The organism is Desulfarculaceae bacterium, from assembly GCA_020444545.1.
GTDB lineage: Bacteria > Desulfobacterota > Desulfarculia > Desulfarculales > Desulfarculaceae > Desulfoferula.
The window spans coordinates 791,968-903,687 of record JAHLKT010000001.1 but is presented as its reverse complement, the minus strand read 5'-3'; the positions used below and the strand labels follow the sequence as shown (position 1 = coordinate 903,687).

Here is a 111,720-nt window from a genome sequence, read left to right as displayed (position 1 = left end):
TTGTCCGCGCGTTCCTGCTCCCGGGTGTATTCCTCGGCCGGGAGCCCCTGGTCATAACCCAGGGCCATTTGCAGCAGGCGGATGATGCTTTGGATGAACAGGAACCCTCCGCCCACCGGAATGGCCAGATAGGGCCAGAAGCGCTTGATCCCGCTGGCGGGCGAAATGGACATCAGGCCGAAGGAGGCGTATTTGATGCCGTAGAAGATGAGCAGGCCGAAGAGCACCGCGCCCAGCAAGGTGTGGAACATCTGGATGTAGCGCAGGCCCGGGCGCCGCGAGATGAAAAAGGTGATGGCGATGTGGCCGCCTTCGTAATAGACCACCGCGGCCCCCAAAAGGGCCATCCACACCATCATGAACTTGGCGATTTCCTCGGCCCAGACGATGCCGTCGCCCAGAACGTAGCGGAAGAAGATCTGGGCCCACACGATCAGGGTCATGGCGAAAAAAAAGGTGATGGAAATGTTGGCGGCCACCTTGTTGGCCACCGAGCCCACCAATTGAAGAACGCGGGGTAACTTCATTCCGCCCTCCGGCAAACACCTAGAATGCTTTAACCAGTTAAGCCGTGAAAAAAAAGCGAGGGCCCCGGGTTAAATCCGCCTTGGGTCGAGGTCTGGGAGCCGGGCCTGCCCGGCCGCCCGAGCGGGGCGGCCGGGCAGGCCGAAGGCAATTACTTCTTCTTGTAGCCCAACTTGACCAGAGCCTCGTCGGAGGCCTTGAGCACGCCGTCCACCCACTTGGGGTCCTTGACGCCCTTCTCGCGGATGAACTTGGTCACCGGCGGCTGAGCCAGGGCCTTGAACTCGGCCAGCTCGGCCGGGGTGGGATCATAGAACTGCACGCCGGCCTTGATGCAGATGTTGCGGCCGATGTCGCGGTAGACGCGGTTGGCCCGCTGGCCGGCGTAACCCGCCGCCTGGCCGCCCTGCAGGATGATCTCCTGATACTTCTTGGGCAGGCCGTTGAACCACTTGTCGTTGACGAACATGTGCAGCTGGCTGTAGACGTGACCGTCCATAACCATATACTTCTGCACCTCTTGCAGGGAACCCAAAAGGAAGGTGGGGATGGAGTTTTCCTCGCCGTCCACCACGCCGGTCTGCAAGGCGGTGTAGAGCTCGGCCCAGGAGATGGGGATGGGCTTGGCGCCCAGAGAGCGCACGATCTCCATGTGAGCCGGGTTGTCCATGGTGCGGATGGTCAGGCCCTTCATGTCCTTGGGCGAGCGCACCTCGCGCTTGTTGTTGGTGAAGTTGCGGAAGCCGCCGTTGTCCCAGATGCCGATCACCCGGATGCCGGTCTGCTTGCGCATGTCCTCGAACAGCGCCTGGCCGAAATCACCCCGGAAGACCTCCAGGGCCTGGTCCACGTTCTGGAACAGATACGGGACGGAGAGGCACTGGATGTTGGGATAGATGATGGCGATGGTGCCTTCGGTGTGGGAGGTGGAAGCCTCCACCTCGCCGGTCATGGTCATCTCTTGCAGCGAGGCGGTGTTGCCCAAGGCGCCGCCCGCGCTGATGGTCACCTGGATCTTGCCGTTGGAGGCCTTCTCCACGTACTCCTTGAAAGCCACCGCGCCCGCGTGCACGTACTGGGTGGGGTCGGCCACGTCGGCGTGAGCCATGGTCATCTTGATGACCTCGTCCTCGGCGGCGGCGCCCCCGGGAACCATCAGCAGAACGGCGGCCAGGGCCATCCCGCACACCCCAAGGGTCATGATCTTTTTCTTAAGAGACATACTTCTCCTCCCCTTCCCTGGTTTTAGGTATCCACAGTTGCTAAGTCGTCAATGGTTAACATTTATAGGCGTTGCCGTTAAGGAAAAATTCGCCGCGCTTGGCGTGAGGGCCCCGGGGCTCCCATGCCTCAGGCGCTGGGCGCGCATTTCCGGGCCAGGCTCTTCCAGCTTCGGTCGACCCCGCGCTGGAACTCCGCCTCGATTTCAGGTCCCATGGCCTTGAACCTGCCTTGCATCCTCAGATATTCCGAGACCGGCTCCTTGGCGGGCATTGGGCTCATCCGCCACTCTTCGCCGTCCATCACTTCGTAGAGCGGGAACACCCGGCTTTTCACCGCCCGGGCCGCCACCTCCACCGAAAGCTCCGACCCGTGCCGCCAGCCGGTGGGGCAAGAGGCGAACAGGTGGATGAACTTGGTGCCCCGGATGGAGTTGGCCTTGGCCATTTTGGCCATGAAGTCCTCGGGGTAGGCGATGGACGCGGTGGCGGCGTAGGGCACCCCATGGGCGGCCATGATGGCCACCATGTTCTTCTTGCGCTGGCTCTTCAGGGCGCTTTCCGGCGTGGTGGTGGTCCAGGCTCCCGGCGGGGTGGCCGAGGAGCGCTGGATGCCGGTGTTCATGTAGGCCTCGTTGTCGTAGCACACGAAGATGATGTCCTCGTTGCGCTCGGCCGCGCCGGACAGCGCCTGGATGCCGATGTCGAAGGTGCCGCCGTCGCCGGCCCAGGCCAGCACGGTCTCCTCGCCCCGTCCCATCCGTTCCAGCCCGGCCTTGAGGCCCGAGGCCGTGGCGGCGGTGGTGGCGAAGGCCACCGACATCACCGGCACCCTGAGGCAGCTGTTGGGGTAGACCCCGATGAAGGTGGACCAGCAGCCCGCCGGCACCACGATGTTGGTCTTGGGGCCCAGGGCCTCCATGGCGTGGCGCATGGCGATGGCCGCGCCGCAACCGGCGCAGGCCAGGTGGCCCGGCCCCATGATGTCTTGCGTGAGCGCCGTATTGGTCATGGCAGTAGCCCCGTCCATATGCAGTGATCCCCATGCTCGGGGCCGCTGGGCTTTCCGGCCGCGATGGCCAGCGCTTCGGCGGCTATCTCTTCGGGCACGATGTCCTTGCCGCCCAACCCCGCGAACAGGCTCCAGATATCCAGGCCGCCGGGGCGGCCGAACAGGGCGGCCTTGAGCTCCTGGCCCACGATGCCGCCCATGCCGCTGGAAACCCCCCGCTCCACCACCACCAGGCGCTTGGCGCCGCCCACCGCCCGGGCGATCATCTCCCCGGGGAAGGGGCGCAGCATGGCCAGGCGCAGCATCCCGGCGGCGTGGCCTTGCTCGCGCATCTGGTCCACGGCCAGCCTCAGGGCGCCGGAGGCCGAACCGGCCACCACCAGGATCGTCTCGGCGTCCTCGGTCTTGTAGGTCTGCACCGGGGGGCAGGAGCGCCCGAAGGCCTGGGCATAGGCCTGGGAGGCCCGCTGCCAGCTTTCCAGGGCCCCCACTGCGTCGTAGTGCCGGTTGTAGCGGATGGAGGTGTAGAGCTCGGGCCCGCACACGTTGCCGTAGGTGGCGGGGTGCTCGGTGTCCATGACGGCCTTGATCTGTTTGGGGATGAAGGCGTCCACCGCCTCCTGGTCCGGCAGCTCCACCGCCTCGGAGGTGTGGGTCAGGTAGAAGGCGTCCAGGTTGATCATCACCGGCAGGGAGACCTCTTCGGCCACCTTGTAGGCCACCAGGATGGAGTCCAGGACGTCCTGGCAATCGGCGCAGTAGTACTGGAGCCAGCCGGTGTCCCGCTGGGCCAGGGAGTCGGACTGGTCGCAGTAGAGGTTCCAGGGCGGGGCCAGGGCGCGGTTGGCGTTTACCATCACGATGGGCATCCGGCCGTTGGCCGCGTAGTGCAGCACCTCGTGCATCAGGGCCAGGCCCTGGGACGAGGTGGCGGTGAAGGCCCGGGCCCCGGCAGCGGCGGCTCCGATGCAGCTGGCCATGGCCGAGTGCTCGGATTCCACGTTGATGTAGGCGGCGTCCAGCTCGCCGCTCCCGATCATCTCCGCCAGGGTCTCCACGATCACGGTCTGGGGAGTGATGGGATAGGCGGGCACCACGTCCACCCTGGCCAGCAGCGCGGCCTGGGCGGCGGTTTCGGTCCCGGTCAGCAGCTTGTTGGTGCTCATCGCGTCATCACCAGCGCCCGCCGGGGGCATTCGTGGGCGCAGATTCCGCAGCCTTTGCAGTGCATCTCATCCACCTCCGGCGCGGTTCCTTGCGGGTTCACGCTCAGTGACACGTCCGGACAGAAAACCATGCAGCGGCCGCAGAGGTTGCAGTGGCCGCAGGAGAGGCAGCGCCCGGCCTCGGCCAGGGCCTGCTCCTCGCTGGCAAAGGCGTCCCCCTCCGGCCCGGGCCCGGCGGCCTCGAACAGGTCGTAACGGATCTCCTCGGCCTTTACGGGCTCCCCGGCCCGGGGGCCCTCGCCCAACTCCTGCAGCTCTTGGCTTTGCGCGGCCATGCCCAGGTCGCTCAGGGCCAGGGCCGCCAGCTCGCGTCCGGCGGCCAGGGCCAGGGCCACCTGGCTGGCCTTGTAGGCCCCGTTGGGGCACAGCGCGGCGCTGTCCAGCCGGATGGGGCCCGGGACAAGCCGCGTCGCCAAATCGGCCAGGCTTTGGCCGGGGGTGCTATCGGGGGCGTGGGCGCTCTGGTCGTGGATGACCAGGGCCCAGCCGTCGCCCGGGCCCTCGGCGGCCAGGGCGGCGAACTCCGCGCCCATGACCGGCTTGAGCCCGGCCAGGCGGATAAGGCGCGCGCTCTCGCGGCCCAGGGCCTCGGGGCTCAGCTTGCCCGGCTCCAGGCTGGTAAGGAAACCGCCCGGCTGCTCCAGGGGATCGATCAGGCTCACCGTTAGCCCGGCCAGGCCCAGGAAGTAAGCCGCGGCCAGGCCCAGAGGCCCCGCGCCCAAAACCGCCGCCGCGGGCCCCGTCTGGTTGCGGCCGGCCGTTGCCGGCTCCGACGCGGTGTCGGCCAGGTGCCGCTCCAGCATCTGAATCTTCAGGTTATGGTCCAGTTCCTTGCGCAGGCACTTGGCCTGGCAGGGGTGGTAGCACAGCCGCCCGGTCACCCCGGGCAGGGGGTTCACCGCCAGCACCCGGCCCAGGGCCTGGGCGCCGTCCTGGCGGAGCAGATCGTTGATGAAGTCCGGGGAGGGCATTCCCAGGGGGCAGGCTGCCTGGCAGGGAGCCGTCCGCTCCTGCACCGCGGGCATCAGGTAGCGCCAGAGCCCGGTGCGGTTGAAATCCATGTCCCCGCTGGTGATGGGCACCTTGGGCAGGGCGGCCATGGTGGTTATATCGTTTTTGTGGTTCACGGCGCGCCTACCCTTTGACCACGGCGTCGAAGGCCTGCCGGGCCGCCTCAACGTTGGCTTCGACCTTGGCCGGGGTGTATTGCTCGATGGCCCCCAGGACGTTTTGCAGCTCCAGGTCCGGGTCGAGCTTGGCAAAGGCGCCCAGCACCACGGTGTTCACGATGGGCGAGGAGCTGGAGCCCAGGCGGTGGGCCAGGGCCAGCTTGGTGGCGTCCAGGGTGGCCATGCGGAAGGAGCCCGCCAGGCCCACGTCCTGGGGCTTCTCGGTGTGGTTGAGCAAGAGCAGCCCGCCCTCGGCCAAGCCGTGGGTTACCTCGATCATCTCCAGCAGGGCGGGGTCCAGCGCGATGACCGTCTGGGCGGTCTCGATGCGGCCTCGTCTGAGGATCGGCTTTTCGTCCACCCGGACGTAGGCCGAAACCGGGGCGCCGCGCCGTTCCATGCCAAAGGCGGGAAAGGCCTGCACCCAGAAACCCTGACGGTAAAAGGCCTGGGCCAGCATCTTGGATGCCAAGACCGCCCCTTGGCCCCCCCGGCCGTCAATCCTTATTCCATGCATCGAAAGACCCCTTGTTGATGCGCGGCCGTTTCGCCTCAAGTCCGCAAAGCCTTGGCGGAAGCGGCCGGCCAGTGGCCCCCACCCCCGCTTGGCTATTGTTCGGTATTCTGAACGTTGCCCCGCATTTCAGACAAACTAACAAATCCCTTGATCGGGTGTAAACCACAATCTGCTTGATTAACCGCTTTTTTTGCTGTAAACCCGATTGGCAAATGAATTTCGGCATTTGGTACGCCGTTTGACATTTCGCACATGAGCGTGCTTTACTGGGCCACGGCGGCCTGATATGGTTGCTAGACCGTCCGCCGGGAATATCTACTTAAAATGGATGATTAATTGCCGCGCGTAATCCCCTCGGTAGCCCGCGCCCTCAGCGTTCTGGAGCTTTTCCTGGCCGAGCAGTGCCCCCTGTCGGTCCCGGAGATAGTCGAACGTCTGGGCTTTCCGCGCACCACCGCCCACGAGCTGGTGAACACCTTGTTGCACGTGGGCTATCTGCGGCGGGACGAGAAGCAATCCAACAAGGTGTTCCTGGGCCCCAAGGTCCTGGAGCTGGGCAACGTCTACGCGGCCAAGCTGGATCTGATCAGCGAAGGGCGCAAGGTGGCCGAGGAGATCGTGGCCAATTGCGACGAGACGGTGCAGATGGCCATCCTGGACGGCATCGAGGCGGTGTTCGTGGCCAAGGTGGACTGCTCCAAGATGGTGCGCCTGGTCTCGCGGGTGGGCTCCCGGCTGCCGGCCCATTGCACCGCCGTGGGCAAGATGATGCTATCGAGCCTCTCCGACCAGGAGATCGACGAGCTCTACCACGGCCGGGACCAGCTGGAGAGGATGACCGAGAACAGCATCGTCTCCCTGGCCCAGCTTAAGCACGAGCTGGCGGTCATCCGCAGGCGGGGCCTGTCCTACGACGACTGCGAGTCCAACACCGACATCCGCTGCGTCTCGGCCCCGGTGTACAGCCACACCGGCAAGATGGTCGCGGCCATGAGCATCTCGGTGCCCATCTCGCGCATCACCTCCAGCAAGCAGGACGAGCTGGCGGCGATCATCCGCAAGGGCGCCCGGGAAGTCTCCCAGAGCATGGGCCAAGCCGTCATGTGAGCCCGCCCAACCCCGGCGCGGCGCTCCGCGCGGGGTGGGCAAGATTCCAGCCAAAAATTAGGGAAAGATTCGGAGCGGCGCGGCCCTAGGCCCTGGCCTGCTTGCCGTAGACCACCTCGATCTCCTCGGCGAACTTCTGGTAGATGTTGGCCCGCCGCACCTTCATGGTGGCGGTGAGCTCGTCGTCGTCGTGGTCCAGCTCCTTGGTCAGCAACAGGAACTTGCGCACGTTTTCCACCCGGGCGAACTGGGCGTTGACCCGGTCCACCTCGGCCTGCACCAGGCGGTTCACCTCGGGGTTCTGCGAGAGGTTCTTGAAGTTGGTGTAGGCGATGTGGTTGTCCGTGGCCCACTTGCCCACGTTGTCGAAGTCGATCTGGATCAGGGCGGCGATGTAGTTGCGCCCCTCTCCGATCACGATGGCCTCCTTGATGTAGGGGCTCACCTTCAGGGCGTTCTCGATCTCGCTGGGCGCGATGTTCTTGCCGCCGCTGGTGATGATGATGTCCTTCTTGCGGTCCACGATGCACAGGTGCCCCGCCTGGTCCACCTCGGCCACGTCGCCGGTGTGCAGCCAGCCGTCGATGATGGCCTCGGCGGTGGCCTGCTCGTTCTTGTAGTAGCCCACGAAGATCAGGGGGCCCTTTTTCAAGAGCTCGCCGTCCGGGGCGATGGCGAACTCCACACAGGAGATGGGCTTGCCCACCGTGCCCATGCGGATGTCCTCATCCATGTGGATGAAGCTCAGGCCGGTGGACTCGGTCATGCCGTAGCCTTCCTTCACCCGGATGCCCAGGTCGTGGAAGAAGCGCAGCACGTCGGGACTCACCTTGGCCGCGGCCGAGAAGCAGAAGCGCACCTTCCTTAGACCCACGAAGTTTTGCAGGGCCCGCAGCATGAGCCAGTAGGCCGCCCAGAAGGCCAGCCGAAGGCCCGGGCCCGGCCGCCGGCCCTCCAGACGCTCGCCGGCCATCTTCCGGCCCACCGCGTAGCAGCGCTTAAACAGCCACCGCTTCAGGCGGCTGGAGTCCTTGATGTTGATGTAGATGGCCGATTGCAGCTTTTCCCAGATGCGCGGCACGCCCAGAAACACCGAGGGCGCGATCTCCCGAAGGTCGCTCTGGATGGTGGCGATGCTCTCGGCGAAGTTCACCGGATAGCCCACGTACATGGGCAAAAACAGGCTGAAGATCTTCTCGGCCACGTGGCACAGGGGCAGATAGGACACCACCGAGTCGTTCTCCGTGGCCCCGATGGCCTCGATGGTCCCCAGGGTCATGGCCTCGATGTTCACGTGGTTGATCATGGCCCCCTTGGGCTTGCCGGTGGTGCCCGAGGTATAGACCATGATGCTCACGTCCTCGGCCTTGCCCAGGGCCACCTGCTCCTCGAACCAGCCGGGCCGCTCCTTGGCCAGCTCCCGCCCCAGCTCCTCCACCTCCTCGAAGGAGATGATGATGTCTTTGGGGTAGTGCCTAAGGCCCTTCATGTCCTTGACGATGATCTTTTCCACCAGGGGCAGGTCGTCCCAGACCTCCAGGATCTTGTCGGTCTGCTCCTGGTCCTCGGCCACCACCAGCTTGCTGTCCGAGTGCTTGACCACGTAGTGGACCTCGGGATAGGGGCTGGTGGGATAGACCCCCACCGACACCCCGCCCAGGCAGATCGCCGCCAGGTCGGCGTAGAGCCACTCCCGGCAGTTCTCGCTGATGATGGCCAGGTGGTCGCCGCGCCCGAAGCCCAGGGCGCTTATCCCCAGGGCGAAGTGCTGCACGTGGTCACGGTAGCCGTTCCAGGTCACCTCCTGCCAGATGCCGAATTCCTTCTCGCGCAGGGCCACCTGCTCACCGAGCCGGGCCACCTGCCCCAGGAAAAATTGCCCCAGGGTCTTGCCGCTCAGCTCAACCACCGTTTCCTCCGCTTGTAATGCTTGACCTCGCGGTAGCTTTTGCGGCCTCCGCCCTGGCCCAGGCCCAGGTAGAACTCCTGCACGTCCTGGTCGGCCAAAAGGCGCTCCACCGGGCCGTCCAAAACCACCCGGCCGTTTTCCATGATGTAGCCGTAGGAACTCACGCTCAGGGCCACCTGGGCGTTCTGCTCCACCAGGAGGATGCTGGTGCCTTCCTTCTGGTTGATCTCCTGGATGATGGCGAAAATCTCCTCCACCAACAGGGGGGCCAGTCCCAGGGAGGGCTCGTCGAGCATCATCAGCTTGGGCCGGGCCAACAGGGCCCGGCTGATGGCCAGCATCTGCTGCTCGCCGCCGCTCAGGTAGCCGGCCAGGCGCCCCAGGCGGCTTTTGAGCACCGGGAAGTAGGTGAAGCACTTTTCCAGGTCGGCCTTGACCCCGCTCCGGTCCCGCCGGGTGTAGGCCCCGCAGGCGAGGTTCTCCTCCACGGTAAGGTCCTCGAAGATGCGCCGCCCCTCCATGACCTGGAAGATGCCCTTGCGCACCAGGACGTGGGGCAGGTCCTGGCCCAGCCTCTGGCCCTCGAAATCGATCCACCCGTCGGTCATCTCGCCGTCCTCGAGAGGCAACAGACCGCTGATGGCCTTGAGGGTGGTGCTCTTGCCCGCCCCGTTGGAGCCCAGCAGGCTCACGATGCGGCCCTGGGGCACCACCAGGCTCAGCCCCTTGAGCACCAGCACCACGTGGTTGTAGACCACCTCGATGTTGTTGACCTTGAGGATGGCCTGCTCGTCGTTGTGTTCCGCCATAGGTATCGGGCCGCCCCGCTTCCCTTTAGTAAATTCATGTGGGGCCGGGCGGGGCCGCGAGGGCCCCGCCTCGGCCGTGGGGGTTACTTGTCCAGGTAGATCCAGTCCGAGGCCGGCATGAACTTGCCGCCCTTGCCGATGTAGACTTTGCCCACCGCGGTGGCGTTGCTGTGCTTGAAGCTCACGATGCCCGCGAAGCCCTGGGTGTCCCAGTCCTTGACCTGGGGGATCATGTTCTTCAGGTTGGGCCCGGTGATGGGCAGGCCCTTGGCCTTGCACATCTTGGCCAGCTTCACGTAGACCATGCCGGTGAACCAGCCCTGCATGTAGCTGTTGGGGCGGTACTTCACGTCCGGATGGTGCCGCTTGTTGAAGTCCTGGATGATCTTAATCATGGGTACGTCGGTGTGGTACCAGTAGGCATAGGGCATCACGCCCATGTAGCCGTCGCCGTCGGCGCCCAGCTTGTCCAGGAGCATCTTGGACATGGTCCAGAAGGTGCCCATGAAGGTGGTCTTGAGCCCGAAGTCCTTGGCCCCGCGGATCACCGCCGGGATGGGCGGGACCACGTAGCCTTGGAAGATGCAGTAGTCGGGGTTGTGGCGCTTCAGGTCCAAGAGCTGGCTGGTGATGTCCACCGCGCCCACCGCGGTCACTTCCTCGGCCACCACCTTGACGCCCAACTTCTTGGCCATCTCGCGGGCGTAGGGGACGGGGTCGCGGCCGAACTCGGTGTCCGAGTGGAAGAAGGCCACCGTGGGAGCCTGTCCCTTGGTCTTGGGGTGGGCCGCGATGTACTTGAGCAGGATGCCGAACTGCTGGGCGTAGGTGGGCCCGGAAACGAAGAAGTAGGGGTTCTTGGCCCGGTCGGCCAGCTCCTGGGAGAAGCTGGTGGAGCCGTAGACCAGGTGGTAGCGGCTGTTGATCTCCGGGGCCAGGGCCTTGCCCTCGCCGGTGGACTCGCCGTAGTTCATCACCGGGCTGTACTTGGCCACCATCTTCTTGAAGCTGGCCACCGCGCGCTTGAGGTCGTAGCCGGTGTCCTCATAAATGTATTCGAATTTCTGACCGTCCACCCCGCCCTGCTCGTTGGCATAGGCGATGGAATCGGCCAGGCCCTGGTGGATGTGCTTGCCCGCGAAGGCGAAGCGGCCGGTCAGAGGCTGCTGGGCGGTGATCTTGATGGTGTCCGCCGCCAGCGCCATCCCGGCCCCCAGCACCAGGCACAGGGTCAACAATAGCCCCAAGGTAACCCGTAACGATTTCATCTATCCCTCCTCGGCATCAGTGAAACCCAAGTCCGCCCGGCGCGATGGCGCCCGGTCCGGACATCCCTCCATCGGTTCCTCCGGCCTTGGCCGGGCCCCGAGCCCCTAGTGCTCGAAAGGCCAAAGCCGGAAATAATCCTTCAAGCGCCGCCACATCTCGGCCAGGCCGTGGGGCTCGAAAACCAGAAACACCACGATCAGCAGGCCGAAGACCACGGTCTGCAACGGGTAGAGGTAGCTCATTACCTTGTCGTCCAGGCCCTGGAAAAGGGCCAGGCCGCTTTGCAGCGCCTCGGGGACCATGGTCATGAAGATGGCCCCGAAGATGGAGCCCAGCACCGAGCCCAGCCCGCCCACGATGATCATGGCCAGGTATCGGATGGACTCGTGCAGGGGGAAGTGTTCCGGGGTGACGATCTTGAGCAAATAGACTTGCAGGCAGCCGGCCACCCCGGCGAAGAAGCTGGAGGTGGCGAAGGCGTAGAGCTTGTACTGGAACAGGTTTATGCCCATCAGCTGAGCGGAGATGTCGCGGTCGCGGATGGCGATGAAGGCCCGGCCTACCCGGGTGCGGAACAGGTTGCGGGCCGCGGTCACCGCGATGATCATGATGGGCACGGTGACGAAGTACATCTTGAACTCGGTGTCCAGCTTGAGGCCGAACAAATCCGGCGCGGGCACGTTGATGCCCCGGATGCCGCCGGTCACCGAGTTCCAGTGCACGAAGATGAAGTCGAAGATCATCTGGGCGGCCAGGGTGGCGATGCACAGGTAGAGCCCCTTCATGCGCATGGAGGGCGCGCCCACGATGATCCCGAAGAAGGCAGCCGAGATGCCGCTCAGGGGCAGGCAGAGAAAGAAGGGCAGGCCCAGGCTGGTGGTGAGGATGGCGCTGGTGTAGGCCCCGATGCCCACGAAGGCGGCGTGGCCCAGCGATATCTGGCCCGCCGCCCCGGTGAGGATGTTCAGGCCCACCGCCGCGATGATGGCCACCCCGGTGAGGTTGGCCATGTAGAGCAGGTAGGGCCCCACCATGAAGGGGAAGGCGGCCATGGCCGCGAAGAGCACCACCAGCCAAACCCGTACCGTGTTGCTGCGGAACACCGCCTCGTCGGCGGCGTAGGACTGCTTGAAGTCGCCTATGCGCATGGCTGTGCCGATTCCCTCCCGCTACAACCGCTCGATGTCTTCTTTGCCGAAAAGCCCGTAGGGCTTTATCAGGAGGATCAGGACCAGAACCACGAAGGGGGCCAAATCCTTGACCCCGCCGCCCACGTAGGGGTCCAAATAGCCCCCGGCGATGTTCTCCACCAGGCCCACGATGAACCCGCCCACCACCGCCCCGGCGATGGAGTCCAGGCCTCCCAGGATCACCACCGGGAAGATCTTGAGGCCGATGCCCCCCAGGGTGGGCTGGATGCCGCCCATGTTGCCGATGATCACCCCGCCCAGGGCCGCGGCGATGGCCCCCAGGGACCAGGCCACGGTGAACATGCTGCGCACGTTGATGCCCATGGAAAAGGCGGCCATCTGGTCCCCGGCGGTGGCCCGCATGGCCACCCCCACCTTGGCGTACTTGAACAGCAGGGCGAACAGGATCACCGTGATCATGGCCACCACGAAGCCCCAGAACAAATTGGAGCGCACGATGATGTCGCCGATGATTATGGGCGCGCGGGGGAACAGGGGCGGGAAGCTCTTGAAGTCGGTGGACCAGATGATCTCGGCCAGGCCCATGAGGATGGAGCTCAGGCCGATGGTGACCATCACGATGCTGATGGTGGGCTGGCCCAGCATGTGCCTCAGGATGGCCCGCTCCACGAAAAGCCCCAGCAGGGCCGAGCAGACCATGACCAGCAGGAACGAGGGTATGGGCGGCAGGCCGATCATCACCATGGCGGTGTAGAAGAAGTAGGCCCCGATCATCATGAACTCGCCGGTGGCGAAGTTGATGATGCTGGTGGCCTTGTAGATCAGGACGAAGCCCAGGGCGATGAGGGCGTAGACCCCGCCCACCGCGATGCCGCTGACGATCAGTTGCAGCAGGATGTCCATCGCCCTAGCCCCTCTTCTCGCCCAGGTAGGCCTTGATCACCTCGGGATGGTGCTGCATCTCCTCGGGGGTGCCCTCGGCTATCTTCTGGCCGAAGTTCAAGACCATCACCCGGTCGCTGATGTCCATGATCACGTTCATGTCGTGCTCGATGAGCACGATGGTCATGTCGCGCTCCTCCTTGATGTCCAGGACGAAGCGGGCCATGTCCTCGGTCTCCTCGGCGTTCATGCCCGCCACCGGCTCGTCCATCAAGAGCACCTTGGGCTCCATGGCCAGGGCCCGGGCCAGCTCCACCCGCTTTTGCAGGCCGTAAGCCAGCGAGCCCACCGCCTGCTTGCGGATGGGCTCTATCTCCAAAAAGTCGATGACCTCGTTTTCCACCTGTTCCCGAAGGGCCATCTCCTCGTGGTGGGCCGAGCCCCAATACATCAGGGCCGACAAGAGGCCGGTCTTCAGGTGGGCGTGGGCCCCCAGCTTTATGTTGTCCAAAACGGTCATGCCCCGGAACAGGGCGATGTTCTGGAAGGTGCGGGCCAGGCCCATGGCCGCCCGCCGGTCGGGGCTGGTGCGGGTCACGTCCTTGCCCTGAAAAGTGATACGCCCCGAGCTGGGGCGGTAGAAGCCGCCGATGCAGTTGAGGATGGAGGTCTTGCCCGCCCCGTTGGGGCCGATGATGGCGAATATCTCGCCCGGGTTGACCTGGAAACTGACCTCGGAAAGAACCGTAAGTCCCCCGAAGGACAGGTAAACTCCCTCCATGCTGAGAATAGGCTGGTCCGCCATGCGCCTCCCGCGGGCTGTATAGGGTGAGGGGCTGCCCCGCCGCGTTCGCGGAGCCGATGGCGCCGGGGAGCTAGTTGCTTATGCCCCGAGCCACTATATCTATGGCCAACTCCAGGGTGTCCTGGAGATAGTCCTTGTCCGGCGCGAAACCGCGCTTGCTTTCTTCCCAAAGCACCAGGCCGCTGAACACCGACCAGACCAGGTCGGCCAGGGCCACGGGGTGGTGGGGCTTGAACTGCCCCGCCTCGATGCCTTGCTGGAAGATGCCGGCCATCATCCGGAGCGCGTGAGCGGCCATGGAGTTGATCTGCTCTTTCAACTCCGGGGACAGCTCGGTCAGCTCCTGGCTGGCCTGCATGTGCAGGACGTTGGTCACGATGAGAGGGTCGAAGATGTAGACGTCGTGCATGGCCCGGGCCAGGCGCCGCACTTTCTCCGGCGGCTCCAGCCCGCTTTGCCCGGCCACCTGCTCCACCTTCGCGCAGAGAAGGGCCAGCATTTTCACGTTGAGCGAGGCGTACAGCTCGCTCTTGTTGTTGAAATAGAGGTACAGGGTGGCCGGACTAAGCTCGGCCCGGGCGGCGATCTCCTCCATGGTGGCGCCTTGGTACCCCTTGCGGGAGAAGACCTCCTTGGCCGCGTCCAGGATCGCCTCCCGGCGCTGCTCCTTCTCCCTTGCCCTGCGCTCCACCACGCCCATGATCGTGTATTGCAGCCTCCCGGAAAGGGTTTTGCTGAATGCAATTCATGGTGTGAACGATATTTATAAGTGATCGCTTCGCCAAAAGTCAACTGGTCCCATGGGCGATATCAGGAAGCCCAAACACGGCGGGATGGCGCGGCGGCCGTCGGCGTTTCGCCGCTATTCACGGGCCTTGGGGCCTTTGGGCGCATAAGCCCCGGGCGGCTGGTCCTTGCATGAATTAGTGCATGAACCGGGCATTTTCGGTAAAGAAAGCAGGACAACCTGATTGATCAACTTAGCTAGGGACGAGACCATGAGCCAGAAAAGCCTGGGGGCGCGCATCGCCTCCTTCCGCCAAAGCAACGACATCTCCCTGCGACAAATGGCCGAGCGCACCGGGCTGGAAGAGTCCTTCCTGCGCGCGGTGGAAGAGCAGGACCTCTACCCCTCTCTGGGGCCCCTGCTCAAGATCGCCCGCGCCCTGGGCGTGCGTTTGGGCACCTTCTTGGACGATAAGGTGAGCCGCGACCCGCTCATCGTGCGCCTGAGCGAGCGGGAGCAGGAGCTGGTCACCCACCGGGGCGACCAGGGCCCGGTGGACACGGTGTTCTACTCCCTGGGCCGGGGCAAGACCGACCGGCACATGGAGCCCTTTTTCGTGGAGATCGGCCCCGCTTCCGGCGAGCCGGCCAAGCTCAGCTCCCACGAGGGCGAGGAGTTCATCGTGGTGACCCAGGGCCGGGTGGAGCTGACCTACGGCCGGGAGACCACGGTGCTGGAGCCGGGCGACAGCATGTATTACAACTCGGTGGTGCCCCACCACCTGACGGCCTTGGACGGCGAGAAGGCCTCCATCTACGCCGTGCTCTATTTCCCGGAGTAGGGTCATGGCCGATTCCATCGTCATCGACAAGACCCTGGGGCAAATACTCAACCAAACCGCCGAGAAGTATCCCGACAACCCGGCGGTGGTCTACGTGGACCGCGACTACCGCCTGAGCTGGCGCGAGTTCCGCGCGGTGGTGGACGACATGGCCAAGGGGCTCATGGCCCTGGGGGTGGAGCCGGGCCAGAAGGTGGCGGTCTGGGCCTCCAACCTTCCCTATTGGGTGGCCCTCCAGTTCGCCACGGCCAAGATCGGGGCCATCCTGCTCACCGTGAACACTCACTATCAGCGGGCCGAGCTGGAGTATCTGCTCCAGCAGTCCGAGGCCGAGAACCTGATGGTGGCCGACCGCTTCCGGGACAACGATTTCCTGGCCACGGTCTACGATCTCATCCCCGAGCTGCGCTCCCAGGAGCGCGGCCACCTAAACACCCCGCGCTTCCCGCATCTCAAGCGGGTGTTCTTCCTGGACCAGGAGAAGCACCGGGGCATGTTCTCCATGCCCGAGATCCTGGACATGAGCCGCATGGTGAGCGACGCCGAGCTGGCCCGGGTGGAGGCGGCCCAGGACCCGGACGCGGTGGTGAACATGCAGTACACCTCAGGCACCACCGGCTTCCCCAAGGGCGTGATGCTCACCCACAAGAGCATCGGCACCAACGGCTACTGGATCGGCAAGAACCAGAACCTGGGGCCCAACGACCGCGTCTGCCTGCCGGTGCCTCTGTTCCACTGCTTCGGCTGCGTGCTGGGGGTCTTGGCCGCGGTGAACCACGGCGCCTGCATGGTCATCCTGGAGGAGTTCGACCCGGTGCAGGTGATGGCCTCGGTGGAGCAGGAGCGCTGCACCGCGCTTTACGGCGTGCCCACCATGTTCATCGCCCAGCTCGCCCATCCCTTGTTCGACAAGTTCGACTTCTCCAGCCTGCGCACCGGCATCATGGCCGGGAGCCCCTGTCCCATCAAGACCATGCGCGAGGTGATGGACAAGATGAACATGTCCGAGGTGACGATCTGCTACGGGCTCACCGAGAACTCGCCGGTGATGACCCAGACCCTGGCCGACGACGACGTGCGCCGCCGCACCGAGACGGTGGGCAAGGCCATGCCCGGCATCGAGGTGAAGATCGTGGACCCCAAGACCCGCCGGGAGCTGCCCGTGGGCAGCATCGGCGAGGTCTGCTGCCGGGGCTACAGCCTGATGAAGGGCTACTACAACATGCCCGAGGCCACGGCCGAGGCTATCGACGACGAGGGCTGGCTGCACAGCGGCGATTTGGGGGTCATGGACGAGCACGGCTATTTGGCCATCACCGGCCGCCACAAGGACATGATCATCCGGGGCGGGGAGAACATCTACCCCCTGGAGATCGAGGAGTTCGTGCGGCGCATGGAAGGCATCATGGACGTGCAGGTGGTGGGGGTGCCCAGCAAGAAGTACGGCGAGCAGGTGGGGGCCTTCGTGCGCCTGGAAGAGGGCGCCGACCTGATGCCCGAGGACGTGCGCGACCTGTGCCGGGGCCAGATATCGCGCTACAAAATCCCCAAGTACGTGGCCATCGTGGAGGAGTATCCCATGACCGCCAGCGGCAAGATCCAGAAGTACAAGCTGGTGGACCAAGCGGCCGAGCTCTGGCCCGAGGCTTGAGGCCCCGCCGCCTGTCTGAAAACAGCAAGGGCCCGGCCATTCCCGGCCGGGCCCTTTTTTCTGCCTGCGCGCGGGGCTTCTAGCTCCGCACCACCTCGTACAGGGCCGGGTAGTGCGGGAAGCTCTCCATGTAGGGCGCGACCATCTCCTGGAAATCGGGGGCGTTGGTGGCCCGGGCGAAGTCCCCGGCCGACTCCCATTCGGCCACATTAACCAGCCCGAAGCGGGCCCCGGGCATGAGGGCGCGGTGCAGGCGGGTGGAGACAAAGCCCGGCTGGCGGCGCATGTAGGCGGCCACCTCGTCCCAGAAAGCCAGGGCCTCTTCCTCCCGGCCCGGCGGCACCTCGAAGGGGTTGATCAAAATCACCTTGGACACGACGCGGCTCCTTTGCCGGCGGGCGGCTTCTCAGCTCCAGGCCTTGTTGCTGCGGGCGATCTTCTTTTGCACCGTCTTCCAGGTCTTGGTGTGCAGGAAGGACTCCTCGTAGCGCGCCAGCATTTCCTGGAACATGGCCAGGGGCACGGTGAAGGAGAGCTCGTCGGTGTTGAAGAACTTGCGGGCCGAGGGGTCCCAGCCGCCGAGCACCGCGCGGCTCTGGCCCTTGGCGAGGTAGCGCAAGGGCCAGGCGGCCAGGCCGCCGCAGGCCGCCGCCCAGGGAGAGGCCACCACCTCGGGGTCGTTGGTCACGAAATAGGCCAGCTGGTGCAGGCCGCTCAGGGACTCGGGGCGGCCGAAGAAGATGACCAGCTCCGGGGTCTCCCCGGCGGTGAACAGGCTCAGGGGCTTGACCACGCAGTACTTGGCCGGGGCGGGCGGGGGGTCTATTTGTTCGAAGGCGCGCCGCAGCTCGTCCGGCGACTCGCAGTAGAACTCGCCCTCCATGGCCCCGGGGATGCCCGAGGAGACATAGGCGATGATGGTCTCGGTCTGGGGCTTGTGGAAGCCCAGCCAAAAGGAGCCGCCGGGACAGCCGAACTGCTCGGCGCTGAAGTAGGCGGGCCGGTGCTTCTTGCGGGCGCGCCAGATGTGGCCCAGCACACAGGAGAAGCCGCCGAAGACCTCCTGCCAGTTGATCCGCTGGTCGATCTCCTTCTGGCGGGTGGGCTGGTCCAGGGGCTTGGGGGTGAAGCCCTCGGCGGGCTCCTGGTCGGTGTAGAACAGGCCCAGGGGCTCCTCGCCCAGGCCCAGGGTCTCCAAAAAACCGTCCAACTTCGGGTATGTCTGCTCGGGCATGCTCGTCCTCCCGTTTATTGCATTCTTTCTTCCAGGGCGCGCAGGGTCTTGAGGGCCCGGACCAGGGAATCCCGGCTAAGGCCCTTGGTCAGGCGGTTGGCCCAGAGCGCGTTGCGCCGCGACATCTCGTCCAGGGCGCGGCGTCCAGCGGGGGTCAGGGCGATGAGCTTGGCCCGCTGGTGGTCCGGGTTGTCCCGGGGCTCCACCATGCCCTTGCCCTCCAACACGCCCACGCTGCGCCGCACGCCCTGGCGGGTCAGGCCCATGTTGCGGCCGATCTGGGCCATGGTCAGGGGATCGTCGTCCACGGCCCCCAGCACCTGCCACAGGGCGCTGGTCAGGCCCAGGTCCTTGGTCAAGCGGTCGCCGGCGGCCAAGAGGATTCCGTGGAAACGGAAGCTTTCCAGAACCAGGTCGGTGAAGGCCTCGGCGGCCGGGGTCATGGGGGCTGGTGGCTTCTTGCTCATGACAATATGCTAACAACATGACAGTATATTGTCAAATAAAAGGCCCGCGCCGCGCCTCCGGGTGGCCGAAAACTGGGTTACTTTTTTGTAAACCGGCGCACCGCCTTGGCACTCCTTTTCACGTTCGGCCAGCCAACAGCCTTTCGGCATAACATGCTATAAAAAAACGAAAAACCAGAAAACCGCCGCGCCGAAAAAGTGCGAGGCAATAATAGGTCTTGTTTGAATAGATCATAATATGATAAGAAAAAATCGTATGATGATATAAAACCGTTGACCTGTCGTTCGGGTCCTTGCTAACAATCCACCCACACCGAGGAGTTATTCATGGCGACCACCGGAAGCGGCGGCCCAGAAAGCGCGGACAAGAAAAGCGCCCGGTCCCCAGGCGGGGCCCAGAGCGTGCAGCGGGCCATGGCCCTGCTCAGGGCCGTGGCCGAGCACAACCAGAAAGGGGCGCGGCTGTCTCCCCTGGCCCGGCGGGTGGGGCTGCACGTGGCCACGGCCCGCCGCCTGTTGCAGGTGATGGCCGAGGAGGGCGTGGTGACCTACGATCCAGTGACTAAGCTCTACCACCTGGGGCTGGAGCTGTTCCGCCTGGGCAACCAGGCCCAGCAGTACGCCATCCGCAACCGCTTCCACCCAGCCCTCAAGCGCATCGCCCAGGAAACCCAGGACACCGTGTTTCTGCTCATCCGCCTGGGCAACGACGTGCTCTGCGCCGACGTGATCGAGGGGGAGTACCCCATCCGCACCATCCTGATCAACGTCGGCTCGCGGCGGCCCCTGGGCATCGGGGCCGGCAGCCTGGCCCTCATCGCCTTCTCCGGCCCCGAGGAGTTCGAGCAGGTGATGAAAACCAACGCCCCCCGCTTCAGCCAGTTCCAGGGGCGCACCGAAAAGGAGATCAGGGCCATGGCCAAAAAGGCCCTGAAGAACGGCTATGTGCTCTCCGACGGCCTGTTCCACAAGGACGCGGTCTCGGTGGGGGTGCCGGTGATGGATGAAGACGGCAAGGTGATCTGCGCGGTCACCGTTTCGGCCATCCGCTCCCGCATGAAACCCAAGCGCCGCGAAGAGATCGTGGAGCTGGTCAAAGAGCAAACCAAGCCGGAAATCATAGGGCTCTGACCCTGGAGCCCGCCCGAACGACGCAAGGAGGAACCTAAGATGGGTAAGAAAGTTTTAGCGGCCATAATGGCCATGGCCCTTATGTTGGCCGTCGCCGTGCCGGCCCTGGCGGGCGCCTATCCCAGCAAGCCGGTCAAGTTCATCATCAACTTCTCGGCCGGCGGCACCACCGACACCGCCGCCCGCCTCATGAGCTCCAAGGCCAACGAGGTGATCCAGCAGGCCCTGATCTGCATGAACAAGCCCGGCGCCGGCGGCACCCTGGGGGTGAGCCAGGTGGCCCGGGCCAAGGCCAACGGCTACACCATCGGCACCTGCAATATGCCCGCCGTGGCCATCATCCCCCTGATCCGCCCGGTGCCCTACAAGCCCTTCAAGGACCTGGTGCAGGTCTGCGCGGTGATGCCCTACGAGTACGCCCTCATGGTGCGCGGCGACGCTCCCTGGAAAACCTGGGACGAGTTCGTGGCCTACGTGAAGAAGAACCCGGGCAAGGTGACCTACGGCAGCGTGGGCACCGGCACCACCAACCACCTGGTCACCGCCCGCATCGGCAAGGAGCTGGGCCTGGACTGGAAGCACGTGCCCTTCCAGGGCGGTGTGAAGGAAACCGCGGCGCTCTTGGGCGGCCACGTGGACGTGATCAACAACACCACCGCTTCGGTGGCCTCCTCCATCAAGGCCGGCAAGATCCGGGTGCTGTTGGTGACCAGCGAGGATCGCCTGGCCATGGTGCCCGACGTGCCCACCATGAAGGACAAGGGCTTCAAGTTCAGCCAGATCTCCTACATGTCCATCGTGGCCCCGGCCGGCACCCCCCAGGCGGCCCTGGACAAGCTCTCGGCGGCCTTCCAGGCGGCCTGCGCCGACAAGGGCGTGGTCAAGGCCTGCAACAAGCTGGACCTGCATCCCAAGTTCATGGCCGGCAAGCAGTATCAGGCCCTGCTCGAGAAGCTTTCGGCCGAGTGGGGCGCCCTGCTGCCCGAGCTGGGCGTGAAGGTTAAGAAGTAAACCCCGGGCGGGGGCGGTCGCTGCCCCTGGCGGTGCCCCCCGCCCCCGCCCTCCTCAACCCAGGAGCCGCCCATGATCGCCAATCGAAAAGACTTCAAGCTGGGCCTGGGCCTCGTCGCCTTCTGTCTCCTGCTGCTGCTGGCCGTCATCCCTTATCAGGTGGGGCCGCTCACCGAGGCCGACGCCCTGATGCCGGTGTTGGTCACCTGCTTCATCATGCTACTCAGCATCCTCTTGACCATCCAGGCGGTGCGCCGCGCGCCCAAGCCCGGCGAGCACGCCGAGGAGGTGGCGCCCGAGCACCGCTCGCCCTGGTGGGCCATCCTCATCGTGATCATCATCATGTCCGCCTACGCCTGGCTCTTGGAGCTCACCGGCTTCGTGCTCACCTCGGCCGGGGCCATGATCGCCCTGTTCCTGGTCTTTGGGGTGCGCCGCTGGCTGCCCATCACGGCCATCACCCTGGGCACCCTGGGCGGTCTCTATCTGTGCTTCGACATAATCCTGGGGGCTCCCCTGCCGGTGGGCACCCTGGTGGAAAATTTCCTGGAGTAGGGAGCCATGCTGGAGACACTCGCAACCGCGGCCTCCCAGGCCCTCACCCTGAACAACTTCTTCGGCGCGGCCCTGGGCATCTTCCTGGGTTCGCTCTTGGGGGCCATCCCCGGCCTCAACGGCACCATGGCCATCGCGCTTTTGATCCCGGTGACCTATACCTGGTCTCCCCTTTTCGCCATCGCCATGCTGGTGGGTTGTTGGAAGGGCAGCGTGTACGGCGGCTCCATCTCGGCGGTGCTCCTGAACGCGCCGGGCACCCCGGAGTCGGCGGCCACCGCCCTGGACGGCTACCCGCTGACCAAACAAGGCAAGGCGGGCAAGGCGCTGAAGATGGCGCTCTACGCCTCGGTGATCGGGGCGCTGTTCAGCGACGCCCTGCTCATGGTGGCCTCGCCGCCCATCGCGGCCATGGCCCTGATGTTCGGGCCGGCCGAGCTGGCCATGCTCATCCTCTTCGCCCTGGTGGTGGTGGCGGGCACCGGGGCCAAGTCCCAGCTCAAGGGGCTCATCTCCACCGCCCTGGGAATGCTCCTGGCCACGGTGGGCCTGGACCCCATCACCACCCAGCAGCGCTTCACCTTCGGCTCCATCGACCTGGACGCGGGCATCGGCCTGTTGGCCATGCTCATCGGCCTGCTGGTCATGTCCGAGGTCTTGGTGCAGATGGAGGAGGGCTGGAAGGACGCCCACGCCGAGGCCACGGTGCGCTCCGACGACCCCAACGCCTCCCGGGTCACCTGGCCCGAGCTCAAGGGCAGCCTGGGGACCATTTTCCGCTCCAGCCTGCTGGGCTCCTTCTGCGGGGCTCTGCCCGGAGTGGGCAGCATCACCGCCGCCTTCATGGGCTATGACCAGGCGCGCCGCCTGAGCAAGCACCCCGAGCGCTTCGGCAAGGGCGATCTAAATGGCGTGGCCGCGCCCGAGGCGGCCAACAACGCGGTGTGCGGCGCGGGCCTGATACCCCTGGTGACCCTGGGCATCCCCGGCGCGCTGAGCGCGGCGGTGATCATGGGCGCCTTCATGATCCACGGCCTGGCCCCGGGCCCCATGCTGATGATGGAGCACCCCGAGACGATCTACGGCCTGTTCATGCTCTTGATCATCTCGGATTTCTTCATGCTCATCATCCCCCTGCCCCTGTTGAGGCTGGGCCAGTGGGTCATCTCGGTGCCCCGGGCCTACCTGTTCCCGGTGATCCTGGCCCTGTGCGTCATCGGGGCCTTCGGCACCCACCAGAACCTCTTCGACGTGAAGGTGATGGTCTTCTTCGGGGTGGTGGGCTATCTGCTCAAAAAGTGGGAGCTCAGCCCCGCCGCCCTGCTCATCGCCTTCATCCTGGGGCCCATGGCCGAGGTGTATCTCCGCCAGGCCCTCAAGATATCCGGCGGCGACCCCAGCATCTTCGTAACCAAGCCCCTGGCCGCCTTGTTCCTGGCCCTGGCCGTGGCGGCCGTCATCTGGACCACCCTGCGCAACCGGCGCGGCAAGAAGCCCGGCGTCGAAACCCCAACCTCTGAATCCACCGCGGATTAGCAAGCGGAGTTAAAGCATGTATCACGTCAAGCAAGCGGACATCGTAATCATCGGCTCCGGAGCCGCCGGCACCATGAGCGCCATCTACGCCCACCGCGCGGACCCGGGCCTGAAGGTCGTGGTGCTGGACAAGAGCAAGATGGAGACCTCGGGCGGAGCCGGCCGGGGCATGGACGCGCTCAACACCGTGGCCCTGCCGCCCTACAGCCAGCCCGAGGACGTGGTGGAGCTGATGACCAAGGTCACCGAGGGCATCCTGGACCAACAGGTGGCCTACCGCTTCGGGGAGATCTGCCCACGCATGGTGGCCGATCTGGAGCAGATCATGGAGCGGGAAAAGGGCGACCTGTTCCCGGTGGACGAAAACGGCAACTACCGCCTGATGTACCTGCACCCCATCGACAAGCCGCTTCTGCTGCCCATGGACGGCGAGGAGATGAAACGGGCCCTGGCCCACGCGGTGCGCCAGACCGGGGCCGAGGTCATGGACCGCACCCCGGCCATCAAGATCGTCACCAGCGGGGGCAAGGTCTGCGGCGTGCTGGCGGTGAACATCCGCACCGGGCACTACTACTATATAAAGACCAAGGCGGTGTGCCTGACCACCGGCGCGGCCGGCCGCATGGGCCTGGCCAGCTCGGGCTATCTGGCCGGCACCTACGAGTTCCCCGGCTGCTCCGGCGACGGCTACGCCATGGCCTACGAGGCCGGGGCCGAGCTGGTGAACATGGAGTGCTTCCAGGCCAACACCCTGCTCAAGGACCACCAGGGACCCTCCTGCGGCTACGTGGCCGCGCCGCGCGGGGCCTACACCGTCAACCCCTGGGACGAGCGCACCTGGAGCCACGGCTATTCCTCGGGCGACAGCAAGATGGGCGCCTGGAAGCGCTTCACCCAGGGCAGGGGCCCCATCTACCTGAAGATGGACCACCTGGACGAGCAGATGATCCAGATCATCGAGAAGATCCAGTGGGGCAACGAGCGCACCAGCCGGGGCCTGTTCCACCAGAGCCGCGAGCAGAACTACCGCAACGCCCACGCGGTGGAGCTGGCCTTTGCCGAGGAGGTCGGGGTGTGCGGCGGCCACAGCAGCTCCGGGGTGCTCAGCGACACCACCGGGGTGAGCAACGTGCCCGGCCTCTACGTGGCCGGCGACGTGGACGGCGGCCTGCCCCATAGCTACCTGGGTGGCGCGCTGGCCATGGGCGGGCTCATCGGCGAGGAGGCGGCCCACTACGCCTCCGGCATCCCCGAGCCCGAGCAGCGCACCGGCCTCAAGGCCTGGCTGCGCAAGGAGGCCGCGGAGTTCGAGGCCCCCCTGGGCCGCGAGGGCGGCCTGCCCACCAGCCTGGTGGAGTTCAAGGCCCGCGCCCGGGTGCAGTATTACCTCAAGCCCCCCAAGAACCCCGTGTTCCTGGAAAAGGCCGCCTGGTGGATGGAGCGCATCCGCCAGGAGGATCTGCCCCGCATCCAGGCGGTGAGCCTGCACGACCTGTTCAAGGTGCAGGAGATCAAGAGCATCCTCACCGTGGGCGAGATGATGGCCCGCTCCAGCCTGTTCCGCGAGGAGAGCCGCTGGGGCTACCAGCACTGGCGGGTGGACATGCCGGCCAAGAAGCCGGAGTGGGAAGGCGTCTGGGTGGTGATCAAAAAGGGCGAGGGCGGCGAGATGACCCTGGCCAAGCGCCAGAGCCCGGCCCACCAGTGGGAGTACCCCACCTCCATGGAGTACGCCTACCCTGACCTGGAGTTCGACACCGGGCCCATGTTCCAGAAGGGGCCGGAGTGGAAAAATCCCAAGGACGATCCCTGGATGAAAGCCCATCTGGACGCGCAGGGCATGGCCACCCCGCGCCGCTTCATGGCCAAGGAGGAGAACTGATCATGAGCCAGGTAAACGGAGTGGAGTACGGCGAGAAGGATTTCTCCTGGCTGAAGTTCGACCGCGAGCGCTGCGTGCGCTGCGGGGTCTGCGTGGACATGTGCCCCATGGACGTGATCCATTTCGGCTCGCAAGGCTATCCCTACATGCGCTATCGTGATGATTGTTGGTATTGCGACGTGTGCACCTTCATGTGCCCCCGCCAGGCCATCGTCATGGAAGAGTTGCCCTACCTGATCCGCTGAGGAGGCGGCCATGTCCGACAAGCCCAAGCTCCACCGGGTGAAGGTGAAGGTGGTGGAGGTGAAGAACCACTGCGACGCCGGCCACCGGGTGGGCGACGAGGTGGTCTTCGAAAACAACCGCGTGGAGGGCAAGCTCTGCTTCGACTCCATGTGCTCCATGCTGGCCACGGTGCACACCCTGTGCTACGGCGGGGTGTTCCCCTGGTTCAAGGACCCCGACGCCCCGGTCCCCCTTGCCTGCCCCGACGGAGGCAAGGTGGTCTTCGAGCTGAGCCGCATCGACTAGGCGATCCCCCGGCCGGAGGGCGGCGCATCCGCCCTCCGGCCTCCCCGTGCCCGGACGAACAACCCCTGTACAGCCCATGGGTATGGGTGCTATGTTCCCGCCTTGGTAGCCCTGCCCCCCACCGCCCCGCCGCGCACGGCGCGGATTCCCCGTCCGGTGGGGGCGCTCAGCCACGGAACAACCGCCTTCGGGGACCGCCGCCCATGGAGCCCAAAGCCCCGGCGCGCCCTTAGGCGAAGAAAGCCGGGTCCAATCGACATGCTCCGCCGGACTTCCGTTGTCCTCTGCGCCCTGCTCATCCTGACCCTCTGCGCGGCGGCGCCTTCCCCGGCCGCCGACGCGGTGAACCCTGCCGGCGGCATCATCAGCGGCAACTGGGACGGCACCACCGCCGACGACAACTACGACAACCAGGGCATGGTCCTCGGCGACGTGGACATGACCCAGGGCGGCCAGGACACCCTGAGCAACTCGGGCGAGGTGGCCGGGGACGTGCTCATGAGCGCCGAGGGCGGCAACCTGGTGGTCAACAGCGGCACAGTGGGCGTCTCGATCCACGGCAGCCACAACGCCGCCGACGACGGCAGCGGCCAGGCCAACCGGGTGGTCAACACCGGCGAGGTGGGCTGGAATCTCTTCGGCGGGGCCAACCTGGGCGAAAGGGCCACGAGCGGCTCCCACCAGGTGAGCAACAGCGGCCTGGTGATGGGCGACATCGTGGGCAGCAGCAACCAGGGGGACTACAGCAGCGGCGGCTCCAACACGGTGGGCAACACCGGACGCGACCTGGGCCTGCTCATAGGCAGCCACAACCTGGGCACGGGCAGTAACGGGGGCTCCAACAGCGTGAGCAACAGCGGCTGGGTGTTCTTCCCGCTCATCGGCTCCCACAACGAGGGGGACAACTCCAGCGGCGACTCCAACACGGTGACCAACTCGGGGCACCTGGTGACCGACCTCTACGGCAGCGTGAACGACGGCGATGGGGCCAGCGGCGGGGGCAACACCGTGAGCAACAGCGGCACGGTGCAAGGCTTCCTCATGGGCACCGACAACTACGGGGACAACACCAGCGGCGGCTCCAACACAGTCACCAACAGCGGCCGGGTCTGGTTCCCGGTGATCGGCAGCTACAACCAGGGAGCCAACTCCGCCGGCGGCTCCAACACCGTGAGCAACACCGGCCGCATCCTCATCGACCTCTACGGCAGCGCGAACGACGGCGACGGGGCCAGCGGCGGGGGCAACACCGTGAGCAACAGCGGCACGGTGGCCGGCTACGTCATGGGCACGGACAACCACGGCGACAACACCAGCGGCGGCGGCAACACCGTGGTCAACCGCGGCACGGTGGGCCTGGACCTCATCGGCTCCAACAACACCGGGGCGAACACCTCCAGCACCGGCAACACCATCGTCAACAGCGGCACGGTGAGCGGCGGCGTGTACGGCTCGGTGAACAGCGGGGCGGGCAGCAGCGGGGGCGACGACACCATAACCAACTCCGGCACGGTGGGCGGCGGCATCCACGGGGCCGACGGCGACGACAAGATAGTCCTGGTGGGCGGCTGTTCCCTGGGCGGGGTGGCCGACGGCGGCACGGGAGACGACACCCTGGGCCTGAACAACATGGGCGCCCAGGACGGCAGCCTTTGGGGAAGCACCTACCTGAATTTTGAAAACCTGGAAACGGGCGGCAGCGGAAGCACCATCCTCACCGGCACCTGGGCGGTCAGCGGAACCACCGGGGTGCGACCAGGCGCCACCCTCAAGGTAGATTCCGCCGCCACCTTCACCACCGCCGGCCTGAATATCGAATCCGGCGGCGCGGCCAGCATAGGCGGCACGGCCACGGTGAACGGGGCCACCACCAACGCGGGCAACCTGGGCCTGGGCGGCACCTTGAACACCAGCAGCCTGGCCAACAGCGGCGAGCTGGCCGTGGGCGGCACCCTGAATACGACCAGCTTGACCAACACCGGCAACCTGGGCGTGGGCGGCATCTTGAACACCACCAGCCTGGTCAACAGCGGCGACCTGGCCGTAGGCGGGTCGGTGAGCACCACCAGCCTGGACAACTCGGGTGTGCTGAACGTAGGCGGCGCCTTGAACGCGGCCAGCCTGGTCAACAGCGGCACCCTGGCCGGGGGCGGCACCATCACCGGCGACGTGGTCAACAGCGGCACCGTCTCGCCGGGCAACAGCATCGGCACCATCAGCATCGTTGGCAACTTCACCAACAGCCCCAGCGGGGTCTTGGCCGTGGAGCTGGCCCGGGGGCGGAGCGACCTCTTGGCGGTCAGCGGCACGGCCACCCTGAACGGCGGCACCCTGCGCGCCTCCCTGCGCCCGGGGGTGTACCTGGGCAGCGAGTCCTGGACCGTGCTCAGCGCGGGCAGCCTGGTGGGCGGCTTCAGCAGCCTGGAGTTCGTGCTCGACTCGGTGGTCTTGTCCCTGGCCATGAGCAGCGGGGCCGATTCGGTGTCCCTACGCCTGGACCGCGCCTCCTACACCCGCTTCGCCGACAGCGCCGACACCCGCGCCGTGGCCGCCTCCCTGGACGCCATCGTGCCCCTGGCCTTGGGGCAAAGCGGCGAGATGCCCGATCTCATCGCGGCCATGGACTTCTCCTACAGCGCGGGGCAGATCACCCGCGCCTTGGGACAGCTCAGCCCGGAGATGTACGGCGCCTTCACCTGGGCCGCCTTGCGCGGCAGCCAGACCGTGGCCGAGGCCATCGGCCTGGAGCTGGACCAGCAGCGGGACCGCGGCCTGGAGCCGGCCGGGGCCGCGCCGGACCGTGGCGCGCTGTGGGTGCGCCTCTTGGAGGCCAAGGCCGAGCGCGACGGCTCGGGAAACAACCTGGGCTACGGCCAGGAGCTTTACGGCCTGCTCCTGGGCGGCCAGGGCCGGGCGGCCTCCTGGCTGGAGCTGGGCGGGGCCTTCGGCATCAGCCGGGGCGATCTCTCCTGGGACGCGCCTTCCTATTGGGGCCGCGCGGAAAACCTGCACGCCGCGCTCTACGGCCGGGCCCGGCGGGGAGCCTGGCACGGCCGGGCCACCCTGGCCTTCACCCGCCAGGAGGCCCAGGCCCACCGCTCCCTGGCGCTGGCCCACCGGGGCCTCACCGCCACGGCCGACTTCGACGGCTACAGCGGCCTGGCCGGTCTGGAGGGCGGCTACGACTTCCATTTGGGCGGGGTGCGGCTGGGGCCCCTGGCCGCGCTGCGCTACGCCCAGGCCGAACTGGAGAGCTTCGACGAGTCCGGGGCGGGCTCCCTGGGCCTGGCCGTGGGGCGGCGGAGCGCCGAGTCGCTGCAAAGCGCCCTGGGCCTGGAAGCGGCGGCGGCCTGGTCGGCGGGCGGGCTGAGTCTGTTGCCCCGGGCCTCCCTGGCCTGGTGGCACGAGTTCAAGGACGATCCCTTGCAGGTCGACGCGGCCTTCCAGGGCTACGGTTCGGCCCCCTTCACCGTGACGGGCCTGGGCCTGCCCTCGGACTACCTGGCGATCAGCGCCGGGCTGAGCGCCCGCATGAGCCAACGTCTGGAGGCCGGCCTGGAGCTGTCCCTGGCCCTGGGCGACGACTTCCAAGCCCAGATGATCAACCTGGGCCTGCGCCTGAGCTTCTAGGCCCACCCCTTGGGATCGCTTTTTCCCTAACCCCCGCGCCCGGGCCTGTTATAAGATTCCCTGAGATGCATTCTCGGAAACACCTGGTGATTGCCAATGGGAGGGGAGTGATGAAACTGTCGCGCTGGATCGTGTTTGCCGCGCTGCTGGCGGCCCTGGCCGCCTATGGCTGCGAGGGCTCCTTCTCGGTGAGCACCGCCGAGCTCAGCGAGCCCAAGATGGCCACGGCGGTGGACCCCAAGACCCAGGCCCCCACCCAGGTGGTTAGCGAGGTGCCGCCCAGCACCGGGCCCTTGTTCGCTACGGCCAAGGTGACCGCCGCCCCACCGGGCACCAAGGTCAAGGCGCTGTTCTTTTATCTGGAAGGCGAGCGCCGCCAGATCGCCCAGGACGAGATCACCCTCAAGGAAGGGGCCTACGTGAGCTTCCAGCTCTCGCCCCCGGCCAGCGGATGGCCCCTGGGCAAGTACGAGGTGGTGTTCTATCTGAACGACAAGGAAGCCAAGAAGCTGGGCTTCAGCGTGGTGGCGGACAAGACGGCCGCCGCGCCTAAGCCCGCTCCGGCTCCGGCCCCCACGCCCGCCCCGGCCCCCGCGCCTCGGGCCCAGCAGCCCGCCGCCCCGGCTCCGGCCCCGGCACCGGCGGTGCCCCAGGGCTACAAGGTGATGAGCGAGAACAACTTCGGCTTCTCGCTACAGGTGCCCCAGAGCTGGAACGCGCGCCTGACCAAGAGCAAGGACTACCTGATCAGCGGACCGGCGGGCACCCCGGGGGGCGAGGTCTCGCTGATCATCCAGATCATCGCCAAGAGCCAGGGCAACACCAGCCTGATCGACCAGATGAAGCGGCTGCTGCGCCAGATCGCCAACGTGCCCCAGGGCAAGATCCTCAAAAAGGGCGAGGTGAACATGGCCGGTGGCCCGGCCCCCTACTTCCTGGCCTCCTACGAGACCAAGGACACCCGGGGCCTGGCCGCGGAGTACGGCCACGCCCAGGTGGGGCTGGAACACGGCGGCTACATTTTCCTGATCAGCTACAGCGCGCCCACGGCGGTGTACCAGGCCAACCTAAACGCCTTCCAGCGCGTGGTGGACTCCTGGCGGTTCACCAAATAAGGGCTACTGCCCGTATTGCTCCTTGACCGGAGGCGGCACGCCGTCGGGGCGGCCCCATTGCTCCTTGGGCAGGGGGGGCGGCTCGCTGGCGCTCTTGGCGGCGGGCACCGGCTGCTGGGGGTCGCTGCCCAAATAGCGGGTGGCCACCCAGCCGCGCAGGCCGCCCGAGGCGGTCTCCACCTTGGACCAGCCCTTGCGGTCGCCGGTGCTGAGCACGATGTCGCCGTGCTTGAGCACGCTGAGAATCTTGCAGTCGTTGCGCGGGCACTCGCGCAGGTTCAGGCCGCTGGGCAATACGTATAGCTTGCTGCCGTCGTTGAAGGTCGCGCTGACTTCCTGGGGCATGGGCTTGCTAACCTCGGCGCAGCCGGCCAGGCCCAGCATCAGGGCCGCCACGGCCAGCCCGGCCCAGAGACGCTTTGCTCGCATGATGGATTCTCTCATTTGGTTTTGTTCCCCCGCGCCTCCAGCCAGGCGGCGCGCTTGTTCACCGTGGCCGCATCGGTAGCGTCCGGGGCCAGCTTGGCGTAGCGGCGGTAGGCCTTGGCCGCCAGGGCGTTCTCGCCCGCCTTTTCTAAAAGCACCCCCAGGTTCTTGTAGGGCACCGCGTAGTTCTTGTCCGCCTCGATGGCCCGCTTATAGGCCCCCACGGCCTGGTTGAGCTTGCCCTGTTGGCGCAGGGTGAGGCCCAGGTTGTTCCAGGCCACCGCGTTGGTGGGCTCGGTCTGCACCGCTTGCCAGAAGGCGTCCTGAGCCTGTTTCAGCTTACCCTCCCGGGCCAGGGCCACGCCCCGGTCCATCAGCTCCTGGGCGCTGGGGCCGCCCTTCTTGGGCTGGGCCGAGGGCAGGGCGAAGGATCTCTTGTCGCTGCCCCCGGCGGGCTGGCCCTGGCCGCTCTTGCCGGGCAGGCTGAAGGGCGACTTTTCCCCCGAGGCCGCCGGAGCCTGGGCCTGGCCGCCCTGCTTGCCGGGCAGGGCGAAGGGGCTCTTCTGGTCCGAGGCGGCCGGGGCGCTTTGGCTCTTTTGCCCGCTGGGCAGGCTGAAGGGCGAGGCCTCCTTGGCCACGGGCTTGTCCGAGGCCGGGGCGCTCTGGGTCTGCGTTCCGGCGGGCGGGCTGGGGGGCCCGCCCATGGGCCCGAACTGAGCCAAGGCCGGGGCCGCGCCCAGGCAAAGGGCGGCCAAGATCGCGGCTGTCGTCACACCGATGCGTTTCATCACTCCTGCTTCTCCTCGGCCTCGGGCCGTTTGCGTATCTCCCACACGCCGATAGTGAGCTTGTTGCGGTACTCTTCGGGGTATTTGGGGTCGTCCCACCTGAAGCTGTTGCTGTAGGTTTTGGTGGTGCCCGCCACACTTTTATAGCAGGTGGGCCCCCAGGTGGTGCTGCCGTGGCTGGTGCCGCTATAGGTCGCCTCGACCCTGCCGTTCATGCCCAGCTTGGTCTCGATGTGGAAGGTGGTTTCCGAAGTCGTGCTGTAGTTGCAGCGCCGCTGGTGCCGGGTGTATTTACCGTCGCCGCCCTTGATGCTCTCGGTCCAGATATGCCAGCACTGCTGGGTGTGGTGCTTCATCTTCCAGTCCCCGCTGATCACGTTGTTCATCAGGGTGCCGCTGAACACCCCGGTGGTGCGCGGATTGGAGCAGCAGAACTTGTCGGTGCAGTGCTTCTGGTAGTTATAGGTGCTGTCAAGGGTGGCGCTCACCTGGCCGCCCCTTACGTAGAAGGTAGTCGGCCACTTGTCTTTGGCGTGCCCCTCGGTCCAGGTGATCATGTCGATGGTGCAGGTGGAGGGGATCACCTGGGTGGCGTCGCTCTCCTGCTTGCCGTAGACGCTCTCGTCGCGGGCGGCCAGGCGCTTGGCCTTGTCCATGAGCGCCTTCTTACGGGCCCGGCGCTCCTCGGCGGTCTCCTTGCGCGGCTTGGCTTTTTTCTTGGCAACGGGCTTGGGCTTGGCCTCGGCCTTCTTGTCTTCGTCCTTGGCGGAGGTGGCTGCCTTGGCACTGAAGCCATCGTTCTTGCCCTGATCAGCCTTGAGCAGGTTCTGGTTGTCGAAGCTGCGCTCCACCTTGCCCGGGAACGGCCCGCCGGGCTGGGGCCCGGGCCCGGCCCACCCCTTTTGGGCCGTCTGCCAGGCCGGGGGTGCGTGGTCCTCCACCGCCTGCAAGGTGGGCTGCATAACCTCGGCCTGGAAGCTGTCGTTGGCCCCGCTTTGCAGCACCTCCTTGAAGGCGAAGTTGCCCGCAAAGGCCTTGAGCGCCTCGGGGATGGTCTTCTGGGAGACCATTTCCTTGGTCAGGTTGCGCCAAGCCGTGCTCAGCATGGCCTTGGTCTCGGTGCCCAAGGTGGCCAGCACCGGCTTGGCGGACATGTCCTTCAGCCTGTTCACCCCCACCTTGAGGGCGGTGGCCATGTAGTTCGCCGCCTGGGCCTCCAGGGGCATGAGCGCGGCGGCCTCGCGGGCCACCTGCTTGCTCACCTGGGCGGCCACCGGCTTGACCATCTGGGCCGTGGCCTGGGCGGCGGCCTTGGCCCCGGCGGGCAACATGCGGCTCACCAGCTGGCTGCCTTTTTTGAGCAGGGCCTCCTTGGCCGCGGCCGCTGCGGGGGCCACCTTGCCGGCCACCCAACCGGCAACCCCCTTGCCGGCGCGGGCCGCCTTGCCCGCCACCGCGGCGGCGGTGCCGCCGTAGCACAAGACGGTGACCCCCACATTGCCCGCCAGGCCGTAGGTGGCGGTGGCCTTCTCGGCGTAGGAGGTCGAGGGGTTCAGGAGGATCATGGTGTTCTTGGGCAGATCGGCCACCACGTTGTAGGCGCTGCCCGCGAACCAGGAGGCCATGCCCTTGGTGGCCGGGCTCACCGCCCCGCCGATCTCATGGCCCAACACCTCCTTGGAGACCTTGCCGGCCACCCAGGCGGCGGCGGGCTTTACCTTCATGTTGCTCACGTCGTCGATGTATTGCACCCCGGTCTTCAGGGCGCGCACCCCGTATTGCCCGGTGGCGTACTCCTTCACCGCCGCGTCCACGGTCTGCTTCTTGAGCTTCAGGTAGTCCTGGGCGTTCTCGCTCTGGTGGCGGGTGGCGATCCGCCCCAGGCGCTGTTCCAGCACCGCGCGGTGCTTGGCCATCTCCGGGTTCTTCTTGATGATCTCGTCGGCCGTGGCCAGGATGGCCTTGGGGTCGCTGGTCACCTTGAAGGGCGAGTAGGTGCCGTAGGCCAGCACCTGGGCCGCCCGCTGGGAGGAGGTCTCCACCCCGCTGGCGATGAAGCGCCCCGCGTTCTGCACCGCCTTGCCCGCGATGGCCACCGAGTAGCCCGCGTTGTACACGAAGTCCTTGGTGAACTGCCAGGCCCCGGCCTGGGCCGGGGGCACCAGGGCATCGGCGATGCGCCGGCCCAGGGGCGGGCGCGGGGCGGGCCCGGCGGCCAGGCGCGCCTGCTCGGCGGTCTTCTCCAGGTTGGCGATGATGAACTCCAGCGAGGCCACCGCCGGGTCGCCCGGGCGGGCGGCGGCCAGGCGGCGGGCGTCCCGGCGCAGGCGGGGCAGGGCGGCGGCGATGGCCGCGCCGTAGGTGCGCGACACCTCGTCGTAGAAGCCCTCCAGGTTGCCGATCACCAGCACCGTGGCGGCCATGGCCCCGTTGGCCTCGATGGTGGCCCGGGTCAGGCCCAGGGCCAGCTCGCGCTGCTCTTGGTTGAGCTGGGCCAGTTGCAGGCGGAAGGAGGCGGGCAGGGCCGGGTCGGCGCTAACGGCCTCCCACAGCTTGAGCGAGGGCGCCCAGAGCCGGTCGTTCTCCTGGAGCAACAGGGCCAGCTGGTCGCTCACCGCCAGTTGCAGTTTGGCCAGCATCTGCACTCCGGCCAGGCTCAGGCTGGCCTCGGCGGGCTTGGCCTGGCCGATCAGCGCCCCTTCCACCGCCCCCCGCTGGGTGGTGCGCACCACGGTGTAGTCCATCTGTTGCTTGAGCAGGGCCTTGGCCTTGGCCCACCAGGCGGCCGTGGCCGGGGACTTGCCCTTGGCCTGCTCCAACAGGGCCATCTGCTTGAGCTGCAAATCGCCCAGCTTGGCCAGCCACTCCAGGGCAGGCTTCTGGGCCGTGGCCTGGGCGGCCAGGGTCTTGGCCAGCTCGGCCACGATCAGGTTGTGGGCCGAGGCCACCTCCCGGCCCTGGGGGGTGCCGTTGTTAAAGGCGTGGGAATACAGCGGCCCCTCCAGCTGCTTGAGCAGGGCCGGGCCGTAGGCGGCCACGCTGGCCTGCTCTTGGCGCAGCCGAGCGGCTGCCGGGGTGGGGGCCTTGGCAACGGCGGAACCGGGCGCGGGCAGGGGCAAGAAGCGGAAGGTCTTCACCGCGTGCAGGATGTGGGGCTTGCCCAGGGAGCGTATCTCCTCGGGCGAGGTGTAGCCCAACAAATAGTAGTAGGGCGGCCGCGAGATGATGATCTGCTCTTGGTGGAAGGTCCGGCCCTGGTAGGTGTAGCGCGCGGCCAGGAGCACGGACTGCCTCCCGCCCACGGTCCCGCTCTGCTGGGTGAGCAGCTGAAAGCGCCCTCCGCTCTTCCATTGTTTTATGTAATCGGCGGCCACCGCTTGCAGGCTGGGGTAGGCCCGCTGGTTCACAACCTGAAGGCTGATGGTGGTGCGGTACTCATCTGTGCCCTTGGCCCCGGAATAGACCAGGGCCTTGCCCTTTTTGTGACCCACCCAGGCGGCGGGCAGCTCCAGGGAGCAGCCCAGGGAGGGCAGGTTCAGCACCTTGTACGCGGCGGCGTTGGCAACGGCCGGACAAAGGAGCAGGGCAGTCAGCAACCAGGCGCAGGCAGGCAGGCGAAGCCGCATAAGTAAGATCCCCCCGGGCAGAGGTAGGGTCTCGGCGGCGAGCCGCCGGGTGGAAACCAATTATAAAAAATCATTCTTAAAAAGGCAAAAATTCCGGTGAGAAAGTAGGGTTATTTCCCGGGGAAGGGCCGTGCTTTTCGATTGACAAGGGCCCGCCATGGGGCTATAAAAATCACAATGTAATACAATATATCACACGGTGAGACACATATGGCGGTAAAAAAAGTCGAGGCGCTCAGAAAGGGGCTCGAGGTCCTGAGCATCCTGGCCCAGCACGGGCCCTCCCTGAAACTGCAAGAGATTACTCAACTCAGCGGCCTGCCCAAGGCCACGGTCTACCGTATCCTGCAGACCCTCATCGACCAGGAATACGTGCACTACTTCACCGAGACCGCCACCTTCCGGCCCGGTCCCCGGGTGCTCTCCCTGGGCTACGGCACTCTGATGGGCATGGCCCTGGCCGAATCCAGCGAGCCCTATCTCAGGGAGCTTTCGGCCCGCATCGACCAGAACGTGAACCTGGGGGTCTTGGACGGCGCCAAGGTGGTCTACATCATCCGGGTGAAGGCCAAGCGCATCCTGAACATAGACCTGGCGGTGGGCAGCCGGCTGCCGGCGCACAACTCGGCCATCGGACGGGCCCTGCTGGCCTATCTGGAGCCCGAGGCCCTGGACCGGGTGATCGCGGCCCTGTCCGCCGACCCCGCCGTGGCCGAGGAGATCGGACCCCGTGGCGCGGCCCTGCGCGACAAGCTGGCCGCGGTGCGCCGCCAGGGCTACGCCCTGATGGAGGACGAGTTCCAGACCGGCCTCAGCTCGGTGGCCGTGCCGGTTATGGGCAAGGGCGGCAAGCTGGAGGGGGCGCTCAACCTGCCGGTGTTCAGCCAAATGACCAGCCGCCAGGAGCTGCTGGAAGAACTGCTTCCCGAATTGATCAACACCGCTCAAACCATTTCCGCGCTGCGGGGCTACCATCCCGTGGCGCTCAAAGAGACGCGGGACTAAGCGCGGGGGGAACCCGCTGAATCTGCAAGGAGCCAAGCATGTACTTCATAGTCAATCCGTCGTCCCTGGAGGGAACCACCCGCATTCCGGGCAACAAGTCGGCCTCGGCCCGGGCCATCGTCTTGGGCGGCCTGGCCGAGGGAAACAGCCGGGTGGGCAACTGCCTGCCGGGCATCGACAGCTTTTCCATCGTGAACATGATGCGGGCCCTGGGCGCCAAGATCGACACCAGCGACCCGGAAAACTGGGTCTTCGAGGGCGTGGCCAACCAGCCCCAGGTGCCGGCCACGGTTCTGGATGCGGGCAACTCGGGCACCGGCTACTACCTCCTGGCGGCCATTGCCGCCCTGGTGGATGGCTGCTCGGTGATCAGCGGCGACTACCAGATCTGCCGCCGCCCGGCCCAGCCCCTGGTGGAGGCGCTTAACGACCTGGGCGCCAAGGTCGTCTCCACCCGCAACAACGGCCTGGCTCCCCTGGTGATCAATGGCCCCATGACCGGCGGCAAGACCAAGCTGCCCGGGGTCAACTCCCAGTGGCTCAGCCCCCTGCTCATCGCCGGCGGCCTGACCGAGAACGGCATCACCGTGGTGGAGGACAACCTCATGGAGCGTCCCTACGTGGACATGACCATGGGTTGGGTGAAGATCGCGGGCGGCGAGGTGAACCACGACAACTACGACGTGTTCACCGTGCCCGGCGGCCAGAAGTACAAGGCCTTCGACGCCGACATCCCGGCCGACTGGGGCACCTCTGGCTATCCCATGGTGGCCGCGGCCATCACCGAGAGCAAGGTGACCTTCACCGGCATGAACCCCGACGACTACGCCGGTGAACGGGCCTACCCCCACATCATCAAGGAAATGGGGGGCAACGTGACTTTCGAGGACGAGGGCCGCACCGTCACCGTGGAGGGCGGCGCCGAGCTGCACGGCATCGAGATCGACTGCTCCGGCACCCCGGACGCGGTGCCCGCCCTGTCGGTCTTGGCCTGCAAGGCCACCGGCACCACCCGGCTGTACAACATCGAGGCCAGCCGCCTCAAGGAGACCGACCGCACCCGCTCCATCATGGAGGAGCTGACCAAAATGGGCGGCAAGTTCGAGGAGACCCCGGACAGCCTGACCATCCACCACTCCGAGCTCAAGGGCACCAAGATCGACGGCCGCCACGACCACCGCATCGTCATGGCCACCGCCGTGGCCGGGCTCATGGCCTCGGGCGAGACCGAGATCTGCGACGCGGAGTATGTGGGGGTGTCCTTCCCCAACTTCCATGAGCTGATGACCGGCCTGGGCGCGGACATCAAAAAGAGCGATAGCGTTTAGAATTAAAATGAGCGCGGTCCGCTCTGGGCGGGCCGCCCCGCGAGGCTTAAGGAGGAAAAAGCGATGAAAAAATTGGTAAGCATTGCCGTGGCCGCTCTGGCCGTTGTGGCCCTGAGCCTGCCCGCCATGGCCGCGGACAAGCGCATCAGCATCGGCACCGCCGGCACCGCCGGGGCCCTGTACCCCATGGGCGTGGCCATGGCCGAGACCATCAACCGCCATGTGCCCGGCTTCAAGGCCTCGGCCGAGGCCTCCAGCGCCTCGCTGGAGAACATCCGCAACCTGGGCCAAGGCAACGTGGACTGGGCCATCAGCCAGAACGAGGTGGCCTGGCTGGCCTACAAGGGCCAGGGCAAGTACAAGGGCCGTGCGGTCGATAGCCTGCAGTCCCTGTTCGGCACCCTGTTGTCCTGGGCCCAGGTCTTCGCGGCCGGCGACAGCAAGATCACCAGCGTGAAGGACTTCAAGGGCAAGCGCATCGGCGTGGGCGCGCCCGGCAGCGGCGGCGAGCGCGCGGCCCAGAAGATCCTGAGCTACTACGGCCTGACCTACAAGGACATCAAGCCCGAGTTCATGTCCAACACCGAGATGGTGGCCGCGCTCAAGGACGGCACCCTGGACGCCTTCATCATCACCCACCCGCTGAAGTCCGCCGCCCTGTTGGACCTGACTACCAGCTACAAGGTGAAGATGATCCCCGTGGGCGACGCGGGCTTCTACAAGAAATATCCCTTCTTCACCAAGCGCGACGTGCCGGCCGGCACCTACCGCAACGTGGACAAGGCCGTGCCCACGCCCACCAGCCGCATCGTGATGTACACCAGCACCAAGGCCGGCCTGAGCGCCGACCAGGTGTACGCTCTGCTCAAGGGCGTGTGGGGGTTCGAGAAAGAGTGGACCGGCACCCACCCGGCGGTGAAGCGCTACACCAAGCTGGCCGACGCGCTCAAGGGCCTCAACGTGCCCCTGCATCCCGGCGCGGTGAAGTACTACAAGGAAAAGGGCCTGAAGATCCCGGCGGCCCTTATCAAGTGAGGTTATGATCCGAACCCTCCTCCGGCTAATCCTGGGCGCGGCATTGTTGCTCCTTGCCGCGTCGCCGGCTCCCCCGCCCGTTGTGGCGGGGGAGACCGGGAGGGTCTTGGTGGTCAGTAATCCGGCCACCGGCCTGAGCGAGCGCCTGCCCCTGGCCGGGGTGACCCGCCTCACCATCCGTTTCTTTCATTCCTATGACCGCCACTGGGTGAGCGAAAGCTTCGCGGTGGCGGGCGGCCGCCTGGTTCCGGTGGAGGTCGACTACGCCGACGACACCTACGACTACCGCGACACCCGCTACCAGAGCCAAGCCACCGTGGAACGCGAGCGGGTGCGTCTGAGCCATATCCAGCCCGCCCCCAGCGACCGCCTGCGCGAGATCATCACCCGGGTGGCCTTCACCAAACCCCAACAGCTGATCCTGGCCGGTCCCGGCGAGAGCCGGCGGGCCACCCCCTTCACCAAGTGGGGCGAGCCCGGCCAGAGAATCGTCTTCACCTTGGAGTAATAAGGCCGTGCCTTCCACCGAGGAAAAAGCCTCCGCCCCCGTCCAGCCGCCCGCCCTGGCCCGCTGGCTGGTCTTTGTCGTGGCGGTGAGCCTGTCCTGCTTCCATCTGTACACCGCCGCCTTCGGAGTGCTCTCGCCCCTGTATCAGAGGGGGGTGCACCTGCTGGGCCTGTTGTTCCTGTGCTTCCTCATCAACCGCCTGCGCGCCTCGTCCAAGGACCCCAGGCCGGGCATCGCGGACTGGGGACTGTCCGCCGCGGTGATCGCCCTGGCGGTGTTCATGCTCCAGGCCCTGGCCCCGGAGACGGTCTTGGACCGGGGGATCATGGGCCCCAGCGAGATCGAGATCTGGGTGGGGGCCGGGCTGGTGTTTTTGATCCTGGAGGGCACCCGGCGCTCGGTGGGCATGCCCATCGTGCTGGTGGCCTTGTCGTTTTTGGCCTATGGCGTGCTCGGCCCCTACATGCCCGAATTTTTGGCCCACAAGGGCTACGGCCCCGAGCGGCTGGTGAGTTACCTGGTGTGGACCACCGAGGGCGTGTTCGGCATACCCATCGCGGTTTCGGCCACCTTCGTCATCGTGTTCATCATCTTCGGGGCCTTTTTAGACAAGCTGGGCGCGGGCAACTTCTTCATCTCCCTGGCCCTGGCCCTTACCGGCCGGCGGCGGGGCGGCCCCGCGCTCACCTCGGTGGTGGCCAGCGGGCTCATGGGCTCCATCAGCGGCAGCTCGGTGTCCAACGTGGTGACCACCGGCACCTTCACCATCCCCCTGATGAAGCGCACCGGCTACAGCCCGGTCTTTGCCGGGGCGGTGGAGGCGGTGGCATCCACCGGCGGGCAGATCATGCCCCCGGTGATGGGCGCGGGCGCCTTTGTCATGGCTGAGCTTCTGGGCACCTCCTATGCCCACATCGCCCTGGCCGCGGCCATCCCGGCGGTGCTCTACTTCGCCTCGGTGGGGCTTATGGTGTACTTCGAGGCCCACCGCAAGCAGATCCGGGTCTTGGCTCCGGGCGAGGTGCCCAAGGCCCGCGAGAGCCTCAAGACCGGCTGGCACCTGATCATCCCGTTGGTGGTGCTGGTCTATCTGTTGGTGGTGCGCCAGCTCTCGCCCATGCTGGCCGGCTTCTACGCCATCTGCACCCTGGTGGTCACCGCCTCGGGCTTCATCCTCTGGCGCGAGAAGCGCTTCCCCTGGCGGGAGATCCTGGACGCGCTCAAGGCCGGGGCCATCACCGCGGTGCCCGTGGCCATGGCCTGCGCCGCGGCCGGGCTGGTCATCGGCGTGGTCTCACTCACCGGTTTGGGCGTCCGCTTCACCCAGATGGTGATACACTTATCCGGCGGCGTGCTCTGGCTGGGCGGCCTGTTGACCATGGTGGCTTGCATCATCCTGGGCATGGGCCTGCCCACCACGGCGGCCTACATCATTACTGCCGTGCTCGGCGTGCCTGCCCTGACCGACATGGGGGTTAGTCCCTTGCAGGCGCATATGTTCATCTTCTACTTCGCCATCATTTCCTTCATCACCCCGCCGGTGGCCATCAGCGCCTATGCGGCCAGCGGCATCGCGGGCACCAACGCCATGAAGACCGGCTTCGTGTCCTTCAAGCTGGGCCTGGCCGGGTTCATCGTGCCCTTCCTGTTCCTCTACAGCCCCTCCATCGTGCTGGAGGGCGATATCGGCCACATCATCCTGAACTCCATCACCGCGCTCCTGGGCGTGACCGCCCTGGCTGGCGGCCTGGTGGGCTGGTTCGCCATCCCCCTGAACTGGTGGCAGCGCCTGGTGCTCTTGGCCTCGGCGGTGGCGCTCATCGTGCCCAACCCCCTGGTCAGCGCGGTGGGGGCGGTGCCTTTGGTGGCGGCGGCGGTGCTGGGTTGGTCGCGGCGCAAGCACGCGGAGGCGGAGGCCTAGAACATGGCGGCAGGAGCTGGGGAACTGATGGCCAAGGCCAAACGCTACCGTTATTTCATCTGCCTGGTCATCTTCCTCAGCTACCTGCTGGTGTTTTTCCACCGCCTCTGCCCGGCGGTGATCGCCCTGGACATCCAGGCCGACTTCGGGCTCAGCGGCACGGTGCTGGGCCTGCTGGGCTCGGCCTACTTCTATCCCTACGCCCTGATGCAGATCCCCACCGGCATCCTGGCCGACTCCTGGGGGCCCCGCAAAACCATCTTCGCCTTTTTCCTGGTGGCCGCCGCCGGTTCGGCCCTCATGGGCCTGGCCCCCAACATGGAGTTGGCCGTGCTGGGCCGGGTGATGGTGGGGGCCGGGGTGGCCACGGTGTTCGTGTGCAACTTCAAGCTGCTCTCACAGTGGTTCAGCCCCGAGCGTTTCCTCACCATGGGCGGGGTGTTCATGGCCGTGGGCGGGGTGGGGGCCCTCACCGCGGGCGCGCCCCTGGCTTTTCTCAGCGATGCCCTGGGCTGGCGGCTCAGCCTGGCCGCGGTGGGCGGCTTCACGGCGGTGATGGCCGCGGCGGTGTGGCTGGTGGTGCGCGACAAGCCCCAGGACATGGGCTGGCCGGCCATCAACCCCACGGCCTCCGAGCCCCCGGCCAAACGGCCGCCCCTGTTGGCGGGCATCAAACAGGTGCTCACCGCCGCGCGCTTCTGGCCCTTGGCCGCGTGGGCCTTTTTCGCCACCGGCCTGTCCTTTGCCATGGGCGGGCTGTGGGGCGGGCCCTACCTGATGCAGGTGCACGGGATGAGCAAGGCCATGGCCGGGGGGATACTCTCCACCTTCTCCCTGTCCCTGCTCATCGGCGCGCCGCTCATCGGGGTGCTGGCCAACCGCTGGGGCCGCAAGCCGGTGCTCATCGGGTGCTCCAGCATCCTGTTTATCTCCTTCGCCATGCTCTATTTCTTCACCGCCGGTCTGCCCCTGTGGCTCTTGTACGTGCTGTACTTCGGCCTGGGCTGCGGGGGCGCGGCCACCGGGCCGGTGATGGCCACGGTGTCCAAGGAGCTCTTTCCCGTGGAGATCGCCGGGGCCTCGGTGGGCATGGTCAACCTGTTCCCCTTCCTGGGCGGGGCCCTGTTTCAGGTGGCCATGGGCGCGGTGCTCTCCTGGGCCGGCGAGGGCGCGGGCGGCGCGCCGGTGGCGGCCTACAAGCTGATGTTCCTGTTCACCACGGCCGGAGCGTTGGCCGCTCTGCTGCTGTCGTTGGTCCTTACCGAAACCAAACCCAGGCGTTAGACCGGCCGGCTGCGCCAGCCACCGGGAAACTTCGTTGCCGGCCTCTCTCGGGCCTCGGCGTATTGCCATATACGCCTGCGGCCCTCGTTCGCCGGACGCCTTGTTAACCGGCGGCTGGCTGTGCCGGGGTTGTCGGTTTTTTCTCAGACCCAAAGAGCGCTAAGACGGAAAAATAAAAAGGGCGGCATCATAGCGATGCCGCCCGAGCTATTTGGAGGGGGTGGGGCCTAGGCGCGGCTGGCCGCGTAGTCCTGGTCGCGCATGGGGATGAACAAGCCCACCGCCGCGCTGATCAGGGGCAACACGGTGACGATGTGCAGCACCGTGGCCACGCCCCAGTGGTCGGCCACCACGCCCATGAGCGCCGCGCCCACCCCGCCCAGGCCCATGGAGAAGCCCACCAGGGCCCCGGACACGGTGCCCGCCCGGTCGGGCAAGAGCTGCTGGCCCATGACGATGACCACCGACCAGGTGGACAAGAGCACCCCGCCCAAGAGGGCCAGCACCACCTGGAACCAAAGCCCGGCGGGCATGAGCTGGAGCAGGACCAGCAGGGGAGAGGTGAGGGCCACGGTGACCACGAAGAAGCGCTTGGGGCCCACCCGTTCGGCCAGGGGCGCCCCGGCCAGGGTGCCCACCACTCCGGCGGCCAGGAAGATGGTGAGCATGGAACCGGCGGCCACCGCGTCGCCGCCCAGCACCTTCACGTAATAGAAAGGCAAAAAGGTGGCCGCGCCCATGTGCACCCAGGCCCGCAGGGTCACCGCGCCCATGAGGATGCCCAGGGGCTTTAGACGGCCCCGGAGCGGCAGGCGCTCGGGCGAGGGGGCCGGGGCGGCGGTCCCGTTCTTGCGGTCCAGGCGGCGCCAATAGGCCCAGAGCAACAGGGCCACGGCGATGCCGGGCAGGGCGAACAGGAGCGAGCCCCCCAGACCCAGCCAGGAGTAGTAGGCCATGATGAGCACCGGGCCCAGGGCCAGGCCCGCGTTGCCCCCCACCATGAACCAGCTCACCCCCACCACCTTGCGCGAGCCGGCCGAGCCAAGCACCCCCTTGAAGGCCTCGGGATGGAAGCTGGCCACCCCCAGGCCCGAGAAGATCACCACCACGATGATGACCCAGTAGGCCGGGGCCAGGCCGATGAAGCCGAAGCTGATCCCGGACAGGGCCACCCCCACGGGCACCAGCCAGCGCAGGTTCCAGCGGTCGGTGAGGTGGCCGAACAGGGGCTGAATCACCGAGGAGGTGAGGTTCATCACCATGATCAGGGCCCCGGCCTGGGCGTAGCTGAGCTGGTGCACCTGCTTGAGCAGGGGCAACAGAGCGGGCAAGGCCCCCTGGGTGGTGTCGGTGGTCAAATGGCCCAGGATGAGCAGGATGAGCGCTTTGGGGTCCATGGCCTCGGTTCCGGGGTGCGGGGTCGACTCGGTCGGGGCGGGGCCGAGCTAGTGCATTTGTACGGCAGAAGTATATAACCGCGGTCAATAGCTTCAAGGCCGCGGGGAAAGGGCTTTTGGCCCGGCGCATGGCTTATAATTGAGAGCAGGGCGGCCGCTCGCCGATTTTTTCCTCTCAACCGGCCGCCCGGGATAGCTGTTGCCCATGAGCCAAAACAAAACCCGCCGTTGGCCCTGGATCACCGGGGCGGTGATACTGCTCCTGCTGGGGCTCTACACCGCCCTGGGCTTCTGGGGCCTGCCTTATCTGATCAAAAGCAAGCTGCCCGCCGCGCTGGAGGCCCAGACCGGGCAAAAGGCCAGCCTGGAGCGGGTGTCCTTCAACCCCTTCACCCTGCGCCTGGAGGCCGACGGCTTCGTGCTGGGGCCGGGCGAGCCCAAGCCCATGATCTCCTTTTCGCGCCTGGTGGTGCGCCTGGACGCGGCCAGCCTGTGGCGCTGGGCCCTGATCTGTTCGGAGGTCACCCTGGAGGAGCCTTTCGTCCAGGTGGTGCTCCGGCCCGACGGCTCCCTGAACCTGGCCGAGCTGGCCCCCAAGGAAGCGGCCCCGGCCCCGGCCCCGGCCAAGGAAAGCAAGGAGCCCTTCCCCTTCCTGCTGCGCAAGCTGAAGCTGGCCAAGGGCAGCCTGTGGTTTTTGCGCCAGCGCAAGGACCACCCCGGCCGCCTGCGGGTGATCCCCATCAACCTGGAGCTGACCGACCTCTCCACCATGCCCGAGCTCTGCGGCCTGCCCAAGGACTGCGGCCCCTTCAACCTGACCGCGGCCAGCGCCCAGAACGAGCGCCTGGTGTGGCGGGGCAGGCTGGGCCTTAGCCCCCTGGCCTCCAGCGGGCGGGTGAGCCTGGAAGGTTGGAAGCTGGCCACCCTCTACGAGCTGGCCCCCGAGGCGGCCGAGCTGATCGCCGCGCCCCGGGGCACGGTGGATCTCAGCGCCAAATACGAGATGTCCTGGGACGACGGCAGGCTCAAGCTGGCCCTGGACCCGCTCAAGCTGAGCGTTCGCCAGCTGGGCCTGACCCCCGTGGACGGCGGCCCGGGCCTTAGCCTGGAGGGCCTGAGCGCCGGGGGCAAGCTGAGCTTGAGCCAAGCCGACGGTAAGCCCAAGCTGAGCCTGAGCGGGCTCACGGCCTCGCTGGACAAGCTGGCCCTGGGGGCCGAGGGCGGGGAGCCGCTGGCCACCCTGAAGAGCCTGGAGGCAAGCGGGGGCAGCCTGGACCTGGCCTCGCGCGTGTTCAGCCTGGAGAGCCTCAAGCTTTCCGGCGGCCGCGCCCTGGCGGTGATGGGCAAGGACGGCAAGCTCAACTGGAGCGGCCTGGCCAAGCCCCGGCCCGCCGCCGAGGCGGCACCCGCCAAGGAAGCACCGGTCAAGGCCGCGCCCGGCTGGCGCTTCAATCTGAAGCGGGCCTCCCTGGACGGCTACGAGCTGGTCTTCGAGGACCAGCGCGGCGAAGAACCCGCCAAGCTGGAGGTGCAGCACCTCTCCCTGGGCCTGGAGGGCCCCGCCTGGCCCATGGACGGGGCCTGGCCCTTTAGCCTTCGGGCCGAGCTGGTCAGCGGAGGCAAGCTCTCGGCCAAGGGCAAGCTCATTTCCCTGGCCCCGGACCTGGAGGCCGACTACGAGCTGGATGCGATCGACCTGAAGGCCTTGCAGCCCTACCTGGCCCGCGCGGCCCGGGCCCGGCTGGTCGAGGGCCGGTTCTCCAGCCAGGGGAGGGTGCTGGTGGGCAAACCCGCCCGGGGCAAGGGCCTGGTGCTGGAGGCGCGGGCCTCGCTGAGCCGCCTGAGCCTGCGGGCCCAGACCAGCCAGGACGAGCTGTTGGGCCTAGCGCAGTTTTCCACCCCGGCCCTCAGGCTGGAGCTGACCCCGCCCAGCCTGAGCATGGAGCGGGCCGACTTGCAGGAGCCGCGCCTCAAGGTGGTGATCGGCCCCAAGGGCGAGATCAACCTCTTGCAGGTGATCAAGCGCGGCAAAGACGCCGAGGCCGGAGGCGAGAAGCAAAAGACCAAGGACAAACAGCCGCCCGCCTTTGCCTATCAGCTGGGGGTGGTGCACATCAGCCGGGGCCAGCTGGACTACACCGACTTGAGCCTGGAGCCCAAGTTCTCCTCCCTGGTGCGCGAGCTGCGGGGCAGCGCCCGCGACGTGGGCAACCAGGTGTCCTCGCCCATGCCGCTTCGCCTGCGCGGGCGGGTGGACCGCTACGGCCAGGCCGAGATCGCCGGGCGGCTGTTGCCCCTGGCCCCGGGCAGCCGCTCGCACCTCAAGATGAACTTCGAGAACCTGGACCTGCACCATCTGAGCCCCTATGCCGCCAAGTTCGCGGGCTGGCGCATCAAGGAGGGCAAGCTCTACCTGGAGATGGACTACCGTTTGGCAGGGGAGCGCCTGGTGGGCGAAAACCAGGTGCTGATCAAGAACCTGGTCCTGGGCGACAAGATCGACCAGCCCGGCGCGCCCAACCTGCCCCTGGACCTGGCCGTGGCCCTTTTGAAGGACTCGCAGGGGCGCATCCAGATGGCGGTGCCCATCAGCGGCGACCTGAGCGACCCCCAGGTCTCGGTGGGAGGGCTCATCGCCACCGCCCTGGCCAACGTGGTGAGCAAGGTGATCACCGCGCCCTTCTCCTGGCTGGCCGGGCTGGTGGGGGCCTCGGGCGAGGATCTGGGCCGGGTGGATTTCGACCCGGGCAGCTTCCGCGTCTCCCCGCCCCAGGAAGAGAAGCTGGCCAAGCTGGCCCAGGCCATGGACAAGCGGCCCCAGGTCAAGCTGGCCATCGCCGGAGGCTACAGCCCGGTGCTGGACGCCCCGGCCCTCAAGCGGCGGGCCCTGGTGGCCGAGCTGACCAAGATGAGTGGCCAAGGCGAGGCCGGGCGCACCCAGCTTCGGGTGTCCTGGAGCAGCCCGGCGGTGGGGCGGGTCATCGAAGCGCTCTACCTGAAGCGCTACTCCCGCCTGGATTTGGACCAGCTCAAGCGCCGGGTGGCGGCCAGCCCCACCCGGAGCGGCAAGCAGCGCAGCGGGCAGCAGCTGGCCGCGGCCCAACACCGGGCCATGTTCCGCGCCCTGCTGGCCAAACAGCCCCTGGACCCGGCCAAACTGAGCGCCCTGGGCCAGGAGCGGGCCTCGGCGGCGGCCAAGCTGCTCACCAAGCGCTACAAGCTCTCCCCCGCGCGCCTGAGCATCAAGCCGCCCCAGGAAGAGCCGCCCAACCAGGACAAGACCGTGCCCAGCAAGCTGAGCCTGGACGTGGAGCAGCAATAAAGCACCCCGCCTGAAAAAAAAGGCCGGGCCCCCCTGTCTGGGGGGCCCGGCTTTTTGGTTGTCGGCGCTGGGGCCTAATCCATGAGCACCCTTTCGGGCTGCTTTTCGGCCATGCGGTCGCACAAGGCGGCGTCGGCCTCCTTGCGCCCGGGCAAGACCAGGTTCAAGACCACGCCCAGCACCCCGGCCAGGCCGATGCCGGCCAGCTTGAAGCTGCCCAGGGGCAGGGCCATGCCGCCGGTGCCGAAGATGACGATCAGGGCCACGATGGTCAGGTTTCTGGGGTGCATGAGGTCGTGTCCGGCGCGCACCAGGGTGTTGATGCCCACCACCATGATGGCCCCGAACAACAGCACCATGATCCCGCCCATGACTGGCACGGGGATGGTGAGCAAGAAGGCGCCCAGCTTGCCCACGAAGGCCAGGGCCACGGCCACCACGGCCGCCCAGGTCATGATGGCCGGGTTGAAGGCCCTGGTCAGGGCCACCGCGCCGGTGACCTCGCTGTAAGTGGTGTTGGGCGGGCCGCCTAGGAAAGCCGCCAGGCTGGTGGCCAGGCCGTCGCCCAGCATGGTGTTCTTGATGCCCGGCTCCTTCAGGTAGTCGCGCCCGGTGATGCCCCCGATGGCCAGGATGTCGCCGAAGTGCTCGATGGCCGGCGCGATGGCGATGGGCACGATGTAGAGGATCGCCTCCAGGTTCCAGGTTGGCATTACGAAATCCGGCACCGCTAGCCAGGGCGCGGCCTTGAGGCCCGCGAAGTTGACCAGGCCCAAAATGAGCGAGAGGCCGTAGCCCGCCCCGATGCCGATGAGGATGGGCACCAGCTTGAGCCAGCCCTTGGCCAACAGCGACACCCCGATGGTCACCGCCAGGGAGAACAGGCTGATGATCAGGGCCAGGTTTTGGGGATAGAGCGCCTTGGCCCCGTCGCCGGTCTTGCCCAGGGCCATGTTCACCGCCACCGGGGCCAGGATCAGGCCGATGACCATGATCACCGGGCCGGTGACCACTGGCGGCAGGATGCGCTGGAGTATCTGCACTCCGCCCACGCGCACCACCAGGCTGATGATCACATAGAGCCCGCCGGCTGCGGCCAGGCCGCACATGGTTCCCGGCACCCCCCAGGTCTGGGTGCCGTAGATGATAGGGGCGATGAAGGCGAAGGAGCTGGCCAGGAACACCGGCACCTTGCCCTTGGTGATTATCTGGAAGAGAAGGGTGCCCACCCCGGCGGTGAACAGGGCCACGTTGGGGTTGAGGCCGGTGAGCAGGGGAACCAGCACCAGGGCCCCGAAGGCCACAAAGAGCATCTGGGCCCCCAGGATCGCCCCCTTGGCGGAAAACTTGTAGTCCGGGCTGGAAAAGTGGCTCATGGGCTCTCCTTATATAGATGGCCGTGGGGGGCCTATTTGGTGCCGAAGATCTTGTCGCCCGCGTCGCCCAGGCCGGGCAGGATGTAGCCGTTCTCGTCCAAACGCTCGTCCACCGCCGCGGTGTAGATCTCCACCTCCGGGTGGGCCGCCTCCACCGCCGCGATGCCCTCGGGCGCGGCCACCAGGAAGATGCCCCGGATCTTGTCCGCCCCCGCCTGTTTGAGCAGGTCGATGGTGGCGATGAGGGTGCCGCCGGTGGCCAGCATGGGGTCCAGGATCAGGGCCATGCGGTGCTTCATGTGCTTGGCCAGCTTCACGTAGTACTGCACCGGCTTGAGCGTCTCTTCGTTGCGGTAGAAGCCCACCACGCTCACCTTGGCCCCGGGGATCATGTCCAGCACCCCGTCCATGAGCCCCAGCCCGGCCCTGAGGATGGGCACCACGGTGATCTTCTTGCCCTTTATCTCCTCCACCTCCACCTTGCCCGCCCATCCCTTGATGGTCTTGGGCTCGGTGGTCAGGTCCTTGGTGGCCTCGTAGGTGAGCAGCATGCTTATCTCGCTGGCCAGGGCCCGGAAGCTGGAGGTGGACAGGTCGTGCTTGCGCAGGATGCCCAGCTTATGACGCACCAGGGGATGATCAACCACGATTACCGGCAAGGGGGCCTCCTTTGGGGCGGGATTAGAGGTCGGCTAACCATTTCTAATGGGCCGGGGCCGGGCGGTCAACCCGGATTTTGGCGGCGGCGGGCCGCGTGGCCCACAAAGGCCTTGCCCCGGGGCCGCGCCTCGTGCTTTGTTGGCTCAGTCGAGCAACCCGGAGGCACCATGAGCATCAATAGCGTCCTGGAGATAGCCCGCTGGGCGGGAGTGGGGCTGGGGGTGTTCCTGGCCCACCTCTGGGGCGGCACGCCTCAGGCCCAGTTCAGCCTGGTCTGCTTCTGGACCGTGCTCCCCGTGGCCGGGCTCACCGGCCTGGAGAGCCTTTTCCTGGGCCGCGCGGCCTCGGAGCAGTCGGGCTACGGGGGCGGGGGAGGGGCCTACCAACGCCAGTCGGGCCTGAACAACCTGGCCCTGGCCCTGGCCTGCGTGTTGGCCTATGCCCTGGGCTGGGGCACCTTGGCCCAGGCCGCCCTGATGAGCACCCTCTTGATCTTCCTGTGCCTTTCGGCGGCAAACCACGCCTGGAGCGCCCTACGCGAAGGCAACCCGCGCCCTAAGAACCTCCTGCGCCCCCTGCTCACCGTATTGCTGGTGGCCATCACCCTGCCTTACCTGATCGCCGCCCTGGCCGCCGGATAACCCGCCCCACTAAATCCCCGGTGCATCGGTATTTTCGGGGGGTTGAGTAATCACCTAATAGTTATTACCTATTTGACACCCGCTCCCCCCAAGGCTAGCTTTGGCTATCTGTAAACTAACAGGCGCCGTAGCATGAGATTTCTATTGGGATTCACCTGAGCAACGCCCTGGCCAGCCGCCCGGTTCCGGCCGGCAGGTGGGTTCCATGGCTCCTGATGCTCTCTACTTCCCCCTCCATGCCCACCCGCCAAAAGGCCATTCCAGCGCGGCTCGCCGTCGGCGGGCGGTCCGCTCCCCCGGATGCGCTTCCCTTGGGAGGTGGGCGTATGCCCGACAATTTCGAGCCCCAGATACTGGCCTATTGCTGCCAGTGGTGTTCCTATGCCGCCGCCGACCTGGCGGGGAGCATGCGTCTGCAATACCCGGCCAACGTGCGCATCATCCGGGTGCCCTGCACCGGCAGGGTGGACCTGCTCTACATGCTCCGGGCTATCGAGGACGGGGCGGACGGGGTGTTTCTCTCCGGCTGCCTCTTGGACGATTGCCACTACGTGAACGGCAACTACAAGGCCGTGAAGCGGGTGAAAGAGGGCAAGAAGATCCTGGAGCAGATCGGGGTGGAGCCCGAGCGCCTGGAGATGTTCTTCAATTCCTCGGCCATGGGGCCCCAGTTCGCCCAGACCTGCAACGACTTCACCCAACGCATCCGCCAGCTGGGGCCTCTGTACCCCCCGGCGGAGCAGGCGGCCGCCGCGGCGGGATAACCCCCCCGGGCGCGGCCCATTGCCATGCAAGAATTTTCGCGGGGCTCCGGCCCCCAGCCAAGGTAGGTGATTGATGAGCCAAGCCCAAGCCATTCGACCCAAAAAGCTGCCCCAAGAGGCCTTTGAAAAGCTCAACGGGGCCAACCTGAACCTCTGCCTGACCTGCGGCACCTGCTCCGGCGGCTGCCCCATCACCGGGGACCCGGCCGAGGACATCCAGGGCTGGGACACCCGCAAGGTGATCCGCATGCTGGCCCTGGGCATGATCGACGAGGTGGTGGAGAGCCGCTTCCCCTGGCTGTGCACCGGCTGCGGCCGCTGCGCCGCCGCCTGCCCCATGGGCCTGGACATGCCGGCCATCTTCGGCTACATGAAGCATCTGCGCCCCCGCGACGAGGTGCCGGGCATCCTGCACAAGGGCGTGGAAAACGTGCTCAAGACCGGCAACAACATGGCCATCCCCCGCGATGACTATCTTTTCACCATGGCCGACATGGGGGTGGAGATGGCCGAGGACTGCTGCCCCGGCTTCTACGTGCCGGTGGACCGCCAGGACGCGGACATCCTGTTCTTCCCCAACTCCAAGGAGGTCTTCGGCGACTTCGAGGACATGTATTGGTGGTGGAAGATCTTCTACGCGGCCAAGGAAAAGTGGACCATCCCCAGCGAAAACTGGGAGGCGGTGGACTGGGGCCTGTTCACGGGCAACTACGAGGCCACCCAGATCCTGGCCCAGCGCAAGATCGACATGATGAAGAAGTTCAACATCAAGCGCATGATCATGCCCGACTGCGGGGGCGGCTCCTACGGCTGCCGCAACGGCATGAAGATGTGCCAGTTCGACGACCCCGACAACTCCATCGATTTCATCTATCTCTACGACTACCTGATGGAGGTCATCAAGTCGGGACGCATCAAGCTGGACAAGAGCGTGTACGCGGACAAGACCTTTACCTGGCACGACTCCTGTAAGCACGGCCGCGAGCTGGAGAGCCACTTCGGCCACGGCTTCTTCGAGGAGCCCCGCTGGATCATCCAGCAGTGCACCGACAACTTCGTGGACATGGAGCCCAACCGCATGAACGGCAACTGCTGCGGCGCCGGCGGTGGCATGTGGCCCATGCCCTATGACGACGACAGCGCCTGGCACGGCCGCAAGAAGTACGAGTCCATCAAGGAAAGCGGGGCCAACGTGGTGGTGGTGGCCTGCTCCAACTGCCACGATCAGCTCATGAAGCGGATACCCAAGTACTATGACGACTACCCCTACGAGGTGATGTATCTGTGGCAGCTGGTGGCCGACTGCCTGGTCATCGATCCTTGGACCCCCGAGGAGATCGCCCAGGGCGAGGCCGAGGCCGAGGCCCAGTGGGAGCGCCTGGGGGTGGACCTGGACATGGAATTTTAGCCTAACTCTAGCGCCCGGGTTGCACATGTCGCTTCTTGGCCTTATGTTTTAGCGACATGAGCTACTACTAACGAAAGGCATCTTGAACCATGATGGAAATGACCCCCGAGGCCAGCCAGGCCCTCAAGACGGTTATGGCCGAAAAAAACCTCGAGCCCCCCATCCGCATCTTCATGCAGAGTGGTTGCGGCGGCGCGCAGTTGGCCCTGGGCGTGGACCAGGCCCGTGACGGCGACGAGACCTATGCGGTGGACGGCGTGGACTTCGTGATCCAGAAGGATCTGGCCGATACCGTGGGCGACGTGAAGTTGGACTTCATCAACGAGGACAACCAGCAGGGCTTCCTGCTCACCAGCGCCAACCCCCTTCCCCAGCCCGAGAGCTGCGGGACCGGCGGCGGCTGCGGTGACGGCTGCTGCGGCGCCTGCTAGACGCATCAGAGCGTAACGCATTCGGGGAGAGGGCCAAGGCCCTCTCCCCTCTTTTTGTGGGGCCGCGCGGGCCCGCGTCTTTTTTTATTAAGCCCCGCCTAATGGCAGTGGGCCCCGCCCTCGCCGAACTCCTTGTCGTTGGCCCGGGCGAGGCGGTCCAGGAAGCGGCCCCACCAGCCCTTGGGCTGGGCGCAGCAGGGTTCGGACAGGAATTTGTCGCGGCAGCCCGGGGCGCAGAAGAAGTACACACGCCCCTCGCGCTGGGCCACCAGCTCGGTGTGGCGGGTGTCCACCGGCATATTGCACACCGGACAGGGCTCGGTGCTGCGGATGGTCTGAGTCATGGGCGGCCTCCTTGGCAAAAGAGGGGAGGGGGGGCCCAGGCCCGCAGGCCCGGACCCCCGGGGTAAGGCTTGTTATTCCAGGCTGTCGGCCGGGGGAGCCGGGGTCACCGGGCCTCGGGGGGCCGGAGCCGGGCCGTAACCCGGGCCGTAGCCCTGGGGCTGCTGGCCGCTCCAGGCCTGCCAGCCGGGGCAGTTGGCCGGGCCGTAGCCGGGAGCCGCGCCGTTCGGGCCGTAGCCCTGGGCATAACCCTGGCCATAGCCCATGTGGTAGCCGGGCTGCATCATGTGGCCGCCGCCCCAACCGTGGCCGTAGCCGCCGCCCATCATGCCGAACCCGCCCCAGGCCATGGCGCCGGCGGCCAAGCCGAGGGTGAGCACTCCAGCCAGTAGGAAGATCATTGCGCGTCTCATGCCATCTCTCCAGTGAGGGGTGTTGGTTGCCCCTCATTCATTGCAGACCGCGTGCCACCTAATTTCAAAATAAGCACCCCAGCTTTCAACGGCTACTAAATCAATAGGTTATAAATTTATTTTTATTTCGGCCTGGTTATGGCGCCTGACTGGCAGTGGGAAGCTTTTTCGCACTCCAAGGGCGAGGCGCGGAGAATTTTCGCGGGGCAGGGGAAAGGGCCGTGGCGGGGCGGCCCGGTTGCGGCTTGGGGCCTAGCCCCGGGGGCGGGCGCGGCGGTCGCGGCGGTCGCCGTCCCGGCGCTTGCCCTCCTGGTCCTTGGGGGCCTTCTGCTTGCTATGGCGGCGCTCGGGTTGGGGCTTGGCCTTGGGCCTGGCCTGGGCCTTGCGTTCCGGGGCCCTGGGCGCGGCGCGGTTGGGCTTGCGTACTTCGCGCCGGGGCTGGGGCTTAGGCCTGGCCTGGGCCTTGCGTTCCGGGGCCCTGGGTGCGGCGCGGTTGGGCTTGCGTACTTCGCGCCGGGGCTGGGGCTTAGTCCTGGCCTGGGCCCTGCGGTTCGGGGCCCTGGTGGCGGCCCGGTCGGGCTTGCGGATCTCGCGCTTGGGCTGGGGCTTGGCTTGGGTATGGCGGACCGGAGGCTTGGGCCTGGCCTGGGCCTTGCGCTCCGGGCTCTTGGGGGCGGTTCGGTTCGGCTTATGGACTTGGCGCTGGGGCTTGGGCTGCTCTCGCGCCACCTGGCCCGGGGCCGGAGGCGGGCTGTTGTCGCCCCGGCGGTTGTCGGGCCGGGCCTTGCGTGGCGGGGGCTTGGGGGTGGGCCGGTAGTCGCGGCGGTCATCGCGGTGGTGGTCGTGGCGGGGCTGGGGATTGTAGTACACCGGGGGGCCTCCCCCGTAGCCGGAGCGGTAGGGGCGGTGATGGAAGCAGCCGCTCAGGGAGGCGAGGGCAACGGCCAGCCCGAGGAGCAAGAGCAGGGTGAGGGCGGTTCGGGGAGGGTGTGGCATGGTGGGCCTCCTGGCAAAGGGTTGGGGGTCCTGAGCTCCAGGTTTTGCAGCCGCCGTGCCACCCCGGCCGTGGTGAGAAATAAAGATAATAAGACGCGTAATTTCAAACCATTGCACAAAACATCTATTCAATAGAATAGTGAAGGGCTCTCGCCGGGCGCATAGCAATTACCCGGCCGGGCGGCGGGCGGGAAGATTTTTCCCGGCCAGGTAGCCGAAACTACAATTCGCCCGGCCCACCGCTGGCATAATAGGGGATATCATCCAACAACTCGGGAGAGAGACGCATGAGCACGGAAAAAGACACCCTGGTTATCATCTGGACCAGCCGCGACCGCGAGGTAGCCAAAAACATGGTCTTCATGTACGCCAAGAACTCGCGCCTCAAGGGCTGGTGGCCCAAGGTGCGCCTGGTGGTGTGGGGGCCCTCGGCCTCGCTCATCGCCGAGGACGCCGAGCTGCAGGCCGAGCTGGAGGCGCTCAAGGAGGCGGGGGTGGAGCTCTTGGCCTGCCGGGCCTGCGCCGACCGCTACGGGGTCAGCGAGCGCTTGGAGTCGCTGGGCATCGAGGTGATCTACATGGGCCAGCCACTGACCGGCTACTTGCAAAGCGGGCTGCCGGTGCTAACTTTTTAGGAGCTTTTTAAACCATATCAGCATAGCTAGCAGGAGGTGACATGGACGCGCATCAGAAGGCCTGGAACGAAAAGGTGGCCGCCGGGATCATCGGTTGGCTGGAAAAACGCCGCATGGAGGGCAGCTACGCCCCGGACGGCGCGGCGGCCAAGGCCAAGGTGCTCGAGTTCATCAAGCCCGGCCAGAAGGTCTTCCGCTGCGGCTCCATGACCACCGGCGAGCTGGGCCTGTGGGAGGCCATCGCCGCCGTGGAGGACGTGGAGGTGATCGACCCCTACCAGCCCGGCCTGGAGCCCGCCCAGGGCATGGCCCTGCGGCGCCAGGGCCTCACCGCCGACGTGATGGTGGCCTCCTCCAACGCCATCACCCTGGACGGCCGTTTGGTGAACCTGGACGGCATGGGCAACCGGGTGGCGGCCATGGCCTTCGGCCCGGCCAAGGTGGTGTTGGTGGTGGGCATGAACAAGGTGGCCCCGGACCTGGAGAGCGCCATGGCCCGGGTGAAGCACTACGCCGCCCCGGTGAACGCCGCGCGCATCAACTGCGAGACCCCCTGCACCATCAACGGCCTCTGCGCCGACTGTAGGGCGCCAAAGCGCATCTGCAACTTCTGGAGCATCACCGAGGGCTCCATGGTCCCGGGCCGCACCCACGTGATCCTGGTGGGCGAGGAACTGGGCTACTAATTATATGGCTTCGGCTGGGGCGGCCATCCGCCCCAGCCGCGCACCCTTCAAGCGCCCTCGTTTCTTCGGGCGGTCCGCTTCCGGTTTGCCCCGCCTCCCTTATCGCGATACATTATTAAATGAACCGCCATCCATAGGAGGCCCCATGCTTGAGCCCCTTGCCATCGAGGTATTCTCGGACTACATCTGACCCTGGTGCTATTTCTGTACCGGGCGTATAGAACGGCTTCAGGCGGAGGAGGGCGTGACCGTCAAGTGGATCGCCTTCCCCCTGCACCCCGAGACCCCGCCCCAGGGCCAGAGCCTGGAGCAGCTCTTTGCCGGCAGCGGCAAGGACATCCCGGCCATGATGGAGCGCCTCCGGGCCGCGGCCAACGCCGAGGGCCTTCCCCTGGGCAACCGCACCACGACCTTCAACAGCCGCCGCGCCCAAGAGCTGGGCAAGTACGCCGAGGCCCAGGGCGTGGGCCCGGCCTACCACGACGCAGCTTTCCGCGCCTATTTCGCCGACGGGCTCAACCTGTGGGACATAGAGGTGTTGGCCGGGCTGGCCGCCAAGGCGGGCCTGGACCCGGCCAAGGCGGTTGAGGTTGTGGAATCGGGAGCTTACGCCAAGGCGATAGACGCGGACTGGGAATTCGCCCGATCCTTGGGGATCAGCGCGGTGCCCACCTTCGTGTGCAACGGCCGGGGTCTGGTGGGGGCACAGCCCTATCCCGAGCTCAAGCGCCTGGTGCGGGGCGCCCAGAGCGGGGGCATTTTCCTCTAACAAATAGTTGTTTCAGGCCTATTCTCCAATGAGAATATAGGTATAGGGATTATGGTAGATATCTTTTTAGTTGCATATATTAATATTGCCATATAAGAATAGTGCAAAATAAAAGTTAAAGTTAGGGAGAGGGGTTGATGGACGATAACTTCCTCAACGAGGCGGCCGAAATGTTCAAGGTGATGGGTCACCCGCTGCGCATCCGAATCGCCCAGTGCCTGGAGCCGGGAGAGCTCAACGTGGGAGGGATCAGCCAGGCCATCGGGGCCACCCAGTCGGCCACCAGCCAGCACCTCAAGGCCATGCGTATGCGCGGGTTGCTCGATGCCCGGCGCGAAGGGGCTTGCATGTACTACAGCATCGCCCGGCCCGAAATTTACAAGATAATTCAATGCGTCCGCGAAACCGCGGCACGTTCCCAGGATGCCAAACAAGTGGTGGACGGCCGCTGAGCCGTCCACGCGAGGGGAGGTTGTTAACATGGATCAGGAGATTCAGAGCTACATCGACGAGGCGGTGCAAAAAGCCGTAGGCTCCCAACTGGAGTCGGCCCTCAAGAAAAATTCCAAAGCGGCGATCATTGCCTCCAAGGGCAGCCTGGACATGGCCTATCCGCCTCTGATCCTGGCCACCACCTGCGCGGCCCTGGACATTCCCTGCCAGGTCTTCTTCACCTTTTACGGCCTGGACATTCTGAACAAGAAAAAGAACCACAAGCTGGGCGTGCCCCCGGTGGGCAACCCGGCCATGCCCGTGCCGGTGCCCAACATCATCGGCATGTTGCCGGGCATGACCGCCATGGCCACCAAGATGATGAACGGCTGGATGGGCAAGGTGGGCGTGCCCAGCATTCCCGAGCTGCTGGAGATGTGCGTCGAGACCGAGGTGGACCTGATCGCTTGCCAGATGACCATGGACGTGATGGGCGTCAAGCGCGAGGATCTCATCGATGACATCGACCTGGGAGGGGCAGCCACCTTCCTGAACTATGCCACCGGCTGCAACATCACCTTATTCGTATAAAGGCGCTATCGGGCGGCGGGCCGGTTCCCGCCGCCCGAAACATATAAGGAGGGGCCCGGCGGCTAGGCCGGGCCGGAGGAACCGGAGGGGCAAATGGGCGGTTCCTATAACTCGACTTAACTCATGGGAGTAGTACGAAAGGAATCGACATGAAAAAGGTTTTGGGAGCCTTTCTGGCCTTGGCCATGGTGCTGGCCGTACCCGGCATGGCCCTGGCCACCAACGGCATGAACATGATCGGCACCGGCGCGGTGTCCTCGGGCATGGGCGGGGCCGACGTGGCCGTGCCCGCCGGCTGCACCGCCATCGCGGGCAACCCGGCCCAGCTGGCCACCACCTGTAACCGGGTGGTGAGCGTGGGCGGCGCGCTGCTCAACCCCCAGATGCAGGTGGACATGCCCTACGCCTCGGCGGTGGACAACGAGTTCCAGGTCTTCCCCCTGCCTTTCGCGGGCTATGCCCAGCGCATCGGCACCAGCCGCTGGTCCTGGGGCGTGGGCATCTTCGCCCAGGGCGGCATGGGCGTGGATTTCCAGAACGTGAAGAACTTCCAGGGAGCCAACGACAGCCTGTACTCCCAGGTGGCCTTCATGCGCCTGGCCCCCACCGTGGCCTATAACGTGACCAACAGCCTGACTCTAGGCGTCACCGCCTTTGCCGGCTACGCCTCCATCGACTACGACTTCTTCCCCAACGGGGTGCAGGGCCAGCACGTCACCGGCCTGAACTCCTTCACCATCGCCGGCCGCTTCGGGGCCAACTACCAGATCAACGAGCAGTGGGCCATCGGCGCCACCTACACCAGCGAAAGCTCCCTGGACTTCGACGACGGCGAGATGCGCTTCAACTTCGGTCCCGGCCTGGGCCAGGTCACCTACAGGGACGCCAAGATGGACAACTTCACCTGGCCCCGTCAGGTGGAGTTCGGGGTGAGCTTCCGGCCCACCACCAAATGGCTCTTCGCCTTTGACGTGAGCTGGGTCAACTGGGCCAGCGCCATCCAGACCGTGACCGTTACCGCCTCCAACCCCAGCACCCCGGTGCCCGCGGGCTACCAGAACCTCAGCGTGCCCTTCATCATGGACTGGAAAGACCAGTGGGTCTTCGCCCTGGGCGCCCAGTACGAGATCAACGACATGTGGACCGTGCGGGCCGGCTATAACTACGGCCAGAACCCGGTGCCCGACAACACCCTGAACCCCCTGTTCCCGGCCATCGTGGAGCACCACCTTACCGGCGGCTTCACCTTCTCCTACGGCGATTGGGACTTCGACTTCGCCTTGGAGCACGCTTTCAGCAACAGCCAGACCAACACCGGCGCGCCCAGCCCCACCAACCCCTTCGCGGGCACCGAGGTGAGCCACTATCAGGACACGGTGCACTTCATGGTTTCCTGGCGCTTCTAGGAGCATTGACGAGGAGAGGCGATGAGACGGCGCAACGGCATAGCTTTCCTGGCGGCCCTGGCCGTGTTGGCCCTGGGCCTGACGGCCGCCCCGGCCCTGGCCGGGGGCGTGCATTGGTTGGATTACCAGGCCGGGGTGGCGGCCCAGCAGAAAGCGGCCAAGCCCATGCTGGTCTACTTCCACCTGCCCTACTGCTACCGCTGCAAGGAAATGAAACGCAAGACCTACAGCCAGGCGGGGGTGATCAAGCGTCTCAACGCCGGCTTCGTCCCGGTCAAGGTGGACCTGGAAAAGGCCCCCGCCTTGGGTAAGAAGTTCAACACCGACTACACCCCCAGCTACATCTTTTTTGACGCTGGGGGCAAGGAGGTGTTCCGGACCAAGGGCGTCTTTGGTCCGGAGCGCTTCCTGAAGCTGCTTTCTTACGTTTCCAGCAAGGCCTACCAAAGCCAAACCTGGGACTCGTACCGGAAAAGCGACTGATCCGGTGCGCGCTTCCTTTAGTCTCCTTGCCCCCCCGGTCCTTCCCGGCTCACCCCCCCTCGCAGCCGGGAGGGGCCGGCGGGTGGCTTTTTGCCTCTTGCTCCTGGTCCTGATCTGCCTGGCCGCTCCGGCCACGGCCCAGGAGCCCTCGCTCCTCAAGTGGCAGAGCCACGCCGCGGTGATGCGCCCCGGCCGCCAGGTGGCCAAGCCGGTGCTCATCTACTTTTCCGCCCCATGGTGCTACCTCTGCCGCAAGATGCAGCGCCTGGTCTTCCCGGACCCGGCGGTCTCGGCCCTGATGAGTTCCAAGTTCGACCTGGTCATGGTGGACATCAGCGAGGAAGAGAAGGTGGGCGAGCAATACGCCATCAAGCAGGTGCCCACCATGGTTTTCCTGAGCCCGGCGGGCAAGCCGGTGCTCAGGCTCACCGGCTATCTGGACCGCAAGCGCCTGACCCAGGCCATGCGCTTCGTGGCCGACGGCGCCTACCAGACCCAGGACTGGGAGTCCTACAAGGACCGCGACTAGCCCGCCTACCGGGGCCGCCCCGGCTTTGCTAAGATGATAAGCACCGGTGCCTAATGCCGGCGAGGAGCGGCCATGGACGACATCACCTTCCGTTTGCGCATATTCCTGGTGGCCATGCTGGCCGTGCTCCTGGTGGGCACGGTGGGCTTCACCCTGGCCGAGGGCCTGCCCCTCTACGACGCCATCTACTTCTCCATAGTGACCATCACCACCGTGGGCTACGGCGACATCTCGCCCCACACCGAGGCCGGCAAGGTTCTGGCCCTGTTTCTCATCGTGGGCGGGGTGGGCACCTTCATGGGAGTGGTGGCCAACGCCACCGAGATGCTGCTCAGCCGCCGGGAGCGCCAGGCCCAGCTGGCCAAGCTCTACGTGGTGGAGGGCATCTTCTTCTCCGAGCTGGGCTCGGAGCTGCTCATGGCCATCGTGGCCGGCGACCCGGACAGCGGCGAGCTGGCCGAGGAGCTCAAGCTGAAGGCCGACTGGAAGCCCGCCGACTTCGCCCACCTGGAGGCCAAGCTGGCCTCCCATGCCTATGAGATCGACGCGGACCAGGTGGACCTGGAGGGCATCAGCAACCTGCTCAGCACCCACAGCGACCTCTTGCTGCGCCTGTTGGAAAACCCCTTCATCACCGAGAAGGACTCTTTCACCGAGTGCCTGCGCGCGGTGTTCCACTTGAAGGACGAGCTATACCACCGGCCTTTCCTGCACCCGCTGCCCCCCACCGACCGGGCCCATTTGGGCGGGGACCTGAAGCGGGTCTACAGGCTGTTGGTAATGCAGTGGCTCATCTACGTCAGCCACCTCAGCGAGCGCCATCCTTATCTCTTTTCCCTGGCGGTGCGCCTGAATCCCTTCGACCCCTCGCGCGACCCGGTGGTGCGGGCCTGATCTTGTCCTTGTGTTTCCTTGCGCTACAATAGGGCCTAAGCGCCAACCAACACGGAGCATTTTACATCGTGCCCTACCGCATGGGTGAAAACGGCGAACACCACCGGCGGATCGCGGTCGAGGTCCGCACCATGGAGATCGACGACCTGGCCCCGGTGTTCCATTTGGGCGAGGAGCTGTTCACCGCCGAGGACGTGCCCAACCTCTACCGCACCTGGGACGAGTTCGAGGTGGTGGGCCTGTTCACCGCGGACACCGAGTTCTGCCTGGTGGCCGAGGAGGAGCAGAGCGGCGCCATGATGGGCTTCGCCCTGGGCACCACCATCACCAAGAGCGGCACCGCCTGGAAGTACGGTCATCTGGTGTGGATGGGGGTGGACCCGGCCTGGCAGGCCCACCAGGTGGGCACCCGCCTGTTCACCACCCTCAGGGAGCGCTATCTGGAGGCCGGGGTGCGCATCATGATGGTGGACACCGAGGCCGACAACCTGCCGGCCATCCGCTTTTTCCGCAAGCTGGGCTTCGGCAAGCCCTCGGAGCATCTCTACATGAGCCTGAACCTCTCGGGCCAACGCGCTCACGTACGCAACGGGCGGGAGGAAAAATGAACCACTCCCCGGTAAACCCCGAGCGTCTGCGCGGCCTGCTCAAGGACATGCTCGACATCTACAGCCCCTCGGGCAAGGAGGAGGACCTCACCGAGTTCTTGCAGGGGTGGCTGGCCAAGCGGGGCCTGCCGGTGGAGCGCCAGGAGGTGGACGAGGAGCGGGACAACCTGGTGGTGGCCCTGGGCGGCGAAGAAGCCGAGCTGGCCCTCATCGGCCACATCGACACCGTGACCGCCCACGAGCTGGAGGACTTCGGCTATGCCCAGGAGGGCGACCGGGTCACCGGCCTGGGCGCGGCGGACATGAAGGGCGGCTGCGCGGCCATGCTGGAGGCGGTGGCCTGCCTCTGGGAGCAGGGGATGCGCGAGCTGCCCCTGACCCTGGCCCTGGTGGTGGGCGAGGAAGAGGCCGGCGACGGGGCCGAGGCCTTGGTGAACCAGTACCGCTTCCCCTGGGCCGTGGTGGGCGAGCCCACCCGTCTCCAGCCCTGCCTGGACAACTACGGCTATCTGGAGCTGAACCTGAGCACCCGGGGCGAGCGCCGCCACGCCTCCCTGGGCGGAGGCCGCCAGGCGGTGGAGGACATGCTGCGCTTGCTGCTGACCCTCACCGCGTTCCTTCAGAACAAGCGCCCCGAGCTTATCTACAACATCCGCGACCTCTACAGCAGCGGCGGCGGCTTCGTGGTGCCCGAGGGCTGCGAGGCCTGGCTGGACCTGCACCTGCCGCCCTCGGCGCCCATCAGCGAGGTGGCGGTGGAGATCGAGGAACTGGTGGCCCGGGAGCGGGCCGCGGACGACGGCCTGGAGGCCCGCCTGGACTTCGAGACCATGCAGGCGGGCTATTCCCTGCCCGAGCGGGGTCCGGTGGTGGCCGCGCTCAAGGACTCCCTGGCCGGCATGGGCCGCCCCTGGCTGCCCGGCGCCTTCCGCAGCCACTCCGACGCCAACCAGCTCTGGGCGGCGGGGGTCAAGCCCATCATCCTGGGCCCCGGCTCCCTGGAGGCGGCCCACCGCCCCGAGGAGTGGGTCTCCTTCGGCCAGGTGCTCTCGGCTGCGGAGCTCTACTACCGCATGGGCCTGGCCCTGGCGGGCCAAACCGCCTAGGCCCCTGCTAGGATTAAAAAAACTTCTCGCACCGCCGCCCGGGTGGGCTTTATATTAAGGAATAAAGAACAGGAATTGTTTGCACCAGCCGGCTAACTCCCGGCTTTATGAAATGTTACGGGTCCGGGAAGGCAAGTCCAAATTTGACGGGAAGATGTATTGCTTATTCGGATTAACCTGCCATGATCCCATCGCCCCATTTCGCCCACCGACCTTGGTGACGGCATGTCCGACTCCCGCGAAACCATAAAGCGCTTGCAGGCCGAGGTGGCCGAGCTGCGCAGTCAGCTCACCCAGATGGCGCGCTCCAAGGAGCGCCAGCGCAGCCTTTACCAGCGCACCCCGGCCATGCTGCACTCGGTCAACGCCGAGGGGCGGCTGGTGGAGGTCAACGACCGCTGGCTGGAGGTGATGGGCTACCAGCGCTACGAGGTGCTGGGCCGCAAGGTATCGGATTTCTGGGCCCCCGAGCTGCGCCGCAAGGTGGACGAGCAATATTTGCCGCGCTTTTTCGAGCGCGGGGTGGTGGAGGATCTCCCCGGCCGGATGCTCGCCAAGGGCGGCGCGGTCCTGGAGGTGATGATCTCGGCCGTGGCCGACCGCGACGTATCGGGAAAGGTGATCCGCTCCCTCAGCGTGATCCGGGTGGTCACCGAGCAGAAGCGGGCCGAGGCCGCCCTCAAGAGCAGCGAGGCCCGTTTCCGCCGCATGGTCGAGAGCGCCCAGGAGGGGGTGTGGGAGGTGGACGCCCAGGGGCTCACCACCATGGTCAACCAGCGCCTGGCCGCCATGCTGGGCTACTCCCCCGCCGAGGTGCTAGGCCGCTCCTTCTTCGACTTTTTGTCCCCCGAAGAGCAGGAGCCGGCAACGCGCATGTTCGCCCGCCACCGCCGGGGGGCCCGGGAGCATCATGAGTTACGTTTGCTCACCAAGGATGGCCGGGACATGTGGGCCATCGTCTCGGCGGTGCCCCATCTCTCCGACCAGGGCGAGTTCTTGGGCGGCACCGCCCTGATCACCGACATCAGCGAGCTCAAGGAAAAAGAGAGCGAGCTGCGCCGCGAGCGCGACCGGGCCCAGCAATACCTGGACACCGCCCAGGTGATCCTCTTGGCCCTGGATCACGAAGGCCGGGTGATGCTCATCAACCGGGCGGGCACCGAGATCCTGGGCTGGTCCCCGGCCGAGCTGACCGGCCAGAGCTGGTTCGACACCTGCCTGCCCCCGGAAAAACGCGCCGGGGTGCGCCAGATATTCGAGCGCATCATGGCCGGCGAAAAGCCGCCGCTGTCCCAGGTGGAGAACCTGGTGCTCACCAAAAACGGCCAACGGAGGGCCGTGGCCTGGCACAACGCGCTGCTCACCGACGAGGCGGGCAACATCGTGGGCACCTTCAGCTCGGGCGAGGACATCACCGAGCGGCTGCATACCCAAAAGGAGCTGGCCGCCAGCGAGGCCCGCTTCCGGGAGCTGGTGGAGAACATCAAGGAGGCCTTCTGGGTCCAGGAGCCCGACAGCGGCAAGCTGACCTACCTCAGCCCGGCGGTGGAGGAGGTCTTCGGCCTCAGCCGCAAGTTCCTCTACGAAAACCCCCTGGGGCTTCTGGAGATGGTCTTGCCCGAGGACCGCAGCACCATGGAGCGGGCCCTGGCCGACCAGCGGATGCGCGGCGCGGACACCGACATCAGCTACCGCATCCAGCGGGGTGACGGCCAGGTGCGCTGGGTGCGCGCCCGCACCACCTGCGAGACTGGCGTCTCGGGGCGGCCCAGCAAGGTCCTGGGCATCGCCGAGGACATCACCGAGCGCAAGCAGGCCGAGCTGGCCCTGGCCAAGAGCCAGGAGAAGTTCGCCCTGGTCTTCCGCCACAGCCCCCTGTGGGTGACCATCAGCACCCTGGAGGACGGGGTCTACCTGGACGTGAACGACACCTTCAGCGAGATCACCGGCTTCGGCCGCCAGGAGGTGATCGGCCGCACCTCGGCGGAGGTGGGGGTGTGGGCCGATCCCGCCAAGCGCGAGGAGGCGGTGGGCTTGATCAAGAAGCTCGGCGCCCTCAAGGACTTCGAGGTGGACTACATCACCCGCGACGGCCAGCTGCGCCACGCCCTGTGGTCGGCCGAGCAACTGGTCCTGGACGGGCGGCCCTGCCTCATCTCGGTGCTTCGGGACATCACTCGGCGCAAGCTGGCCGAAAAGGCTCTCAGGCAGGCCAACGCCGCCCTGGAGATGGCCCAGGAGATGGCCGGCCTGGGCGCCTGGAGCGTGGAGCTGGGCAGCCGCTGGCCGGTGTGGTCCGACCGCATGTACGACATCATGGGGCGCGAGCCGGGCAAGGGCCCTCCGGAGTGGGAGGAGCTGCTGCGCATGTTGCACCCCGAGGACCGGGATCGCTTCGTCCTGGCGGTGGAGGATGTCTCCACCACCGGCCGGGACAGCGAGCTGGAGGTCCGGGTGGTGCGGCCCGAGGGCTCGGTGCGCTATCTCGCGGTGCGCAGCCAAGCCCAGCGCGACGACAAGGGCAAGGTGACGCGTCTGTACGGCATCGTGCGCGACATCACCGAGCGCAAGCGCTCCGAGGAGGCCCTTCGGGCCAGCGAGGAGCAGTTCCGCCGTCTGTTCGAGGACGCGGCCCTGGGCGCCTTCCAGTCCACGGTGGACGGCAAGGTTATCCGGGTGAACCCCGCCTTGGCCAGGATGCTGGGCTACGCCTCGCCCCAGGAGCTTTTGGAGCTCATCCAGCGCCGGGCCGAACTCTGCTACGCTCAGCCCTCCCGCCGCGAGGAGGTGCTCGCCATGGCTCAGGCCAGCGAGGGGCCGGTGCGCCTGCAAACCCTCTACCGCCGCAAGGACGGCAGCACCTTCATCGGGTTGCAGCATCTGCGCCTGGTGCGCGACGGCGAAGGCAGGGCCACGGGCCTGGAGGGCTTCGTGGAAGACATCAGCCGCCAGGTGGAGGAAGAGGCCTTGCGCCGGTCCCTGGAGCGCCGCCTGCGCCTGGCGGGCAAGATGGAGGCGGTGGGAACCCTGGCCGGGGGCATAGCCCACGACTTCAACAACCTCCTGGCCCGCATCATGGGCTATTGCGAGCTGGCTTCGGTGGAGCTGGAGCCCGGCCACCCCGCCCAGAAAAACCTGGCCGAGTCGCTGGATGCCTGCATGCGGGCCAAGGATCTGGTGCGCCAGCTCCTGGCCTTCAGCAGTTCGGCCCAAGGCCGCCGCCAACCGGGAGACCTGGGCGCGGTGTTTGATGAGGAGCTGAGCATCGTAGCCCCCGACCTGCCCGAGGAGATCGAGCTGGTCAAGGAGCTGGCTCCGGGGCTGGTGGCCCTGGCCCAGGCCGACCAGCTACAGCAGCTTTTGGGCCAGTTGTGCAACAACGCGGTGCAGGCCATGCAGGGCCGCCCCGGCAGGCTGGAAGTGCGCCTGAAGCGGGTGGAGCTGAGCGAGGCCGAGGCCGCCGCCCTGCCCGGCATGGAGCCCGGCCCCCACGCCCGCCTGACGGTGCGTGACGACGGGGTGGGCATGAGCCCCGAGGTGGCCGAGCAGGCCTTCACCCCCTTCTTCACCACCCGGGAGGTGGGCCAGGGCCACGGCCTGGGCCTGGCCGTGGTGCACGGCGTGGCCGAGAGCCACCAGGGATTGGCCAGCCTGGAAAGCGCCCCTGGCAAGGGCACCACGGTGACCGTGCTGTTGCCCTTGGCCTCCCCGGAGCCAACCGAGGAAGCGCCCGCCTAGGAGAGCCCCCGCCCGGCCAGCACCTGGCGGGCGTCCACCACCTTGCCGTTCAGCTCGCCCCAGTCGCCTTCCAGGGCGGTGATCAGCGCGCCGGCCGCCTGCTCCGGACTAAGGAGCTGGCGGCTCTCCTGGTAGTTGCGAAACACCGGGCGCAGCAGCTCGGCCGCGCCGCCGGTGGCTTCGCGGGCCTGGGCCTGCATGCGGGTTTCGGCCACGGCGGGGCGGTAGACCAAAGAGCATATCTCCGGGGCCTCTGCGGCCAGCTGCCCGGCGATGAACTCCTCGGCCGCCTTGGCCGCCGAGTAGATGCCGATGCCCGGCTGGTGGCGCTGGCTGGCTCCGGAGCCGAAAAACACCGCCAGGCCCCGCCCCAGGCGCTTGAGCTCCGGCACGGCGGCCCGCGCCAGGGCCAGGGCCCCGCCGTAATTGGCCGCCATCACCTCGGTCGCCTGTTTTGGCTCCAGCTCCCAGAGAAAGGGGCCCGGGGCCAGCACCCCGGCCACGTGGATGAAGCCCATGAAGCGGCCCAGCTCCTGGGCCCGCGCGGTCAGGGCCTGGGCCACCTGGTCATCGGAGCAGTCGCCGGGCACCGCCGTCGCCTTGGCCCCGGCCCGGCGGCAGCCGGCGGCCACGTCGTTCAACAGCCCGCGTTGGCGGGCGTTCAGGGCCAGGTTGATGCCCCGCCCGGCCAAGGCCAGGGCCAGGGCCCGGCCGATGCCCCGCGAGGCCCCGGTGATCATCAGGCTGTCTCCGGATGCGAGCATCTCAGCCCTCCCGCAGGATCATGGGCCCCAGGGGCCGCCCGCCGATGAGGTGCATGTGCAAATGCATTACCTCCTGGCCGCCCTCGGGGCCGGTGTTGATGATCAGGCGAAAGCCTTTTTCGGCCACGCCTTCCTTGGCCGCCAGGTCGCGGGCCACCAGGAGCATGTGCCCGGCCAACTCCGCTTCCCCGGGCCCCAGCTCGTTCAGGCTGGCGATCTCCTGGTTGGGCACGATGAGAATATGGGTGGGCGCGGCGGGGTTCACGTCGCGGAAAGCGGTCACCAACTCGTCCTGGTGCACGATGTCGGCCGGGATCTCCTTGGCGATGATCCGGCTGAAAATGCTGGGCATGGCTGCCTCCCTGGGTGCGATGCAGGATGGATTAAAGCAATCGATGCTTCTATTATAGGGCAAGCCGCCCGCATTGCCGGAGGAACCCGTGCGCGTCCGCCTTTGCCTCAAACGCCTGCTGCCCGTCATCTCCCTGGCCCTGCTCCTGGCCTGCGCCGCCTCGCCGCCCTACCCCGCCGGGGCCGAGGGCCGCGCCGCCGTGGTGCGGTCCGAGGCGGTGGAGCTGGACGCCGCCGACCGCGCCCGGGTGACGGTGGGGCCCTTGCGCTATTTGGGCGGCCTGGAGCTGAGCAGCCCGGACCCGGCCTTCGGGGGGCTCTCGGGCCTGGCCCTGGGCCCGGACGGGGCGCTCATGGCCATCAGCGACAAGGGCTGGTGGCTCAGCGCCCGCCTGGAGAGCGGCAAGGACGGCCGTCCCCTGGCGGTGCAGGGTGCCCGCCTGGGACCGCTGCTGGGCGAGGACGGCCTGCCGCTCAAGGGCAAGCGCAACTCCGACGCCGAGGGCCTGGCCGCCTGGAAGGGCGGCTGGCTGGTCTCCTTCGAGCGCCGCCACCGCCTGGCCTTCTATCCCCCGCCCCAGGGCCTGGGCGGGCGGCCCCGCCCCCTGGTCATGCCCTCCTGGCTGGAACGCTTCCCGGCCAACAGCGGAGTAGAGGCGGTGGGCGTGCTGGCCGATGGCCGTTTGCTGCTCCTGGCCGAACAGGACGACGGCGAGGCCCGCAGCCTGGGGGCCCTGGGCGACGGCCATGCCTGGCAAAAGGTGGGCTATCCCCTTAGCGGCGGCTTCCACCCCACCGCCCTGGCCCCCCTGCCGGGTGGCGGCTGCCTGGTCCTGGAGCGGGCCTACAGCCTGGCCCAAGGCGCGCGGGCCAGGCTGGGCTTTCTGCCCGCCGAGGCCCTACGGCCCGGGGCCGAGCTGCGGCCCCGCGTATTGGCCACCCTGGCCCCGCCCCTGACCACCGACAACTTCGAGGGCCTGGCCGTGTTGCCCGCCGGGCCGGGCCGTCTGCGGGTGTATCTCATGTCGGACGACAACTTCTCGCCAATGCAGCGCACCCTGCTCCTGGCCTTCGAGCTGCCTTGGCCGCAACCTTGATCCTTTGCCCTTGGCTAGGCGGGCGCGGTGGGGCTAGGCTATAAGGTACGAGGACTCTCACAAGGAGCTTTCATGAGCCTTAAACGCGCCGCCCTGGTCCTGCTCGCCGCCCTGGCCGCCCTGGGCGCGGCCTCCCCGGCCTTGGCCCAGGGGCCGCAAAGCGGGGCCATCTACGCCCCCCTGTATCAAACGGCGGTGATCGACCACCGGAACCGCACCCTGGAACTGACCGCCACCCTCTACGTGCGCAACCCCAACCCCGCCGTTGAGCTGCAAGTGGAGTCCATCGTGATCCACGACGGCAAGGGCAAACAGCTCAAGCAGCTCATCCCCAAGGTTAAAATCCTGGCCCCCCTGGCCACCCTGCACCTGCTGGTGCCCCAGTTGCCCAGCTCGGTGAGCGCGCCCAGCGCGCTGGTGCGCTGGCGGGGCGGGGAAAAGGCCGCCCCGCCCCTGGTGGAGGTGCTGATGATGGGCACCGCGGGGCAGCAGGGCATCTCGCTCACCACCAACGGGACCCCCCTCCCCGCCGGGCCATGAGCGCCGACCGCCGCCGGGTGAAGCTCTACGTGCTCTCGGACGCCACGGGCATCACCGCCGAGCGCATGACCCGGGCGGCGCTGGTGCAGTTTCCCAAACAGGTTCACGCCGAGGTGGTGCTCCGGGCCCACCTCAAAACTCCGGCCCAGCTCCAGCGGGTCCTGGACGAGGTGCGCTCCGATCCCGGCCTGGTCATCTACTCCCTGGTGGAGCCCGGCCTGCGCCGCGAGGTGGGCCGCGAGCGCGGCGAGGGCGGCCTGGAGACCTACGACCTCCTGGGCCCGCTCCTGGAGCGCATGGCCCGGCGCTTCCGGGCCAGCCCCAGCCTGCACCCCGGCCTGATGCACCTGGCGGGCAAGGAGTCCATGCGCCTGGCCGCGGCCATCGACTTCACCCTGCGCCACGACGACGGGGCGGGCCTGGAAAACCTGGGCCGGGCCGATTTGATCATCATGGGGGTGAGCCGCACCTCCAAGACCCCCACCAGCCTCTATCTGTCGTGCAACCACGGCCTCAAGGTGGCCAACGTGCCCATCGTGAAGGGCATGGACCCCCCGGCCAAGCTGTTCAGCCTAAAGCGGCCCCGCAAGGTGGGGCTGATCATCGCGCCCGAGGTGCTGGCCGCCATCCGGCGCAACCGCTACCAGGGCCGCCATGTGCCCGGCTACAACGACGCCCGCGACGTGGCCCGCGAGCTGGCCTACAGCCACGAGATCTACGACCTGCTCAAGGGCATCAAGATCGTGGACGTGACCAACTTACCAATTGAAGAAGTAGCGGGGCGGATTCTCAGGCGCACGGGGCTCGCCTAGGCCAAAAGCTCGGGGTCTTCCTCGCGCCAGTAAGCCAAATCTTCGGGCGTGTCCAGGTCGCGCAGGGGGGAGAGCAGCTTGGCGGCGAGGCCCAACTCCACGGCGCGGGCTTGCACCCCGGCCAGGCTCTCCCAGGCGGGCGGGTCCAGCAGGCCCGGGGCCAGGCCGCTGAGGCCGATGAGGTAATAGCCGCCGTCCGTGCTGGGGCCCAGCACCAGGGGGGCCTCCTCCAGGGCGGCCAGGGCCTGCACGGCGTGCCCGCCGGTGAGGCCGGGCAGGTCGCTGCCCACCAGCACCGCCCGGGGCGCGCCCTGGCTCAGGGCCCGGTGCAGGGCGTAGAGCATGCGTGCCCCCAGGTCGCCGGGGCCTTGGGGGTGGTAGAGCAGGGCGTCGCCCAGCCAGGCGCGGGCCGAGGCCTCGTTGCCCCCGGTGTAGCACACCTCCAACTCATAGAGCGCCTCCACCGACCGGGTGCCCAGGCGTAGGGCCAGGCGGCGGCCCAGGCGCTCCTGCAAGGCGGCGGCGCCCTCGGCCCCCAGGGCGGGGATCAGGCGGGTCTTGGCCTGGCCGGCCACCGGCAGGCGGGTGAAAAATATGACGCGGGATAGGGTGGTTTGCATGTCTTCCATTGTAAGGCATGCGCCGCGTCCAACCTTCCCCTGAAGACACAAAATAATCCCTACTAATTAAGTTGACTATCGACCCCGGCGAAGCTATCTTTGGGATAATGTCCCTTAGGAGGAGTCCTTGCCCAAAGGCTTGATCATCGTGGCCCTGTGTCTGGCCCTGCTTGCCCCGGCCTTGCCGGCGGTGGCCGCGCCGTCGCCTGCCCCCTGCGCGGCCATGGCGGCCATGCCCGGGGGCCACGCCGAGATGCCCGGCCCGGCGGGGTGTTCCCACGCCCGCCGCACCGGTCGCTGTTGCCTGGAGAAAGCTCCCTGCGACAGCCGTCCCCTGGCCCTGGTCTCCTCCCCGCGTCCCCAAGCCCCGGCGGCCCTGGCCATGATCGCCGCGCCTCTGGCGCGCCCCCTGGCCTCGCGGCCCGCGCCCGTGCCCCGGCCCCGCGCCCGTGCCCCGGTGCCCCTGTACCTCAGCCACGCCTCTCTGTTGATCTAAGCGCTTGGTCCGAGGCTCGTAGGAGCCTCCCGCGCCCCCGCGCCCGTGGGCGGTTGCCCTCGTGCGCCCGCGCCCCCGTGCGCATCAACCAAGCGAACCAAAGATCCACAGGAGAGAATCATGCCTAAGCAGAAGCAGAGCAACGCCCCCGCCACCAATGACAAGAAGGCCCAGGTTTTGGGCGAGAGCAAAAAAAGCGGTTCCAAGGTCCTGGCCATGGGCCTGGTGCTGGCCGGCATCATCCTGGCCGGCGGCATGGCCTGGTGGACCATGGGCGGCGCCGGCAACAGCCAGCCCGCGGCCACGGCCCCGGCGGCCCAGCAGGCCGCGGCCCAGTCCGGGGATAAAATCGTGATCCTGCCGGTGAAGATGTTCGCCGACGGCAAGGCCCGCCACTTCGAGCACAAGCTGGCCGACGGCGTTACGGTGCGCTATTTCGTGGTCAAGAGCTCCGACGGCATCATCCGGGCGGCCTACGACGCCTGCGACGTGTGCTGGCCCAGCGGCAAGGGCTACTACCAGGACGGCGACGTGATGGTCTGCGCCAACTGCGGCCGCCGCTTCCCCTCGGTGAGCGTCAACGAGGTCAAGGGCGGCTGCAACCCGGCCCCGCTCCGGCGCGAGGTCAAGGGCGAGCAGGTGGTCATCCGCCTGGCCGACATCGCCCAGGGCCGCCAGTACTTCGACTTCGCCAAGAAGGGCTAGGGCTAACCCCATGAACCTGACCGACATCGCGCTGCTCAATCTGCGGCGCAAGAAGGCCAAGGCGGCCTTCGTCCTGGCCGGGCTCCTCACCGGGGTGGCCACCATGGTGGCGCTCATGGGCCTGGGCTCGGCGCTCACCCACGAGGTGAACCACAAGCTGGAGAAGTACGGGGCCAACATCCTCATCACCCCCAAGAGCGACCAGCTCAACCTCTCCTACGGCGGCCTAAGCCTGGGCGGCTTTTCCTTCGCCACCCGCGAGATCAACCAGGCCGACCTGGCGCGCATCCGCCACATCGAGAACTCGGCCAACGTGGCCGCCGTGGGCCCCATGGTCCTGGGCCGGGTGGAGGTGGGTTCGCGCCCGGTCCTGCTGGCCGGGGTGGACTGGCGGGAGGCCCATATCCTCAAGCCCTGGTGGAAGGTGCGCGGGGCCGAGCCCAAGGCGGGCCAACTCGCCCCCGGGGCCGAGGCCGCCCGCCTATTGAACCTCAAGCCCGGCGACAAGCTGACCCTCAAGGGCCGCGAGCTCACGGTGAGCGGCGTATTGGAGCCCACCGGCAGCCAGGACGACCACCTGTTGTTCATGCCCCTGGCCCCGGCCCAGGAGCTCCTGGGCAAGGGCGGCCTGGTGTCCATGGTGGAGGTGGCCGCCCTGTGCAAGGACTGCCCCATCGACGCCATGGTGGCCCAGATCGGCCGGGCCCTGCCCGGCGCCAAGGTCATGGCCATCCAGAGCGTGGTCAAGGGCCGCATGGAGACCATCGCCTCTTTCCGGCGCTTCGCCCTGGGGGTGTCGCTCTTGGTGGCGCTGTTGGGCGGGCTGGTGGTGTTGGTCACCATGATGGGCAGCGTCAAGGAGCGCACCAACGAGATCGGCATCTTCCGGGCCATCGGCTTCCGCTCCGGCCAGGTGATGCGGGTGGTGCTCACCGAGGCGCTCATCCTCTCGGCCGCCGCCGGGCTGCTGGGTTATGTGGCCGGCCACGGGGCCGGCGAGCTGGCCCTGCCCTGGTTCAGCGAAGGGGGCGGGGTGCACCTGGCCTGGGACCCGCTCCTGGCCGCCGCCGCCCTGGGCCTGGCCCTGATCTGCGGGGCCCTGGCCAGCCTCTACCCGGCCTGGATGGCCTCCCGCCTGGACCCGGCTCAGGCGCTGCGCACCCTGTAGGAGAAATGTCATGAGCTTTATTAAAGCGAGCGATCTGCACAAGACCTACGGCTCCGGCGCGGCCAAGGTGAGCGCCCTGGGCGGCGTGAGCCTGGAGATAGACACCGGCGAGTTCGTGGCGGTGATGGGCCCCTCGGGCTCGGGCAAGTCCACCCTCCTGGCCGTGCTGGGCGCGCTCAACACGCCGGAACAAGGCGGCTACACGGTGGACGGCATCGAGGTCTTCGGCCTCAACCAGAACCAGCGGGCCGACTTTCGGCGGGAGTACCTGGGCTTCGTGTTCCAGAGCTTCAACCTGGTGCCCTATCTGAACCTGGCCGAGAACGTGATGCTGCCCCTGGCCATCAAGCGCCTGCCCAACAAGGAAAAGCTGGCCCTGGCCCATCTGGCCCTGGAGCGGGTGGGGCTGGGGGGCAAGGAGGCCCGCCTGCCCGGCGAGGTGAGCGGCGGGGAGCAGGAGCGGGCCGCCGTGGCCCGGGCCCTGGTCAACCAGCCGCCGATTCTCTTGGCCGACGAGCCCACCGGCAACCTGGACCAGGCCAACACCCAGCGCATGATGGAGCTGCTGCAAAACCTGGGCTCCGAGGGCATGACCATCGTGATGGTCACCCACAGCGCCACCTGCGCGGGCTATGCCGACCGGGTGCTCAACATGCGCGACGGCTTGTTGGAGGGCGAGGAGACGGGGCCGATGCTGGCGGCGGCTTGTATGCCTTAGGTGGCGGCTTCCATGGCGGGCAATAGCTCCAGGAAGCGGCTCAGCATGGCGTTGATCTGCTCGGGCACCACCAGCATCATGAAGTGGCCCGAGCCGATCACTTGGCCATAGAGGGCCTGGGGCTTGAGGCGCAGGAGATTGTCGCGGGGGGTGCGGGGTGTGGCCCCGCCCACGTAGAGCAGGGGACAGGTCACTCTTTCCAGGGTGGCCTGTCCCTCCCAGTTCACCACCGCCCTGACCAGGCCCCGTGATACGTGCAGGGGCGCGGCGCTTACCGCCTCCAGCACCCGCTGCTTGATCTCCGGCGGGTCGCTGGGCAGGAACATGGGCTCCAGCCAGGCGGCCAGGGCCTCCACCGGCGGCTCGCTCTCCAGGCGGGCCAGCATGGCGGGCAGGGCCTGTTGCTTGGCCTTGGCCGTGGCCAAAAGGGTGGTGTCCAGGCACATCACCCCCCGCACCAGCTCCGGGTGGCGCGCGGCCAAAGTGACCGCCACCGCGCCCCCCAGGCTGTGGCCCATGACCACCACCCGCTTGAGGCCCGCGTGGCGGCACAGGGTGGCCGCCTGCTCGGCGAACCCCTCCATGCTCAGCTCCACCGCCGGCTTGTCGCTCTGGCCGTGGCCCAAGAGGTCCGGCACCAACACCTGGTGGCGGGGCGCGAAGCGCTCCACTTGAGCGGCGAACTGGCTGTGGTCGCCCCACATGCCGTGAATGAACAGCAGCGGCGGGCTGCCCTGCTCGCCGGATAGCTGATAGAAAATCCGGTGGCCTTGATAGTCGCTGAAGGGCATGGTGCTCCTCCGGGGCTCAGTGGCCGATGTAGGCCTCCAGGGCCAACAGGGCGGTGGTCAGCCCCAGGCCTAGGGAGAACCAGGGATAGGAGGACTCGCGCTCGGTGGGCAGCTCCTCCTTGAAGACGTTGTAGAGGATCGACCCCGAGAGGAAGGCGATCATCAGGCTCACCGCCAGCACGTTGATGGGGTCGGTGAGCGCGGTGACCACCCAGCCCGCCCCCAGGGAGCCAACCAACAACAGCCGTCCGCCCTGGTTGAAACGGCGGGGGAAGTGGCGGTTCAGGCCCCGGTCAGTGAAGGTGAAGTGCAGGGCCATGGCCGCGGTGAAGATGGCCGCGTAGCCCAGGCCGGTCTGCACCCGGAGGGGCATGGTGTAGGTGATCAAAAAGTTGTACAGGCAGTACATGCCCAGGTGCAGGGCGTAGACCTTGCCCTCTGCCGAGGGGCTCCGCTCGGCCGAGCGCATGGCCAGCAGCTCCAGGCCGTAGTAGATGGTGAAGCCCAGAAGGGCCACCATGAAGATGCCCAGATCCAACAGCGGCGTGAGGTGCTCCACCTGCCCCAGCACCTCGCCCACCGCGTCGCGCCCCTCCACCAGCTCGGGCAGCATGTGCAGAAAAACGTAGGCCACGGCCACGCCGCCGGCAAAAGAGCGCAGCCGCTTCTCGTTGCCGCCGGGGATGCGCGCCACCACCCGCGAGAAGTAGTGGGAGAGCATGAGGACCAGGGTGATGACCAGGGCCTCGACGATGCTCCCCAGGCGGATGAACTCCATGGTGGCCTACTGTTCCTTTTTCCGCTGGCCCCAGGTGTTGAGCTGCTCCAACAGCTCCCGCTCCATCACCGGGCTCCAGGTCTCGCGCCACTTGCCGTCGCGGGAGAAGTACAGGTGCTCCACCAGGATGCTCTTGCCGCCGGACTCCAACACCCCGGCCACCTTCACCGGGCGGTTGAGGTGGCGGGCCAGGATGGCCCGGTCCAGGTTGGGCAGATAGTAGAATTCGCCGTCCTTCACGTACAGGACGAAGGTCTTCTCCAGGGCGATGAGAGGGTCTTCCATGTTGATGGGGCAGAGCTGGCCCCGGGTCACGCAGTTCAGGCCCTGGATGGAGCCCTGCCACTCCCCGGACTTGGCCGGGGCTTGGGCCACGGCCACGGCCGCGACCAGGGCCAGGGCCAAGGCGATGAACAGGATGGTGAAACGGGGCATGGGGTCTAGCGCATCATGTCTTGGAAATTGACCTGCTTGTAGCCCGCCGGCGGGGAGAAAACCTCCTTGCCCAGGGACTTCTTTTCGGCCTTGGTCACCTTCATCACCGTCTGGGCCCCGCCTCGGCCGTAGTCGGTGATCATCATGGGCATCCCCTTTTGCCACAGCTTCATCATCTCCGGGGAGGTGCGCCAGCCGGTGCCCGGGCCCCGGTTGGGGCCGCCCATGCGCATGGAGTGCACCAGTTCCATCATCTTGCCCATGTCCAGCTCGTCGTGGAAACCGGGCAGGTCGGCCATCCACAAGTCCTGACGGTGGCGGCCGTCCACCCAGACCTCGTACTTGCGCGACTTGTAGCCAGCGATGTCCTGGTAGCTGCCCGTGGCCTTGATGTCAACCTGGTGGTCGGAGCGGCGTCCACCCATCATGCCGCCCTTGCCGCCCTTGCCGCCGGGGCCGCCCCGGCCCATGCGCTGGGCCATCATGGCCCGCATCTGCTCACGCTGCTCCGGGGGCACGCTTTTGAGGGCCTGCTCCATGCGGGCGTCCAGAGCCTGGTTCATTTGCTGGTTGAGCTGCTGCGGCTTGCCGGTCCAGTAGACCTGGCGGCCGGGATTGAGCATGGTCACGGTGCCCTGGTTCAGGTTGTAGATGACGCCGCGATCCCCCGCGCCGGCGCGCATCATGTTTTTTTGCAAATACACGGTGCTGGGGCCGCCCGGGGTCTCTTGCTGCATCACCCAGCCGGCCTGGGCGGCGGTAGCCACCAGCAGGATGGCCAGGGTGGTCACACACGCACGGATGGTCATGATCATCGCTCCAAATTGGTTGGGGTCTCCACTTGCAAACCTATATATGAGGTTACGCTGTGGGCCCGGTCCAGGCAAGCGTGGCGCGGGCGTCCGGGGCTGGGGCAGGGGCGGGTTTTTTTGCTAACATGAATGAACGGGCCCCGCCGGGAGCCCCGCCAACGCCGCGCAAGGAGGAGCCCGTGCCACGACTGATCGCCCTATTGGCCGCCCTGGTTTTGCTCTGCGGCTCCGCCCCCGCCCTGGCCAAGGCCAAAAGCAAGGTGGTCCTGGGTGAGCCCTTCCCCCCGGCCAGCTTCACGGCCCCCAAGGACGCCGCGGCGCGGGCCTATCTGGGCCTGGCCCCGGGCGAGGAGCTGGACCCCTCCAAGATCCCGGGCCGGTTGGTCATCGTGGAGTTTTTCAACATGTACTGCCCCCACTGCCAGAAGGAGGCTCCCAAGGTCAATGAGCTCTACCAGCTGATCCAGGACAAGGGCTGGGGCGACAAGATCAAGCTGGTGGGCATCGGGGCCAAGAACAGCGCCTACGAGGTAAAGGTTTTCGTGGAGCACTTCAAGGTGCCTTTCCCCATGGTGCCCGACCGCACCCTGAAGACCCTGGACCTGCTGGGCGAGGCCTTCACCCCCCATTTCGTGGTGATCCAGCGGGGCGGCCAGGGCCAGAAAGTGGTCTACTCCCAGAGCGGGCCCATCCCCCCGCCGGCCAAGTGGCTCAGCGAGCTGGCCGCCGGGGCGGGGCTCAAATAGGGGCCATCGCGGCGCTGGCCAGGCGGGGCGGATCGTGCTACACATGCGGGGCAAAGAGGCCCTAACGAGAGGCGAGGCATGAGCGACGAGCAGACCAGGTTGAAGCAGTTGGCGGCCGACGCCGCGGTGGAGCAGGTGAAGTCGGGCATGGTGGTGGGGCTGGGCCACGGCAGCACCGCCTTGCTCTTCGTGCGCTCCCTGGCCAAGCGGGTGGCCTCGGGCGAGCTCACCGGCATCGTGGGGGTGGCCTGCGCCCTGGCCATGGAGGCCGAGGCCCGCGAGCTGGGCCTCACCGTGTCCAGCTTGGACGAGCACCCGGCCATGGACCTGACCGTGGACGGGGCCGACGAGGTGGACCCCTCGCTCAACCTGATCAAGGGCGGCGGCGGGGCCCATCTGCGCGAGAAGGTGGTGGCCCAGGCCTCCAAGCGCGAGATCATCATCGTGGACGAGTCCAAGATGAGCCAGCGCCTGGGAGAGAAATGGGCCATCCCGGTGGAGGTGGTGCCCTTCGCGCTCAAGCCCTTCAGCGACTACGTGGCCTCCCTGGGGGCCAAGCCCAAGCTGCGCCTGGCCTCGGGCGGGCGGCCTTTCCTCACCGACCAGGAGAACTACATCCTGGACTGCGACTTCGGGCCCATGGACGACCCGGCGGCGGTGGCCCGTTCCCTGGAGGGCCGGGCGGGCATGGTGGAGCACGGCCTGTTCCTGGGCCTGGCCGACGAGGTGATCGTGGCCGGGGAGGGCGGCATCCGGCGCATCAGCCGGGAGCGCTAGGCGCTCAACGCCCCGAGCGATTTGCGGCCCGCGCCCTGGTTGGCGCGGGCCTTGCCATTGGGGCCGGGCCGCTGGACCAAATGGCGAGAATAATTTATGGTGTAGGTGCTTTTACCAACCCTTGGGAGGCCCCATGCCCCGCGCGATCCTGCTAGCGCTGTTGCTGATGCTCCTGGCCCTGGGCCTGGCCGGGAGCGGTCTGGCCCAGTCGCCGCCCGGCCCGGGCGGCACCGGCCTGGACGACCTGAAGTACCGGGCCGTTTACGGCCGTCCCCCGCCCCCGCCCGACGCCCAGCCCAAGACCGGCTCCGGCTCCACCAGCACGGACAAGGAAGGCAAGGACGCCGAGCAGGAACAACCCAAGCCCCAATACCGCTGGGGCAACGACCCCCTGCTGAGCCCTCAGGCCGGGGGCGCGGCCCCGCCGGCTACCGCCACCCCCGGCTCCCCGGCCCCGGCGGCGAGTGGGGCGCAGCCCGGGACCGCGCCCGCGCGGCCCGGCGCGGCCCTGCCGGGCGCCTCGGGCTACGCGACGTCCCTACCCAGCGAAGAGCCGGGCGACCTGCCCGGCACCCAAAGCGGCGACGGCGGCGACGGCCCCCCGCCCCCCCGCCCATCCACTGCCCCCGGCTCGGCGCCCAGCCGCCTCATCGAGGTGCAGGTGATAAACGGCAGCGGGGTGCCCATCGCCAACGCGCGGGTAAGCGTGAGCAGCGGGGTCAGCGGACGGCCCATGGGCGGCTACACCAACGACCTGGGCCTCTACCGTCTGCGGGTGCCCTGCTTCCAGGCCGGGACCCAGCGGGGCCTGGTCTATAGGGTGCAGGTGGTCAGCGGCATGGACATGGGCTCCCAGTTGGTGGAGAACGACCGCTACAACTGCAACCGCAGCGTGCGGGTGAGCCTGGTGCTGGAAGAGGGTCAGCGGGAGCGGGCCATCCGGAACGAGTACCGCCGCCGCCAGTTCTTGTATCAGCAGGAAGATATACAGGACGCCCCCAAGGGGCAGGAGCCGGAGTAGGCCTCAGCGCCCGGCGGCCTCTTGGTACACCTTGAGGGCGGCCCGGCCCATGGCCTCCTGGGAGAAGCGCGCCGCCTGGGCCGGGGCCTTGGCGGCCAGCGAGGCCCTGAGCTCGGGCTCGCCGGTGATGCGCTCCAGGGCCGAGATCATGTCGTCCTCGTCCAGTGGGTCCAGGTACAAGGCGGCCTCTCCCGCCACCTCGGGCAGGCTGGCCGCCCGCGAGGTGACCACCGGCGCGCCGCAGGCCAGGGCCTCCAAGACCGGCAGGCCGAAGCCTTCATAGAGCGAGGGGTAGACCAGGGCGGCCGCGCCCTGGTACAGGGCGGGCAGTTCCGGGCCGGGCACGTAGCCCAGGCGGCGCACCCGGCCCTGGCCTTGGGAGTGGTTGATGGCCGCCTCGATGCCCGCCGATTTCCAGCCCGCCCCCCCGGCCAAGACCAGATCGAACTCGTCCTGCCCCGAGGCCAGCAGGCGGTGATAGGCCGCCAGCAGGCGCTGAAGGTTCTTGCGCGGCTCGATGGTCCCCACGAACAGCAGATAGGGCCGCTGAAGGCCGTGGCGGGCCAGGACCTTGGCCACTTCGGCGTGGTCCGTGGCCGGGCGGTAAACCGGCAGCACCGCCTCGGGCACCACCCGTACCCGCCCCGCGCTCTGGGGGTAGAGCTCGATCAGCTCGTCGGCGGTGAACCGGCTGGGCGCGATGAGCAGCTCGGCGCGCTCCACCGCCTGCTCGGTGGCCCGCTGGGAAAAGGCCACGTTGTCTTCCTTGTGCCAGGCGGGCTCGCGGCAAAAAGACAGGTCGTGCACCGTGACCACCAGCTTGCTCCCCGGCAGGCGGGGCCCGGCCAGGTTGGTGCTGTGGGTCACCTCGGGCTTGGCCAAGAACCAGCGCTGGGGCAGCTTGAGCTTGAACCACAGCAGCTTGACCAACAGCTCGGGACGCCCGGCCCCCCAAAGGGAGAAGTTGTCCTGGGGCGGCACGAACCGGGCCAGGTCGGCCACCCGGCGGGGGAAGCACTCGGGGAAGTAGGGGTAGAGCAGGTAGTCGTTTTCCTGGTCCACCGCCGAGAGCCCGGCCAGCAGGTTGACGATGTAGTTGCCGATGCCGGTCCATGGGTCGGTGAGGCGGCAGATGTCGATGCCGATGCGCACTAGGCTTCCGCCTCGGCGGCCACCTCGGCCATGAGCGCCTCGTAGGTGGTGAGCACCGGCTCCCAGCCGTAGTGCTCGGCCACGTAGGCCGCCCCCCGCGCCCCCATGGCCGCCGCCTCGCCGGGGGCGGAGCGCAGGCGCTCCACCGCCGCGCGTAGCCCTTCATGGCCCTGGTAGGCCAGGCCCGCTCCGGAGCGCTCCACGTAGCGGGCCAGCACCTCGCAGTCCTGGTTCACCAACACCGGCTTGCCCGCGGCGGAGGCCTCCAGGGTGACCATGGACAGGCTCTCGTAGGGCGAGGGCATCACCAGGGCCGTGGCCGCCTCCAGGGCGGCGTCGCGCTCGGCCTGCTCCACGAAGCCCAGGCTCAGGATATTCGGGTGCTTGGGCATCTCCATGCGCTGGCGGCCCACCAGAACCAGCTTCAGGTCTTGGTGGGCGGGCAGGGCGCTCAGGCGCGCGAACTGCTCGAACAGCTCCCGGCAGCCCTTCATCACGTCGATGCGGCCCAGGTAGAGCAAAAAGTCGTCGCTCAGGCCGTGGCGCTCCCGGAAGGCGGCTCCGCCGCCCGGGGCGGGCGGGTCGATGCCCAGGCCCACCACCCGCGAAGGCACTTGGCGGTTGCCGGTGACCCGCTGGACCAGCTCGCGCTCGGCCTCGGTGTTGTAGAGGATGCGGCGCGGGGAGTGGAACACCGGCCGGAACAGGGGCAGGGGCAGGGTGGGCTCGTCGTGGGCCGTGGGCACCAAGAGGGCCCGCCGGGGCACCAGGGGAAGGCCCGCCGCGGTGGGGAAATACAGATAGGTGAAGAACACGATGGCCTGGTAGTCCGCCTCGTGCTCCAGCAGATGGTCGATCAGCTCGGGCACGTAGGGTCCCTGGCGCAGCAGCCAGCGCCACTGCACGTCGATGGGCTGGCCGCCTTGGTAGACCTTGCGGGCCCAGATATTGAAAGGGCGCACCCAGCGCCGCCGGGCCACCGGAAAACGCAGCACCCGGACCCCCTCCAGCTCGCTCTCGCCGGGGGGGAAGTGGTTGGCCCAGCTCAGATAGTCCAAGGCGGTGGTGGTGAGCACCGTGACCTGGTGGCCCCGCGCGGCCAGGCGCTTGGCCACTTCGCGGCAATGCACCTCGGCCCCGCCGTCCACCCCCTCCCCGTAACGCTGCACCACCATTGCCAGGCGCAAATGGGCCTCCTCACGCGACAATCCCGCCCCGTTGGGGGCCGGGCGAATGGTTAACTATGCCATGGGCGTAGCATGGCCACAAGCCCCGGCCGCCCCCTTGGCCAAGGAGGAGTTCTTTTGGCATAATCTAATGATGACAACTTTGGGCCGCCGCCCCGCCGCGGGTAGCCTGCCGGCCTAGAGCCACGGCAGGGCAGGTTCCGCGCCCGCCCACGGGATGCCGGAAGGCTGGGCCTGATTACGCTCAACTCGGTGCGGAGAAATATCCTTGGCAAAGAAACGTACCATCCTCGGCCTGATTGCTTTCCTCGTTTTCGCCTTGTCCCTGCCTGCCCTGGCCGGAGACCTGGAGAGCCTGCGGGCCCGGGGTGAGCTGCGTCATCTGGGCCTGCCCTATGCCAACTTCATCACCGGCACCGGCGACGGGCTCACCGTGGAGCTGCTCAAGCTCTTCGCGGCCCGCCTGGGAGTGCGCTACCGCTTCGTGCCCACCAGCTGGGACTCCGCCCCCGGCGACCTGATCGGGCGCAAGGTGAGCCTCAAGGACGGCAAGGCGGTGCTGGGGCCCGAGACCCCGGTAAAGGGCGACGTGTGGGCCGGCGGGGTCACCGTCCTGCCCTGGCGCACCCGCATCCTGAACTTCTCCCAGCCCACCTTCCCCAACCAGGTGTGGCTGGTGGCCCGGGCCTCCAGCAAGCTCAAGCCCATCACGCCCAGCGGCGACCCCGAGGCCGACGTGGCCGCGGTGAAGGCCCAGATCGCCTCGGTGAGCGTGTTGTGCGTGGAGGGCACCTGCCTGGACGGGCGGGAGTACGCCCTGGACCAGAAGGGCGCCCGGCTGGTCAACTTTTCGCGCAAGGTGAGCGAGATCGTGCCCGCGGTGATCAAGGGCGAGGCCGAGGCCACCTTGCAGGACGCCCCGGACGCGGTGATCTCCCTGGTCAAGTGGCCCGGCGAGCTCAAGATCATCGGGCCGGTCTCGGGCACCCAGACCATGGCCGCGGCCTTTTCTCCCTCCTCGCCGGAGCTGCTGGCCGAGTTCAACCGCTTCCTGACCCAGCTCAAGGAGCAGGGAGAATACCGCCGCCTGGTGGCCAAGTACTATCCCGCCATTCTGGATTACTTCCCCCGGTTTTTCCCCCAACGTCCCTAGGGCCGGCCGGCGGGGATACTTCCCTCCCGTGGAGCGCGCTTGATCAAACTGCACAATAAAAAGTGGCTGGCGGTCTATGGGGCCGCCTTGGCCATCGTGCTGATCATGGCGCTGATGGTGGGGGCCTTCCACCGCTCCCAGGGCAGGCTGCGGGCTTCCTACCTGGACAGCTTTCAGCGCGACCTGGCCCTTAGGGCCACCATGGTGGGCCTGTTCCACGAGAACCTGGCCGCCGAGCTGAAAGACCTGGCGGCCAGCCGCCGGGTGTCCGCCTACTTCGGCAACCAGGCCCTGGGCATGTCCATGGAGTACGGCCTGGCCGCCAGCCTGCACCAGATCGCGGTGTATTTCGAGCACATCCTGGGGGCCAAGCGGGTGGGCGGAGTGCCGGTGTGGCTGCGCCTGGTGCTGGTGGATGAGCAGGGCCGGGTGCTGGCCAGCCGGGCGGTTCCGGGCCAGGTGGGGCTTCCCTCCGGCCTGCCCCCCTTGACGGGCCTGGGCCTCAGGCCCACCGTGCTCACCGGCGGCGAAAACGCCCAGGTGGTAATGGCCGCTCCCTGCACCTACCTGGGCCATCCGGTGGGCCGGGTGGTGGGCTGGATGAACCCCCAAGCCCTGTGCGCCAACTTCACCCATCACCAAAAGCTGCCGGCCATGACCGACGTGGTGGTGGCCGCCCGGGTGGACGGCAGCCTGGCCCCGGTGGGCTGCTCCCGCGAGGTCTCCCGCGAGCTGCTGGGCCGGCTCACCGGCCTGGGCCTCAACCGGCCCCACCTCATGCCCGCTCCGGCCAACCTGAAGGATCAGGGCGAGTTTTTGGCCGTGGGGGTGGGGGTGGAGGGCACTCCCCTGGTGATCTACTCCATGATGCCCGCCCGCCGCTGGCTGGGGGACTTCAGCCCCTGGCAGCTCTCGCTCGTCTTGGGGCTCAGCGCCCTGCTGCTCATGAGCGGCGTGGCCCTTCTGGTGTGGTCCAACTACCGCAACGCCGTCTTGGCCGCGCGCCTGGACCAGGAGGAGCTGGACCACCGCGAGGTGGAGCGCAGCTACCGCAAGCTGCGCATGGAGATGGCGGTGCGCGAGCGCACCGAACGCGCCCTGCGGGCCAGCGAGGAGCGTTTCCGGGGGGTGTTCGACAACGCCTCCTTGGGCATCATGGTGCTGGACCGCAAGGGGCGGGTGCAGCAGGCCAACCCAGCCTGGCTGGAACTCATGGGCTACGGCCGCTCCCAGCTGGAGGGCCTCACCCTGGACGACCTCTCTCCGGCCCAGCAGCGCGAGGAGCACCGCAAGTGGTTCCGCCGCCTGGTGGACGGCGAGGTGGAGCGCCTCCAGGGCGAGCGGCGCGCCATCCGGGCCGACGGCGAGCTGATCTGGTTGGCGGTGTCGGTCTCGGCGGTGCGCGGCCCCAGCGGCGAGCTGGACAAGGCGGTGGGGGTGGTGGCCGACATCAGCCAGCGCAAGCAGGCGGTGGAGGCGCTTGAGAACAGCGAGGAGAAGTTCAACAAGGCCTTCCAGGCCACCCCGGACAGCGCCATGATCTCCCGCCTGTCCGACGGCGTGTTCCTGGAGGTGAACGACAGCGCCCTGGCCGCCATGGGCTATGCCCGGCCGGAGATGCTGGGGCGCTCGGACGCCGAGCTGGGCATCTGGGCCCACCGCGAGGAGCACGATGAGTTCGTGGGCGGCCTCCGGGAGCAGGGCGAGGTGATCAGCATGTCCGCCGAGTTCCGCGGGCGCGACGGCCGCGTTTTCCCGGTGCTGGTCTCCGGCCGTTTGCTGGAGCTCAACGGCGAGCAGGTGGTGGTCTCGGTGGCCAAGGACATGACCGAGGCCAAGCGGGCCGAGGAGGCCCTGGCCATCAGCGAGCACCGCTACCGCTCCCTGGTGGAGAACGTGCCCTACGGCATCTTCATCGCCGACTACCCCAACGGCCAGATGGTCTTCGTCAACCAGGCCATCTGCGACATGTTCGGCTACACCCTGGCCGAGGGCCTTGCCAAAAGCGTGTGGCAGGTGATCGCGCCCGAGGATCACGTGCGGGTGCGCACCCGGATGCAGTCGCGCATCGCCGGGGCGCAGGTGAACCCGGAGAGCGACACCTTCACCGCGCTGCGCAAGGACGGCAGCAGCTTCCGCTGCGAGGTTTCGGTGGCCCGGGTGAGCTTCCGGGGTAAGATGGCCCTGCAAGGCATCCTCCGGGACGTGACCGAAAAGGAGATCCTGGAGCGCCAGCTGCAGCACGCCCAAAAGATGGAGTCCCTGGGCACCCTGGCCGGAGGGGTGGCCCACGAGTTCAACAACATCCTGATGACCTTCCGGGGATACATCCAGCTTTTGCAAATGCGCTCCGACCTGGACTCCGAGGTGCACGCCACCCTGCTCAAGATGGAGAAAAGCTCCCGCCGGGCCGGCGAGCTGACCCAGAAGATGCTCACCTTCAGCCGCCTGGAGACGGGCGAGAAGGTGCCGGTGAAGCTCAACCAGGTGATCCGCGACGCCGAGGGCCTGCTCAGCCAGACCTTCCCGCCGGCCATCACCCTGCGCTTCGACCTGGTCGAGGAGCTGCCCCTGGTGCTGGCCAACCCCAACCAGATCGAGCAGGTGCTGGTGAACCTGGCGCTCAACGCCCGCGACGCCATGTCCGACGGCGGCGAGTTGACCATCGCCACCCGCCTGACCCACCTGGACGCCGATTTCGCCAGCGCCCACCCCTGGGCCCGGCCCGGGCCCTACCTGGAGATGCGGGTGGCCGACCAGGGGCCGGGCATCCCGCCGGAGGAGCTGGAGCGCATCTTCGAGCCCTTCTTCACCACCAAGGAGCCCGGCCGGGGCACCGGCCTGGGCCTGGCCGTGGCCTACTCCATGATCAAGAACCACGGCGGGGGCATCGTGGCCAGCAACCGGCCGGGCAAGGGCAGCCAGTTCCAGGTCTTTTTGCCGGTGGGCCGCCAGGTCCTGGCTTCGCCCCGGCCCTCCGCGCCCCCGGACCGCGCCCCCCGGGGCGAGGGGCAGCGGGTGCTGGTGGTGGACGACGAGGAGGCGGTGCGCGACATCTGCCGCCAGGCCCTGGAGGGCTTCGGCTACCGGGTGGAGCTGGCCGCCGACGGCGTGCAGGCCCTGGAGACCTACGACCTGGCCCGCGCCCACGGCGAACCCTTCGACCTGGTGCTTCTGGACCTGGCCATGCCCCGCATGGACGGCCAGGCCTGCGCCCGGGCCCTGTTGGAGCTGGACCCCGAGGCCAATATCATCCTGGCCACCGGCCACGCCGGGGACCGCTACCAGCTGGCCAACCTATACCCCCAGGCCAAGGCGGTCTTGCAAAAGCCCTTTGACCTGAATACCCTTCTGGTCCAGGTCGACCGCGTATTGCACGGCTGAGCCCCGCCCCCCGAACCCGTCCGGAGAAGATGACCATGCGCCGCCCGCGCTTTTGTTTGGCCGCCCTGTTGCTGCTGCTGTTGGTCTTGGCCCCGGCCGCCTGGGCCCAGGCTGGACCCCTGGCCTCCTGGAACGAGCCCCTGCGCTCCAAGCTCATCGCCTTTGCCACGGCGGCGGCCGACCCCGCCTCGCCGGGCTTCGTGCCGCCAGAGGCGCGCATCGCCAGCCTGGACGCGGACGGCACCCTCATCGTGGAGCGTCCCCTGTTCTTCGTGCTGGAGGTGGCCCTGGCCCGGCTCAAGGAGGTGTGCCCGGCCTACGGCGAAAAGGGCGCTCCCCAAAAGGCCCAGTGCCAGGCCATGGCCCAGCGCGACCGCAAGTACTTGCTGAGCCATCTGGACCAGGTGTTGTCCCGGCCCTTCGCGGGCATGAGCGCCGCTGAGTACCGCGCCCTGGCCGCCAAGGTCTGGGAGCACGAGGTGAACCCCAAGCTCAAGCTGCCGGTGCGGGCCACGGCCTATTTGCCCATGATGGAGCTGGTGGAGCTGCTCAAGGCCAAGGGCTTCACGGTGTACCTTAACTCGGGCATGGACACCCTGGCGCTGATGGCCCTGAGCCACCTCTGGGGCCTGGGCCGGGACCGCTGCATCGGAACGGACTATGAGATGAAACCCCAAGAGCGGGGCGGCAAGGTGGTCTTGCTGCGCACCGGGCGTATGCACCGGAACGACCTGAACCTGGGCGCGCACAAGGCCGAGGCGCTCATGCTGCGCGCCGGGCGGCGGCCCGTCCTGGCGGCGGGCAACTCCGGGGGCGATGTGTGGATGCTGCGCATGGCCTCGGGCGGCTCGCCGGGCCTGGTGCTTTTGATCAACCACGACGACCCCCGCGAGTTCGTCTACAAAAAGCCCGATCTCTTGGCCGAGGCCAAGGAGCGCGGCTGGAACGTGGTGAGCATGAAGCGCGACTGGAAGCGCCTGTTCACCCCGGAGAAATGATGCGTATTTGGATCGACGCGGACGGCTGCCCCCGTCCGGCCAAGGAAATGGTGTTCCGCGCCTCCCAGCGCCGCAAGGTGCCGGTGTGCATGGTGGCCGACCGCCAGGTGGGCCGCCCCTCCAACCCCCTGGTGACCACGGTGCGGGTTCCGGGCGACATGGACGCGGCCGACCGCTACATCGCCGAGCATCTGGAGCCCGAGGACCTGGTGATAACCACCGACCTGCCCCTGGCGGCCATTGTGGTGGAAAAGGGGGCCACGGGCTTGAACCCCCGGGGAGAGCTCTATACGGAAGAAAACGTGCGCGAGCGCCTGAGCATGCGCGACTTCCTCACCGGCCTCCGGGACTCCGGAGTGACCACCGGCGGCCCGCCCCCCTACGGCCCCAAGGACAAGCAGAAGTTCGTGGAGGCCCTGGACCGCCTGCTCACCGCCCGCCTGGGCTCTGGTTAACGTTTACTTAACGAAATCCCGCTTCTTGCCTTAACCGTTAACCCCAGGGGCAACCTCGCCCGCCGCAGGGGTGTTAATTAAATTAACATACGTAACAGCGACTTAGCGCCCAAGGCCCCGCCAAGGAGCCTTGGGCACGCTATTTGCTCCTTTATGTGGCCAATAACCCGGCGCCGTGAAAGGCGCCCAACCTCAAGCGGGAGTTCAAGGCCATGCAGAAGTTCCTTTTCGTTATGTCCAAGGGTTTCGAGAAGTCCGGCGGGGCCACCCGCGCCATGCAGTTCGCCTCCCTGGCCGCCGACGATGGCCACCACGTGGAGGTGTTCCTCATCGACGACGCCATCCACTGGGCCCAGTGGGGCATGGCCGAGGGCATCCGCGCCTCCACCGGCGAGCACATGAAGGAGCTCTTGGACAAGCTGGTGTCCGCCGAGGCGCCCATCCACGTGTGCAAGGCCTGTGCGGACAAGCGCCTGGTGGGGCCCGACGACCTGATCAACGGCACCACCCTCTCCGGGGCTCCGGTGCTGGTCAAGATGATGACCGACCCGGATTACAAGGTTTTCACCTTCTAGATTGCGCGAGGAGGCCGCCATGTGGGCTCTGCTTAAGAAGATCAACCAAAACCTGGTGTTGGCCATCCCGATCATGATGTTGCTGGGCTTTGTCTACGGTCAGGCGGGGCCCATCGGCTGGCTGCGCTCGCTGATCATCCCCCTGACCTTCCTCATGGTCTATCCCATGATGGTCAACCTGAAGATAAACCAGGTCTTTTCCGGGGGCGACTACAAGAGCCAGGTCCTGGCCCAGGCCATCAATTTCACGGTGGTGCCCCTGGCCGCCCTGGGGCTGGGCTGGCTGTTCTTCGGAGGCAACCCCTACCTCATGCTGGGCCTGTTGCTGGCCGGGCTGGTGCCCACCAGCGGCATGACCATCTCCTGGACCGGCTTCGCGGGCGGCAAGCTGGCCGCGGCGGTGAAGATGACCGTGGTGGGCCTGATCCTGGGCTCCTTGGCCACCCCGCTCTATGTGGAGTGGCTCCTGGGCTCGCGCATCGAGATGCAGGTGAGCAAGGTCTTCACCCAGATCGGGCTCATCGTCTTCTTGCCCATGGCCGCCGGCTGGCTCACCCGGCGCTGGCTGGTGGGCCGGGTGGGGCTGGAAGACTTCTCGAAGCGTCTGGCCCCGCGCTTTCCGGCGCTGAGCACCGTGGGCGTGCTGGGCATCGTGTTCGTGGCCATGGCGCTCAAGTCCGGCGAGATCGCGGCCGCGCCGCTCAGGCTGCTGGCCTTGCTGCCGCCTCTGGCCCTGCTCTACGCCTTCAACTACGGCCTGAGCACCCTGCTGGGGCGCTGGCTGCTGCCCCGGGGCGAGGCCATCGCCCTGGTCTACGGCACGGTGATGCGCAACCTCTCCATCGCCCTGGCCCTGGCCATGAGCGCCTTTGGCCCCGAGGGCTCGGAGGCGGCCTTGATCATCGCGGTGGCTTACGTCGTCCAGGTGCAGTCCGCCGCCTGGTACGTGCGCTTCACGGACAACGTTTTCGGCCCGGCCCGGGCGGCGGCCCCGGCCTGATGAATCCCTAGGCAAAAAGGCTGCTCGGCGGGCATGGGAGGGGTATTATTGGGGACCATGCCCGCCGAGCAAGCCATACCCGAGCTGCGCGACCTGAGCGCGGCCCAAGTGCAGGAGCTGGTGGTGTCCCTGGGCGAAAAGCCCTACCGGGCCCGCCAGCTTCTTCAGTGGCTCTATCCCCACGGGGCCTCCTCCATCGAGGACATGACCACCCTGAGCAAGGCCTTCCGCACCCGCCTGGCCGGGGCGGCCCGCTTGGGGCTCATGGAGCCGGCCATGGTGGAGCGCTCCACCGACGGCACCCGCAAGATGCTCTTCTGGCTGGAGGACGGCGCGGCGGTGGAGAGCGTGATCATCCCCGAGGCGGATCACTCCACCCTGTGCGTGTCCTCCCAGGTGGGCTGCAAGATGGGCTGCGCCTTTTGCCGCACCGCCACCTTGGGCTTTAGGCGCAACTTAAGGCCCTCGGAGATCCTGGGCCAGGTGCTGGCCGCGCGGCGGCTGGTGGACGAGGCCCATCCCCTGACCAACCTGGTGTTCATGGGCATGGGCGAGCCCCTGGACAACCTGCCCAACCTGAGCATCGCCCTGAGCCACATTCTGGGCAGCCATGGCCTGGCCATGAGTCAGCGCAAGGTGACGGTGAGCACCGTGGGCCTGGTGGACAAGCTGCCCGCCCTGGCTGCGGCCGCCCCGGCCGCCCTGGCGGTGAGCCTTTCCGCGGCGGAGGACGCCCTGCGCGACCGGCTCATGCCCATCAACAAGCGCTGGAACCTGGCCGCGCTCAAAAAGGCCCTGACCGCCTACCCCTTGAAGCCCACCCGGCGCATCACCTTCGAGTACGTGCTCCTGGGCGGGGTGAACGACCGGCCCGAGCAGGCCGTGGCCTTGGCCAAGTGGCTCAAGGGCCTGCCCGCCAAGGTGAACCTCATCGCCTTCAACCCCCACGAGGGCGCGGCCTTTTCGCCGCCCACGCCCCAGGCGCTGGAGGCCTTCCAGAACGAGCTGATCAGCCGCCACGTCACGGCCATCGTGCGCAAGAGCCGGGGGGCGGACATCTCGGCGGCTTGCGGTCAGTTGGCCGCCAAGAACACCGGCGGGAGAAAATAGAAGATTAAGGTATTTGGATTAAGCGTTGTGTGGGTGGAAGGTGCTCAGGCAAAAGCCTTGCGGTGCCGAAGCAGATCAAAATACATGATTCTGGTCTGATCCCCTTCGTCCTTGCTCCATAAAAAGTCGAAACCATTCTTACGGTAAAATTCGATTACCTTTGGCTGATTATAAGCGTCAACCGTGATGAAACGGCATCCTGTCCTATTGTTCTGCAAAAACAGGTCTTTGGTCATGTTGAGCAAATAGGTTCCGAGCCCATGGCGGGCATAGGCCACCTGTATGCCGAGACGGCCGATTTTCACGGCGGGAAAGGATTCGTAGTTTCTTTTGGGGAAGGGCACACTTTTCTTCAAGTGCTTCCAGAATCTCTTTTTACCCGCCTTGCGTTCGTCCCGCTCAATGTGAACGCTGTCGTTGAGGAAACTGACAAAGCCCACAGGGAACAACTCCCCGGCTTCAGTCAGCGCGGCAGGCTGGAAGTAGTAGGTTTCGGCTAAAAGCTGTTCTTTGTGGGGTAAGGCGTCTTCGCGGAAAAATTCATTGAGGTCATCCAGGCCACAATCGAAGGCTTCCGTGCAGCGGAACTCCTCCTGTTGCTCAAGGCGGGCGAGGGTGAATTTTTCGGTATGTATCCTATTTCTTCCTGTCTGAAGCATCAGACATTATTTTCTCGATTGCTTTATCGATGTTGGGGGTAGCGGGCGGGCGCACCTGTTCGCAGCGTTCCTTCTCGACCTTGGCGAGAAAAACGCGCGAAGCATCCCTGTCCAACCGGGGGGTTGGGCGGATCGGCCGTGCCATGATCACCTCCATCTGTCTGGTCAGTTGACCTCAACGCTTATATAATATCGACATCATTTCGTAAATGGTCAAGTCTAAATTACGATAAACCATAGGTTGCCATCCTGATATCGCGAGATGGGACAGTTTGCCAACAATTATATTTCCCGGCGGCGCTTCCCTTGACAACCCTTGGACCCGGCTATAAAAAGTAAAATTCATCTTTTAACCGGCTCAGGGAGCCACGGAAAGTTATGATCAAGCTGGATTTCGAAAAAACCGGCGGCCTTATTCCGGCCATCGCCCAAGACGCGGCCACCGGCCAGGTGCTGATGATGGCCTACATCTCCCCCGAGTCCTGGGCCAAGAGCCTGGAGACCGGGGAGGTGCACTACTGGTCCCGCTCCCGCCAGGAGCTGTGGCACAAGGGCGGCACCAGCGGCAACGTTCAGAAGATAAAAGCGGTGTACGTGGACTGCGACGACGACACCGTGCTGTTCAAGGTTGAGCAGGTGGGCGGGGCCGCTTGCCACACCGGCATGTGCACCTGCTTCCACAAGCGGGTGGACGGCGACGAGCTGGTGACCGAGGGCGAGCCCCTGTTCGACCCCAAGGAGGTTTACGGCAAATGAACCAGCCCCTCAAATTGGGCGTGCCCAAGGGCAGCCTGCAAGACTCCACCATCCGCCTGTTCGGCCGGGCCGGCTGGCGCATCAACGTCAACGGCCGCTCCTATTTCCCGGAGATCGACGACGACGACATCGAGTGCTCCATCTGCCGGGCCCAGGAGATGAGCCGCTACGTGGAGTCGGGCACCCTGGACTCCGGCATCACCGGCATGGACTGGATCAAGGAGAACGATTCGGAAGTGGTGTTCGTGGAGGAGCTGATCTACTCCAAGGTGAGCACCCGCCCGGCCCGCTGGGTTTTGGCCGTGGCCAAGGACTCGGGCATCAAGCGCCCGGAGGACTTGAACGGCATGAGGGTGGCCACCGAGATGGTCAACTTCACCAAGCGCTACTTCCAGGAGGCGGGCATCGACGTGACGGTGCATTTCTCCTGGGGCGCCACCGAGGCCAAGGTGGTCAACGGCCTGGCCGACGCCATCGTGGAGGTCACCGAGACCGGCAGCACCATTAGGGCCCATGGGCTCAGGATCATCGCCGAGCTGATGCAGTCCACCACCCAGCTCATCGCCAACAAGGACGCCTGGGAGAACCCGGAGAAGCGCAAGAAGATCGAGCAAATCGCGCTGCTCTTGAAGGGCGCCCTGGTGGCCGAGAAGCTGGTGGCCCTCAAGATGAACGTGCCCAAGATCAAGGTGCAGGACGTGGTGGAAGCCCTGCCCAGCCTCAACGCGCCCACCGTGTCGCCCCTGTACAACAGCGACTGGTTCAGCGTGGAGACGGTGGTGGAGGAGTCGGTGGTCAGGGACCTGATCCCCCTGCTCATGGAGCGCGGCGCCGAGGGTATCATCGAGTACAATCTCAACAAAGTCATCTAGCCCTCCCGGAGGGCTGATATCCGGGCGGCGGGGCACTTGCCTCGGCCGCCCGAATTTTTTCAACCACGGAACCAACCCAGCGAGACCGGAACATGGGCGTCAGCCAGAGAGCCAACAACATACCGGCGTTTATTGTCATGGACGTTTTGGAGCGGGCCCAGGAGCTGGCCGCCCAGGGACGCGAGATCATCCACCTGGAGGTGGGCGAGCCCGACTTCGCCACCCCGGAGGTGATCACCTCGGCGGCGGTGAAGGCCCTGGCCGACGGCCACACCCACTACACCCACTCCCTGGGGGTGCGGGAGCTTCGGGACGCGGTGAGCGAGCACTACGCCGAGCGCTACGGGGTGGAGGTGGACCCGGCCCGGGTGTTGATCACCGCGGGCACCTCCACGGCCATGCTCTTGATGTTCTCGGCTCTGTTGGAGGCGGGGCAGGAGGTGATCATCTCCGACCCGCACTACGCCTGCTACGACAACTTCATAAGCTTCGTGGGCGGGGTGCCGGTGCGGGTGCCGGTGCGCGCCGAGGAGGGCTTCCAGTTCCGCCCGGCCGAAATCGGCGCGGCCATGGGCCCCAAGACCAAGGCCATCTTCATCAACAGCCCCTCCAACCCCAGCGGCCAGGTGATGGAGCCCGAGATCATGGCGGCCATCGCGGAGATGGCCCCGGGCAAGCCGGGCGGGCCCTATGTGATCAGCGACGAGATCTACCACGGCCTGGTCTACGAGGGACAACAGGAGCACTCCATCCTGGAGTACACGGACAACGCCTTTGTGCTGGACGGCTTCTCCAAGCGCTACGCCATGTGCGGCTGGCGGCTGGGCTACATCATCGCCCCGGCCAACTACGTGCGGCCCTTGCAGAAGATGCACCAAAACTTCGCCATCTGCGCGCCTTCGGTGAGCCAGTGGGCGGGCGTGGCCGCGCTGAAATACGCCTGGCCCGAGGTGGAGCGCATGCGCGCGGTGTACGACACCCGGCGCAAGCGGCTCATCGCCGGGCTCAAGGAGTTGGGCTTCGCCATCCCGGTGGAGCCCAAGGGGGCCTTCTATATTTTGACTTCCTGCGCCCACCTGGACCCGGACGACTACAAGCTGGCCTTCGACATCCTGGAAGAGACCGGGGTGGCCATCGCGCCGGGCCGCGACTTCGGCCCCGGCGGCCACGGCTTCCTGCGCTTCTCCTATTGCAACAGCCTGGAGAACATCGAGCTGGGCCTGGAGCGCCTGGGCGCCTATCTTAATGAACACTACCCGGGAGCAACCGGATGAGCCTGCCCCTCAAGGACGCCACCTTCATCATCACAGCGGTGAAGCCTTCGGGCTACCCGCCTCCCGGGCCGCCGGAAGTGGCCTTCGCCGGGCGCTCCAACGTGGGCAAAAGCTCGCTGATCAACACCCTGACCCGCCGCAAGAAGCTGGTGCGCGTCTCGGGCACCCCGGGGCGCACCCAGCAGATCAACTTCTTCGCCATCAACAACGACGTCATGCGCCTGGTGGACCTGCCGGGCTACGGCTACGCCAAGGTGCCCATGGCGGTCAAGGCGGCCTGGCGGCCCATGGTGGAGGCCTACCTGGGCAGCCGGGAGACCCTGGCCGGGGTGGTGGTGATATTGGACATTCGCCGCGAGCCCACGGCCGACGACCTGATGCTCCTGGACTGGCTGCGCAGCCTGAACGTGCCGCCCTTGGTGGCCATCACCAAGGCGGACAAGCTCTCCAAGAACCAGCAGAACTCCCGCCTGGCCAAGCTGCGCCCGGCCCTGGCGCCCTTTGACCACTCGCCGACGCTGTTCAGCGCCACCACCGGCCTGGGGCGGGAGGAGCTGTGGGCCCGCATCTGCGAGGCCGCCGGCTTGTAGGGCCCCCGGCTTCGCCAGGAAGCGCCATGCCGCGTTGAAAACTTAGGGGGTGACTGATGGACTACTCGGAGATTCTTCAACGGCTCGCGCCCTGCGGCCTGTCCTGCGCCAAGTGCTTCGCTTACAAAGACGGCGACATCGGCCACCACGCCAAGGAGCTCCAGCGCCTGCTGGGCAACTTCGATATCTACGCCGAGCGCTTCTCGGCTTTCCTGCCCGAGATGAAGGACTACCCCGCCTTTGGGCGGCTGTTGGACTACATGGCCGGGGGGAGCTGCGCGGGCTGCCGGAAGGACCAGTGCCTGTGGCCCGGCTGCGGGGTGGCCGCCTGCTGGCGCGAGCGTGGCGTGGACTTCTGCTTCCAGTGCGACGAGTTCCCCTGCGCCAAGACCAACTTCGACCCGCATTTGGAGAAGCGCTGGATCGCCATGAACCAGCGCATGGCCGAGGTGGGGGTGGAAGCCTACTTCGAAGAGACCAAGGACGATTCGAGGTACAAGTAGGCGCTGGGCTGGTCCTCCCGCCGCCTACTGCGGGCAGAGATTGCTTCGTCGCCAGGCTCCTCGCAATGACAAGGTTGTCATTTCAGCAATAGCCGTCATGGCGAGGGCCGCCGCTCAAAGCAGTTGTTGAAAGTTGAATGTCGCTCGCGGCGGGCCGTGGCCATCTTCCTTGGTTTGCCTCCCCTCCCATCGCCAGGAGATCGTTGCCTTTCATGAGAGGCATGACGACACCAGGGAAGATCGCCACCTCGCGGCGGGAGGAGCCTCCTTTTTCATTACCGGCTTCCCCGGCCGCCGCTCCTCGCGATGACGGCTGTTGCTGAAAAAACCTTTCAGCGTGGCGGCGACAGGATCTCGACAATCAAAAAAGCCCCCGCCCGGATTCCGGACGGGGGCTCGTTGTTTCTAGTGTGATCTAGCTACTTGACCTTGACCACCCAGCCGAAGGGGTCTTCCAGCTTGCCGAGCTGGATGCCGGTGAGGCCGTCGTAGAGGCGCTGGCTGATCTCGCCGGTGGCGCCGTCGCCCACGGTAACGTCGGTGCCCCGGTAGTGGATGGCGCCCACCGGGCTGATCACCGCGGCGGTGCCGGTGCCGAAGGCCTCGTTGAGCTTGCCGGCCGCCTGGGCTTCCAGCACCTCGTCGATGGTCAGCTTGCGCTCGGTCACCGGGAGGCCCCAGTGCTTGCACAGGGTGAGCACCGAGTCGCGGGTGACGCCGGGCAGGATGGAGCCGGTGAGCGGGCTGGTGATGACTTCGCCGTCGATGACGAAGAACATGTTCATGGTGCCCACTTCCTCGATGCTCTTCTTGTCGCAGGCGTCGAGCCACAGCACCTGGGTGAAGCCCTTGGCATGGGCCTCCTCGGCGGCCAGCAGGCTGGCGGCGTAGTTGCCCATGGTCTTGGCCTCGCCCACGCCGCCGGCGGCGGCGCGCACGTACTTCTCTTCCACGTAGATCTTCACCGGGTTGAAGCCCTCGGGGTAGTAGGCCCCCACCGGCCCCATGATCACGTAGTAGAGGTAGTTGGAGCTGACCTTGACCCCCAAACAGGCCTCGGTGGCGATGACCGTGGGCCGGATGTAGAGGCTGGTGCCCTCCAGGGTGGGGATCCACTCATGCTCTGTCTTGACCAGCTCGAACAGGTGCTCCAGGGTTTCCTCGAGCGGCAGCTCGGGGATGCAGATGCGCTTGTTGGAGCGGTTCATGCGCGCAAGGTTGGCCTCGGGGCGGAACATGTAGACGCCCCCGTCCACGCCGCGATAGGCCTTGAGCCCCTCGAAGACTTCCTGGCCGTAGTGCAAGACCAGGGCGGCGGGGTCCAGGCTCAGGGGGCCGTAGGGCACGATGCGCGGGTCGCGCCACTGGCCCTGATCGTAATCCATCATGAACATGTGGTCGCAGAAAATCTGCCCGAAACCCAGCTTGGACTCGTCCTCGGGCTTGGGCTTGCATTGGTCGGTGGGCAGTAGTTGTTTGGTGCACTCCATGACGATCTCCTGGATAAAACTAGATTTTATCTTCCGCTTTGGCCGCGGCCAGGGAGCGGTTGTAAGGCGGCCGCAGCACGCCCTTTTCAGTAATTATGGCGGTCACCAGGTCGTTGGGGGTCACGTCGAAGGCCAGGTTGATGGCCTCGGCCCCTTGGGCGGCCTTGGAGCCCGCGAAGCTTAGTACCTCGCCGGGGTCGCGCTCCTCGATGGGAATCAGCTCCCCGCTGGGGGTGTTCAGGTCGATGGTGCTAAGCGGCGCGGCTACGTAGAAGGGCACACCATGCCGCCGGGCTTGCAGGGCCACGTTGAAGGTGCCGATCTTGTTGGCCACATCGCCGTTGGCCGCGATGCGGTCGGCTCCCACCACGCAGAGGTCCACCAGGCCCTTGTCCATGATGGCCCCCACCGCCCCGTCCGGTGCCACGGCCACGGGAATGCCTTCCTCCACCATCTCCCAGGCGGTCAACCTGGCTCCCTGCAACAAGGGCCGGGTCTCGTCGGCGATGACCTTGACCTTCTTGCCCGCCTCGACGGCCGCCCGCACCACCCCCAGGGCGGTGCCGTAGCCGCCGGTGGCCAGGCTGCCGGCGTTGCAGTGGGTGAGAATGGTGGCCTTCTTGGGGACCAGCTTGGCCCCGTGCTTCCCCATGGCCTTGTTGATAGCGATATCTTCGGCCAGCATCAGCTCGCTTTCGCGTCTGAGCATGGCCAAGATCGTCTCCTTGTCTTCCGGGGCGGCGGCGGCAATGGCCAGCACGCGGTCCACCGCCCAGGAAAGGTTCACGGCCGTGGGCCGGGCGGCGCGCATGATCTCCGCCTGTTCGGCGAAGGCCTCGCGCCACTTGGCCGGGTCTTTCACCCGGATAGCCCGTCCCGCCAACACCAGGCCCATGGCCGCGGCCACTCCGATGGCCGGAGCTCCGCGCACCGCCAGGGTCTGGATGCAGTAGATCACCCGGCGCATGTCCTTGCAGGCGATAAAGGTGGTCTTGCCCGGCAGCTTGCGCTGGTCCAGGATCATCACCACGTCGCCTTCCCAATAAAGGGTGGGAACCACGCCTAGCCTCCTAAAATCTTGTTCACCAGCTGGTTGACCAGCTTGGGGTTGGCCTGGCCCTTGGTCTTTTGCATGACCTGGCCCACGAAGAAGCCCATGAGCTTTTTCTTGCCGCCCTTGAAGGCCTCCACCTCGGCGGGGTTGGCCGCGAAGATCTCGTTGAGCACCGCTTCCAGCTCGCCCTCGTCGCTCACCTGGGTGAGGCCCTTTTCCTGAACCACCTGGGCCGCGCCCTTGCCGGTGGCCATCATCTCGCCGAAGACTTCCTTGGCCATCTTGTTGCTGATGGCCCCGGAGTCGATGAGCTTGATCAGCTCGGCCAGGCCCTCGGGCCGGAGCGCCGCCGCATCAATATCCTTGCCTTCGCTCTTCAGCGCGCCCAGGAGGTCGGTCATGATCCAGTTGGCCGCTGCCTTGGCCGGGGCTCCGGCGGCCACTGTGGCCTCGTAGTAGTCGGCCAGGGGCCGCGAGGTGGTGAGCACCCCGGCGTCGTAGTCGCCCAGGCCGTAGGCTTCCATGAAGCGGGACCGCTTGGCCCCGGGCAGCTCGGGCAGCCCGGCGCGCACCCGCTCCACCCAGGCCTCGTCCACCACCAACGGCAGCAGATCCGGGTCCGGGAAGTAGCGGTAGTCGTGGGCCTCTTCCTTGCCCCTCATGCCGAAGCTCTTGTTCTGGTCCGCGTCCCAGAGGCGCGTTTCCTGCACCACCTTGCCGCCCTCGTCCAGGATGGCCCGCTGGCGGCGAATCTCGTACTCCAGGGCCTTGGTCACGCCCCGGAAGGAGTTCATGTTCTTGAGCTCCGCCCGGGTGCCGAACTCCGCCTGGCCCACGGGCCGCAGGCTGATGTTGGCGTCGCAGCGGAAGGAACCCTCCTCCATGTTGCCGTCGCAGATCTCCAAATAGACCAGGATGTCGCGCAAGGCCCGGAGATAGGCGCCCGCCTCCTCGGGGGTGCGCATGTCCGGCTCGCTCACGAGCTCCATGAGCGGCACCCCGGTGCGGTTGTAGTCCACGTAGCTCACCGGCATGGCCGGGTCGTGCACCAGCTTGCCCGCGTCCTCTTCCATGTGGATGCGAGTGATGCCGATGCGTTTGTGTTCGCCTTCCACCTCGATGTCCAGCCAACCGCCCAGGCAGATGGGCAGCTCGTATTGGCTGACCTGGTAGTCCTTGGGCAGGTCCGGGTAGAAGTAGTTTTTGCGGGCCCATTCGCTCCGGGGCTGGATGGCGCAGTTGGTGGCCAGCCCGGCCCGGATGGTGAACTCCACCACCTTCTGGTTGAGCACCGGCAAAACCCCGGGCATGCCCAGGCACACCGGGCACACGTGGGTGTTGGGCGGCGCGCCGAACTTGGTGGAGCAGCCGCAGAAAATCTTGGACTCGGTGAGGAGCTGGGCGTGGACCTCCAGCCCTATGACCGCCTCGTATTCCATCGCGGTTTCCTGAACTTAACGGGTGTTGCGGGTCAAGAAATGAATCTACTCGCGGGGGGCGGGGATGTCAAGGAAAGGGGGTGGGAATAGGGGCAATGGCGCAAGGGGCGGAACGGGAAGGGGCTTGACAAATCAAACAATGTGCTTACAATGGTAAGCACGAAAAGGTGGGGAAGGGAAAAATGGCTCATCTGACTAAAATCGCGCGGCAGGGCAACTCCGCCGGAGTGCGCATCCCCAAGGAGATGTTGGAGGAGAGCGGCCTGGCTCTGGGCGACGAAGTGACCTTGCAGGTGTCCGGGGACGGCATTCGGATCAACAAGGCCGACCAGGCCTATAACCGGGCCATGGAGCTGGGCCGGGAGGGCGCGGCCCGTTATCGCCGCACCCTGGCCAAGCTGGCCAAATGAAGCCCGAACCCGTCTGGATTCCCCTCAGGGCGATCATCGACCTGCAAGTGGAGCAGATCGCCGAGCACGGCGGCCTGGCCGGCCTGCGCGAGCCGGGCGGTCTGGAGGCGGCCCTGGCCCGGCCCCGCCAGGTCTTTTCCTATGGCGAGGGGGCTTCGCTGGCCAGGCTGGCCGCGGCCCATGCCTGGGGCATCAGCCGCAACCATCCCTTTGTGGACGGCAACAAGCGCATGGCCCTGTTGGCGGTGCATGTCTTTCTGGGCCTTAACGGCCTGCACTTCGACGCCCGGGAGGAAGACGCCTATCGGGTGATCATGGCCCTGGCCGACGGCGAACTCAGCGAAGAGGAGCTGACCGCCTGGATCGAGGAAAACAGCTTCCCCCGCGACTAGCCTTTGAGGATGCGCTCCACCGGGGCCAGCTCCTCGGCCGCCTCCAGGGGCGGGATGTCTGCCCCCCTGCCCAGCAAGAACATGATCAGGCCCGTGAGCACCGCCGTGCCCCCGCCCAACCACAGGGCGGCCGCGGAGTGGCCCGTGAGGTCCACCACCCAACCGCCGGTGACCGGCCCGAAGAACACCCCCACGCTCAAGGCCATGGTGAAGGAGCCGGTGACCAGGCCCATGCCCTGGCCCAGGGCCTTGCCCCGGCTGATGGCCAGGGCGGTCATGGCCGGCAGGGCCATGCCCGCGAACACGCCCTCGGCCATGGACAGGAGCATCAGCCAGAAGAAGTCGGTCCCAAAGGGGATGAGCATCTTCATCGCCCCCGAGGCCATCTGGCCGACCACGGCCAGGCCCAGGCGCGAGGTCTTGTCGGCCAGGCGGCCGAAGGGCTTTTGCAACAGGGTCATCACCACCACGTTGGCCGTGAGGCAGGCCCCCACCTGGAGGTTGCCCAGGCCGTGGTCCGTGGCGATCACCGGCATGAAGGCGATGAAGCAGCTCATGCCCACCGCCGCGCCCAGGCGGGCCACCAGCACCGCCGCGAAGGTGCGGTCCTGGGCCAGGCCCCACATTTCGCGGAAGCCGCGCTTGCCCCCGGAGCGCTGCTCCTTGGGCGGCTCCTTGACGAACAGGGCCACCGCGGCCAAAGAGGCCAGGCTAAGGCCGGCCATGAGCCAGAAGTTGGCGTTTAGCCCCGCGTACTCGTAGACCGCCCCGCCGATGAGCGGCCCCACCCCGAAGCCCATGAGAAAGAACATGTTGAAGCCGCCGAACACGCGGCCTTCCATGCCCAGGGGCGCGGCGTCGGCCACCAGGGCCATGGCGATGGGCAACACCATGGCCGCGAACACGCCTTGCAGCAGGCGGTCCATGACCAGGCCGAAGGGGCTGGCGGTGTAGATGAACAGGATGGCCACCGCCGCGTAGCCGGCCTGGCCCAGGATGATGAAGGGCTTGCGGCCGATGCGGTCGCTCAGGCCGCCCACCAGGGGCACCACCAGGCCGCGCGACAGGGAGAAGGAGCTGAAGATCAGCCCCATGAGCACCCCGGAGGCGCCAAGCTCGCGGGCGTAGATGGGCAAAAAGGGCACGATGATGCCCACCCCGCACATGGAAACGAACACGGCCAGGCCCAGGATGACCAGGGCGCGGCGGTAAGACGGAGCTGGGGAGGTCACTTGGCCGAGCGCAGCCTTTCCAGGTCTGTTTGACGCCCGGCCACCACCAGGATGTCGCTGTCCTTGATCACGTAGTCCGGGGCCACCACCAGGTTCATGCGCTCGGGAACCAGCTCGCGCACCGCGATGACGTTCACGCCGTAGTTCTTGCGCAGGTCCAGCTCGGCCAGGGACTTGCCCACCAGGGCGTCGGGCGGGGCCAGCTCGGCCACCGAGAACTCGTCGTCGATGGGAAGATAGTCCAGCAGGTTGGGGTCGGTGAGCGAGCGGGAGAGGCGCTCGGCCGCGTCGCGTTCGGGGAAGACCACCTCGCCCGCGCCGATGCGCTTGAGGATCTTTTCGTGCTCCGGGCTGATGGCCTTGGCCACGATGCGCCCGATGCCCATCTCCTTGAAGTGCAGGGTGATGAGAATGCTGGCCCCCAGGTTGTCGCCCAGGCTGATCACCGCCGCATCCACCAGGGCCAGGCCCAACTCCTCCAGGAGGTTGCGGTCCGTGGCGTCGGCCACCACCGCCTGGTCCACCACGTCCTGCACCCGGCCCACCGCCTTGGGGTCGGAGTCGATGGCGGTCACATGGTGCTTGAGCGTCTTTAGCTCCCGGGCCAGGGCGGAGCCGAACTGTCCCAAACCGATTACCGCCAGGTTCATGACAAGCCTCCCAGATCAACCAAAATCAACTCGAAACTAAAAGCATACCCCCGCCGGAGCGCTTCGCCAGGGCCTAGCCCAGGATCACCCGCTCCTCGGCCAGGCGGTAGCTGGGCTCGCGCAGCTGCTGGACCAGGGAGTAGACAAAGGCCAGCGGCCCCAGGCGGCCCACGAACATGAGCACGATGATGATCGCCTTGCCCGCCGGGGTCAGCTCCGGGGTGATGCCCAAGGACAGCCCCACCGTGCCCAGGGCGCTCACCGCCTCGAAGGCCAGGTAGAGGAAGTCGCGCCGCACGTGGCCGCCGTCGGCCACCCCCACCGCCGCGAGCAGCACCACGGCGGTGATCAAGACCAGGGCGGTGCCCACGGCCAACAACAGGGCCATCTCCACCTGGCGCTCGGGGACGGTCCGGCCGTAGGCCTGGGCCCCGGGGCGGCCCTTGAGCCGGTTCACGGCCAGGGAGAAGAGCACCGCGATGGTGGTGGTCTTGATGCCGCCGCCGGTGGAGCCCGGCGAGGCCCCGATGAACATCAAGAGCATGATGATCACCAGCGAGGCGTTGCTCAGGTTGTTCATGGGGATGGTGTTGAACCCGGCGGTGCGCGGGGTGATGGTCTGGAACAACAGCGGCCAGAAGCCCTGGTTCCAGGCCGGGCCCTTGGCCAGGGCCTCCGCGCTGAGCAGGGCGATGGCCCCGCCCACGATGAGCACCCCGCTGGTGGCCAGCACCAGGCGGGCTTGCAGGGACATGCGCCGGGGAGGGGCGTCCTTGGGGCGGCGCAGGCGGGCGGTAAGCTCACGCAGCACCACGAAGCCCAGGCCGCCCAGCACGATGAGCGCCATGACCGTCAGGTTCACCGTGGGGTCGGTGGCGTAGCCGATCAGGCTGTCGCTGAACAGGCTGAAGCCCGCGTTGCAAAAGGCGCTGATGGAGTGGAACACCGCCTGGGCCAGGGCCTGGGGAGCGGGGAAGTCCTTGAGAAAGCGCAGGAACAAGACCGCAGCCCCGATGCCCTCCAGCAGGAAGGTGTAGAGCAGCACGTCGCGCACCAGGCGGCTCATCTCGCCGCCGGGCACCGGGCCCAGGGCGCCCTTGAGGGCCAGGTGGGCCTTGGGACCGGGCCGCTTGCGGGCCAGGTAAAGCAGGGCCACCGAGAAGGTCATGATGCCCAGGCCGCCGGCCTGCAACAACACCAGGATGAGCCCCTGGCCCCAGGAGGACCAGGCGGTGGCGGTGTCCACGGTGATCAGGCCGGTGACGCATACCGCGCTGGTGGAGGTGAACAGGCAGTCCAGGAAGTCCACCCCGTCGGGGGACTGCATGGCGGGCAGATAGAGCAGGCCCGCGCCCAGGAGGATGAACGCCGCAAAGGACGCCAGCACCAGGCGCGAGGGAGTCAGCCAGTTGGACATGACTTATGGCGGGGCGGGGCTCGCCCCGCGCCGGCTACTCGCCGCTCTCTCGGGGCGGGGCGGGCTGGATCAGGGTTACGATGGGCTTGGGCCCGGCCGGGGCGTGGGGATGCTCGTGGCCGTGGCAATGCTCATGACCGTGCTCGTGGCCGTGGTGGTGTCCCTCGCCGTGCTCGTGGTCATGGTGATGGTGGATATGACCGGAGCCGGTCTTGCCGCAGCAATCACACATGGTTTCTCCTCCCGCAATCGCAATGCCCCTGAGTTTAAGCCTTGGGCCTCCGCTTGTCAAAGGGGCTTGTCCCCTTGCGCCCGGCGCCTTGGCCTGGCTACTATCGTACTAGGGTAAGCCTCCCATCCCCTACCGGGACTGGGGAGAGCTTGCCCAAGGCGAAACTCCGATCCTCGCACCGGGAAGCGGCCATGGCAGTCAAGCAATTGGGCTTTAAAGTGGCGGTGGGAGTGCTGGTGCTGGTGCTCCTGGCCTCCTACGGCTTTTATTGGCTGTCCATGAACCAGCTCCACGCCAACGTGATCCAGTTGGTGGACTTCTCCAGCCATCTGGAGGCGGCGGACAACTTCCACTCGGCCATCCACTCCATGCTCCTGGACGCGGAAGGCTATTACCGCAACGACAACGACCCCGCCTACCAGGAGGCCTACCAGGACAACCGCTCCGTGGCCCAGATGTCCTTGGACGGACTCTGGAGCCACGTCAACTCCCTGCCCCCGGGCCCGGCCCGGGATCAGGTGGCCGGGCGCACCGAGGGCATAAGCCGGGCCTACGCCAGCTACCAGAAGGACCTGGACCGGATCATGTCCGGCGATCAGGCCGACGGCCGGGAGCGCTTGGCCAAGATCGCCAAGGATTTCAACTCCATCTTCAAAAAGTACTACCTGCACCTGCACGACCACCACAACCATGAGCAGGCCGACCTGGCCCGGGAGTCCTCGCGCACCTGGCGCGCGGTGAGCGTGGTGTTCGCGGTGCAGCTGGCCCTGGCCTTGGGGGTGGGGATTCTGGTGGTCTTCTATTTGGACCGGGTGGTGCTTCGGGTTTTCAACCTGACCGAGCGCATGGCCTACCGCGACAAGCTCACCGGCCTGCGCAACCGCACCGCCCTGGCCAAGCTGGTGCACAAGCTGGAAGACCCCCCGGACCGGCCCCACCGGCGCTATTGCCTGACAATGCTGGACATTGACTACTTCAAGGCCTTCAACGACACCCACGGGCACCCCGCCGGGGACCGCCTGCTCAGCGATTTCGCCGAGGTCATCACCGCCAACGTGCGCTCGCAGGACGTTGTGGTGCGTTATGGGGGGGAGGAGTTTCTGGTGGTGCTGCCCGAGACCGCCAAGGAAGACGGGGCCAGGGTGGCCGAAAAACTGCGCCGGGCCATCGCGGACAAGCGCTTCGCCCTGCCCAGCGGGGATATCGCACCGCCGGTCACGGCCAGCCTGGGGCTGGCCGCTTATCCCGACGACGGCGACGGCTTCGACAAGGTGTTGCGCCGGGCCGACGACCGCCTCTACCAGGCCAAGGAGGCGGGGCGCAACCAGGTGGTGGTTTAGCCCGCGTATTTAACGAGGGCTAACCTACCGTGGCCTCGTAGGCCTCGGCCTCCATCAGGTCGTCCAGCTCGCCGGGCTCGCTCAGCTTGACCCGGGCGATCCACCCGTTGGTGTAGGGCTCGTTGTTGAGCAGGTCCGGGGTTTCCTCCAGCTCGGAGTTCACCTCCAGCACCACCCCGCTCACCGGGCTGATGAGGTCGCTGACGCTCTTGGCGCTTTCCACCGCGCCCAGCTCCTCGCCCACGGCCAGCTCCTGGTCCGCCTCGGGCAGGTCCACGAAGATCACGGTGCCCAGCTGATCCTGGGCGAAGTCGGTGATGCCCACGATAGCTTCGCCGCCAGCCAGGGGGCGCGCCCACATGTGGTCGGGATGATATTTCACGTCGTCGGGAAAGTTCACGCTAGTCCTCTTGTCTGTGCGCATGGCGTTTGCTGAGGTAGACCAGCGCCGCGGCGCTGACCACGGCCAGGCCCAGGGCGAACCAGGCAGTGGGGGTAAAGCCCAGGAAGGGCTCGCCCCGCCAGTCCCCCCGGAACGTCTCGATTATAACCCGGGCGATGCCGTGCATGAACCCGTAGGCGAAAAAAATTTGGCCCGCGAAACGCCGCCGGGGCCACAGCAAAAGCAGGGCTCCGGTGATCACCAGCAAGGCGGCCGAGGTGTAGAGCTGGGCCGGGTGCAGGGGGATGCCCCGGGGGGCCAGGGTGAGGGGGGCGTTGAAGGTGACCGAGCACCAGCCGTCTTGCCAGGGCTGGCCGTAGCAGCAGCCGGCCGAGAAGCAGCCGATGCGCCCGATGGCCTGGGCCAGGGCCAGGGCCGGGGCCACGCAATCCATGAGGGTGAGCACCGGCAGCTTCCAGCGGCGCATGAGCAAAATGCCCACGATGAGCGCCCCGCCCAGGCCGCCGTAGAACACCAGGCCGCCTTCCCAGATGGCCAGCACCCGCCAGGGCGCGTGCAAGAACTGCTCGGGCTCCAGGGCCACGAACATGAGCCGCGAGCCGATCAGGCCGCTGATGAGCAGCCACAGGGCCAGGCTCATGGCCCGCTCCGGGTCCAGGCCCGCGGCCTTGGCCAGGCGGGTGTAGAGCCACAGGCCCAGGGCCGCGCCCAGGGCGAGCATCACCCCGTAGGTGTGCACGGTGAGGGGGCCGATGCTGAAAAGAACGGGATGCACCGGGATCAGCCTTTGTTGCGGATCAGCAGGATGGCCAGCCACACCCCGCCGATGGTTATGGCCGCGTCGGCCAGGTTGAACACCGGCCAGTGCCAGTTTCCCACGTAGAGGTCCACGAAGTCGACAACCCGGCCGCCCCGGAAGAGACGGTCGATGAGGTTGCCCACCGCGCCGCCGCAGATGAGCCCCAGGCAGACCAGCGCCCCCCGGCCGCGCCCCAGGGGGCCCAGCGCGGCCCACACCGCCAGGCCCAGGGCCACCACGGCGGCCAGCGCGAAGAGCCAGCGGGCCCCCTCCACCGTGGCGAAGGAGGAAAAGGCGGCTCCGGTGTTGTAGGCCAGGATGAAACGGGCGAAACCGGGAATGATCGCCACGGGCCCCTGGCTGAGCCAGGGGACCATGACGGCTTTGAGCAGTTGATCGGCCCCGGCCACGGCCAGGGCGATGAGCCCCAGGGTGACCAGGCGGCGCTTCATAAGGCTAGGCCAGCTCCCTCACCACCGCCGCGCAGCGGCCGCAGAGCTCGGGATGCTCGCTGTCGCTGCCCACGGTGGAGGTGTGGTTCCAGCAGCGGGGGCACTTGCCCGCCTCGGTGGGCGCTACCTTGACCACCAGGCCGGGCACCTCCTCGCTGACCAGGGTGGGCTCGGCCGGGGCATCGTCGCCCAGGCTCAGCGAGGCCACCATGGTGATCTCGGCGAAGGCCTCCTGGTTTTCCCGAAGGAAGGCCAGGTCCTCGGCATTGGCGCTGAGGCTCAGGTCGGCTTGCAGGCTGTTACCCACCAGCTTTTCCTTGCGCGCGATGTCCAGGGCCTTGTTCACCTCGCCCCTGAGGGCCAGCAGGCGGGCCCAGCGCTCGGCCAGGTCCAGGTCCTGCACCGAGGGGTCCACCTCGGGAAGGGCGGCCATGTGCACGCTCTCGAACTGAGCCTTGGCTCCGGGCACGTGGTCCCAGGCCTCCTCGGCGGTGAAGGACATTATAGGCGCGGCCAGGGTGAGCATGGCCGTGAGCATCCGGTAGATCACCGTCTGGGCCGCGCGGCGCTCGGGGCCGGCGGGCAGGCTGGTGTAGAGCCGGTCCTTGATCACATCCAGGTAGAAGCCGCTCAGGTCCACCACGCAGAAGTTGTGCAGGCCGTGGAACACGGTGTGGAAGTTGAACTCGTCGTAGCCCTGGCGGCAGCGGCGGATGAGGTCTTGCAGCCGGTGCAGCATCAGGCGGTCCATCTCGCCCATGGTGGCGGGGTCCACCTGGTCCTTGGCCGGGTCGAAGTCGGCCAGGTTGCCCAGCATGAAGCGCATGGTGTTGCGGAAGCGGCGGTAGGCCTCGGCCAACTGCTTGAGGATCTCCGGGCTGATGCGGATGTCGTCGGTGTAGTCCTCGGCGGCCACCCACAGGCGCAAGACCTCGGCCCCGTACTGGTCGATGACCTGCTGGGGCGGGATCACGTTGCCCAGGCTCTTGGACATCTTGCGGCCGTCGCCGTCCACCACGAAGCCGTGGGTGAGAACCATCTTGTAGGGCGGGGCGCCCTTGGTGCCCATGGCGCACAAGAGGCTGCTGTGGAACCAGCCGCGATGCTGGTCGCTGCCCTCCAGGTAGAGATCCGCCGGCCAGGTGAGCCCGGGGTTGGGCTCCAACACCGCCGCCTGGCTGGTGCCCGAGTCGAACCACACGTCCAGGATGTCCTTTTCCTTGTCCAGCTTGGTGCCGCCGCACAGGGGGCACACCGCCAGATCGCCCAGAAGCTCCTCGCTGCTGCGGCCGAACCAGGCGTCCGCGCCTTCGTTGCGGAAGGCCTCCACGACCTTGGCCGCCATCTCCGGGGTGAGCACGTGCTCGCCGCAGGAGGCGCACTGGAACACGATGATAGGCACGCCCCAGGAGCGCTGGCGGCTGATGCACCAGTCCGGGCGGTTCTCGATCATGCCGTAGATGCGTTCCTGGCCCCAGCGGGGCACGAACTTGACGTCGTTGCGGATGGCCTTGAGGGTGCGCTCCCGCAGTTCGTTCTGCTCCATGGAGATGAACCACTGCGCCGTGGCCCTAAAGATCACCGGCCGCTTGCAGCGCCAGCAGTGGGGGTAGGAGTGGCTGATCTCCTCGGTGGCCAACAGGGCCCCGACCTCGCGGAGCTTTTCCACCACCTTGGGGTTGGCCTCGAAGACCTCCATGCCGGCGAAGAACTCCACGTCGTCCAGGAAGCGGCCCTGGTTGTTCAGGGGGCTGTACACGTCCAGGTCGTAGCGAAGGCCGGTCTCGTAGTCCTCGCGGCCGTGGCCCGGCGCGGTGTGCACCAGCCCGGTGCCCGCCTCCAGGGTCACGTAGTCGGCCAACACGCCCACCGACTCGCGGTCGTAGAGCGGGTGCTTGGCCTTGACGCCCTCCAGGTCGTGGGGGTCGATGTCCGTCAGCTTGGTCCAGCCGTCGAAGCCGAAGGTGTCCATGCAGATGGCCGCCAGGCGCTCGGCCAGGATGTAGACCTTGCCCTCGTGCTCCACGGCCACGTAGTCCAGCTCCGGGTTGGCCGCCACGGCCAGGTTGGAGGGGATGGTCCAGGGCGTGGTGGTCCAGATGACCAGGAAGGCGTCCTTGCCGGCCAGCTCGGGGTACTTGGGGCTCAGGTCCGTGACCAGCGGGAAGGCCACGTAGATGCTGGGGCTGGTGTGGTCGTCGTACTCCACCTCGGCCTCGGCCAGGGCGGTCTGGCAGGAGTTGCACCAGTAGATGGGCTTCTTGGAGCGGTACACGCTGCCCAGCTCGTAGAACTTGGCCAGCTCGCCCGCGGTGATGGCCTCGTAGTCGTAGCTCATGGTCAGGTAGGGGTGGTACCAGTCGCCCAAAACCCCCAGACGCATGAACTCGCCCCGCTGGATGTCGATGAACTTCTCGGCATAGGCCCGGCAGGCCTTGCGCACCGCCATCTGGTCCATGGCCGCCTTGTCGCCGCCCAGCTTCTTGTCCACCTCGTGCTCGATGGGCAGGCCATGGCAGTCCCAGCCCGGCACGTACACCGCGTCCGCGCCGGCCATCTGGCGGCTCTTGACGATGATGTCCTTGAGCACCTTGTTGAAAGCGGTGCCCATGTGGATGTTGCCGTTGGCATAGGGCGGGCCGTCGTGCAGGATGTACTTGGTGCGTCCCGCCGCCTGCTCGCGCAGCTTCTCGTATAGCTTTTCCTCGCTCCAGCGGGTGAGCATCTCCGGCTCGCGCTTGGGGAGGTTGGCCTTCATGGGGAAGGCGGTCTTGGGGAGGTTGAGCGTCGCTTTGTAATCCATGGAGCCCGTCCTGAGTAATTGCGTAAACTACCTTTAGAAACTCACTTTTCTACCACACCCCAGGGGCAAGTCAAGGGTGGGGCCCGGGGCCGCGGGGCGCTTGGGGGCCATGGGGGGGCAAGCCCCTTGACACCCCCACGGCGCCCGGCTAGAGTTGCATTAGTAATTCGCCTGGGGGATAGGGGAGTTAAGTGAAACTGCTTAAACGCTTTTTTGGCCGGGAACAGCAAAAGAAGCGCCTGTTCGTCCTGAGCATGGATGGCGTCTCCCAGGACTTCGCGGCCCGCGCGGCGGCCGGGGGCCTGATGCCCAATCTGGGGCACATCCTGGAGCAGGGGCTCAGCGCGGGCCTGGCCTCCAGCCTGCCCACCGTGTCCACCGTGGCCTGGGCCAACTACATGACCGGGGTGAACCCGGGCAAGCACGGCGTCTTCGGCCTGGTGGAGCGCCACCCCGACCCCTTCTCGGTGCTCATCCCCTCCTCGACCGACATCAAGGCCCCCACCCTGTGGGAGATGCTGGGGCGCGGCGGGGTGCCGGTGGGGGTGATGAACGTGCCGCTCACCTTCCCGCCCAAGAAGGTCAACGGCTTCATGGTCAGCGGCTTCCTCAGCCCGGACCTCTCCCAGGCCACCTACCCGGTGGAGCTGGCCCCCCGCCTCATGGAGATGGACTACCGCATCGAGGCGGACATGAGCCTGGCCAGCGAGGAGCCCGAGTTTTTCCTGGCCGAGCTGGGGGACACCCTGGCCCGGCGCTTCAAGGCCGCCTTCCAGCTCATGCGCGAGGGCGACTGGGAGTTCTTCCAGCTCCACCTCACCGGCCCGGACCACATCAATCGCCTCTACTGGGACGCCTGGACCGAGGGCGGCGACACCGGCCGGGCCCGCCTGGCCGAGTTCTACCGCCGTTTGGACGGCTACCTGGGCGAGCTGGTCGAGATTTTGCCCCCCAGCTGCCCCCTGCTGTTGGTCAGCGGCTACGGCATCACCCGGAGCAAAGGCCTGGTCTATTTGAACCAGTGGCTGGAGGCCAACGGCTACCTCTTGTTCGGCAAGGGCAAGAAGGAGCTCAAGAACCTGCACGGCGACTCCAAGGCCTACAGCCTGATCCCCGGGCGCATCTATTTGAACCTGGAGGGACGGGAGCAAAAGGGCTCGGTGGTGCAGGGCAGGCCTTACGAGGACCTGCGCGAGGAGCTGATCCACCGCATCGGCGGCCTGGTGCACCCCGAGACCGAGGAGCCCCTGGTGGCCAAGGTGCACCGCCGCGAGGAGATCTACTCCGGCCCGCAGCTGAGCCGCGCCCCGGATCTGGTGGTGGAGCCCGCCCCGGGCTATGACTTCAAGGCCAACCTGGGGGTGAGCGGCCTGGTGGCCCCGCCCGAGCGCGCGGGAATGCCCGCCAAGGACGACGCCCTGTTCTACGTGAGCGGCATCAAGGAGGGCCTGCGCAGCGGCGAGCCCCGCTTGCAGGATCTGGCCCCCACCGTGCTCAGCCTGCTGGGCCTCAACACTCCTCCGGGCATGGAGGGCGAAAGCCTCTTATGAGCCGGACGGGCTTCACCGTCTGGCTAACCGGTCCCCCCGCATCCGGCAAAACCACGTTGGGCCGCATGCTCAGCCGCGCCCTGAGGGCGCTGGGCCTGGCCGTGTTGCACCTGGAAGAAGCCGAGCTTCGCGAAAACCTGGGCGAGCCCCTGGGGGCCAAGGCCGCCTGGCTGGCGTCCCGCGCCAACCAGGGCGGGGCCGCCTGCGTGGTGGGCCTGGCCGCGCCCCGTGCCGCCGAGCGCCGCGAGGTACGCGCCTCGCTGGGCGACTACGTGGAGGTGCATCTGGACTGCCCCCTGGAGCAGCGGATCAACCGCGACCAGGCTGGGCGCTACGCCTCGGCCCTGGCCCAAGGCGGGGAGGGCCTGGCCGCGTTGGAGGGGGCCTACGAGCCCCCGGCCGACCCGGAGGTGCGCTGCCCCACCGGCCAGGAAGGGCCGGGCGAGAGCCTGGCGCGGGTGCTGGCCTATCTGGGCGAGGCGGGGCTCATCGGGCCGGCCCCGCATACGGCGAAGGATGCGGCGGTTTACAGCGATGATGAGGAGGCGGAGATCGTGGCGCGGCTCAAGGACCTGGGCTACTTGTAAGCGGGCGGCTTCGCCAGCCACCCCTAGGCGTTGTTGCCGCCTCGCTCCAGCCTCGACGTAGTTTTACTACGCCTCCGGCTGTCGCTTGCCGGACGCCTAGCCTAGGGGCGCCTGGCTGTGCCGCGAGCGGGGCGGCGTAATCGCCCCCCAACCACAACGGCGACGGTGCCCCCACCCGCCAAGCCCGCTTTTCCTTATTCCAAACTTTTTTCTTTAATCTTTCTTTTTTCTTCCCCTTAACGCGGACGCGAAAAAGCCCCCGGCGGATGCCGGGGGCCTGCTTCGCGCCGGGTGGCGCGGAGACTACTTGCTGTACTTGTTCAGCTCGTTGATGAGCTTCATGGCCGAACCGGGCTTGGGAGCCTTGTTCTCCTTGAGAATCTGCTCGGCGGTGTAGGACTTGCCGTAGTAGGCCTTGGTGCGCTCCGCGTCGAACTCCAGGCCAGCCCCGTTCAGGGACACCCCGGCAAAGGCGCCGGCGCTCTGGGAGTAGGAGTAGATGTCGCTGTCCTTGCCCGAGAAGGTGCTGCCGCCGCTGGCGGTGCGGCCCACGGGACCGGCGGCCACCGAGGCGTCGCCGCCCAGCTTGGCGTGGCCCTTGAGGATGCCGGCCAGGCCGTTGTTGGTCATGACCATCATCAGGAAGTCAGTGGAGGACGCGCCGATCTGGAAGCCCACGCTGGCGCCCGCGATGGTGTAGAAGGCGGGGCCGGTCCAGCCGCCCTTGACCCGGGCCAGGATGACGCCGGTGCCGCCCTCGCCGCCCACGATGAAGCCGGCTTTGAACACGCCGGGGAAGATGGCCACGGCCTTGGCCTTCTTGAGCAGGTCGCGGGCCACGCCCTTGTCCTCGGTGCCCATCATCTTCATGACCACCACCGTGGCCTCGTCTACCTTGAGCACGGCCTTGTCTTTTTCGGCCGCGAAAGCCACCACCGCCATGGAGGCCATCAGGGCCAGGGCGGTCAAGCAAGCCACTAGGCTGTATTTCAAACGCATATCTTTACTCCTCCCGAAATTGGGTTCCTTGGAAACAGGGTTGGGAAAAACCTCTCTCTTAACTCTTTAAGATACGCGCCTGAACGGATTGGAAGCAAAAAAATATAAGTCCGGGGATCAGGCGGGAAGCCAGTTCCAGGCGGTTCCGGGGCCTTGCAAGGGCGCATCAAGGTCCAACCAGGCGCCCAGGGAGGGGAAAACGTCGTAAAGCGAGGCCCCGTCTAGCTCCTGGCCCGCCTCCCCCAGGGGGGCGCCCCCGGCCAGGGCGGCCACCAGCACTCCGTGTTGGGCGTGGTTGGCTCCGTCCGGGCCGGTGTCGTTGCCCGGGGTGAAGATAGGCTCGGGCGCGGGCTCCACCGTGGCCAGGGCCCGCCAGCCCAGGCCGCCGGGGTGCAGAATCAGATCCGGGGCCACCCGCGTTACCGCGCGGTAGATGTCCCGGGGCCGAAACACCTGGTTGCCCAGGGGGCTCCCGTCCGGGCCCGCCAGGGCCTCCAGCTTGGCGGCCAGCTCCCCGGCCAGGTCCTCGGCCCGCTCCGGGGGCAGCGCGCCCTGGGGTTCGCGGCCCGCGACGTTCAAGAAGATGCGGCTGTAGTAGCCGCCCTCGGCCCAGGCCAGGGTGCGGGGCCAGTCCACCATGTCGGGGGTGAGGGGAGCGGGCCCGGCAGGCGGCTCCTTGAGGGTCAGGTAGCCCTCGTGCCGCAGCCATTGG

Annotated in this window: 111 protein-coding genes (2 of these 111 cut by a window edge); 62 read left to right on the top strand and 49 right to left on the bottom strand. The window is 66.9% G+C overall.

The annotated features are described in order from the left end of the window. The 6 genes from KQH53_04260 to KQH53_04235 form a co-directional block, all read right to left on the bottom strand. Positions 1-527 carry the 5' portion of a TRAP transporter small permease gene (locus tag KQH53_04260; protein MCB2225870.1) on the bottom strand. 16 nt of this gene lie to the left of the window's left edge, so only the first 527 of its 543 coding nucleotides appear in the window; it begins with the start codon at positions 525-527; its stop codon lies beyond the left edge, outside the window. Between the two features lie 149 nt (positions 528-676). Beyond that, positions 677-1,747 (bottom strand): TRAP transporter substrate-binding protein DctP, encoded by a 1,071-nt coding sequence (dctP, locus tag KQH53_04255; protein ID MCB2225869.1) that lies wholly within the window; start codon positions 1,745-1,747, stop codon positions 677-679. Positions 1,748-1,875: 128 nt separating this feature from the next. Then, positions 1,876-2,757 (bottom strand): pyruvate ferredoxin oxidoreductase, encoded by an 882-nt coding sequence (locus tag KQH53_04250; GenBank protein ID MCB2225868.1) that lies wholly within the window; start codon positions 2,755-2,757, stop codon positions 1,876-1,878. Then, entirely contained in the window at positions 2,754-3,923 is a 1,170-nt protein-coding gene (porA, locus tag KQH53_04245) for a pyruvate ferredoxin oxidoreductase (protein MCB2225867.1), read from the bottom strand. The genes KQH53_04250 and porA overlap by 4 nt, the downstream gene beginning before the upstream one ends. Continuing rightward, complete coding sequence (locus KQH53_04240; protein ID MCB2225866.1) at positions 3,920-5,110, bottom strand: NAD(P)-binding protein; 1,191 nt, start codon at positions 5,108-5,110, stop codon at positions 3,920-3,922. Before KQH53_04240 ends, porA begins: the two co-directional genes overlap by 4 nt. A gap of 7 nt (positions 5,111-5,117) precedes the next feature. Then, positions 5,118-5,669 (bottom strand): 2-oxoacid:acceptor oxidoreductase family protein, encoded by a 552-nt coding sequence (locus KQH53_04235; protein MCB2225865.1) that lies wholly within the window; start codon positions 5,667-5,669, stop codon positions 5,118-5,120. 336 nt (positions 5,670-6,005) lie between these two features. Between KQH53_04235 and KQH53_04230 the strand changes: the two genes are divergently transcribed. Further along, the gene (locus KQH53_04230) at positions 6,006-6,776 is read left to right on the top strand and encodes an IclR family transcriptional regulator (GenBank protein MCB2225864.1); all 771 of its coding nucleotides are present in this window, start codon (positions 6,006-6,008) and stop codon (positions 6,774-6,776) included. An 85-nt stretch (positions 6,777-6,861) separates the two neighbouring features. On the opposite strand, the gene KQH53_04225 is transcribed toward KQH53_04230, so the two are convergent. From KQH53_04225 to KQH53_04195, 7 genes are all read right to left on the bottom strand, one after another. Next, on the bottom strand, positions 6,862-8,685 hold the full coding sequence (locus tag KQH53_04225; protein MCB2225863.1) for an AMP-binding protein: 1,824 nt from the start codon (positions 8,683-8,685) through the stop codon (positions 6,862-6,864). Beyond that, positions 8,673-9,494, bottom strand: a complete 822-nt coding sequence (locus tag KQH53_04220; GenBank protein MCB2225862.1) for an ABC transporter ATP-binding protein — start codon at positions 9,492-9,494, stop codon at positions 8,673-8,675. Before KQH53_04220 ends, KQH53_04225 begins: the two co-directional genes overlap by 13 nt. A gap of 83 nt (positions 9,495-9,577) precedes the next feature. Continuing rightward, positions 9,578-10,762 (bottom strand): ABC transporter substrate-binding protein, encoded by a 1,185-nt coding sequence (locus KQH53_04215; GenBank protein ID MCB2225861.1) that lies wholly within the window; start codon positions 10,760-10,762, stop codon positions 9,578-9,580. Between the two features lie 105 nt (positions 10,763-10,867). Further along, on the bottom strand, positions 10,868-11,911 hold the full coding sequence (locus tag KQH53_04210) for a branched-chain amino acid ABC transporter permease (protein MCB2225860.1): 1,044 nt from the start codon (positions 11,909-11,911) through the stop codon (positions 10,868-10,870). A gap of 21 nt (positions 11,912-11,932) precedes the next feature. Further along, positions 11,933-12,817 carry a branched-chain amino acid ABC transporter permease gene (locus KQH53_04205; protein MCB2225859.1) on the bottom strand — a complete coding sequence of 295 codons (885 nt, stop codon included), beginning with the start codon at positions 12,815-12,817 and terminating at the stop codon, positions 11,933-11,935. A gap of 4 nt (positions 12,818-12,821) precedes the next feature. After that, complete coding sequence (locus KQH53_04200; protein ID MCB2225858.1) at positions 12,822-13,601, bottom strand: ABC transporter ATP-binding protein; 780 nt, start codon at positions 13,599-13,601, stop codon at positions 12,822-12,824. A gap of 70 nt (positions 13,602-13,671) precedes the next feature. After that, a complete protein-coding gene (locus KQH53_04195) occupies positions 13,672-14,301 on the bottom strand; it encodes a TetR/AcrR family transcriptional regulator (GenBank protein MCB2225857.1) in 630 nt (209 codons plus the stop codon). A 298-nt stretch (positions 14,302-14,599) separates the two neighbouring features. Between KQH53_04195 and KQH53_04190 the strand changes: the two genes are divergently transcribed. Both KQH53_04190 and KQH53_04185 read left to right on the top strand, forming a co-directional pair. Next, the gene (locus KQH53_04190; protein ID MCB2225856.1) at positions 14,600-15,169 is read left to right on the top strand and encodes a cupin domain-containing protein; all 570 of its coding nucleotides are present in this window, start codon (positions 14,600-14,602) and stop codon (positions 15,167-15,169) included. A 4-nt stretch (positions 15,170-15,173) separates the two neighbouring features. After that, positions 15,174-16,820 carry an AMP-binding protein gene (locus KQH53_04185; protein ID MCB2225855.1) on the top strand — a complete coding sequence of 549 codons (1,647 nt, stop codon included), beginning with the start codon at positions 15,174-15,176 and terminating at the stop codon, positions 16,818-16,820. A 79-nt stretch (positions 16,821-16,899) separates the two neighbouring features. Here the strand turns inward: KQH53_04185 and KQH53_04180 are convergent, their stop codons facing one another. From KQH53_04180 to KQH53_04170, 3 genes are read right to left on the bottom strand one after another with little or no spacing between them, the layout of a single operon-like run. Next, positions 16,900-17,196, bottom strand: coding sequence for an antibiotic biosynthesis monooxygenase (locus tag KQH53_04180; GenBank protein MCB2225854.1), 297 nt, complete (start codon positions 17,194-17,196; stop codon positions 16,900-16,902). A 30-nt stretch (positions 17,197-17,226) separates the two neighbouring features. Then, the gene (locus KQH53_04175; GenBank protein ID MCB2225853.1) at positions 17,227-18,054 is read right to left on the bottom strand and encodes a DUF169 domain-containing protein; all 828 of its coding nucleotides are present in this window, start codon (positions 18,052-18,054) and stop codon (positions 17,227-17,229) included. Positions 18,055-18,068: 14 nt separating this feature from the next. Continuing rightward, positions 18,069-18,521, bottom strand: coding sequence for a MarR family winged helix-turn-helix transcriptional regulator (locus KQH53_04170; protein ID MCB2225852.1), 453 nt, complete (start codon positions 18,519-18,521; stop codon positions 18,069-18,071). A 327-nt stretch (positions 18,522-18,848) separates the two neighbouring features. Between KQH53_04170 and KQH53_04165 the strand changes: the two genes are divergently transcribed. The 9 genes from KQH53_04165 (at position 18,849) to KQH53_04125 (ending at position 29,912) form a co-directional block, all read left to right on the top strand. Further along, positions 18,849-19,652 (top strand): IclR family transcriptional regulator, encoded by an 804-nt coding sequence (locus tag KQH53_04165; GenBank protein ID MCB2225851.1) that lies wholly within the window; start codon positions 18,849-18,851, stop codon positions 19,650-19,652. A 39-nt stretch (positions 19,653-19,691) separates the two neighbouring features. Then, the gene (locus tag KQH53_04160; protein MCB2225850.1) at positions 19,692-20,663 is read left to right on the top strand and encodes a tripartite tricarboxylate transporter substrate binding protein; all 972 of its coding nucleotides are present in this window, start codon (positions 19,692-19,694) and stop codon (positions 20,661-20,663) included. 72 nt (positions 20,664-20,735) lie between these two features. After that, entirely contained in the window at positions 20,736-21,218 is a 483-nt protein-coding gene (locus tag KQH53_04155) for a tripartite tricarboxylate transporter TctB family protein (GenBank protein MCB2225849.1), read from the top strand. Positions 21,219-21,224: 6 nt separating this feature from the next. Next, on the top strand, positions 21,225-22,754 hold the full coding sequence (locus KQH53_04150) for a tripartite tricarboxylate transporter permease (protein ID MCB2225848.1): 1,530 nt from the start codon (positions 21,225-21,227) through the stop codon (positions 22,752-22,754). A 16-nt stretch (positions 22,755-22,770) separates the two neighbouring features. Next, positions 22,771-24,636 carry an FAD-binding protein gene (locus KQH53_04145; protein ID MCB2225847.1) on the top strand — a complete coding sequence of 622 codons (1,866 nt, stop codon included), beginning with the start codon at positions 22,771-22,773 and terminating at the stop codon, positions 24,634-24,636. Between the two features lie 2 nt (positions 24,637-24,638). Then, a complete protein-coding gene (locus KQH53_04140) occupies positions 24,639-24,881 on the top strand; it encodes a 4Fe-4S binding protein (protein MCB2225846.1) in 243 nt (80 codons plus the stop codon). 10 nt (positions 24,882-24,891) lie between these two features. Then, complete coding sequence (locus KQH53_04135) at positions 24,892-25,167, top strand: TIGR04076 family protein (GenBank protein MCB2225845.1); 276 nt, start codon at positions 24,892-24,894, stop codon at positions 25,165-25,167. 258 nt (positions 25,168-25,425) lie between these two features. Beyond that, positions 25,426-28,797 carry an autotransporter domain-containing protein gene (locus KQH53_04130; protein MCB2225844.1) on the top strand — a complete coding sequence of 1,124 codons (3,372 nt, stop codon included), beginning with the start codon at positions 25,426-25,428 and terminating at the stop codon, positions 28,795-28,797. 110 nt (positions 28,798-28,907) lie between these two features. Beyond that, complete coding sequence (locus KQH53_04125; protein ID MCB2225843.1) at positions 28,908-29,912, top strand: hypothetical protein; 1,005 nt, start codon at positions 28,908-28,910, stop codon at positions 29,910-29,912. Between the two features lie 3 nt (positions 29,913-29,915). Here KQH53_04125 and KQH53_04120 read toward each other — a convergent pair whose 3' ends face one another. Genes KQH53_04120 through KQH53_04110 form a run of 3 tightly spaced genes read right to left on the bottom strand, consistent with a single transcriptional unit; the run spans position 29,916 to position 34,752 of the window. Beyond that, the gene (locus KQH53_04120; protein ID MCB2225842.1) at positions 29,916-30,341 is read right to left on the bottom strand and encodes an SH3 domain-containing protein; all 426 of its coding nucleotides are present in this window, start codon (positions 30,339-30,341) and stop codon (positions 29,916-29,918) included. A gap of 11 nt (positions 30,342-30,352) precedes the next feature. Further along, complete coding sequence (locus KQH53_04115) at positions 30,353-31,126, bottom strand: tetratricopeptide repeat protein (protein MCB2225841.1); 774 nt, start codon at positions 31,124-31,126, stop codon at positions 30,353-30,355. Continuing rightward, on the bottom strand, positions 31,126-34,752 hold the full coding sequence (locus KQH53_04110) for a DUF1795 domain-containing protein (protein MCB2225840.1): 3,627 nt from the start codon (positions 34,750-34,752) through the stop codon (positions 31,126-31,128). The genes KQH53_04115 and KQH53_04110 overlap by 1 nt, the downstream gene beginning before the upstream one ends. A gap of 210 nt (positions 34,753-34,962) precedes the next feature. Here KQH53_04110 and KQH53_04105 point away from each other — a divergent pair, with 210 nt between their 5' ends. From KQH53_04105 to KQH53_04080, 6 genes are all read left to right on the top strand, one after another. Continuing rightward, positions 34,963-35,757, top strand: a complete 795-nt coding sequence (locus KQH53_04105) for an IclR family transcriptional regulator (GenBank protein MCB2225839.1) — start codon at positions 34,963-34,965, stop codon at positions 35,755-35,757. A gap of 38 nt (positions 35,758-35,795) precedes the next feature. Next, positions 35,796-37,085, top strand: coding sequence for a 3-phosphoshikimate 1-carboxyvinyltransferase (aroA, locus tag KQH53_04100; GenBank protein ID MCB2225838.1), 1,290 nt, complete (start codon positions 35,796-35,798; stop codon positions 37,083-37,085). Between the two features lie 63 nt (positions 37,086-37,148). Then, entirely contained in the window at positions 37,149-38,120 is a 972-nt protein-coding gene (locus tag KQH53_04095; GenBank protein MCB2225837.1) for a TAXI family TRAP transporter solute-binding subunit, read from the top strand. 109 nt (positions 38,121-38,229) lie between these two features. Beyond that, positions 38,230-38,628 (top strand): hypothetical protein, encoded by a 399-nt coding sequence (locus tag KQH53_04090; GenBank protein MCB2225836.1) that lies wholly within the window; start codon positions 38,230-38,232, stop codon positions 38,626-38,628. Positions 38,629-38,635: 7 nt separating this feature from the next. Continuing rightward, positions 38,636-40,549 (top strand): TRAP transporter permease, encoded by a 1,914-nt coding sequence (locus KQH53_04085; protein MCB2225835.1) that lies wholly within the window; start codon positions 38,636-38,638, stop codon positions 40,547-40,549. A 27-nt stretch (positions 40,550-40,576) separates the two neighbouring features. Then, complete coding sequence (locus KQH53_04080) at positions 40,577-41,833, top strand: MFS transporter (GenBank protein MCB2225834.1); 1,257 nt, start codon at positions 40,577-40,579, stop codon at positions 41,831-41,833. 227 nt (positions 41,834-42,060) lie between these two features. Here KQH53_04080 and KQH53_04075 read toward each other — a convergent pair whose 3' ends face one another. Then, entirely contained in the window at positions 42,061-43,230 is a 1,170-nt protein-coding gene (locus tag KQH53_04075; protein ID MCB2225833.1) for an MFS transporter, read from the bottom strand. A 205-nt stretch (positions 43,231-43,435) separates the two neighbouring features. On the opposite strand from KQH53_04075, the gene KQH53_04070 reads away from it, so the two are divergent. Next, positions 43,436-46,552, top strand: coding sequence for a DUF748 domain-containing protein (locus KQH53_04070; protein ID MCB2225832.1), 3,117 nt, complete (start codon positions 43,436-43,438; stop codon positions 46,550-46,552). 74 nt (positions 46,553-46,626) lie between these two features. Here the strand turns inward: KQH53_04070 and KQH53_04065 are convergent, their stop codons facing one another. Together KQH53_04065 and upp are read right to left on the bottom strand one after the other, a co-directional pair. Then, positions 46,627-47,928 carry a uracil-xanthine permease family protein gene (locus KQH53_04065; GenBank protein ID MCB2225831.1) on the bottom strand — a complete coding sequence of 434 codons (1,302 nt, stop codon included), beginning with the start codon at positions 47,926-47,928 and terminating at the stop codon, positions 46,627-46,629. Positions 47,929-47,960: 32 nt separating this feature from the next. After that, positions 47,961-48,587: a uracil phosphoribosyltransferase gene (gene upp / locus KQH53_04060; GenBank protein ID MCB2225830.1), complete on the bottom strand. Its 627-nt coding sequence runs from the start codon at positions 48,585-48,587 to the stop codon at positions 47,961-47,963. Between the two features lie 168 nt (positions 48,588-48,755). Here upp and KQH53_04055 point away from each other — a divergent pair, with 168 nt between their 5' ends. The 4 genes from KQH53_04055 (at position 48,756) to KQH53_04040 (ending at position 51,832) form a co-directional block, all read left to right on the top strand. Then, complete coding sequence (locus KQH53_04055; GenBank protein ID MCB2225829.1) at positions 48,756-49,229, top strand: hypothetical protein; 474 nt, start codon at positions 48,756-48,758, stop codon at positions 49,227-49,229. Positions 49,230-49,555: 326 nt separating this feature from the next. Further along, positions 49,556-49,993, top strand: a complete 438-nt coding sequence (locus tag KQH53_04050; GenBank protein MCB2225828.1) for a hydrogenase iron-sulfur subunit — start codon at positions 49,556-49,558, stop codon at positions 49,991-49,993. Positions 49,994-50,066: 73 nt separating this feature from the next. After that, the gene (locus tag KQH53_04045) at positions 50,067-51,401 is read left to right on the top strand and encodes a (Fe-S)-binding protein (protein MCB2225827.1); all 1,335 of its coding nucleotides are present in this window, start codon (positions 50,067-50,069) and stop codon (positions 51,399-51,401) included. Positions 51,402-51,490: 89 nt separating this feature from the next. Further along, positions 51,491-51,832, top strand: a complete 342-nt coding sequence (locus tag KQH53_04040; protein ID MCB2225826.1) for an IscA/HesB family protein — start codon at positions 51,491-51,493, stop codon at positions 51,830-51,832. Between the two features lie 98 nt (positions 51,833-51,930). On the opposite strand, the gene KQH53_04035 is transcribed toward KQH53_04040, so the two are convergent. From KQH53_04035 to KQH53_04025, 3 genes are all read right to left on the bottom strand, one after another. After that, a complete protein-coding gene (locus KQH53_04035) occupies positions 51,931-52,176 on the bottom strand; it encodes a YHS domain-containing protein (GenBank protein ID MCB2225825.1) in 246 nt (81 codons plus the stop codon). 72 nt (positions 52,177-52,248) lie between these two features. Further along, the gene (locus tag KQH53_04030; GenBank protein ID MCB2225824.1) at positions 52,249-52,587 is read right to left on the bottom strand and encodes a hypothetical protein; all 339 of its coding nucleotides are present in this window, start codon (positions 52,585-52,587) and stop codon (positions 52,249-52,251) included. A gap of 252 nt (positions 52,588-52,839) precedes the next feature. After that, positions 52,840-53,583, bottom strand: coding sequence for a hypothetical protein (locus KQH53_04025; protein ID MCB2225823.1), 744 nt, complete (start codon positions 53,581-53,583; stop codon positions 52,840-52,842). A gap of 287 nt (positions 53,584-53,870) precedes the next feature. Between KQH53_04025 and KQH53_04020 the strand changes: the two genes are divergently transcribed. The 12 genes from KQH53_04020 to KQH53_03965 all read left to right on the top strand — a co-directional run bounded on the left by KQH53_04020 (position 53,871) and on the right by KQH53_03965 (position 65,460). Next, positions 53,871-54,218: a DsrE family protein gene (locus KQH53_04020; GenBank protein ID MCB2225822.1), complete on the top strand. Its 348-nt coding sequence runs from the start codon at positions 53,871-53,873 to the stop codon at positions 54,216-54,218. 41 nt (positions 54,219-54,259) lie between these two features. Then, positions 54,260-54,904, top strand: a complete 645-nt coding sequence (locus tag KQH53_04015) for a lactate utilization protein (protein ID MCB2225821.1) — start codon at positions 54,260-54,262, stop codon at positions 54,902-54,904. A 217-nt stretch (positions 54,905-55,121) separates the two neighbouring features. Then, positions 55,122-55,673 (top strand): DsbA family protein, encoded by a 552-nt coding sequence (locus KQH53_04010; GenBank protein ID MCB2225820.1) that lies wholly within the window; start codon positions 55,122-55,124, stop codon positions 55,671-55,673. A 137-nt stretch (positions 55,674-55,810) separates the two neighbouring features. Beyond that, a complete protein-coding gene (locus KQH53_04005; GenBank protein ID MCB2225819.1) occupies positions 55,811-56,125 on the top strand; it encodes a metalloregulator ArsR/SmtB family transcription factor in 315 nt (104 codons plus the stop codon). A 28-nt stretch (positions 56,126-56,153) separates the two neighbouring features. Continuing rightward, positions 56,154-56,696 carry a DsrE/DsrF/DrsH-like family protein gene (locus tag KQH53_04000; GenBank protein ID MCB2225818.1) on the top strand — a complete coding sequence of 181 codons (543 nt, stop codon included), beginning with the start codon at positions 56,154-56,156 and terminating at the stop codon, positions 56,694-56,696. A gap of 149 nt (positions 56,697-56,845) precedes the next feature. Continuing rightward, positions 56,846-58,102 (top strand): outer membrane protein transport protein, encoded by a 1,257-nt coding sequence (locus KQH53_03995; GenBank protein ID MCB2225817.1) that lies wholly within the window; start codon positions 56,846-56,848, stop codon positions 58,100-58,102. 21 nt (positions 58,103-58,123) lie between these two features. After that, positions 58,124-58,585: a thioredoxin family protein gene (locus KQH53_03990; GenBank protein MCB2225816.1), complete on the top strand. Its 462-nt coding sequence runs from the start codon at positions 58,124-58,126 to the stop codon at positions 58,583-58,585. An 82-nt stretch (positions 58,586-58,667) separates the two neighbouring features. After that, entirely contained in the window at positions 58,668-59,114 is a 447-nt protein-coding gene (locus KQH53_03985) for a thioredoxin fold domain-containing protein (GenBank protein MCB2225815.1), read from the top strand. Between the two features lie 72 nt (positions 59,115-59,186). Continuing rightward, positions 59,187-60,008, top strand: a complete 822-nt coding sequence (locus tag KQH53_03980) for a potassium channel family protein (GenBank protein ID MCB2225814.1) — start codon at positions 59,187-59,189, stop codon at positions 60,006-60,008. A 68-nt stretch (positions 60,009-60,076) separates the two neighbouring features. Further along, a complete protein-coding gene (locus tag KQH53_03975; GenBank protein MCB2225813.1) occupies positions 60,077-60,616 on the top strand; it encodes a GNAT family N-acetyltransferase in 540 nt (179 codons plus the stop codon). Beyond that, complete coding sequence (locus KQH53_03970) at positions 60,613-61,722, top strand: M20/M25/M40 family metallo-hydrolase (GenBank protein MCB2225812.1); 1,110 nt, start codon at positions 60,613-60,615, stop codon at positions 61,720-61,722. Before KQH53_03975 ends, KQH53_03970 begins: the two co-directional genes overlap by 4 nt. A 225-nt stretch (positions 61,723-61,947) precedes the next feature. Continuing rightward, entirely contained in the window at positions 61,948-65,460 is a 3,513-nt protein-coding gene (locus tag KQH53_03965; protein MCB2225811.1) for a PAS domain S-box protein, read from the top strand. Here the strand turns inward: KQH53_03965 and KQH53_03960 are convergent. Together KQH53_03960 and KQH53_03955 are read right to left on the bottom strand one after the other, a co-directional pair. Continuing rightward, positions 65,457-66,224, bottom strand: a complete 768-nt coding sequence (locus KQH53_03960) for an SDR family NAD(P)-dependent oxidoreductase (GenBank protein ID MCB2225810.1) — start codon at positions 66,222-66,224, stop codon at positions 65,457-65,459. The two genes, KQH53_03965 and KQH53_03960, sit on opposite strands and share 4 nt — an antisense overlap. Before the next feature lies 1 nt (position 66,225). Then, positions 66,226-66,576 carry a histidine triad nucleotide-binding protein gene (locus KQH53_03955; GenBank protein ID MCB2225809.1) on the bottom strand — a complete coding sequence of 117 codons (351 nt, stop codon included), beginning with the start codon at positions 66,574-66,576 and terminating at the stop codon, positions 66,226-66,228. An 88-nt stretch (positions 66,577-66,664) separates the two neighbouring features. Here KQH53_03955 and KQH53_03950 point away from each other — a divergent pair, with 88 nt between their 5' ends. The 3 genes from KQH53_03950 to KQH53_03940 all read left to right on the top strand — a co-directional run bounded on the left by KQH53_03950 (position 66,665) and on the right by KQH53_03940 (position 69,024). Further along, on the top strand, positions 66,665-67,672 hold the full coding sequence (locus KQH53_03950) for an esterase-like activity of phytase family protein (GenBank protein ID MCB2225808.1): 1,008 nt from the start codon (positions 66,665-66,667) through the stop codon (positions 67,670-67,672). A 72-nt stretch (positions 67,673-67,744) separates the two neighbouring features. Further along, positions 67,745-68,212 (top strand): DUF3124 domain-containing protein, encoded by a 468-nt coding sequence (locus tag KQH53_03945; GenBank protein ID MCB2225807.1) that lies wholly within the window; start codon positions 67,745-67,747, stop codon positions 68,210-68,212. Continuing rightward, positions 68,209-69,024 (top strand): kinase/pyrophosphorylase, encoded by an 816-nt coding sequence (locus KQH53_03940; protein MCB2225806.1) that lies wholly within the window; start codon positions 68,209-68,211, stop codon positions 69,022-69,024. The genes KQH53_03945 and KQH53_03940 overlap by 4 nt, the downstream gene beginning before the upstream one ends. Here KQH53_03940 and KQH53_03935 read toward each other — a convergent pair. Next, positions 69,021-69,644: a TIGR04282 family arsenosugar biosynthesis glycosyltransferase gene (locus KQH53_03935; protein MCB2225805.1), complete on the bottom strand. Its 624-nt coding sequence runs from the start codon at positions 69,642-69,644 to the stop codon at positions 69,021-69,023. The two genes, KQH53_03940 and KQH53_03935, sit on opposite strands and share 4 nt — an antisense overlap. Positions 69,645-69,771: 127 nt before the next feature. On the opposite strand from KQH53_03935, the gene KQH53_03930 reads away from it, so the two are divergent. From KQH53_03930 to KQH53_03915, 4 genes are all read left to right on the top strand, one after another. Continuing rightward, the gene (locus KQH53_03930) at positions 69,772-70,140 is read left to right on the top strand and encodes a hypothetical protein (protein ID MCB2225804.1); all 369 of its coding nucleotides are present in this window, start codon (positions 69,772-69,774) and stop codon (positions 70,138-70,140) included. A gap of 120 nt (positions 70,141-70,260) precedes the next feature. Beyond that, positions 70,261-70,845 (top strand): DUF2318 domain-containing protein, encoded by a 585-nt coding sequence (locus KQH53_03925; protein ID MCB2225803.1) that lies wholly within the window; start codon positions 70,261-70,263, stop codon positions 70,843-70,845. Positions 70,846-70,855: 10 nt separating this feature from the next. Continuing rightward, a complete protein-coding gene (locus KQH53_03920; protein MCB2225802.1) occupies positions 70,856-72,013 on the top strand; it encodes an FtsX-like permease family protein in 1,158 nt (385 codons plus the stop codon). Between the two features lie 10 nt (positions 72,014-72,023). After that, a complete protein-coding gene (locus tag KQH53_03915) occupies positions 72,024-72,731 on the top strand; it encodes an ABC transporter ATP-binding protein (protein MCB2225801.1) in 708 nt (235 codons plus the stop codon). Here KQH53_03915 and KQH53_03910 read toward each other — a convergent pair. Genes KQH53_03910 through KQH53_03895 form a run of 4 tightly spaced genes read right to left on the bottom strand, consistent with a single transcriptional unit; the run spans position 72,728 to position 75,544 of the window. Continuing rightward, positions 72,728-73,522: an alpha/beta hydrolase gene (locus KQH53_03910; GenBank protein MCB2225800.1), complete on the bottom strand. Its 795-nt coding sequence runs from the start codon at positions 73,520-73,522 to the stop codon at positions 72,728-72,730. The genes KQH53_03915 and KQH53_03910 overlap by 4 nt on opposite strands. A gap of 16 nt (positions 73,523-73,538) precedes the next feature. Then, positions 73,539-74,300, bottom strand: a complete 762-nt coding sequence (locus KQH53_03905; GenBank protein MCB2225799.1) for a ZIP family metal transporter — start codon at positions 74,298-74,300, stop codon at positions 73,539-73,541. A 6-nt stretch (positions 74,301-74,306) separates the two neighbouring features. Beyond that, positions 74,307-74,735 carry a hypothetical protein gene (locus tag KQH53_03900; GenBank protein ID MCB2225798.1) on the bottom strand — a complete coding sequence of 143 codons (429 nt, stop codon included), beginning with the start codon at positions 74,733-74,735 and terminating at the stop codon, positions 74,307-74,309. A gap of 5 nt (positions 74,736-74,740) precedes the next feature. Next, positions 74,741-75,544 (bottom strand): DUF4412 domain-containing protein, encoded by an 804-nt coding sequence (locus KQH53_03895; GenBank protein MCB2225797.1) that lies wholly within the window; start codon positions 75,542-75,544, stop codon positions 74,741-74,743. Positions 75,545-75,726: 182 nt separating this feature from the next. On the opposite strand from KQH53_03895, the gene KQH53_03890 reads away from it, so the two are divergent. From KQH53_03890 to KQH53_03880, 3 genes are all read left to right on the top strand, one after another. Continuing rightward, positions 75,727-76,293: a TlpA family protein disulfide reductase gene (locus tag KQH53_03890; protein MCB2225796.1), complete on the top strand. Its 567-nt coding sequence runs from the start codon at positions 75,727-75,729 to the stop codon at positions 76,291-76,293. Between the two features lie 78 nt (positions 76,294-76,371). Then, positions 76,372-77,070 (top strand): ribose-5-phosphate isomerase RpiA, encoded by a 699-nt coding sequence (gene rpiA, locus KQH53_03885; GenBank protein MCB2225795.1) that lies wholly within the window; start codon positions 76,372-76,374, stop codon positions 77,068-77,070. A gap of 133 nt (positions 77,071-77,203) precedes the next feature. Further along, the gene (locus KQH53_03880) at positions 77,204-78,091 is read left to right on the top strand and encodes a carboxypeptidase-like regulatory domain-containing protein (protein MCB2225794.1); all 888 of its coding nucleotides are present in this window, start codon (positions 77,204-77,206) and stop codon (positions 78,089-78,091) included. A gap of 3 nt (positions 78,092-78,094) precedes the next feature. Here the strand turns inward: KQH53_03880 and KQH53_03875 are convergent, their stop codons facing one another. After that, a complete protein-coding gene (locus KQH53_03875; GenBank protein MCB2225793.1) occupies positions 78,095-79,243 on the bottom strand; it encodes a glycosyltransferase family 4 protein in 1,149 nt (382 codons plus the stop codon). Continuing rightward, positions 79,243-80,430, bottom strand: a complete 1,188-nt coding sequence (locus tag KQH53_03870; protein MCB2225792.1) for a glycosyltransferase family 4 protein — start codon at positions 80,428-80,430, stop codon at positions 79,243-79,245. The genes KQH53_03875 and KQH53_03870 overlap by 1 nt, the downstream gene beginning before the upstream one ends. A gap of 268 nt (positions 80,431-80,698) precedes the next feature. On the opposite strand from KQH53_03870, the gene KQH53_03865 reads away from it, so the two are divergent. From KQH53_03865 to rlmN, 7 genes are all read left to right on the top strand, one after another. Beyond that, a complete protein-coding gene (locus KQH53_03865; GenBank protein ID MCB2225791.1) occupies positions 80,699-81,583 on the top strand; it encodes a transporter substrate-binding domain-containing protein in 885 nt (294 codons plus the stop codon). Between the two features lie 39 nt (positions 81,584-81,622). Then, positions 81,623-84,967, top strand: a complete 3,345-nt coding sequence (locus KQH53_03860) for a PAS domain S-box protein (protein ID MCB2225790.1) — start codon at positions 81,623-81,625, stop codon at positions 84,965-84,967. 35 nt (positions 84,968-85,002) lie between these two features. Beyond that, entirely contained in the window at positions 85,003-85,965 is a 963-nt protein-coding gene (locus tag KQH53_03855; GenBank protein ID MCB2225789.1) for a haloacid dehalogenase-like hydrolase, read from the top strand. Further along, a complete protein-coding gene (locus KQH53_03850; protein ID MCB2225788.1) occupies positions 85,965-86,420 on the top strand; it encodes a YaiI/YqxD family protein in 456 nt (151 codons plus the stop codon). Before KQH53_03855 ends, KQH53_03850 begins: the two co-directional genes overlap by 1 nt. Before the next feature lie 212 nt (positions 86,421-86,632). Beyond that, a complete protein-coding gene (locus KQH53_03845) occupies positions 86,633-86,995 on the top strand; it encodes a DsrE family protein (GenBank protein ID MCB2225787.1) in 363 nt (120 codons plus the stop codon). A gap of 19 nt (positions 86,996-87,014) precedes the next feature. Next, on the top strand, positions 87,015-87,995 hold the full coding sequence (locus KQH53_03840; protein MCB2225786.1) for a bile acid:sodium symporter: 981 nt from the start codon (positions 87,015-87,017) through the stop codon (positions 87,993-87,995). A gap of 48 nt (positions 87,996-88,043) precedes the next feature. Then, positions 88,044-89,105 (top strand): 23S rRNA (adenine(2503)-C(2))-methyltransferase RlmN, encoded by a 1,062-nt coding sequence (gene rlmN / locus KQH53_03835; protein ID MCB2225785.1) that lies wholly within the window; start codon positions 88,044-88,046, stop codon positions 89,103-89,105. Positions 89,106-89,149: 44 nt separating this feature from the next. Here rlmN and KQH53_03830 read toward each other — a convergent pair whose 3' ends face one another. Both KQH53_03830 and KQH53_03825 read right to left on the bottom strand, forming a co-directional pair. After that, entirely contained in the window at positions 89,150-89,764 is a 615-nt protein-coding gene (locus tag KQH53_03830; GenBank protein MCB2225784.1) for a GNAT family N-acetyltransferase, read from the bottom strand. After that, on the bottom strand, positions 89,742-89,909 hold the full coding sequence (locus KQH53_03825; GenBank protein MCB2225783.1) for a hypothetical protein: 168 nt from the start codon (positions 89,907-89,909) through the stop codon (positions 89,742-89,744). Before KQH53_03825 ends, KQH53_03830 begins: the two co-directional genes overlap by 23 nt. Before the next feature lie 233 nt (positions 89,910-90,142). On the opposite strand from KQH53_03825, the gene hisI reads away from it, so the two are divergent. The 5 genes from hisI to KQH53_03800 all read left to right on the top strand — a co-directional run bounded on the left by hisI (position 90,143) and on the right by KQH53_03800 (position 93,759). Beyond that, positions 90,143-90,520, top strand: coding sequence for a phosphoribosyl-AMP cyclohydrolase (hisI, locus tag KQH53_03820; GenBank protein MCB2225782.1), 378 nt, complete (start codon positions 90,143-90,145; stop codon positions 90,518-90,520). After that, positions 90,517-91,392 carry an ATP phosphoribosyltransferase gene (locus tag KQH53_03815; protein ID MCB2225781.1) on the top strand — a complete coding sequence of 292 codons (876 nt, stop codon included), beginning with the start codon at positions 90,517-90,519 and terminating at the stop codon, positions 91,390-91,392. Before hisI ends, KQH53_03815 begins: the two co-directional genes overlap by 4 nt. A 92-nt stretch (positions 91,393-91,484) precedes the next feature. After that, positions 91,485-92,666, top strand: coding sequence for a pyridoxal phosphate-dependent aminotransferase (locus tag KQH53_03810; protein MCB2225780.1), 1,182 nt, complete (start codon positions 91,485-91,487; stop codon positions 92,664-92,666). Continuing rightward, entirely contained in the window at positions 92,663-93,256 is a 594-nt protein-coding gene (gene yihA, locus KQH53_03805; protein ID MCB2225779.1) for a ribosome biogenesis GTP-binding protein YihA/YsxC, read from the top strand. Before KQH53_03810 ends, yihA begins: the two co-directional genes overlap by 4 nt. Before the next feature lie 56 nt (positions 93,257-93,312). Continuing rightward, on the top strand, positions 93,313-93,759 hold the full coding sequence (locus KQH53_03800; protein MCB2225778.1) for a DUF3795 domain-containing protein: 447 nt from the start codon (positions 93,313-93,315) through the stop codon (positions 93,757-93,759). A gap of 419 nt (positions 93,760-94,178) precedes the next feature. Here KQH53_03800 and KQH53_03795 read toward each other — a convergent pair whose 3' ends face one another. From KQH53_03795 to gatB, 3 genes are read right to left on the bottom strand one after another with little or no spacing between them, the layout of a single operon-like run. Beyond that, positions 94,179-95,249 carry a branched-chain amino acid aminotransferase gene (locus tag KQH53_03795; GenBank protein MCB2225777.1) on the bottom strand — a complete coding sequence of 357 codons (1,071 nt, stop codon included), beginning with the start codon at positions 95,247-95,249 and terminating at the stop codon, positions 94,179-94,181. 19 nt (positions 95,250-95,268) lie between these two features. Further along, positions 95,269-96,273, bottom strand: a complete 1,005-nt coding sequence (mtnA, locus tag KQH53_03790) for an S-methyl-5-thioribose-1-phosphate isomerase (GenBank protein MCB2225776.1) — start codon at positions 96,271-96,273, stop codon at positions 95,269-95,271. 38 nt (positions 96,274-96,311) lie between these two features. Continuing rightward, a complete protein-coding gene (gatB, locus tag KQH53_03785) occupies positions 96,312-97,742 on the bottom strand; it encodes an Asp-tRNA(Asn)/Glu-tRNA(Gln) amidotransferase subunit GatB (GenBank protein MCB2225775.1) in 1,431 nt (476 codons plus the stop codon). Positions 97,743-97,924: 182 nt separating this feature from the next. Between gatB and KQH53_03780 the strand changes: the two genes are divergently transcribed. After that, positions 97,925-98,152, top strand: coding sequence for an AbrB/MazE/SpoVT family DNA-binding domain-containing protein (locus KQH53_03780; GenBank protein MCB2225774.1), 228 nt, complete (start codon positions 97,925-97,927; stop codon positions 98,150-98,152). Next, on the top strand, positions 98,149-98,544 hold the full coding sequence (locus KQH53_03775; GenBank protein MCB2225773.1) for a type II toxin-antitoxin system death-on-curing family toxin: 396 nt from the start codon (positions 98,149-98,151) through the stop codon (positions 98,542-98,544). The genes KQH53_03780 and KQH53_03775 overlap by 4 nt, the downstream gene beginning before the upstream one ends. Here KQH53_03775 and KQH53_03770 read toward each other — a convergent pair. From KQH53_03770 to KQH53_03755, 4 genes are all read right to left on the bottom strand, one after another. Then, the gene (locus KQH53_03770) at positions 98,541-99,776 is read right to left on the bottom strand and encodes an MFS transporter (protein MCB2225772.1); all 1,236 of its coding nucleotides are present in this window, start codon (positions 99,774-99,776) and stop codon (positions 98,541-98,543) included. The genes KQH53_03775 and KQH53_03770 overlap by 4 nt on opposite strands. After that, complete coding sequence (locus KQH53_03765) at positions 99,773-100,426, bottom strand: TrkA family potassium uptake protein (GenBank protein ID MCB2225771.1); 654 nt, start codon at positions 100,424-100,426, stop codon at positions 99,773-99,775. Before KQH53_03765 ends, KQH53_03770 begins: the two co-directional genes overlap by 4 nt. 73 nt (positions 100,427-100,499) lie before the next feature. Beyond that, positions 100,500-101,843 carry a TrkH family potassium uptake protein gene (locus KQH53_03760; protein MCB2225770.1) on the bottom strand — a complete coding sequence of 448 codons (1,344 nt, stop codon included), beginning with the start codon at positions 101,841-101,843 and terminating at the stop codon, positions 100,500-100,502. Between the two features lie 34 nt (positions 101,844-101,877). After that, positions 101,878-102,075 carry a hypothetical protein gene (locus KQH53_03755; protein MCB2225769.1) on the bottom strand — a complete coding sequence of 66 codons (198 nt, stop codon included), beginning with the start codon at positions 102,073-102,075 and terminating at the stop codon, positions 101,878-101,880. Positions 102,076-102,266: 191 nt separating this feature from the next. Between KQH53_03755 and KQH53_03750 the strand changes: the two genes are divergently transcribed. Beyond that, positions 102,267-103,415, top strand: a complete 1,149-nt coding sequence (locus tag KQH53_03750; protein MCB2225768.1) for a GGDEF domain-containing protein — start codon at positions 102,267-102,269, stop codon at positions 103,413-103,415. A gap of 19 nt (positions 103,416-103,434) precedes the next feature. Here KQH53_03750 and gcvH read toward each other — a convergent pair whose 3' ends face one another. Genes gcvH through ileS form a run of 4 tightly spaced genes read right to left on the bottom strand, consistent with a single transcriptional unit; the run spans position 103,435 to position 107,872 of the window. Then, positions 103,435-103,839 carry a glycine cleavage system protein GcvH gene (gene gcvH, locus KQH53_03745; protein MCB2225767.1) on the bottom strand — a complete coding sequence of 135 codons (405 nt, stop codon included), beginning with the start codon at positions 103,837-103,839 and terminating at the stop codon, positions 103,435-103,437. Then, on the bottom strand, positions 103,817-104,593 hold the full coding sequence (gene lgt, locus KQH53_03740; GenBank protein MCB2225766.1) for a prolipoprotein diacylglyceryl transferase: 777 nt from the start codon (positions 104,591-104,593) through the stop codon (positions 103,817-103,819). The genes gcvH and lgt overlap by 23 nt, the downstream gene beginning before the upstream one ends. A gap of 5 nt (positions 104,594-104,598) precedes the next feature. After that, entirely contained in the window at positions 104,599-105,069 is a 471-nt protein-coding gene (gene lspA / locus KQH53_03735; protein MCB2225765.1) for a signal peptidase II, read from the bottom strand. Between the two features lie 4 nt (positions 105,070-105,073). Next, a complete protein-coding gene (gene ileS / locus KQH53_03730) occupies positions 105,074-107,872 on the bottom strand; it encodes an isoleucine--tRNA ligase (protein MCB2225764.1) in 2,799 nt (932 codons plus the stop codon). A gap of 191 nt (positions 107,873-108,063) precedes the next feature. On the opposite strand from ileS, the gene KQH53_03725 reads away from it, so the two are divergent. Then, a complete protein-coding gene (locus tag KQH53_03725) occupies positions 108,064-109,422 on the top strand; it encodes an alkaline phosphatase family protein (protein MCB2225763.1) in 1,359 nt (452 codons plus the stop codon). Then, positions 109,419-110,009: an adenylyl-sulfate kinase gene (locus KQH53_03720; protein ID MCB2225762.1), complete on the top strand. Its 591-nt coding sequence runs from the start codon at positions 109,419-109,421 to the stop codon at positions 110,007-110,009. Before KQH53_03725 ends, KQH53_03720 begins: the two co-directional genes overlap by 4 nt. A 303-nt stretch (positions 110,010-110,312) precedes the next feature. On the opposite strand, the gene KQH53_03715 is transcribed toward KQH53_03720, so the two are convergent. Next, positions 110,313-111,008, bottom strand: a complete 696-nt coding sequence (locus KQH53_03715; protein MCB2225761.1) for a lipid-binding SYLF domain-containing protein — start codon at positions 111,006-111,008, stop codon at positions 110,313-110,315. A gap of 117 nt (positions 111,009-111,125) precedes the next feature. Then, a protein-coding gene (locus tag KQH53_03710; protein MCB2225760.1) for an alkaline phosphatase family protein crosses the window boundary here: on the bottom strand, positions 111,126-111,720 show its end. Its footprint extends 779 nt past the window's final position; the window shows 595 of its 1,374 coding nt (coding positions 780-1,374); the start codon falls outside the window, past its right edge; the stop codon is at positions 111,126-111,128.

Excerpts from the sequence above, each read along its gene's own strand:
- dctP (MCB2225869.1), bottom strand. The coding sequence starts at position 1,747 with ATGTCTCTTAAGAAAAAGATCATGACCCTTGGGGTGTGCGGGATGGCC.
- KQH53_04250 (MCB2225868.1), bottom strand. The coding sequence starts at position 2,757 with ATGACCAATACGGCGCTCACGCAAGACATCATGGGGCCGGGCCACCTG.
- porA (MCB2225867.1), bottom strand. The coding sequence starts at position 3,923 with ATGAGCACCAACAAGCTGCTGACCGGGACCGAAACCGCCGCCCAGGCC.
- KQH53_04235 (MCB2225865.1), bottom strand. The coding sequence starts at position 5,669 with ATGCATGGAATAAGGATTGACGGCCGGGGGGGCCAAGGGGCGGTCTTG.
- KQH53_04220 (MCB2225862.1), bottom strand. The coding sequence starts at position 9,494 with ATGGCGGAACACAACGACGAGCAGGCCATCCTCAAGGTCAACAACATC.
- KQH53_04215 (MCB2225861.1), bottom strand. The coding sequence starts at position 10,762 with ATGAAATCGTTACGGGTTACCTTGGGGCTATTGTTGACCCTGTGCCTG.
- KQH53_04210 (MCB2225860.1), bottom strand. The coding sequence starts at position 11,911 with ATGCGCATAGGCGACTTCAAGCAGTCCTACGCCGCCGACGAGGCGGTG.
- KQH53_04205 (MCB2225859.1), bottom strand. The coding sequence starts at position 12,817 with ATGGACATCCTGCTGCAACTGATCGTCAGCGGCATCGCGGTGGGCGGG.
- KQH53_04200 (MCB2225858.1), bottom strand. The coding sequence starts at position 13,601 with ATGGCGGACCAGCCTATTCTCAGCATGGAGGGAGTTTACCTGTCCTTC.
- KQH53_04195 (MCB2225857.1), bottom strand. The coding sequence starts at position 14,301 with ATGGGCGTGGTGGAGCGCAGGGCAAGGGAGAAGGAGCAGCGCCGGGAG.
- KQH53_04190 (MCB2225856.1), top strand. The coding sequence starts at position 14,600 with ATGAGCCAGAAAAGCCTGGGGGCGCGCATCGCCTCCTTCCGCCAAAGC.
- KQH53_04185 (MCB2225855.1), top strand. The coding sequence starts at position 15,174 with ATGGCCGATTCCATCGTCATCGACAAGACCCTGGGGCAAATACTCAAC.
- KQH53_04175 (MCB2225853.1), bottom strand. The coding sequence starts at position 18,054 with ATGCCCGAGCAGACATACCCGAAGTTGGACGGTTTTTTGGAGACCCTG.
- KQH53_04170 (MCB2225852.1), bottom strand. The coding sequence starts at position 18,521 with ATGAGCAAGAAGCCACCAGCCCCCATGACCCCGGCCGCCGAGGCCTTC.
- KQH53_04165 (MCB2225851.1), top strand. The coding sequence starts at position 18,849 with ATGGCGACCACCGGAAGCGGCGGCCCAGAAAGCGCGGACAAGAAAAGC.
- KQH53_04160 (MCB2225850.1), top strand. The coding sequence starts at position 19,692 with ATGGGTAAGAAAGTTTTAGCGGCCATAATGGCCATGGCCCTTATGTTG.
- KQH53_04155 (MCB2225849.1), top strand. The coding sequence starts at position 20,736 with ATGATCGCCAATCGAAAAGACTTCAAGCTGGGCCTGGGCCTCGTCGCC.
- KQH53_04150 (MCB2225848.1), top strand. The coding sequence starts at position 21,225 with ATGCTGGAGACACTCGCAACCGCGGCCTCCCAGGCCCTCACCCTGAAC.
- KQH53_04145 (MCB2225847.1), top strand. The coding sequence starts at position 22,771 with ATGTATCACGTCAAGCAAGCGGACATCGTAATCATCGGCTCCGGAGCC.
- KQH53_04140 (MCB2225846.1), top strand. The coding sequence starts at position 24,639 with ATGAGCCAGGTAAACGGAGTGGAGTACGGCGAGAAGGATTTCTCCTGG.
- KQH53_04135 (MCB2225845.1), top strand. The coding sequence starts at position 24,892 with ATGTCCGACAAGCCCAAGCTCCACCGGGTGAAGGTGAAGGTGGTGGAG.
- KQH53_04130 (MCB2225844.1), top strand. The coding sequence starts at position 25,426 with ATGCTCCGCCGGACTTCCGTTGTCCTCTGCGCCCTGCTCATCCTGACC.
- KQH53_04125 (MCB2225843.1), top strand. The coding sequence starts at position 28,908 with ATGAAACTGTCGCGCTGGATCGTGTTTGCCGCGCTGCTGGCGGCCCTG.
- KQH53_04120 (MCB2225842.1), bottom strand. The coding sequence starts at position 30,341 with ATGCGAGCAAAGCGTCTCTGGGCCGGGCTGGCCGTGGCGGCCCTGATG.
- KQH53_04115 (MCB2225841.1), bottom strand. The coding sequence starts at position 31,126 with ATGAAACGCATCGGTGTGACGACAGCCGCGATCTTGGCCGCCCTTTGC.
- KQH53_04110 (MCB2225840.1), bottom strand. The coding sequence starts at position 34,752 with ATGCGGCTTCGCCTGCCTGCCTGCGCCTGGTTGCTGACTGCCCTGCTC.
- KQH53_04105 (MCB2225839.1), top strand. The coding sequence starts at position 34,963 with ATGGCGGTAAAAAAAGTCGAGGCGCTCAGAAAGGGGCTCGAGGTCCTG.
- aroA (MCB2225838.1), top strand. The coding sequence starts at position 35,796 with ATGTACTTCATAGTCAATCCGTCGTCCCTGGAGGGAACCACCCGCATT.
- KQH53_04095 (MCB2225837.1), top strand. The coding sequence starts at position 37,149 with ATGAAAAAATTGGTAAGCATTGCCGTGGCCGCTCTGGCCGTTGTGGCC.
- KQH53_04080 (MCB2225834.1), top strand. The coding sequence starts at position 40,577 with ATGGCCAAGGCCAAACGCTACCGTTATTTCATCTGCCTGGTCATCTTC.
- KQH53_04075 (MCB2225833.1), bottom strand. The coding sequence starts at position 43,230 with ATGGACCCCAAAGCGCTCATCCTGCTCATCCTGGGCCATTTGACCACC.
- KQH53_04070 (MCB2225832.1), top strand. The coding sequence starts at position 43,436 with ATGAGCCAAAACAAAACCCGCCGTTGGCCCTGGATCACCGGGGCGGTG.
- KQH53_04065 (MCB2225831.1), bottom strand. The coding sequence starts at position 47,928 with ATGAGCCACTTTTCCAGCCCGGACTACAAGTTTTCCGCCAAGGGGGCG.
- KQH53_04055 (MCB2225829.1), top strand. The coding sequence starts at position 48,756 with ATGAGCATCAATAGCGTCCTGGAGATAGCCCGCTGGGCGGGAGTGGGG.
- KQH53_04050 (MCB2225828.1), top strand. The coding sequence starts at position 49,556 with ATGCCCGACAATTTCGAGCCCCAGATACTGGCCTATTGCTGCCAGTGG.
- KQH53_04045 (MCB2225827.1), top strand. The coding sequence starts at position 50,067 with ATGAGCCAAGCCCAAGCCATTCGACCCAAAAAGCTGCCCCAAGAGGCC.
- KQH53_04040 (MCB2225826.1), top strand. The coding sequence starts at position 51,491 with ATGATGGAAATGACCCCCGAGGCCAGCCAGGCCCTCAAGACGGTTATG.
- KQH53_04035 (MCB2225825.1), bottom strand. The coding sequence starts at position 52,176 with ATGACTCAGACCATCCGCAGCACCGAGCCCTGTCCGGTGTGCAATATG.
- KQH53_04030 (MCB2225824.1), bottom strand. The coding sequence starts at position 52,587 with ATGAGACGCGCAATGATCTTCCTACTGGCTGGAGTGCTCACCCTCGGC.
- KQH53_04025 (MCB2225823.1), bottom strand. The coding sequence starts at position 53,583 with ATGCCACACCCTCCCCGAACCGCCCTCACCCTGCTCTTGCTCCTCGGG.
- KQH53_04020 (MCB2225822.1), top strand. The coding sequence starts at position 53,871 with ATGAGCACGGAAAAAGACACCCTGGTTATCATCTGGACCAGCCGCGAC.
- KQH53_04015 (MCB2225821.1), top strand. The coding sequence starts at position 54,260 with ATGGACGCGCATCAGAAGGCCTGGAACGAAAAGGTGGCCGCCGGGATC.
- KQH53_04005 (MCB2225819.1), top strand. The coding sequence starts at position 55,811 with ATGGACGATAACTTCCTCAACGAGGCGGCCGAAATGTTCAAGGTGATG.
- KQH53_04000 (MCB2225818.1), top strand. The coding sequence starts at position 56,154 with ATGGATCAGGAGATTCAGAGCTACATCGACGAGGCGGTGCAAAAAGCC.
- KQH53_03995 (MCB2225817.1), top strand. The coding sequence starts at position 56,846 with ATGAAAAAGGTTTTGGGAGCCTTTCTGGCCTTGGCCATGGTGCTGGCC.
- KQH53_03990 (MCB2225816.1), top strand. The coding sequence starts at position 58,124 with ATGAGACGGCGCAACGGCATAGCTTTCCTGGCGGCCCTGGCCGTGTTG.
- KQH53_03980 (MCB2225814.1), top strand. The coding sequence starts at position 59,187 with ATGGACGACATCACCTTCCGTTTGCGCATATTCCTGGTGGCCATGCTG.
- KQH53_03970 (MCB2225812.1), top strand. The coding sequence starts at position 60,613 with ATGAACCACTCCCCGGTAAACCCCGAGCGTCTGCGCGGCCTGCTCAAG.
- KQH53_03965 (MCB2225811.1), top strand. The coding sequence starts at position 61,948 with ATGTCCGACTCCCGCGAAACCATAAAGCGCTTGCAGGCCGAGGTGGCC.
- KQH53_03960 (MCB2225810.1), bottom strand. The coding sequence starts at position 66,224 with ATGCTCGCATCCGGAGACAGCCTGATGATCACCGGGGCCTCGCGGGGC.
- KQH53_03955 (MCB2225809.1), bottom strand. The coding sequence starts at position 66,576 with ATGCCCAGCATTTTCAGCCGGATCATCGCCAAGGAGATCCCGGCCGAC.
- KQH53_03945 (MCB2225807.1), top strand. The coding sequence starts at position 67,745 with ATGAGCCTTAAACGCGCCGCCCTGGTCCTGCTCGCCGCCCTGGCCGCC.
- KQH53_03940 (MCB2225806.1), top strand. The coding sequence starts at position 68,209 with ATGAGCGCCGACCGCCGCCGGGTGAAGCTCTACGTGCTCTCGGACGCC.
- KQH53_03935 (MCB2225805.1), bottom strand. The coding sequence starts at position 69,644 with ATGCAAACCACCCTATCCCGCGTCATATTTTTCACCCGCCTGCCGGTG.
- KQH53_03925 (MCB2225803.1), top strand. The coding sequence starts at position 70,261 with ATGCCTAAGCAGAAGCAGAGCAACGCCCCCGCCACCAATGACAAGAAG.
- KQH53_03920 (MCB2225802.1), top strand. The coding sequence starts at position 70,856 with ATGAACCTGACCGACATCGCGCTGCTCAATCTGCGGCGCAAGAAGGCC.
- KQH53_03915 (MCB2225801.1), top strand. The coding sequence starts at position 72,024 with ATGAGCTTTATTAAAGCGAGCGATCTGCACAAGACCTACGGCTCCGGC.
- KQH53_03910 (MCB2225800.1), bottom strand. The coding sequence starts at position 73,522 with ATGCCCTTCAGCGACTATCAAGGCCACCGGATTTTCTATCAGCTATCC.
- KQH53_03905 (MCB2225799.1), bottom strand. The coding sequence starts at position 74,300 with ATGGAGTTCATCCGCCTGGGGAGCATCGTCGAGGCCCTGGTCATCACC.
- KQH53_03900 (MCB2225798.1), bottom strand. The coding sequence starts at position 74,735 with ATGCCCCGTTTCACCATCCTGTTCATCGCCTTGGCCCTGGCCCTGGTC.
- KQH53_03895 (MCB2225797.1), bottom strand. The coding sequence starts at position 75,544 with ATGACCATCCGTGCGTGTGTGACCACCCTGGCCATCCTGCTGGTGGCT.
- rpiA (MCB2225795.1), top strand. The coding sequence starts at position 76,372 with ATGAGCGACGAGCAGACCAGGTTGAAGCAGTTGGCGGCCGACGCCGCG.
- KQH53_03880 (MCB2225794.1), top strand. The coding sequence starts at position 77,204 with ATGCCCCGCGCGATCCTGCTAGCGCTGTTGCTGATGCTCCTGGCCCTG.
- KQH53_03855 (MCB2225789.1), top strand. The coding sequence starts at position 85,003 with ATGCGCCGCCCGCGCTTTTGTTTGGCCGCCCTGTTGCTGCTGCTGTTG.
- KQH53_03850 (MCB2225788.1), top strand. The coding sequence starts at position 85,965 with ATGCGTATTTGGATCGACGCGGACGGCTGCCCCCGTCCGGCCAAGGAA.
- KQH53_03845 (MCB2225787.1), top strand. The coding sequence starts at position 86,633 with ATGCAGAAGTTCCTTTTCGTTATGTCCAAGGGTTTCGAGAAGTCCGGC.
- KQH53_03840 (MCB2225786.1), top strand. The coding sequence starts at position 87,015 with ATGTGGGCTCTGCTTAAGAAGATCAACCAAAACCTGGTGTTGGCCATC.
- KQH53_03830 (MCB2225784.1), bottom strand. The coding sequence starts at position 89,764 with ATGCTTCAGACAGGAAGAAATAGGATACATACCGAAAAATTCACCCTC.
- KQH53_03825 (MCB2225783.1), bottom strand. The coding sequence starts at position 89,909 with ATGGCACGGCCGATCCGCCCAACCCCCCGGTTGGACAGGGATGCTTCG.
- hisI (MCB2225782.1), top strand. The coding sequence starts at position 90,143 with ATGATCAAGCTGGATTTCGAAAAAACCGGCGGCCTTATTCCGGCCATC.
- KQH53_03815 (MCB2225781.1), top strand. The coding sequence starts at position 90,517 with ATGAACCAGCCCCTCAAATTGGGCGTGCCCAAGGGCAGCCTGCAAGAC.
- KQH53_03810 (MCB2225780.1), top strand. The coding sequence starts at position 91,485 with ATGGGCGTCAGCCAGAGAGCCAACAACATACCGGCGTTTATTGTCATG.
- yihA (MCB2225779.1), top strand. The coding sequence starts at position 92,663 with ATGAGCCTGCCCCTCAAGGACGCCACCTTCATCATCACAGCGGTGAAG.
- KQH53_03800 (MCB2225778.1), top strand. The coding sequence starts at position 93,313 with ATGGACTACTCGGAGATTCTTCAACGGCTCGCGCCCTGCGGCCTGTCC.
- KQH53_03795 (MCB2225777.1), bottom strand. The coding sequence starts at position 95,249 with ATGGAGTGCACCAAACAACTACTGCCCACCGACCAATGCAAGCCCAAG.
- mtnA (MCB2225776.1), bottom strand. The coding sequence starts at position 96,273 with ATGATCCTGGACCAGCGCAAGCTGCCGGGCAAGACCACCTTTATCGCC.
- gatB (MCB2225775.1), bottom strand. The coding sequence starts at position 97,742 with ATGGAATACGAGGCGGTCATAGGGCTGGAGGTCCACGCCCAGCTCCTC.
- KQH53_03780 (MCB2225774.1), top strand. The coding sequence starts at position 97,925 with ATGGCTCATCTGACTAAAATCGCGCGGCAGGGCAACTCCGCCGGAGTG.
- KQH53_03775 (MCB2225773.1), top strand. The coding sequence starts at position 98,149 with ATGAAGCCCGAACCCGTCTGGATTCCCCTCAGGGCGATCATCGACCTG.
- KQH53_03765 (MCB2225771.1), bottom strand. The coding sequence starts at position 100,426 with ATGAACCTGGCGGTAATCGGTTTGGGACAGTTCGGCTCCGCCCTGGCC.
- KQH53_03760 (MCB2225770.1), bottom strand. The coding sequence starts at position 101,843 with ATGTCCAACTGGCTGACTCCCTCGCGCCTGGTGCTGGCGTCCTTTGCG.
- KQH53_03755 (MCB2225769.1), bottom strand. The coding sequence starts at position 102,075 with ATGTGTGATTGCTGCGGCAAGACCGGCTCCGGTCATATCCACCATCAC.
- KQH53_03750 (MCB2225768.1), top strand. The coding sequence starts at position 102,267 with ATGGCAGTCAAGCAATTGGGCTTTAAAGTGGCGGTGGGAGTGCTGGTG.
- gcvH (MCB2225767.1), bottom strand. The coding sequence starts at position 103,839 with ATGCGCACAGACAAGAGGACTAGCGTGAACTTTCCCGACGACGTGAAA.
- lspA (MCB2225765.1), bottom strand. The coding sequence starts at position 105,069 with ATGAAGCGCCGCCTGGTCACCCTGGGGCTCATCGCCCTGGCCGTGGCC.
- ileS (MCB2225764.1), bottom strand. The coding sequence starts at position 107,872 with ATGGATTACAAAGCGACGCTCAACCTCCCCAAGACCGCCTTCCCCATG.
- KQH53_03720 (MCB2225762.1), top strand. The coding sequence starts at position 109,419 with ATGAGCCGGACGGGCTTCACCGTCTGGCTAACCGGTCCCCCCGCATCC.
- KQH53_03715 (MCB2225761.1), bottom strand. The coding sequence starts at position 111,008 with ATGCGTTTGAAATACAGCCTAGTGGCTTGCTTGACCGCCCTGGCCCTG.